The sequence below is a fragment of the Brevundimonas sp. UBA5936 genome (genome assembly GCA_002430835.1).
GTDB lineage: Bacteria > Pseudomonadota > Alphaproteobacteria > Caulobacterales > Caulobacteraceae > Brevundimonas.
The window spans coordinates 1-99,098 of sequence record DJDA01000113.1; the positions used below are offsets into that span (position 1 = coordinate 1).

Genomic DNA, 99,098 nt, shown 5'->3' on the forward strand with positions numbered 1-99,098 from the left:
CCCGGCGGCGGCCGCGCCGAGCCAGCGGCGCGCGCGGCGGTCGGCGGCGCGGCTTCGCGCCAACCAACGGACGAACGGGAGCGGGGCGCGATCAGACATCGAACCGCCCCCGCACCTTGCTGCGGTTGGTCAGCGACCACTCGTTGAGATCGTCGATGTGATAGCGGACATAACGTCCGTGGCGGCGTGCGCGCGGCCCTTCGCCGCGCCCGCGCATATTGTCGAGGGTGCGGCTGTCGAGGCCGAGATACCAGGCCGCCTGCGCGGTCGAGAGAAAGGGGCTTCCCTTTCGGGCGCGCGCGGCGCGCGCCACGGCGTCGTCTTCATCCTTGTCGGTCACGTCTGTCTCCTTTCGCGGGCCGGACCGCCTCGAGGCGGGTCCGGCTGCGCGCGAAGGAAGACGGGAGCGACGCCATGCGGCAGGCCCGTTCAGGCGACCCCGTCAAAACGTCCGGGCGCGGACCGAACGCCGAAAGAGACCCCCGCGCCGGTGGGGCGCGGGGGCTGCGACGGTCAGACGACGCTGTTGGGGATGATGGCGAAGACGTCCTCGTCATCCTGCCCGGCGGCCTTGCCGAGGGTGGCGTAGATGGGCTGGTCGCCGATCTGCGGGTGGAAAATGCGGACCGAGACATAGGGGCGTTTCGACTCGCGCCCTTCCCTCACCCACGCCCCGCCGAGTTCGCTGGGACCGGACCAGATGCGATAGTCGGGCTGGTTGTCGCGCTTCTTCTCCACATTGGGAACGATGGCGATGGGAAGCGGCTGGCGGCGGCCCAGGAGGGCGAGCCCGCCGGCGTAGCTGTTGGTTTCGGGGTTCAAAACGACGGTTCCGAGCGACATGATGGGGTTCCTTTCATCTGCGTGTCGGGGCCGATCCCCGACGACAGGCGAACCGTTTCGGACGGGCGTGGCCGCCCGAACCCATGGGGCCGGAGCGAAGCGGCGGACCGGAGGCGCAGGCCTGTTTTGGAGCGAAGCGGCCGCGAGGAGGCGGCGCAGCCGCCGGGGAAAAGAGGCCCGCGCCTGCGGTTTCGGGCGGACCGGCGCGGACGTAGGTTCAAGCCCAAGTCGGACGGATCGGCTCACCGCGCCTGGTCGGGGCTAACGCCATCTCGCCGGATGACGGCGTTCCGGAATCCCGAAGCCAGCGTCTGCGAGGGCGCGCGTCTGGCGGCGCTGCGGCCGCTTCTGCTCCCGATGTTAACCCCCGGAGACGGCGCGGCGTTCAGCCTCAACCGCTCGCCTTGGCCCCGCGCGGCTTGCGGCCGGGTTTGGCGGGCGCCGACGACGCGGCGGTCTTGGCCGGTCGCCCCGCCCGCTTCGGGGTTGCAGCGGGCCTGCCGCCGCGGCCGATGGCCTTGGCGGCGGCGCGGCGCTTCTCCGAATAGCCCGGCGCGACCATCGGATAGTCGGCGGCGAGGCCGTAGCGGGCGCGGTAGTCGTCCGGCGTCAGACCGTAGCTGCGCAGGTGGCGCGTGAGGCTGGCGTAGGGCTTGCCGTCGATCATCGAGACGATGCGGTCGGGGTTCGCGAGGGATTTGCGGACCGAGACGGCGCGGACCGGCGCGGCCTCCTCGGCGAGCGCTTCGGCGGGCGCGGCGGCCCCGGCGAGCGCCTCGTGAACCGAGGCGATCAGGCGCGGCAGTTCGGCGGCGGCGACCGTGTTGTTGGCGACATAGGCGGCGACGACATCGGCCGTCAGGTCGATGAGGCTGGCGGTCGGCGCAGCGTCGTCGGTCATGAACATTCCCCTTCCCGGCGTTCGGAAGGGCGGACGCTAGACGAACGACGCGAGGGATCAAACAGAATCCTGTCGTCGCCGGGCGGCGTTCCGCCGTGACGAGGGAACTCTCCTCGGCGCCTGAACGCTTATGGTCTGCAAATCCGCGCTCGGAAATGCATTGCGGCCCGGCGCGCCATCTCGCACCCCCCTGCGACGCACCGGGCCGTTTTCCCATGGACCCCGTAAAGATTCCGGTTACGCTCGGCGCGCCGCTGTTCCGGTACCGCGGCCGGCGGCTCGGGGCGTCCCCGCAGGACCCGCACTCCGGGCCGCCACCGGCCCTTTCGGCGCGCTACAGTCGTTTGCAGACTCCCGACCGCGTTCTGACCTAGGGTCAAGGCGAGCGGGGAAGCATCGACGTGACCGAAACCTCGGATTTTGAAATAATCGCGGCGGCGTGGCTGGAGCGGTTCGGGTCGCCCATGCCGGTCGCAGGCGAGATCGAACTCGCCTGGCGCATTCTCACAGAGAGCGGCGTCGACCTGCCTCCCCCTGCGCCCCCGCCTCCGCCGTCCCCGGAGAGCGATCATGACGATCCGGCCTGCGGGGATTGACAAAAGACATGCGCCGCCCGTCGCCCCGTAGGGGCGCGGGCGGCGCACGATTTTCGGCCGCTGAAACGGGCGGCGGCGACCGCCGCCCGTCCCGTTGCTATTCCGCCGCGATGGCGTAGGGCTCCGGTTCGAGCGCCTGCGGCGGCGGCAGACGCCGCATGGCGGACTTGACCGCGCCCCACCGATCGACCGGAGCGTAAATCCGATCGGTGTAGCGGGCGGGCGGAAAGGCCATCCATTTGGGCGTCCAGCCGTCGACCTTGGCGCGTCCACCCGTCCCGGCGAGGAAGTCCTGCAGGATGGTCTTCTGCGTCTTCACCTTCTCGGCGACATTGGCGTCGGCGATCCGCTTACCGCCGACGTCGCGCAAGAGAGCGTTGGCGACGGCGCGGTCGCGCAGCAGGTAGAAGAAGGCGTCGTCGGGGGTCCACCAATCGGCCATATCGACCTTGAGATAGGCCCCGACCGCCTCGACCAGCGGGCCGCCGACCGCCAGCGTCTCGCCCATCACCACGGCAGCGACGGTGAACACCTCGTCGTCGGACAGCTTCACCAGCCGCGCGAAGAGTTCGACGACCGGCGTCTCGCGCGCCTGCGCGCGGGCGACGCTTTCGTCCTCGGCGTCGAAACCGAGCAGGGCGAGGACGGCGCGGCGTCTGGCGTCGAAGACGGTTTCGGCGTTCGCCGTCTCGACGCTGTCGGCCGTGGCCTCGTTGCGGACCTTGCGGTCCGCCGTGCGGACGGTCCACAGCGACGACCCGGCGACGGCGTGGGCGACGAGCAGGCGGAAGGCGACGGCGGGATGGTCCGCCAGCACCGCGCGCACGGCGGCATGACGGTGCAGGTCGATATAGTCCTGCATGACGCCGGTCGTCTCGGGCTTGCCCGCGCCGGGGGGCGAGCCTTGCGCCTGCGCTTCGGCCTTGGCGGCGGCGGCGCGGGCGCGCCGGGCCTCCTTGCCGGAAAGATAGCCCTCATGGGCGGTCACGTCGCCGCGCCCGCTGACCGAAATGAAGACCTTGCCCCCCTTTTCCCTGGGCGTCTTCTCATGGTCGTAGCTGTAGAAATGCTCGCCCGTATCCATGATCTCGACGGCGGACCAGCCGTCTTCAAGGTAGCGGTCGCGCATCGAGGCCACCGCCTCGTTCTGCTTCGTCCAGAACAGGTCGGCGTCCTCGAAATAGCCGTCTTCGCCGAACAGGTCGGCCTTGATCCGGCCGGGATAGGCGTCGAGGTCGAAGATGGCGACCTTGGTCGGGATCGACTGACCGCCGAACAGCCACGCCTTCAACGACTGACCGGTCGGCGCATATTGCTCGGGGTCGTCGTAGAGGGCGGGCCAGTCCTTCTGCTGACTGCGGCTGGCGAGCGTCAGGTGCCGAACGGTGGCCGCGTCGATCTCGTCGGCGGCGTAGAGGGCGCGGATGCGCGGCAGGAGATTGCCGAGCGCGAGAATGCGCCGCACGTAGAGCAGGGTCAGGCCGAAGGTCTGGCCGATCTGTTCGGGCGTGCGCCCCTTTCGGATCAGTCCGGCGAAGGTTTCCCACTGGTTCACCTCGTCGGGGTCTAGGCGGGCGATGTTCTCGATCAGCGAGGCCTCGAGCGCGGCGGCGTCGTCGCTGGGCTCCATGATGGCGCACGGCAGCGGTTCGACCTCGCCGCCCTCTTCAAGGACCGTGCGGGCCGCGAAGTAGCGGCGACGCCCCGCGACGATCTCGAGGGTTTCGCCTTCGCCAGAGGGTCGGACGAGAAGCGGCACGAGGACGCCGCGCGCGCGGACGGTCGGCAGGATGTCCGACACGTCGGGCGGTGCCTTGCCGTAGCGCATGTTGAGCTTGGACACGCTGAGCTTGCCAAGGTCGATGTTTGCGAGTTGCATGACAGTCTCTCCTTCGGGAGTGACCGGCCCCGTCCGTTCGATCTTTCTGACGGACGACGGGCGGGGCCGGGATACGCGGGAAGAGCCGCGCGCTCATCCTTGGCCGGGGTCGGCGTCCGGATCGGGGGACGCGCCGGGCGGACTGGCCCGGCGCAGAAGGGCTTCGGCGCGGATGATCGACCCGGCGCAGCGCGCCCAGGCGGACCAGACCGACAGGCGGAAATGGGTCGCAAAATGCAGGTCGCGCTCGATGGCGAGTCCGAACGGCAGGCGGACGCTCTCGATTTCCGAAAGACTGAACGATCCGAGTTCGGGGGTTCCGAAGCCGAGGTCGGCCAGTCCGAACAGGGTGTCGCCGTCTTCGTCCAGTTCGGTCGCGAGCCATGTCGCCGCCCCGACCGGGCTGAAGAGTTTGACGACCGGAACCGGGTCGGGCTCGGGGCGGCCTTCGGCCTGGGCTGCGGCATTGGCGGCGGCGTTGGCGCGCAGCCGGTCGCGAAGATCGGGGGTCAGGAGGATCATGCCGCCGCCCTCTCCGTCTCACAGGCGACGGACGCGGCGGCCTCGTCCGCCTCGGGCGCATGGGACAAAAGATAGTCGGCGGCCTTGGACGCCTGCCCGGCGGCGCGGAAGATGGCGCGATTGTCGGAGCGCAGGACGGCCAGCCAAGAGGCCAGATAGTCGGCGTGTCGCACGGTCGGGGCGACGCCGAGCGCGGCGCACAGGAAGGCGGAGCCGAGTTCGGCTGCCAGTTCCTCGCGGGCGTAGGCCGGAGTTCCGAAGCCGCCCGACTGGTCGCGACGGAGCCGGGTCGGGTGGCCGGTCCAGTGGGTCAGTTCGTGCAGCACCGTGCGATAGTAGTTGATCTGATCGAAGAAGGCGGGCTGCGGCGGGATGCGGATATAGTCCTCGCCGGGGTGGTAATAGGCGCGCTCGCCGCCGATGCGGACATCGGCCCCGCTGGCGGCGATCAGGGCTTCGGCTCGCGGGACGATCTCGCGTTCAGGCATGGGCGCAGGCCCGAGATCGGCATTCGCGGCGAGCCGGTCCAGTCCTTCGCACTGGTCGAGATTGAAGACGGTGAAGCGCTTGAGGAAGGGTACGACGCGGGCGTCCTCGCCGGTTTCGCGGGCGCGCTCCTTCTCGGCCTCGGGGGTGAAGCGGTCGGCGTAGACGACGGTCGTCCCGCGCTCGCCCTTGCGCACGGAGCCGCCCGCCGCGAGGGCCTGACGGAAGGTCAGCCAGTTCTGCGAGGCGTAGCCTTCGGAAAAACCCGCGCCCCACAGAAGCAGGACGTTGACGCCCGAATAGCGGCGGCCGGTGGCGGCGTTTCTCGGCAGGCCCGGGCGGCCCGCCCCGGCGCGGCCCCACGGCCGGACCCACGGGAAGGTCCCGGCTTCGAGTTCGGCGATGATCTTGGCCGTCACCTCGTCATAGAGGTTGGCGCGCGGTTCGGCGGCGGGCGAAGCCCGCCCCTTCCCTTTCACTGTCCTGCGCCCGTTCGGGCGGCGCTGCGGCTGGCTGTCCTTACGCATGGCGATCCTCCTTCCCGCCCCAAACCCCACAGCCTCTCCCGGAAGCGGGGGGTGGACGGCGAAGGCGTCCTGCAGGACGCGCCCTGCAAGGCGGGCGTCACCCAAGGGGCCGGAGCGGAGCGGAGGAGCGGCAAAGGGCCGCTTGGCGCGCGCCGGGGCGCGTCCAGAAGGGCGCGTCGGCCACCTCCCGCGCGCCGGGAGAGGTCCAGAATAAAGCCGCCGCGCGAAAGCGCGGCGACCATCAAGGGATGGCATTGCGAAGGCTGGCTGTGCTGCAACTATCCGCAGCTACTAGTTGGCGTCAGCCCATTCCGCTAAAGCCCCCCAGCACTTCTTCGGAGAACTTGACCTGCTTCATCGGCATGTCGGCCTTGCATCCTCTGAATGCCCGTGATGCAGACAAGCTTGGCGCTCCGGAGGCGGGTTGTTCCTTCATGGCCCTCGGCGTAGATGCGGAGCGGAAAGTCGCCGTCCCCGGCCATAACGCGGAACTCGAAGGTCTGCTCGTGCTTGCACGCCTCCTCCATGAAATGCTCCGTAAAAACTAACTCTCCAGCAGAATCTCTCGAGCCCCCGGCCGACATGAAATGGCGGCGTCGGGTTGGCCTCCACGGATCGGGAACCGTATCTCGCCATTTCGATCCGGAGTCGAAAGCGCAGTCGATCTGTTTCCGTTTTGGAGCGCACACCGGGTAGAGGGATCTTCGCTGCGGATCACGACCGTCCGCAACCGCGGAACGAACATTCGCTGCGGGCCAGCAGCTTTACCTGTCGCCTCACGATATTGCGCCATGGCCAGATTGATCGTGGACATTGGGACGGTCGAGCCAGACGCGGACCACACTCTTAGCTCCATGCCGATCGAGGCTCCGGAGGCTGGTGATCCTTGAACGGTCACGACTGGATTGCGCCGATACAAGTCCGCGGTCAGCGGCATGTCGATCGCGCCGACACGATTAGCCCTGTAGGTCTGCCCCGCGACCGCGACGGTGAGTTGGCTCGCAGTCTCCGCTGGGTCGACGGGCACGATCCGGATTCTGAAATGCAGTCGGGAAACGAGGTCGGGATCAAGGTTCAAAACCCGACCCAAATGGACGGGATCAACGAGGTCTCGATAACGCGCCGTGGCCGTTTCACCCGCCGCGCCCGCAACCTGCGCAAGCGAAAGCAAGCCGACCGCACAATAAACGCCGGCTTTGGACATTCTAAGTCCTCCGTAGTTCGATCGATGTTCGTCAAACAGCTCTACGGAAGCCGCGTCCTAACACCCGATTCAAACTGAATGGGCTCAACTGCGACGTTACGCAGCAAAGGGACGCCCTCATTGCCTGTTGAAGCCATCTTCCAAGATGCAGGCGAGTAATTTCGCTTTGCGACACTCGCCCCCGAGCCATCGGCCGGTGAGCGCAAGGAAGCCGTTCCTGCTATGCGCTCAGCTTATGAACCTCGATCCGGCGCGACGTCGCCTCGACGCTGATTTCGAAATGCTCCGCCTGCACGACCTCGGTGACGGCGACAGGCCGATAGGCGACGATGTTGCATCCGCCGCGATGACGCAGGCTGTCGTATACAAGTCCTGACGCCCCCGATGTCCTTACGCCTTCGCCGAACGCCTGCGCGGCCTCATAACGGTTGGAGGCGTAGGCGTCAGGCAAGACGTGCTGCCGACCGCGAATGTCGCGATAGTCGCCGATCAAGACGGAGGTATAGTTGCGATAGGTCCGCCGCATCCCCTTCACTGATCGCGCCACGGCTTCGCGGCGCAGGTGATGGCCGACTTCGGCGGCTGCGGTGATGATCGACGCCGCCGCATACCAGGCGCCGAGGTCCGGACCGCTGAACCGCATGCCGCCCGGCGCGACATGGAGGAAGGACGCCATGACAATGCTCGCATTGGCGCGACCGTAGACCCACTGATCGCGCGGCAGGCGGTCGATCCGTTCGGCGACCAGACGGTCGTTGGTCCATCCGGCCAGCTCCATCACCGCCGCGGCATCGGCCGCCGTGGCGACGGTATCGAACAGACCAATCGGTGGAAAGCGCGACGGCACCAGCCGGTGGGCCGGACGGGGCGCAGCGACGAGCTTCTCCATCAGCTGAAGACGATCTCGCTGTCGTCATAGGCTTCGAACGCCGCATCGAGGGCGTTGGGAGCCATGTAGGCCCCGCCCCGCGCAGCGTCGAGGAAGCGTCGCACCGTCATCAGACCATCCTGGGTCCCGTTGGTCACGAGGTTGATAGGCGGATGCCCGCCGAACACCGCCGCATCATGCGGCCGAAGCAGCCAGTCGACGCCTTCACGCTCATCGGCGAACAGAACGCCCAGGGCCTGATGGATGCCCAACAGCGCCGAGATCCGCGTCAGCACATCGACGTCGAGCGTGATCTCGCCATGCTCGCGCGCTTGCTTGCACCAGTTGTGATAGGTCGAGCGGGACGGGTAGCCGAGGATCAGGCGGCGCTGCTCCTCGTTCAGCCCCCATAGATCGGCGATGGCGGTGAATGTGCGAAGCGCGGGCGCGCTCAGACGGCGCCGGTTCGCCGGGGCGAAGCGCGCCACATCGAGGCGCGGCAGCTCCGCTTGAGGACCGCGACCGGAAACGATGCCTATTGCCATGACCATCTCCTAACAAATCTGGACATAGTCCATATTCGGCCAAATATCAACCGCCGAGCCTCGGCTCCCGCGCACGGCGACGAACTGTCAAGGGCCGATGCGCTCATCTCGCAGGCGACAGCGCCGATAAGGCTCCCAATCAACGCATCAGGCGTTCACCGCCGCGCGGTCGGCCTTGTTCGGGTCGAGACCGTCGCCGTGCGGACACTCGCGCGCGCGGCCTTCGGCTGGTCGAAGCCGCCTCGGCCTCGAAAATCACAACCGCGCCGCTATTTCCGTCGCCTCCCTGACGACGATGTGCGTATCGGGGAACAGTGAGAACAAGAGCCGCCGATCCTCGTCAGTCGTTGGAAACCAGAAGGATCGAACCCTCACACGGCCAAGCGCGGCGGCCGCAAAGGCTGGGTCGGCGAGCGCAAATCCCATCGGCCCGTAGCCGCCTTCCGGTGTCGGGAAGCCAGCGAGCGTGAACCATGCAGATGAAACGCCCAGGTCCTCCCCATAGCGACGGTGAGCGGCCACGATCCTGCGCACAAGGTTGCGCGTGAACACACGGGCCTCGGCGACCGTCGCCTCATCGACGTCGGGCGCGACGGCTCTTTGCCGGGCGAGAATCTGATCCACTGCCGCCTCATAGATCAGTTCCTCGTCATCGGCTCCGCCGTGAAGAAGGACCGCAGAAAAAGGCTCAACGGCGACCGCCCGCATCGCCGGAAGGATGTAGTTGGCGCACGCGGAAGCGCAGAGGCCGTGGACCTCCGCCGTCCAGTCCCGGCCTTGCAGCAGATACCCGACGTCGATCCCCGTTTCGGCGTCGCCGCCCTGCGAGGAAATCGCCAGCGTGACGCCGCGTCGATCGGCGAGGCCCGCGAGGCAGTCGGCCAGGCCAGCGTCGATCGGACCGATATAGCGTAGGCGATTGTCGGGCTGGACCTCGCAGATGCGGCGACCGGCGACAATGGCGTCCACGGCTGCCTTGGCGTTTCGCCAACCGGGCGGCTCCGCCTCTTGCGATTGCGCGAGCGCTTTGGCGGGCAGCATCAGGGCGACGGCGATGAGAAGGAAACCTTGGGCGTGGCGGCGTGAAAACATGAGGCGCGTCGTCGTTCCGAACGATGGCGGGTCGGGCGCCTGATCGCCCGCCCCGCCGTCTTGCTCAGTAGAGGCCAGCGAGATCCGCCGCGGGTTGAGTTTGCCGTGCGCCGTCCGAGGGCCTGTTAATCTCGATAACGGGCATGCTGACGATGCCCGAGCCGCCGCCCATCGGCGCGCTCCGTCCGCCGCCTCCTCCGCTGCCGCCGGTCGACGGCCCATCGCCCCAGGCGACCGACACATAAACGCGCCCCCCGGAGATCGAGCCGTCGGAGCCGATCGTCGCGTCAGCGCCGACGGTGACGGTGCGCGAGCTGCCGGTCGTGGTGGTGGTCGTCCCCGGCCCGTTCTGGTTTGCCGAGGTCGCGCTCGACTGGCCGCCGACGACCTGATCGAGTTCGAGACAATCGAGTGCACGCATGTTCATTCTCCTGGAATTAAGGAAGTAAATACAGCGACTTCAGAACAACAAGCCGCCAATGTACGCCGCTCTATTCTTCGCCCAAATCACCCCGTGGGTTCGTACCCAGCGCGATAAATGATGCGCGTTCCTTCGATTACTTCAGCCAGGGCGTCCCGTTCCGCAGCAGACGTTGGAAACCAGAAGCGCCCGATCTCGAGGTTGGGTAGACTGGATCGTAGAAAATCAGGGTCGACTATGGCGAAGGTGCGTCCGCCGAACCCGCCCTCGGGCTGCGGGAAGGCGGAAAGATCGTACCAGCCTGAATCTACGATCCTCCGACCCGCGAACGCCTTGTGCCGCTCGACGAGAAGACGCGCCTGTTCACGGGTGAAGCGCCGCGCTTGATCGACCATCGCTTCGCTGACATCCGGGTTCGCCGCCCGCTGGCGTTCGAGAACGCCCGGAAGGAACCATTGATAGACGCCCTCCTCATCGTAGGGCGCTCCGTGCAGCAGAACCGCCGAATAAGGCTCAACCTCGATGCGCGCGGCGACGGGCAGCAGATAGTTCGCGCAGCTGGAGGAGCACATGCCGCGAACGATCACGGTCCAATCGCGCCCCGCCATGAGTTCGGCTGCCCGGATCGCATCCGCGGCGTCGCCGCCCGGTGAACTGAGGATCAGGGTCATCCCGCTCCGCCCGGCGAAACGTTGGACGCAGGAGGTTAGCGACGGCCCGCTTTCCCCGATGAAACGAACGACGGAGTCGCCGGGGTAGCTGCATGTCACCTGGCCCGCCGCGATGGCGGCGACGGCTGAACGGGCCTGAACGAAGTCCATTTCAGCATTCGCCTGCGCAGCCCAGGCGGGATGCTGGCAGCCTGCCGAAAGCGCGGCGAGCGCCAGTCCGGAAAGAAGGGTTGGTCGCACCATGTCCTGCACTGTGAACGCGCGGCGGCGGATAAGGAGTCCGCCGCCGCGCACGAAGCTCAATAAAGCCCTTCCAGATCGGCCGCTGGGCCGCGCTCATTGCCGCGAGGGAAGTTCGGCGTCGTGACGACGGTAACCGTCGTTTCCGACCGGCTCCAGCTGTAACTGCCCCCGACCGATCCGGTCACACCTGTGGGCGTTTGGTTGATGTTATAGTTCACCTGGCCCCCGCGCGTATTGTTGTGGGTGGTGGTGGTGGTCGTCTGGCCATTGTTATTCGAAGGCGGCGAGCTGGGCGCCGGGGTTTGGCCGCCGGTCTGGCCGCTGGATTGGCCGCCGACGACAAGGTCGAGTTCGCAATAGGACAATGCACGCATCAATCGTGACTCCATGTAAGGGATGGTTGCGTCGGGCAGCGCTGCCGTTCGAAGCTCAGCAGAGTTCACGTAACGCCGCAATCCAAACGCTGTTCACACTCCTGTGACAACCTTGCGTTGGCGACCACAACCCGCAGTAGCGGATCGTGCGCGGGGCGCGACACAAAGCCCAGCCGCCCGACGGCAAGTCCCGTCCGCTTCACGGCGCGGTGCGGCGAAGCAACTCCGGCCCCGCTGCGGCGATCAGTCGCTCCCCGGTTCGGAGCAGGCGGACAATGCGCTTCCTCATGTCGTCGTCCGTCGACCAGTCTGTCGTAACCAGATCAGGACCGAACAGGGCGATGGCGATCTCGCGCTGGCTCGGCGCCGTTTCGCCGACCGTCCCAGGCCCGAAGGGCCATCGCCCAACGGTGCGCCCGTGGTTCCCCCCGGAAGAGCGTGGGCAACAGTCGGTCGACCCGGTGGAGGGCTTCGAACTGACCGAGCACACGCAGTCCGATATCGAGGTCCACGAACCCCGCGAGGTCGTAGGCCAGTCGGACCGGACCGCTCAGCACGCTCCCTTCCCTCACTTCGATCCGGATGGACCGAACACCTTCGCTGATGATGATCTGCTCCCGTCCGCCGCCGAGACGCCGGACGGTCGCCCGGCACGGTAGTCGGTCCAGTCGGAAGGCGTCGCCATCGGCCGCCGCGACGGGCGCGGCGCGCACGGTCAAGACGGCCGGGTCGAAATCGGCGCGCCGGAAGACCGACGCTGGCGACCGGCGCCCGCGGAAATCGCCAGCCCTCAAATCTCCGGTCCGTCTTCGGCCTGGGTCTCGATCACGCGTCGGGTCGGAGAGCGCCGCATCAGCCGTGTCCCGACAAGCGGAAGGATGCGGCCCGCGTCGTCGGGCCGACGAGGCAGCGCCTCCCAAGTCCATCCCACCAGGTCGAGCTCGAGCATCCGATCGTAGGCGTCGCGCTCTTTCCAAGCGGGAGGACAGCAAAAGGTCCGCGCTTCGCATGCCCCTCCTTTCGGTCGCCGGTCGACGGCGCGCGGCGTGTCGCCGCCGGCCAAGCATAAGCGTCAGCGTATGGAGCGATCTTCACGGATTGACCGGAATTTCGCCAAATACCCGTCTGCGCATCGTTTCTGACGTCGCGAACTACAAGATTTCGAACCCCAATCCCGATGAGGCGACGGCATCCGGAGCTTGCCGCGCATGATTTCGCCGCGCCTCAAAGCGACCGGCTCGCTGCCGATCGTTCAAGCACCGTCCACGCGCAAGCCTTCTTCAGGCCTCGATAGGGACACAATGTCGCAACCCTGGGTCGTAGAACTTCCCACCCATAGCTTGACAATGTTCGCCGCTGAAATTGAATAATAAGTAGCTCAAATGGCGAGCATAATCATCGGGAGGCTGATAATGCGAACACTGACAATGGATGAATGTGAATACATCCATGGCGGAAGTGGAGACGAACCCGCAACGCGGGTGGACGATATAGTCGTTACCGCGCAACGAAAAGTAGATGGCGGAAATCAGAACGTCTTTTTCGGTTCTTATACAACCGGCGCCTTTTACGGTGAAGTCGGCGTGGGAGGCCGCGACGTCTATGTCGGCGGCGGCGTCGGGGTCGGGCGCGGCTTGGGCGTGAGCATGGAGCAGCAGGAAGACGTCTCCACAGGCGTAAACGTCACTCCGACCAGCGCTGGCTTCCGGACCGGAATCGGGGAGTCCTACCAATTTCTCCGTGATGGCGCCCGCGACATGCTCAATGACTTCGTAAAGGACAGGGGTCTGGATCAAATCCCGTCCTTGCAGAATATCCAGCGATGAGATTGTCGCTAGGGCTGGATTGGCCAGCGTTCCTATTCGGCCCGTGCCTGGCCCTAGCGATCTCCGCTCTGGCGGGGTGCGCCCGATCGACGGAAGTTGAAGAGCCGCCCCGTTGCGCCCCTGGCGCAAGAAAGATCGACGGCGGGACGATCGAGGTTTGCGGGCAGTTGACGCCCGATGCGGTCGACAGGGCGATCGCCCTGATCGACGACGACACCAGGTCGATCCGGGTTTCTAGTCCGGGCGGCTCAGGTGTCGATGCGATCAGACTCTCGGAACAGATGACCGCCCGAAACCTCCGTCTGGACGTCGTCGATATTTGCGCGTCAGCCTGCGCTCACTTTCTTTTTCTTCCAGCGCCTGCCGTATCCGTGAAGGATCGGTCGGTCGTGCTCCTTCATCACACCGATTTCGCCCTCGTGAGCGCGGCCGAAGCGGCGGGACTGACGGCCACCGCAGAAACGCAGCGCCGCGCGGAACGGCAACGCGCCTTCTTTATCGCGCGCGGGCTGCCCATCGCCCTGCTGACCGATGCTTTTGTCCGCACCGAACCGGTTTGCATCGGACAAACTCCGGACCAGCGCCTCTTCGCAATGACGCGTTTGCGGACGCATGTGCCGTCGGCAGACCTGTTGAACAGGGTCCGTCCCACCGCCGTCGATGGCTACTGGCCCAGAAGCGCAGCTGAGGCAGGTCCGATCGCGGAGACGTTCGCCCCCGAAGCCGTGCCTCTCGTTTATGGCGGTGAGGGCCTCATCGGCATCGACGGTCTTCCAAGCCTGCCGATATGCGACGAAACACACGGCGCGGGATCGGGGATGGCCGGATGAACGCCCTGAATGTGGTGCGTGAACTATCAGCCCTCGTGGTTCTGGGCGTGATCGCCTTCGTCGTCTGGAAGGTGGCGCGACGAGCAATGGGAACCCGGTTCGGTCGTCCGGACGTACCGACAGGAACCCTGTGGTGGGAATACGAGCGCCGCTTCTTTCCGCGCAAATCCGAGGAGCAAGCGCCGTCGCTCGACCTGGACGCAGCCGATCAAATGGATCGAGGCGGCGATCAATGCTCGCGCTCAGAGAGCGGCGAACGGTCACAATAGAAAAAATAACGCGGGTCCTCGACATGGCGCGCCGTCGGGCCTTCAATGACCCTCGCAATGGGGCGCAAGCGGTTCTCACCGGTTCAGTGCAGAAGGGACGGCGTTGCAGCATCCGTTCGGTAAAACACTTGTCCTGCAATCCGAGGCGGCCGAATGCGGCCTGGCCTGCCTCGCGATGGTGGCGGCCGCTCATGGTCGCAGGGAAACGCTGCCGGTCCTGCGTCGCCGCTTTCCGATTTCGCTGGGCGGAAGCAGTCTGAAGAGCCTCGTATCGATCGCTGACGCCCTGGGATTTACGGCACGGCCGGTCCGGTGCGAGCTGGACGAGCTCGCACTGCTCGAGACGCCGGCCGTCCTGCACTGGAGTCTCGATCACTTCGTCGTTCTGCGCCGGGTCGACAAGCGACATGCCTGGATCGCCGATCCCGCGCGCGGAGAACGCAAGCTGCCGCTGGACGAGGTGTCGAAACACTTCACCGGCGTCGCCCTCGAACTGACGCCGTCTCCGGACTTCGAGAAGAAATCGCGTGTCGACAAGGTCCGACTGGGAGATCTGTGGAGCCGCTTGTCCGGCTTCAAACCGTTCCTGTTGCAGGTCTTCCTCCTGACGCTGCTGCTCCAGGCCATCGGCCTCATCTCGCCGCTTGCCAGCCAGCTCGTGATCGACGACGTCATCGGCCGCGCCGACCGCGACCTTCTGGTGGCCATCGTCGTCGGGTTCGGCGCTCTGGCCCTGGTCTCGACCGCGGTGGAGACCCTGCGCGGCTTCATTCAACTCCACGCCGGGCAGCGCCTGTCGATCCAGTTGTCCGGCAATTTGCTCAAGCATCTTCTTCGGCTGCCCACGGACTTTTTCGAGCGTCGCCATGTGGGCGACGTCCTCTCGCGGTTCGGATCTCTTGGACCTGCACAGTCCTTTTTGACCGGCGGCCTGGTCGGCGTGGTGCTGGACGCCGTGATGGTCCTGCCGGTTGCGATCGTCATGGTCCTCTACTCGCCGATCCTCGCCGGTCTCGCTCTCATCAATCTCGTCGTGATCTTCCTGGTCAGGATGGCGGCTTTTCCGACCGTGCGCCGTTTCGCCGACGAGCAGTTGAACCTCTCGGCCAGGACCGACAGCGTCTTTTTGGAGACCCTCCGCGCCGCCCGCGCGATCAAGATCGGAGGTCGCGAGGCCGAGCGCCACGGCCTATGGCAGAACGCCGTCGCAGAACAACAGAACGTCGCCTTCAGGCAAGGCGCCTTCGGCCTGTGGGGTGGATCGGGTCTGGGCATCTGGCAGACCCTCCACGGCCTCGCCATGCTCTACTTCGGCGCCCTTCAGGTGCTCGACGGTCACATGACCCTGGGCATGTTCTTCGCCTTCCAGAGTTACGCTGGACAGTTTTCCAGCCGGGTCAGCAGCCTGATCGGCGCCTTTTTCACCTTCCGTATGCTGGGGCTTCACCTCGAACGCCTCTCCGATATCGTTCACGCGGAAGCGGAGCGTGGGCTCGACGGTCCTGCACAGCTCTCCAAGCCGCTTTTGGGCGGCCTGGAAGTGCGTTGCCTGCGGTTTCGCTATGGCCAGTACGACCCCTGGGTGCTCGATGGCGCGGCTTTCTCGATACGCCCCGGTGAAGCAGTCGCCTTCGTCGGCCCGTCGGGCGGCGGCAAATCGACCCTTCTCAAGCTATTGATCGGCATCTACGAACCGACCGAAGGGGACGTGCTGGTCGATGGCCATCCCATGCGCGCCTTGGGACTACGCGCTGTTCGCGACCGGCTGGGCGTCGTCATGCAGGACGACCAACTGCTGTCCGGCACCATCGCCGACAACGTCGGCTTCTTCGACGCCCATATCGATATGGAGAAGGTCGAACGGGTTTGCCGCCTGGCCCATGTCCATGACGACGTCATGCGGACGCCCATGGGCTATCACAGCCTGATCGGGGACATGGGCTCGATTCTCTCCGGCGGCCAGAAACAGCGCCTCCTGCTGGCGCGCGCGCTCTATAAGGACCCCGCCATTCTTTTCATGGACGAGGGCACGGCCAACCTCGATCCCGAGCTTGAACGACAGGTGATGGCCACGTTGGCGGACCTCAAGATCACGCGCGTCATGGTGGCGCACCGGGACGCGGCGGTTCGGGGCGCCGATCGCGTCTTTCTGGTCGACAAGGGCGCGATCACGGAGGTCACCGACGCGAACCGCGCGCGCGCGCAAGTCGCCGCCAGCCTGATGGCCGACCAATGAGCCTGTTTCGCAACGAAGCGATTGAAGCCAAACGCCTGAGGCTCTGGGGCGAAGTCCGTCTGGCCCAACCCCCGTCCCTCACGATCTGGACGGTCGTCCTGACCCTGCTCTGCGCGGTGCTGGCGGCGACCCTCATTTTCGGCCGATACACCCGAAAGGAGACGGTTCCCGGCTTTCTCATCCCCGAGGCCGGCGTCGTGCAGGTGCGCACCGTCCAGTCGGGCCGGATCGCTCGCGTACTGGTCCGCGACGGCCAGGCGGTCGCCGAGGGCGCGCCCCTGATCGAGTTCACCTCGGATATCGCCAGCATCGGCCAGGGCCCCATGCTCGATGTCCAGCTGGCCGAAACCGGACACCAGGAAGCATCGCTCGAAAGTCGCCGCGCGGCTGTGGCCCAGGGGTATGCGGACGACCGGCGACGACTCGCCGATCAGATCGCCGCTCACCGCAGAAGCCGAGCGATCCTGGAAAGCCAGCGCCGCGTCCAGGTTGAAGCGCTCGCGCTGTCCGAAGCCGACGCCGCACGACTTTCACAACTCCAGGCTCAAGGCTATGCCCCCCGCGCCCAGGTCGACGCCCGGCGCCGCACCGTTCTGGCGGAACGCCTGGCCGTAGCCGACATCGACAGCCGTTTGTCGGAGATCGACCGCGCCGCGGCTGATCTTCAAGGTCAGATGGCCGCTATTCCTGCAAGGGAGGCCGAGGACCTCGCCGCGATCGCTCGGGACCGATCCAGCCTGGCGCAACGTCGCGCCGAACTTGAAGTGGCGCGCGGCCATGTCCTCAGGGCTCCGGTCGCGGGCACGATCTCGGCCGTACAGGCCCGAGTCGGCATACTGCCGTCCGGCGAAGTTCCCCTCCTCTCCATCGCGCCCGAAGGCTCTCCCCTGGAAGCGCGGTTGTTGGTGCCGACGCGCGCTGCGGGTTTCCTAGAGGTCGGCCAGGTCGCTCGCCTTCAGGTCGAGGCCTTCCCTTTCCAGCGATTTGGATTTGTCGAAGGGCGGATCGTCGAGATCGCCAGAACCGTAACGAGACCGGGCGACGCGGCGTTCCTGATCGAACAGACCGCGCCCGTCTACGAGGTCCGCGTCTCGCTCAGCCGGGACTATGTCACCGCCTATGGCGAACGCCGCGCGCTGCAGCCGGGAATGGGGCTCCGCGCAGACATTCCGATCGACCGCCGTCGCCTCTGGCAGCAATTGTTCGATCCGCTGCTGGCGGCGGCCAAGCGAACGGGATGAAGGCGCCATTGGCGATTGCGGTGCCCAGCAGTCGCTCGGCATAGCCTCGGTCTGCGCCCCAACCGGGCGACCTCGATCAAGGGCGCGGCCAAAGCGCAGCCGATCAGGAACCAATGCGACAAGGTCATTTCGCGTCTCCCATTCCTGCCGCAACCGGATCGGCGATTAGGACACGGCCACCGAGATGATCGATCACGAAACGTCGGCCGGCGAATACGTCGCGGCCCAGGATGACGGCCGGTTGGTCGGCTTCAAAACCAACCACCTTGAAGACGGGCAGGTCGGCGATCCGCAGCTGGGGCGCGGCGACCACGGCTTGCAATAAGAACGAATAACTTTCGTTCGCCGTGATCGCCACAGCTTCCGCTGTCGCCGCCCTCCCCTTTGCGGGCGCAGGCCGTACAAACGTGCAGGCGAATGGCGCGTGGCCGCGATCGACGGACGCTCTCTCGACGAGCCTGTAGGGTTCGCGATCAGCGGCGGCGAGGCCTCGGTCTGGTGGGAGCCGGCCTGCGCCGGCGTCGCGCGCCGCTATCGAATCTAGGGCCGCTCGGTCTCCTTCTCGCTGATCGGATCGAACGGAGACCGGAAGAAAGTATGCGAGATCGCCTTGCCCTCGCGCCTAGACGAAGTGCTGCGCGCGCTCGATGAGCCGATACGATCACGCGCACGCTCAGCAACGAGGTCCATATCTCAGGCCGCCTCCACAATGTAACCATGTTCTCGCAATAGTCGATCAGGAGGTCTCGCGCCGAAGCATTCCGGGTCCGGCGCCAGCGACGAGCCGGTCGCCTGTTCTGACGAGCCGCGCCACCCGTTTGCGCATGTGGTCGCCCGCCGCCCAATCCGCGGCGACGCGCGCCCCGCCGAACAGGGCGACAGCGATCTCGCGCTGGCTCGCGCCGGCTCGCCCGCCGTCCCAGGCCTGCAAGGCCATCGCCCACCGCCTCGCCCGCGGCTCGGTACGAAAGAGGCCGGACGGCAGTCGGTTTAGGCGATGCAGGGCGACGAACTGGCCGAGCGCCTGAAGGCGGATGTCGATATCGGCGAAGCCGGCGAGATCATAGGTCAGCCGGACAGGTCCTTCGAGCAGGGTGCCGGCCCGCACCTCGAGGCGGATCGAATGCGTCCCGCCGCCGATGATGATCTGTTCGCGCCCGTCGCCAAGGCGTCGGATAACCGCACGACAGGGCAGACGATCAAGTCGAAAAGCGTCGGGGTCGGCGTCGGCCACAGGCGCTGCCCGGACGGGAAGAACCGCGGGGTGGAGGTCGGCGCGCCAGAAGACGAGCGGGGACCGCGCCCCGAGGAAATCGCCATCCCCAGACCCCCCGTTCATCCACGGCCGGGGTCTCGACGAGCCGGATCGTCGGGAAGCGCCCGAGCTGTCGGTTCGCCTTCACCGGCAGGATACGACCGGCGTCATCAGGTCGACGCCGGAGCGCTTCCCAAGCCCACCCGGCCAGGTCGAGCGCGACCATCCGGTCATAACCCTCTCGATCGCTCCATTCCGGGCGATAACCATCGCTCCCCGCTTCGCGCATGCCCCCTCCTTGCGGCCGCCGCTTGAAAGTCAGTTGGGATGATCCCCCGCCAGTCGGCCGCGCGCGGCGCCGCTCAAATTCAGCACGGCTCCCCTGTTGGCGAAGCCAAGGGAACCTCGTCTAAGCCGTGGGCTGACGCAGCGCCGCGCCGGGCGATTTCCGCCGCGATATGGGGCGCCGCCCGAATACGGCGATGGTGATGGGTTCGCAGTGCTTCGCAGAACGCTTGGGGCGCGCCTTCATCCGCCAAGACTTTTATGCGATCCGCCTCGATATCGACGTCGATGAAGACGATTCGCTCGGCCTCCAGGACCTGCCGCAACTGCACACCGACACGCTGATAGGCGGCAAGAAGCACAGCATTTCCCGAGCGCCGCACGACATCCTCGAAAATCCTCTGGAGATCCGGCGCCGCCGTGGCCTCCGTTCGCGAGCGCCGCCGATATCCTGGAAGGTCAGCAGTGAGATCGAGCGCCGCCAGCAGGCACGTCAGACGAAATTCGTAGCGATCGCGCAGGGCGCCTGCGTCAAAGCGCGGCGCAACGAACCCGCCGCACGGCCCTCGCTCGACCAGACCCTCTCCGCAAAGGCAGGAAAGCGCCTCACGGATCGGTGTCGTTGACAGACCCAACCGGCGCGCTTCGTCCGCGATCACGATTGGCTGCGCAGGCGGATAAACGCCCTTCAGCATGTTGGTCCGGATCACATCCAACGCCCTTAGGAAGGGATCCCGCTTCTTGGCCATGGCGCCCTCCAACCACAGAAGCGCCGCGATAACGCGCGGCGAAGCTTGTTCGCCAACACGTTGCAAGCTCGTCCGATGCGAACCCGCCGGACATCGTCGGCCTCACCGCCCGTTATCGACGGGTCGCTTTTTTTGGACCCGACGAAGAACGTCGTTACGGTGAGGGCCAGTGATCGTCAGCAAAAGGAAGGCAGCCATGGATTCCATGCGCAGGCAGCCCCAGCGCGACAACGACGTGCTGTCCCGAGCCCTCAAGCTGGTGCGTCGCCACCGCGGCATGACTGCCCGCGCCGTGGCAAAGGCGATGCACATGCCGCTTCGCACCTATGAGCGTTTCGAGGCGGGCGGGAGCCGGCTCAATATCGACTACATCCATCGCTTTGCGGCGGCCACGCGCAGCGATCCCCACGCCGTCATCATGGCGGTCGCCATCGGCTCGCCTGAGCTGGCCTGGCGCAGCGCCGACAACAAGCTGGTCACGGCCTTGACCATCGGCGGCAAGCGCCTCAACGGCCTTCTGGGCGATGGGATCGCGAAGCTGGACGGTCGCGCCGTCATTTTGGCCGTGTGCGCCATGTATGATGATCTGCTGGCGGAAAACGAGCGTCAGGAGATGGCGGCGCGTTGGCTCGAGAAGGGCGTCGCGGAACTTACGCTCGCACGTCCCCAACCCGGGCGATGAAATATACGACAAATATAGTTTTGAGTACCGACGTCTAGGGCGCTTACTCTCTGGGCTACGTCTTTAGCGATCAACCAGGGAGTGACTGAAATGACCAAGCTCAAACTGCGCCTCGTCAGCTTCGGCAGCGCCAAGGCTCTGACCCTGCAGGATATCGATGGCGATTACATCGAGTTCACTTTGCAGCCGAGCCGAGTGCCGATGGGTTGATGGAGACGGGCGGCCGACAACGGCCGCCCGCTCTTTTGTCATGGTCGACAAAACGACAGACACCATGTGGCTCGCGCAAGATGTTCACTTGGCTTGGCGCGGAAACGATGTGGTCGTTCTGAAGGTAGCTTCGGATGCCTATAGCTGCCTCGTCGGCGGGGCCGAGATACTGCGCCCCGTAGATCACGCTCCCGATGCTGTGGCTGCGCATCCCGATTACCAGGCCGAATTGCTCGCGACCGGCTTGATCGCGCCTGATCGACCGGCGACGCGGCGGCGCCGCGCCCCACCGCCTGTGCGCGCGCTCCAACCTGAGCCTCACGCCCCTTTCGGTTCGGCGGTACAGACCGCGGTCCTCATTCTAGCCGCTGGCCGGCGATTTGAGGTCAGCCCCCTGGATAGGCTCATTCGCAGCGAACCGCTTCGCCGCGACCAGCCCGCATCCTCGCGGGTCGCCGAGGTCATCGCAGCCTTTTATAGCACCTTGCCTTGGGTTCCCTCTCCTGGGCAGTGCTTGAAGCGCAGCTTCGCTTTGCGACGGCTGTTAGCGCGGGAGGGCATCGTTGCGGATTGGGTGTTCGGCGTACGGACATGGCCGTTCCTCGCCCATTGCTGGCTGCAGATCGACGATGTCCTCCTTGCCGACGACCTCGATCGCGTGCGCGGCTTCAGCCCCATCCTGACGGTGTGACATGGACTATCTATGCGTCACCGGGGGGACGACGCCGCGAGCGCGAGCGCAGGCGATGATGCTCCTTCAGGCCGCCCAGGCGCATGGTTTACCGCATAGGCCCATGGGCCGGTCCGGGTGGCTGGCGTGTGGAGGGCCGAGGCCCCCTCGCGTCGTTAAGGCTGGCCTCTGGACGTTGATCGGAGACGTTTTCGACCGTCGTCAGGGCCCGCTTTCCCGCTTCATCACGGGGCCCGACGATCACGCCTGCGAGCAATCGATCATGCGACGCTTCTGGGGCCGTTATGTCGGACTCCGCGTGGAGCCAAACGGGCGGATCGCGGGGCTTCTTCGCGACCCTTCCGGCGCCTTGGAGTGCATCGCCTGGGAGTGGCGCGATCTCGTCGTCGTCTCTTCGGATCTGCCCGAGTGGCTTGTCAGCCTGACCCAGCCGGATTGGCGAATTGCATTCGATCGGGTGGGGCGCGCGCTTCAGGACCCGTTGGGCGCTTGGTGGGAAACGATGATCGATGGTCCCACGGTTCTGCCCCCTGGCGCCGTGCAGCCGTTTCCCTCGTCCGTTCCTCCGGTCTCGTCTTGGCGTCCGGACATCTTTGCGCGTGCGAGCGATGAGGACGTCATCCCGGACAAAGCCGCAAGCGCGGCGCTCAGGAACGCCGTGGACGAGGCCGTCCATGCGCTGGCGTGCGACGGCCGACTCGCGGCCGAGCTATCCGGAGGCCTCGACTCCGCCATAGTGGGTTCAAGTCTGCGCGCAAGCGGGCGCGACGCCGGCGCGTGGCTCCACGCTTTCGGCGAAGAGCCGGGCGGAGATGAGAGAGCCTACGCCCACGCCATGGCGGCCAAACTCGGCGTTGCCCTGACGACGCTCCCTCGGGCGCCCGGCCCGCTGACGGAGCGCATGCTTTTGGGCCTCACGCCAGGTCTTCGCCCCGGATTCAACAGTATGGACGCTCCCAATGATGCGATATGGGCGCGGGTCTTGAAACAGGGCGGCTCAAACGTCCTTCTGACGGGCAAGGGAGGCGACGCCGTCTTCATTCAAGGCGCGGGCGCTGACGTATTCTGCGACATTTGGCGGCGACGCGGCTGGCGCGCCGCGCTTTCCTCCTCTTTACCCAACTTGGCGCGATGGAATGGATGCTCGGTTTGGTCCCTCATCGCCGCCGCACGGCTCGACGGTCCCGACAGGCCGCGGCTCGGCCGCTCCGTCTCCTTTGCCTCTGGCGACGTTACGCCGTCTATCCACCCGTGGCTGGACGCCGCCTCGGATCTCGGCCCCGCGAAGCGGTATCAAATCGCCGGCGTCATCAACGGGGTCACGTTCAGCGGTCCCTCGCTTCAGTCCCAGACAGTCGAACTCGTCCATCCGCTTCTGGCTCAGCCTGTCGTCGAGACCTGCCTCGCGCTCAGCGCGGAACAACTTACGCTAGGGTGCCGGGACCGGGCCTTGGCCCGAGAGACATTTCGCGATCGGCTGACTCCCGAAATCGCCGAGCGCAGGTCCAAGGGAGAAATGACAGCCTACTATGGACGACGCCTCGCCATGAGCCTCAACGTGATAAGGCCCTGGCTTCTGGACGGTCGGCTCGCCAGCGAAGGCCTGATCGTTCGGGAGACGGTCGAGGCTCTGCTTACCGAGGACAGCTTGATCTGGCGAGGGCGCGTCGGCGAGATCATGACAGCCGTCGTCATCGAGGCGTGGGTTCGGACGTGGGAAGCACGATTGGCCGTCAGGTGACGCCAAGGTCTCGTTCAACCAGTCGACGATCTGTTGGTAGAGGTCGCGGATATTCGCCGGGCTCCAGTTGAAATGCCCCTCCCCCCAATAGGTGATCATCCGGGACCGAACGCCGGTGCGGTGCAGGGTCGTGAAGATGCGCTCGGACTGCGAGAGCGGAACGAAATCCCGGTCGGCCGAGATCAACAGCACGGGATCTTGAATTCGCCACGCCGTCGAATAGGGACTGAGGGCCGCGAATCTCTCCGGGGCCTCCCAGGGCGTCGCTTTCGTTTGCCCCTGACCGGTCTCGACCCAGCCCATCTGCGCCTGGAGGCTAAGGCCTTCCTCGGGACGGATCCGTGCAATGGGATCGAACTCGCCCCATTTCCCGGCGAAGTCGGTCCCCGCCGACCAGGCGATATAGGATCTGAATCTGCGAGTTGACGAGGCGAGCGTCAACGCCGCCGTCCCCCCGAAGCTGTGGCCAAGGATCGCGACGCGGTCCGACGGCAAGGTCGGGTGGGCGGTCAGGGCTGCGTCTACGGCCAGCTCCACGCTCTTCAGCAACTGGTCAGGAACCAAAGCTTCGCCGGACTCGACTGGGATTGCGGGGGAAAGAACGGCGTAGCCCTGCTCCGCCAGGAAGGCGGGTCGAACGCCGTACAGCAATACTCGCGGGTCGATGTACGCGCCGCTGTCTGAAGATCCTGGATAGATCGACACGATCAGACCGCGTGGACTGCGCCGCGCATCGCCCTTCGGCAGGGTGAGCCAGCTTTGCGCAGGGCGGCCAAGGCGGTCCAGATGAGCCACGGCGACGGCTCGAGGGAAAGCTAGGGTTGCGAACTCCGGGTTCGCCTCGTCGATCCGCCGCTCTTCTCGCTCGCGGCTCAACCAAAGCGCCTCCGAACCCTGATGCCGAAGAAGACGAACGATCGCGTCCTGCGACGCCGCCGCAATCATCGAGCCCTCTGACAGCGGCTCGATCTGGAAGCTGCGCCGCAAGCCTTCGGTCCCCAGCACATCCACATGTTCAGAGCCCGCGCGGGCCAGGGCCCAGTCGCGCCTCGGCGCCGCATTCAGCCGCAATCGCAGCGCCTGCATTCCACTGACGGAAGTCGCGTTGGAGACCTGGCCGCCCTGCGGCGTCAATCGTTCCGCCCCGCCCTCATTGACCCGCCATAGGGCGCCTGAGGCGAAGATCAGCAGCTGGCCCTCCCCTACCGCCGCCAGATCGCCGACCCCCCCGGGGACACTCGACGTCAAAGCTATGGCCGGGGCGTCAGGGGAGAGCAAGAACCAATCGAATCGGGCGTTCCGGCGCGCGCGAAGCACGGGCGCTTCGCCCAGCCAGTCCGCCTGGACGCCCCTGAGTTCGTCGATCGCCTCGCCTGCGGCCATAGGCGACAGCCCGTCCGACATGAAGCCGGACATCGATCCGTCGCGGTCGACACGCAGCAGGCCGCCTTGGTCCCATGCAGCGCCGTCCGCCCGCCCCCACACCAGGATCGCGTCAGAACGGCTCGTCCACCTCAGAAGATGCAGGGCGATGTCTTGGGTCGGGGCGGCGATAACCGAACCAGACGCCGCGTCCAGCAGACGCAGACGCGTCCGGTGTTTCATCTCATAAGCCCGCACGGGTCCCGTACCGATGGGGATCCCCTCCCCCGAAACCAGCAGCGCAATCGTTTTTCCGTCTGGGGCCGCAGACATATCAAGGATGGACGCCTCAGCCACCTGGCGAATCTCGCCAGAGAGTGCGTCGATCTCCATAAGCCGCTGGGGCGGCTTTTCCTTCGTCGTGGCGGCAATTCCGCCAAAGGTGTCGATGCGCGTGGCGGAAGAAACCCTGCCCTCGGCGGCGTCGCGCCATAGCCGTCGAGTTGAAGCCTGACTGGCGCCGTCGCGCTCGAGCATCCAGGGCATGGCGCCGACAGGACGGGTGGTCAGGAGCAGCCGGTTGTCGTCTCGCCATTCCGCCCCGCTGCCGGTAAGCGGCATGTCAGGGGTCAGGCCGGTCCAGCGGACGGTGCGGGTTTTCACGTTAAGGACGCCGGCTTCCATGCGATGTGCGTCGACCCGATAGACGAGAAGCCAAGCGCCGGAAGGCGACCAAGGCCCCAGCACCAAGCCTTCTTCCTGGGTGGTATGGATCAACCGCATGGGTTCGTCTGCGCGGTGAAGATCGAGGAAGAACAAATCCGTCGCGGCCCATACGGACCGATGGCCTCGATCGAAACGCGGGGCGCTGGCAAAGGCGCGTCTGCGCTCATAGACGAGCCAATGACCATCCGGAGAAAGCGAGACGTCGCCGAAGGATTCCATGCCCAGGACATCGTCGATCGTCAGCGAGCGTTCCTGGGCGATCGTCGTCGTAATCGGCAGAGCGCTCGCTAACGCGAACGCCCACCCCGCCCGGATCCACCGGACGAAGCCCGCCGAGCGGCTCCACATCACCAGCGCTGGGTCAACTGCAGCGAGACGACCCGGCCGAACAGGTTGGCCTGTCCAGCGTCGAAGCCGTAACCCGTTCGACCATCATGGAAGGGCGGATCGGCGTCAAAGACGTTCTGAATTCCAAGCGACGCGCGAAGACCGTCGAGTGCGCCGTTGACCGGCTTCCAGGTCAGTCTGACATCTGCGGTGTTCCAGGCGTCGATCCGCCGGCCGTCCTGATCGGCGTAATCCGAAACGTGGACCCAGTGAGCGTTCAAGATCCAATCGCCCCGCGACCAGGCAAAGCCCGCCCGGCTTCTCAGGGAAACGGGGTAGCCGACCTGATCGAGCAAGCTCTGAACAGGCGAAGCGGAGGTCATCCGACTGTCATAGTCCAGAAGCCATGACGCCGACGCATCCCATCGCAGGGTATGGCCGCCGAAACGCAAGGGATAGGCGGCCTGAAGATCAAGGCCGCGGACCGCCACCGATACCGTGTTGATCCATCGACCGTCGATAATCGCCCCATAGGTGGTCGGCGGGAACAGGCTGCCGGCGCCGAAGCCCGGCGCGGTGGTGTAGCTGCGAACAAGAGCCAGATCGGCAGCGTCGTTGGCCGGATCCACCCGTCGAACAAAGGGCGACAAGGCGGGATCGATGAGGACGTTGGCCAGATTTCCGGTTGTCGGCCGGGCGATCTGATTGTCGAACCGCGTATCGAAGTAACTCGCGCTCAACACCAGGCCGCTGGGGGGATTGTAGTTGAAGCCCAGGGTCCAGGTTTCAGCGGTTTCAGGGGTCAGATCGGGATTGCCGCCCGACAGATAGATGGAAAGCATACGTGTTCCATCAGGTCGTGGAACGAGCGAGGCGCCGGCGCTGGAGGCGTCGTTCAGCTGGGTGAGGCCCGGGGCGCGGAAGGATGTTCCCCACGACCCCCTCAGCGTCAGATCAGGCATGGGCGACCAGATCGCGCCGACCTTGGGGTTCGACGTGCGCCCAAAGTCTTCGTAGTCCTCGATGCGTCCGGCGATCGACACTTCAAGCGCCCGAACGCCCGGCCGTGCGTTGTCGGGTCCGATCAAGGGAATGCGCGCCTCGCCGAAGACGGCGGAGATCAGACGGTCGTGACCCGGCGTGAAACGTGCGACGGGCTCGAGGGTCGACAGGAACGTCGTCGACTGTGTCTTGAAGCGCTCGCTTCGCAACTGGGCGCCCACGGCGATATCAAGCGCGCCGCCGGGCAGGGTCAGCGGCGTTCCGCTCAGCAGCAGATTGACGGAACTGGCCGCGCTGCGGTCCAGATTGCTGGAATAGCCCTCGCTGATGAAATCCAGGACGCGAGGGGCGTTCGCGGCGCCCCCGCCGAACGGATTGAAGAAGCCGTCGACCGAGGTCGAATAGTCGGTTTCCGGATCGTCCGGCGTGTTCCCAAGCGCTTCTTGAAGGAACTGGGTGTTGATCTGTCCTCGGATGGCCGCTTCGCCGCGTTCTTCGGCATGCGCCAGGTACCCATCGAGTGACCAGCCTGAACCGAGGTCGAACACGGCGCCCGCAGTGAGCCCGAGACTACGAGACGATCCCACCTGCCGCGACGGGCCCAGGTCGCCCGAGAAGGAATAGGCGAGAAGGTGGGAATCCGCGCCCGTCGGGGAAACGAAGAAGGGGTTGGCGCGCGTCACCGTGAAGACGCTGGCGCCGGGAACATTGGCGAACTCATAGGCGCGGCGGCTGAAGCGCACGTCGGCCGAAAGATCCAAGCGTTCGCCGGCGGACTGCCGGATTCGCCCATAGGCGCTGTGCCTTTCCACTTGCGGAATGAGGTCCACCCCCAGAGAGTTCGACTGCAGGTTTGTTTCGCCTGCCGCAAAGTCGGTCGGCGCGATCGCCGAGCTCGACGGCCCGGGACGGATCGCGAATTGCGAGACGTAGCTCGCGCTCGCTGCGTCGTATGCGACGATGTTGCCGGGCGCACTGAAAAGCGACCGCCAATCCGACCCGCCGAAGGGACGAAGGTCCCCGTCGAGCGTATAGGGCCGGTCGCGCGAGTTGACGGCGTTCTGTTGCTGGTACTCATACGATAGCAAGGCGCTGCCGCTCGACCAGGAACCTCCGGCGATATGCGAGGCCTGGACGGTTTCCATGCCGCCCTGGGCGGCGGACAGCCGCACCGCGCTTTCCTGACCGTCGAAGGACCGCCGCATGATGATGTTCACCACGCCGCCGACAGCGTCCGAGCCATAAAGAGCCGATGCGCCGTCGAGAAGGATGTCCACGCGCTCTACAGCGGCGGAGGGCAGCGCCGAAACATCGGCGAATTCGCCCCTGAACCCCGTGCCGGCCAACCGACGGCCGTTGACCAGGACGAGCGTGGCGTCGGCGCCCAGACCTCGCAGATTGATTCCCGTCGCGACCACCCCGTTCGAGCCGCCGCGATCCGCGCCGGTCAACAGCGCGCCGGGCGTTCCGCTGCCGGCGTAGTTCTGCGGCAGGTCCGTAAGCGCTTCCGCGACGGTGCCCCGCCCGCGGCTGTCGAGCTCATCCCGGTCCATGATCTGCACCGGCGACGCCAGTTCGCCGGAAGAACGCAGCAGGGTGCCCGTCACCACCACCTCGTCCAGGACGGTGACTTCGTCGGTTGTCGCTGGAGCCGCCCTCTGCACCACGAAGACGCCGGGCCGCCTCTGGGACCAGGTCAGGCCGCTGTCGAGCAGCAGGCGGCTCAGAGCCGCTTCGGGTTCCATCCGTCCGCTGACGCCGGGCGAGCGCCGACCCGCGACAAGATCCGACGAGAAGAATATCTGCTGGTCGGACTGGGCGCCGAAGGCCGTCAGGGCGTCGCGCATCGGTCCTGCGGCTATGTCGAAATCGCGTGCGGATTGGGCGCAGGCGGGGGCGGTGGCGAAGATGCAGGCGACCGCGGCGACGCCGGATAGAAGACTCGAACGGCTCATAGACAGGTTTCCTCCAACGCCCCCTCTGGCGTCGAAGAAAGAGACCAACGAGACCCCGGCCTACCCCGGAGCCGAAACCCAATTAATTTCCGCGGCGGACCAATCCGACGGATCCGTCCGCCCTGGGAACGGGCTTGAGACCCAAACCATCCGAGGCGGCGGAGACGAAGGCGTCGCGGTCTCCGACCAGAAACACGCCGTTGATCGCCACGGTCCGGATGCCCGGATCATCAAGCTCGATCTTATCGGTCAGATAGCGGTTCATCTCGGAGACGGCCTGCTCCAACGGGATGTCGGAGAAGATAAGGCGTCCAGAGGTCCAGCTTGTCTCGGCGGCGACATCCACCGCCCTAGTTGAGATCGCTCTGCCCGAGACCCTGGTCTGCTGGCCCGCCTTCATGCGGCGCTCGCCGGTCGCCATCTCCGGCGCCGCGACGTCGATCACCCCCGAGACGAGGGTGACGCTGACCGCCTCCCCTGCCCTGCGGACGTCGAACACCGTGCCCACGGCGGTGACGCGCGCATCCCCCGCATAGACGACGAAGGGCCGCTCGGGCGCCGGCGCCACATCAAAGAGCGCCTGGCCATGATCGAGATCGATCCGCCGCTCCCCGTTCGTGAACCGCACCCGGATGCGGGAATCGGTGTCCAGATTGACCTTGGAGCCGTCGGCGAGCCGGATCACGCGCTGCTCGCCGACATCGGTCGCAAACGCGCCCCGTCCGCTCCACAGCCACGCTCCTGCGATGAGGAGCAAGGCGGTCGCGCCCGCCAGCCCCCCGATCAGGACGGACCGTCTGCCCAAGCCGCTGCGGCGGGCGCGATGACGCGCGCCGTCGAGCGCCTCCGCGATCGCCGGATCGGAGCCCAAGTCCTGGCTCTCGCGCCAGACGCGATCGACCCGGCGATAGGCGTCGGCGTTGCCGGGCTTGGACCGCCATTCGAAAAACTCTTCGATTGCGCTGGAGTCGATGGAGGTCGCGCCGAAGCGGGCATGCCACGCAACCGCTTCCTCTTCCGCCTTCTCAACCCTGTTCGGGTTGGTCATGTCGCGCCTCATTCTAGCGCCGGAGTTGGGCGGCGCAGTGGGCCAGGGCCCGGGTCATGCGCCATTCGACGGTCTTGGGAGATATGCCCAGCCTATCCGCGATCTGGGCGTTTGTCAGACCGTCGATACGCGACAGTAAAAAGACATCCCGAAGAGATTCTGGCAAGCCGAGCACGATCTGGGCCAGCATGACCCGGTCGGTTTGGTCGGCCTCGATGCAGTCGCGGACCGCCGCCCCGGCCTCCGCCCTCAACGCCAGTTCGCGGCGCCGTCGCCGCGTCGACGCCAAATTGGTCGCTATCCGCAGCAGGAAGGCTTTCGGGTGACGGATGTCCGCGCGCGAGACCGCCGAAGCCAGGCGCAGCCAGGTTTCCTGAGCCAAATCCTCAATGTCCTGATCGCCGAAGCGGCGCTTGAGCGATCGGGCCAGCCACCGCTCGTTCTCGCGATAGAGAATGGACAGTTCGGCGCCGCCTTCGCCTTCCATCCGTCTGCTTTGATCCGACACGGGCCCGCCTCCTTTCGCAAAGAGGCGGGCCCGGCCGATGCCGGGTGTTGAGAACGTGATTGAGGCACGCGCGAGCGCCTTTAGCCCCGTTGGAGCCTGGACATACGCGCCCGCCACGCCGAGCACCGGAGAGTGTAGGTCGAACAGTTCAATCGAGGTTCTCACGCCTCGGCGTCCAAACGAACGCATCACAATGCTCGTCCAAATCCCTGCTGCTGACAAGGGGCGGTTTCCGACGACGCCCTCATGTCGTAGGTTGCCGCGTCCGTCCGGATCGCCGTCGTCGTGTCCAAGCGCTCTGCGCCAAGGGCGGCGGCCATGCCAACAGTCATGATTTCTCACTTTTCGGGCGGACGCCTAACCCTTCCACGGCTAAGGTTCAGTCGCCCCCCGACGGCGCCCACGCCCGAATGTGGTCATGCAAACCAGCCGTGCTAGAGTCGAAGTCATGAAGGACGCCCTCGATCATCTGCCTGAGCGTCAGCAGCGCGAACTGATCCGAATCCGGTCGATCCTGCTGGAAGAGTTCGACCGCGCGATCCATGCCGGCGGCGGCCCGACCCAATCGTGGCGTCGCGACGGCAAGATCCTGAAGATCATCCTGTTCGGTTCGTATTCGCGCGACGATTGGGTCGATGCGCCCGAGACCGGTTATCTGTCCGATTTCGATATCCTGGTCATCGTCAGCCACGAGAAGCTGACCGAGATCGCCAACTACTGGTACGTCGCCGAGGACAAGATCGAGCGCGACCCGGCCATCGGCCGGATCGTCAACGTCATCGTCCACACTATGGCCGAGGTGAACTCGGGCCTGACCCAGGGCCAATATTTCTGGACGGGCGTCATCAAGGACGGCGTGGAACTCTATGCCCTGCCCGGCCATCCCTTCGCCACGCCAAAGCCGCTGACGCCGCACGAGGCGAGCGAGATGGGGGAGAAGTACTTCACAGAGTGGTCGGCTAAGATTGAGGGCGCCTTAGACGTCGCCACGTATGCTGCCAATCGCGGCAACATCAAAGACGCGGCCTTCCTCCTTCACCAGGCGGTCGAGCGCGCCTATGCGTGCTTCCTCCTCGTCCACGCCTTCTATTTCCCGCGCTCTCACAATATCAAGTTCCTCCGCTCCCAGGCCGAAACCCTGGACAAGGCGCTGATCGCCGCCTGGCCGCGTGAGCATCGCGCCGACCGCCGCCGGTTCGAGATGCTGAAGCGCGCCTATGTCGAGGCTCGCTACTCTGACCAGTACGACCTCAGCGCCGAAGACCTGGCCTGGCTCATGGACGGCGCCCATCGCCTGCGCGATCTCGTCGAAGCGGCCTGTCGCAACCGGCTCGCCACGCTCCGTCGCGAGGCTGGACGAGACTGAAGGCGCAGCGCTGTGTCTCAGGAGGATTTGTGCGGAAACGCTACTACGCCATTATCCTTATGATACTCACGCTTGGGGGCTGTGCGACAACGACACACGTTTACCAAGTTGAGGTCTGTCTGATCGGGCACGAGCAGGAAGAGGGATTTTATGCCTTCATGCAGACCGTGGCGACGACCAGTCATCTGGTCTTTAAAGACGGCAGTGACCGCTTTGAGCGCGATATGCAGGAAATCGAACACATCGGGGATTTGAGCGCCCTCCCCGGGGAGACGATCTATTTCGGCGCAGAGAGCGAATCTGGCACGGGCGGCTTCACCGCAGCGAACATCGGTCTGAATCCTCTTCAGATCGCCGTCGGCATGTCGCCAACCCGGGACAGATCTTTTGACGATCGGGTGATCAATCGAACGATCGATGAAATCAGCCGACGCTGGACGGCCCATCGTGTACCCGCCTCGGAGACCTTCAAGCCTCGCTCAGGCTGCGGCGAGGTCGCCCGTGGTTAACATCCTGCCGTCGTCCTATTACAGCGGCGTCGCTCCCGGCGTCGCGCATCTGGCCCGCACCTTAATGGAATCCATCGTCGTGTGATGACGGCGCATCGGCGAGGTCATCGCAGAGTGGAGGCGATATACAATCGCGCGCGTTATGTGTCTCCCATACCAGCTACGGCCTCATGAACGTGCATGACCGGACATCAGCTAGCGTCCCAATAGGTTCTTGAAGCCTGCCGTGCGTGTCTGTTCCTGGCCCCGGCCCCGGCCCCGGCCCACCGCATCATCGCTCCCGGCAGGTTGCAGGCAAATCAACGAACGGCAGTCGGGTTTCGGCCGCTGGATACCGCATTTACTCCGAACCCGACGGAGCCTTCTGGGTGGCGGACGCCGAAAAAAGCCGCACGGATGCACGCGCGCCGCCTGCCGCCCGCTTCCTTGCGGATGCTGACACCGCTCTGGCCACAACGAGGCCCTGCGGATATCCGGGGTTCGAAGCAATCCTCGAGAGCCCCCAAGCGTCGCCGAATCGCCCTCGCCCCCAACTCGAAAACCCAGCGCGCTGTTGGGCTGGCTGAACTCAGCGGCGCTTGCCGAGGCAACGACGACCAGTAGGCGTTTCTCGGCCTGGGCCGGGTCACGCCGGCGATGCAGAAGGATTTCGACTATGTGATTTAAGGCGACGCCTCGACGCCGAAATGGAGTTTCGCCCTGCCGGGAGGAGGACACCCGATCAGTCGTCCACCTCGAGCTCATCGACGCCCCCGTTCGCCTACTGGTGGCGGCAACAGAACAAGCAGTTGACTGGCCGAACGCTCGTCGCCCTCCGCGACTCGTCCCTGAAATCCCGCAGATTGGATCCGTCGATCAGGCTCCCGATAGTCAACACTGAAACCACCGGGAAATCGAACCCGGCTGAGGTTAGGAACGCAGACTGGCTGGGGCGCGAGACCGGGAGACTAGATCGCCGCCATGCGCCAGCAGCGGTCATTGCCTTCTCGACCAAAACAGGACCTTCGACCAGCAGCCCCTAGCCCAGACAACCGCAGAGATGCGTCAGGCGCGTGAGCCATCCAATTGGTGCAGGACGACCAGAGCATATCCGCCGAGTTGGAAATGGGCGATCGTATGCATCGCAGCCAAGTTTATTGCGCTCGGGCTGTGGCAGTTCAACGGCGCTCGCGGGCATGACCAACCCACCGTGCCCAGGCACGGCCATGGGGCCAGGGCCCTGCACCGCCGAGTGTTGCAATCAAGAACAAGGCCCGAACTTCATGGCTGGGCGCCCAACACCGCATCCGCGGCGCGATGGCCGGCGAGAACCGCGCCAGCGAGATAGCCGGCTTCCGAGCAACTGGTCTCGCTGCCAGCCATGACAAGGCGCTGACACCACACGCCCTCGACCCAAGGGCGCTCGCCTGAAGCCTCGTGCGATCCGGCGACCTGGTCAGCGGAGGTCGCCGTCAACGGATCGGCCGCCCAGTCCTTAAGCAAAGTGGAACGGGGTCTAAGCGCCTCCTCGCCGAAAATACGGGCGAACTGAGCCAGACACGCGCTCTTCAGAGCCTCATCGCCGATGGCCGCTCTCTGGTCGGCGGGCACGCCGATAAAGCCGAACAACGCGGCCGCGCCAGATGCGATGGTTGCGTCGTGAATTTCCGGCATCGGGCCGACCATGCTCTGCGCTGTCCCGGATAAACCGGCCTCTCGCCAAAACGGTCGGTCATAGATTGCGAAGAATTTCGCATGGGGAGCCATCCAGGTGGCGGTGTCGCGCCAGCGGGCCGTGGTGCTCGCGTCTTGCGGAGGAGCGAACGTCACGGTCGCGTCCAACAGACGCGGAGGCAATGCGGCGATGACTCGGCTCGCCTGCACGCTCGCGGCCGTTCCCGACGGTCCGCTTACGCTCAGTTGCACCGCGTCATCCGCGAGGCGCATCGCTGTGACGCGCGAGCTTCGGACTATACGACCGGCGGGCAACGATCCCTCAAGGGCGACGATCAGCGCGGCGGAACCTCCGACCAAGCGCATCGATGGCGCCTCCGGCGCACTGCCGCGATACCGCTGGGCGGGCTCGCGAGACATGCGTTCGAAGATCACGTCCCCTTCGCTGTTCTGCGCAAAGGCCTGCAGGCCGAGGTCTTTCACCAGGTCGCCGATCGCCGGCTGCAGGCGGGGCCAGAACCAGGAGGGACCCAGGTCGAAACCATCAACGGCCGGCATGCCTCTCTCATCAACCGTCAGAATGCGACCGCCCAGGCGCTCGCGGGCCTCCAGCAGCACGAAGTCCGCGCCGTGGGCCTGCAAGACACGGGCGGCCGACAGTCCGGCAAGACCGCCTCCCACGATGGCGATGTCTGTCGTTCTCATCCGGCGAGACCTTGCGACATCCCGGCTGCGAGGAGCAATGCGGTCAGATACATGCCCAGGCCGAAAATCGTGTGGCTCACCACGCTTTTCAGACGGGCGGCGTTCGGTCGCGGCGTTCGCGACGCAGCGATGCCGGAGCCCATGCCGGGCATCATGATGAAGAAGGGTGCGATGAGCAGAACCCAGGCGACGACCAAAGTCGGCGGCAGCGTGGGTTGTTCAAGCCATTGCGCCCCGAAGATTGCGACGAGCAGCAGCCCGTAGCCGGCTCCGATGACGTAGTGCGCCGTCCAGCCGATGGCCGCCTCTCCCGCGACCGGTGGGGCGGCTCCCATGGAGCTATGACTGAAGCGCCCTCGCGGCATGTTGCCGATCCAGCGCCCTACCATGGACCAGTTCGTCGCGGGAATTTTCAGAAGCCGGTCCAGCGCTAAAGCCCAGGCGTCGAGCACTGCTGTTCCGCCGATTCCGATCAGGATCGCCTGCCCAAAGACTTCCAGGTCCATCATTGAATTCGTCCTTCATCCTCGAAAGCGCACACATCGGCATGCAGAAGCGCACCCGCCTTCACCCAGACCTGCGCGCCGTCAGGGCCGACCGACGCCCGGAGAGGCCGGCCAGCAGGCAGGCGAAGCCAGCTCCACCGCAAGAAGGTCTCCGAACCGGCGGCGAAGCCGCCCTCCAGAACCAGCACTTCCAGCCCCGTATCATTCGGCACATCCACAATTGCGCCGGGCGTCCAGTGCTCGATGACGACCCGCTCATCGGCGCCGTCAAACAGGAGGCGGGCGGCATGCGCACCCGGCCGAACCGCAGCGCGCTTCGCCTCGTCCGGCCGCGCGATGATCCGGGCGCGGTCATCCCGACGGAACTGCCAGAGCTTGACGAGGATGACGCAGCCTTCGTCGCTGCCTGGCGAATGGGCCGTCCCCGGCGGGTTGCGGACGTAGGTTCCAGCCGGGAAGTCGCCGGTCTCGTCCTGAAACGTGCCTTCCAGAACGAGAAACTCTTCGCCGCCGGGATGGCCATGGCGGGCGAAGCGGCTGCCCGGCGCGTAGCGGACGATGGAGGTCGCGCGCGCCTTTTCATCGCCGATCCGGAAAAGCATGCGTCGTTCGACGCCCTTGATCGGGCTCGGGATCCAATCCGCTTTGCCTGCGTGAACCACGGTGTGGACTGTGACGTCTTCGTTCAGCAGCACGTCACAGCTCCGCCCGCCCGCCGTCGACCACGATCTCAGCGCCCAGCATATAGCTGGACGCGTCACTCGCGAGGAACAGGACCGCCGCCGCGATTTCTTCCGGCCGGCCCATTCGGCCCAATGGAGCCTGCGCGCCGACGCGCTCGGCGTACTCGCGGAAGCTTTCCTCGGACTGGTCGGCACTGCGATGGATGGGCGTTTCGATCGAGCCGGGGCTGATCGCGTTGACCCTGATTTCCCGATCAAGAAGTTCGGCCGAAAGGGTGCGTGCGAAGGATCGAACTGCGGCCTTGGACGCCGAAAGGACAGCCCGTCCCGGCGCGCCCACCTGATTGAGCCAGGAGGTGTTGAGAACGATGGAGCCGCCCGCGTGCATCAGCGGCAGCATCGCCTGCACGCTGAAAAAGACGCCTTTCACATTGGCGTCCATGATGCGGTCGTAGGTCGCTTCGTCGGTCGTCACGACAGGCGTCCCCAGCGCTACGCCGGCGTTGGCGAACAAAATGTCCAGTCGACCGAACGATTCCTGAAGGGTTTTTCGCGCTCGAGCCAGGTCGGAGAGCGTCGCCACATCGCCTTGGATGGCGAGGACGTCCGGGCCGAGCTCAGCCTTCGCCTTGGCCAGACGAGCATCGTCTCTACCCATGATCGCTACGCGCGCTCCGTGCCCTCGGAACAGCCGTGCCGTCGCGAGACCAATGCCGCTTGATCCACCCGTGATCAGGGCGTGCTTGCCTTCAAGGTTCATGGGGCCCCCTTTCTTGGCCTCATGCTGCCCGTTCACGCCTCGCTTAGCGACGCAAACGACCCGCATCGAGGCGAAAGAAAATCTATCCCGTGGTATGCGTTATGAATGAGGTCTCTCACTCGGCTCAAATCCCTTCAGGCTCTAGACGCTGCAGCACGTCATGGCAGCTTCGTGGGTGCTGCAACCGAGTTGGGCGTGACGCCCGCCGCCGTAGGTCAGCTTGTCCGTTCGCTCGAAGACTGGGTCGGCTATCCCCTGTTTCACCGCGCGCGTTCGGGCGTGGAACGCCTCACGCCTACTGAAGAGGCTCGCGATGCACTGGATGACATTGCGGCCGGACTCGATTGCCTGGAGGCGGGGCTGCAGAAGCTGCGCGGTCGAAAGGCGCGGTCGATCGTCGTCGTGACGGCGTCCCAGGCGCTGGTGGCGAACTGGCTCCTGCCACAACTCACCGACTTCGCGACGAACCATCCGATGATCGACGTGCGCCTGGATGTCTCCGACCGCGTCATCGACCTGGCGCAGGGCGAAGCTGACATAGGCATACGCTGCGGCCTAGGCGCCTGGCCGGGCGTCGAAGCCAGATTATTGATGGGCGAAGAAATCATCGCCGTCTGTAATCACCGGCTGCTGCCGACCAGCCAGGAAGTCACCCCCGGGTGGATAGCGGAGCAAACCCTCATCCACGACGGAACGCCGCACCCCGACGGCGATTTCCCGACCTGGACGCAGTGGCTGACGAAAACGGGCGCCAACCACGCCCCTGCTGACCGCGGCTTGCGTATCAACTCGACTGCGGCCGTGATTAACGCGGCGATCGCCAGTCAAGGGATCGCGCTCGTCCGGCGGGCCCTGGTCGAGCAGGAACTGGAACGCGGCCGTTTGGTCCATCTTCTGCCCCATGTGCACTGGCCGGTTCGCTGGGCCTACTACGTCGTCACGTCTCGGCGGGCAGTGCAGCGCGGAGAGGTCAGAGCGTTCCGCGACTGGCTAGTTGGCACTCTAAGGCAGGCAACGAAGCGCGGGGAACAGTCTGACGACGGCCACTGGGTCAGGTCCGCGCCAGGAGCGGCCATCGGCTTCTCGAACGACAGCTGACATTCCATCCTCGCTTAGCGCTCCCAGCTTGATTGACGCCAACATCGATTCTATTATCCTGGAATTATGGAATCAGAAACCGCCATTCTCGCCCTCGCCGCCCTGGCCCAGCCCACGCGGCTGGAGACCTTCCGCCTGCTGGTCCGGCATGAACCCGCTGGCCTGCCCGCCGGAGAGATCGCGGACGCCCTGGCCGTGCCGGCCAACACCATGTCGGCGCACCTTGGTGTCCTGTCCCGCGCCGGCCTGATCAGTTCCGAGCGTCGAAGCCGCTCGATCATCTATCGCGCCGACCTGAGCCGCCTGCAGGTCCTGGTCGTGTTCCTGCTTAAGGACTGCTGCCAGGGCCGCGCTGAACTGTGCGAGCCGCTGCTGGCCGAACTCAACCTCTGCCGCGCCTGAGGCCTTATGAACGTCGTCATCTACCACAACCCCGCCTGCGGGACGTCGCGCAACGCCCTGGCCCTCATCCGCCACGTCGGGATCGAGCCGCATGTCATCGAGTATCTGAAGACGCCGCCCAGCCGCGCCATGATCATGGGGCTGGTCGAGCGCATGGGTGCCCCGCTGCGCAGCCTGCTACGCGAGAAGGGCGCGCCCTTCGCCGAACTGGGCCTCGGCGATCCAGGCCTGACCGACGACCAACTGCTGGACGCCATCGAAGCCCATCCGATCCTGCTGAACCGACCGATCGTCGTGTCGCCGCTAGGGGTGAAGCTGTGCCGACCGTCCGAAGCGGTTCTCGACATTCTGCCGCCTGAGGGCCTGAAGCCCTTCACCAAGGAAGACGGCGAAGTCGTCATCGACGCCGACGGCCGGAGGGTCCGCTGATGGTCGACGCGGCAATCACTGAGCAGCCGAAACGCCGCCTGTCCTTCCTAGATCGTTGGCTGACATTGTGGATATTCGCCGCCATGGCGCTGGGCGTGTTGCTGGGCACGCTTGTGCCGGGGCTGCCCGTCTGGATCGACGGCCTGTCGGTCGGGACGACCAACATCCCCATCGCCATCGGTCTGATCCTGATGATGTATCCGCCGCTGGCGCGGGTGAGGTACGAGGAACTGCCGCGCGTCTTCGCCGACAAGCGCGTGCTTGCCCTGTCCCTGTTCCAGAACTGGGTGCTGGGGCCGGTGCTGATGTTCGCCTTGGCGGTGATCTTCCTGCGTGACCAGCCGGAATACATGACCGGCGTCATCCTGATCGGACTGGCCCGCTGTATCGCCATGGTGCTAGCCTGGAACCAGTTAGCGCGCGGCGACAACCAGTATGTGGCTGGCCTGGTCGCCTTCAACTCGATCTTCCAGATCGCCTTCTTCAGCCTTTACGCTTGGCTGTTCCTGACCGTCCTGCCGCCCCTGTTCGGGCTGGAGAGCAATGTGGTGGATGTCAGCGTCTGGACCATCGCCGGCGCCGTCCTGATCTATCTGGGACTGCCGTTCCTCGGCGGCTTCCTGACCCGGCGCGCGCTGGTCGCGAGGAAGGGGAGCGACTGGTATGAAACGCGCTTCTTGCCGCGCATCGCGCCGATCACCCTGATCGCCCTGCTGTTCACCATCGTCGCCATGTTCAGCCTGAAGGGCGGCGAAGTGATCGCCCTTCCGCTGGACGCCCTGCGCATCGCCATCCCGCTGACGATCTACTTCTTCGTCATGTTCGTGGTCAGCTTCCTGATGGGGCGACTGATCGAGGCGGACTATCCGCGCACCACGGCCTTGGCCTTCACCGCCGCCTCCAACAATTTCGAACTGGCGATCGCCGTCGCTATCGCGGCGTTCGGGCTGGCCTCGCCGGTCGCCTTCGCCGCCGTCATCGGCCCGCTGGTCGAGGTGCCGGTGCTGATCCTGCTGGTGTCGGTGGCCCTCTGGCTGGGCCGCCGCTACTTCCCCGACACCGCCCCGAAGAAGGGCGCCTGCTGATGACCTTCAACACCGTGGAGCTAGCCGAGCCCACCTCCGATTTGATCGCTGCGCTGGAGGCCGCCGGACTGCCGACAGATGACCTCCATGAACTCGGTCGTTGCTTCTACCGCTTCGAGGTCGAAGGCAGGCCGATAGGCTACGGCGGACTGGAGCAGATCGGTCCCGACGCCCTGATCCGCTCCATTGTCGTCATCGACAGCCATCGCGGCGCCGGCCACGGATCAGCGATCCTGTCCTTGCTGGAGGCTGAGGCGGCGGGACGAAAAGCGTCCAGCCTCTACCTGCTCACGACCACGGCGGCCGCCTTCTTCCGGCGGCACGGCTACGTCGTACTGCCGCGTTCGGCGGCGCCGACCGCCATCGCCGCCTCACGCCAGTTCAGTGCCCTTTGCCCGACCTCGGCGGCTTTCATGTTCAAGGAGTTGCGTACCCAATGACCCGCCTTCGCGACCTGCCCGATCCCGACCACCTGCCCGCGCTCGACCCGGCCTACCTGTCCAGCCGCCCCGCGCTGGGTCTCGGTCCGAACGACCATCCGCCGCGCATCCTGCTGCTCTACGGCTCGCTGCGGGATCGGTCCTTTTCCCGGCTGTGCGTCGAGGAGGCCGCCCGCCTTCTGCGCTTCATGGGCTGCGAGACCCGCATCTTCGATCCGTCCGACCTGCCGCTGACCGATCAGGTCGCCTACGACGATCATCCCGCCGTCCACGAACTGCGCGAGCATGCCCTGTGGTCGGAAGGCATGGTCTGGAGCAGCCCCGAACGCCACGGCCAGATTTCGGGAATCATGAAGCTTCAGATCGATCACCTTCCGCTCAACATGGGCGGGATACGTCCGACCCAGGGCCGCACCCTAGCCGTCATGCAGGTCTCCGGCGGCTCGCAGAGTTTCAACGTGGTCAACACCTTGCGCCTGCTCGGCCGCTGGATGCGGATGATCACCATCCCCAACCAGTCCAGCGTCGCCAAGGCCTTCATGGAGTTCGACGACGACGGCCGCATGAAGCCGTCCAGCTACTACGACCGCATCGTTGACGTCATGGAAGAACTGGTGCGTTTCACCGTCATGACCCGTGCCCATGCCGGCCAGTTGGTGGACCGCTATTCCGAACGGAAGGCGTCAGGTCTGCCGATCGATGCGGCCAATGATCTGTCAGCGATCGCGATCAGGTCTGCGTAGCGTCAGACTGGATTGCTGGAGAATGGCCACGGAAATCAGCGGCGAATCCAAAGCAGCCCACAGACGCCCGAGCGCGCCCCTGGCCGGCTCGCCGGCAGAGGTCTTCGCGGTCTTCCTCAAACTCGGCCTCACATCGTTCGGCGGCCCCGTCGCGCACCTCGGCTATTTCCGGAACGAGTTGGTCTCGCGACGCCGTTGGATCGATGAAGCCGGATACGCCGACCTGGTCGCCATGTGCCAATTCCTGCCGGGTCCGGCCTCCAGCCAAACGGGCTACGCCTTGGGCTTGTGGCGCGCCGGCCCATTGGGCGGCGCTGCGGCATGGTGCGCCTTCACGCTGCCGTCCGCCGCGCTTCTGGTCTTGTTCGCCATGGGCGCAGCCTCGCTCAACGGGCCGGTCGGAACGGGTTTGCTTCATGGACTTAAGCTGGTGGCCGTGGCTGTGGTCGCTCAGGCGGTCTGGGGGATGGCCCGCACCCTGACCCCTGATTGGCAAAGAGCAGTCATCGGCCTAGCCGCTGTTGTAATCCTGATGTTGCTCGGCGGAGCGACCGGTCAGATCGTCGCCATCGTCATCGGCAGCCTGGCGGGGCTGCGCCTCTGCCAGACGACGAACGCCACATCAGCATCGACTCCAAGCTTTCCGATTTCACGGCGCGCCGGCGCAGGGGCCCTGGTCCTGTTCCTTCTGCTTCTGGCAGGCCTACCGCTCGCCTCCACGGCGACAGGCCTCCACGGCGTCGCCTTGCTGGACGTCTTCTATCGAGCCGGCGCCTTCGTTTTCGGAGGCGGTCACGTCGTTCTGCCCCTGCTCGAAGAAGGCGTTGTGCAGCCCGGCTGGATCGATTCCAATGGCTTTCTTGCGGGCTATGGCCCAGCCCAAGCCGTACCGGGGCCGCTTTTCACCTTCGCCGCCTATCTGGGCGCCGCCATGGAGCCTTCTCCGAATGGATTGGCCGGGGCCGCCCTTTGTCTAGTGGCGATCTTCGCCCCGGGATTGCTGCTGGTGACAGGCGTGCTGCCGTTCTGGAGCCTGCTGCGCGCCCGACCGGCGGCCCAGGCAGCGATGCGCGGCGCGAACGCAGCAGTCGTCGGCATTCTGGCTTTCGCCCTCTATACCCCTGTAGGAACCAGCGCGATCCTGAGTCCGATCGACTTCCTCGTGGCGCTGGCGGGTTTCGTTCTGCTGACGGTGTGGAAGTGCCCACCATGGATAGTCGTGGCGCTGACCGCCGCCAGCGGGGTCGCCTTCGCATTGATTTGAGACTAGCCGCACCTGTCGCGGGCGCCTGAAACAGTTCGCCGAACCCTCGTCGATGTAACCAAACCTCCTGCACGCCAAACAAGACGGACCTTGCATTCAGAGCCCCGTAGCGGCATGCATGCCGTCGTTCACCTTGGACTCGGCGCCCCTGGGCTGCCGGGTGGCTATCCCGTCCGCCGATCCGTCGGGAAACTGAGCCGCCGCATGCGGCTCGTCCAAATGAAATCCTGAATGTCCGTTATCGCATCCGCGCGCCAGCAATGGCTCGCCAACCCTCGCCGCGATTTGCTGGCGGGCACCGTCGTGGCCCTGGCCCTGATCCCGGAGGCCATCGCCTTCTCCATCATCGCCGGCGTCGATCCCGCCGTGGGCCTTTACGCCAGCTTCGTCATCGCCGTGACCATCGCTTTCGTCGGTGGGCGACCCGCCATGATCTCGGCCGCGACCGGCGCCATGGCTTTGCTCATGGTTACGCTCGTCCGTGATCATGGCCTGGAATACCTGTTCGCCGCATCGATCCTGTGCGGCGTCTTTCAGATCATCATCGGCCTGCTGAAACTGGGCCGCTACATCCGCTTCGTCAGCCGCAGCGTCATGACCGGCTTCGTCAACTCTCTGGCCATCCTGATCTTCCTGGCTCAGATGCCGGAACTGATCGGCGCCAACTGGCAGACCTTCGCTCTGGTCGGCGCCGCCCTGGCCATCATCTACGGCTTCCCTCGCCTGACCAAGGCCGTGCCTTCGCCCCTGGTCGCGATCGTCCTGATCAGCGGCTTCGTGATGATGACCGGTCTGGATGTCCGCACGGTCGGCGACATGGGGCAGATGCCTTCATCCCTGCCGATCTTCCATCTGCCGGCCATCCCGCTGACCTGGGAGACTCTCATCATCATCGCGCCGGTCTCGGCCACATTGGCCTTCGTCGGCCTGCTGGAAAGCCTGCTCACGGCGAACCTGATCGACGATCTGACCGACACGCCTTCTGACAAGGACCGCGAGACCCGCGGTCAGGGCATCGCCAACATCCTGTCACCCCTGTTCGGCGGCATGGCGGGCTGCGCCATGATCGGCCAGTCGATCATCAATGTGACCTCCGGCGCGCGAGGCCGCCTGTCCACGCTATGGGCTGGCCTCTTCCTCTTGTTCCTGATCCTGGTGCTTCAGGATTGGGTGGCGCGGATACCCATGGCGGCTCTGGTGGCGGTGATGATCATGGTGTCCATCGGAACCTTCGATTGGGGCTCAGTCCTGAAGCTGCGGTCAACGCCGTTTCAGTCGTCCATCGTCATGATCGCCACGACGGCGACCGTCGTAGCCACCCACGATCTGTCCAAGGGCGTCGTCCTGGGCGTGATCCTCTCGGCCGTCTTTTTCATGCGCAAGGTCGGTAAGACCGTGGTCGTCGAAGAGATTGAAACACCGGAAGACGGCGTGCTGCGCTACCGCGTATCTGGGCAGTTGTTCTTCGCCTCAGCCGATGTCTTCGCCGCAGCCTTCGAACACCACGGCAGCCCCAGGCGCGTGCAGATCGATATGACCGACGCCCACCTGTGGGACCTGACAGGTGTCGCTGCCGTCGACAAGGTCGTTTTCCGTTATCGGAAGCAGGGGGCCGAAGTCGAGGTCATTGGCATGAACGCTGATGGACAGACTCTGGTGGAGCGGGTGGGGCGTCACGACAAGAGCCACCTTCCCGTCGGGCTGTCGCTTTGATGAGCTCTCCTAAGAGGGTTCGTCATTCTTGCCCTACCGGAGGGGTTTTCGTCGGCTTATCGCCAGGTGTCCTCGCTTATCCGCGCTGATGTCGGCGACGCGCCAGGAGCGGTCATCGACTTCTCGACCGAGAGCGGACATTCACGGTCTTCCGACCGCACAGACGATGGGCTGAAGTTCGGTAGGCACTGAGATCAATCGAAGGGCCGGAGCGTAGGTACTTCGCCATCATAGATCGGCCGCATCACATCCCAGTCGCCTCGATGCGGCAAACGCTCCATGCGCGACGCATTTTGATTGCCCCAAGCACCGAGCATGCGGCCCATGAAATCGAGCTCGGCCTGCCGATCAAGCGATTTAAATACGTGAAGCTGCGGATAACCGGTGCGGTCACCAGGCATGGCGATCCGGTGGCTTTCGATGCTTGCCCAGACATTGGTGATGTGGGGGTATCCCCCATCCACGGCCTCGAAAGCAGATTTGAGCGTGTAGCCGATCGCCGCAGCGTCGATCATCGGCTCGGTGTCGTTCATCAGGATGAGAAGGCCGGCCGCGTCGGCGAGGTTGAGCCTCTCCTTGATCGCGGCGATCTGGTCATTTGCCTTTTGAAGATGTCGCCGTACCGCGCGCCCGGCCATGTCGACCATCATCTTCGCGATGGCTTCGCTATCCGGCAAGCTCTCGACGATCTTGGACACCCCCACCGTGCCAAAGACGATAGGCGCGTCAGCCTCCGCGAGGCGCGCCTTCAACCGCTGCTCGGTACGGTCAAGCGGACTTGCGTTGAGTGTCTTGAGTTCTGCGACGATCCGGCGGCCGCCGAGAAGATAGTCGGCCTTTGTCTGGGAGCCGTTCACTTGGGCGAAGGCGCTGCCATCCAAGGATTCGCTCGACGAATCCTGTTCGAGAAACGCGACCATGCGCGATTCCAGTCCACCGGGTGGCGTGTGCGCTGCGGCAAAGGCGAGGAGATCAATATAAAGATTATCGACGGCCATGCCTGACCATAACCCGCTGTGCAGCAGTTAGCTTGTGCCGTTTGAGCGCGTAGTTCCCGCCCTCGGTGCCAGCAGCGACTTTGAGGCAGCGCTGGAAAGCCGACGTTAAAGCCTGATGCTAGGACCCATCGAGCAAGCCCGCGTCGCGCAGAATCGAGCAAAGCTTCCAGCTTCAGAACTTCTGCGCGAGGATAACACGGTGACGACGACATCAGCTGAAAACGACGATCCGGTAGATCCCGATGTCGACTTCGAGAAGCTCAAGTCGGCTTCGCTCGCCTTGGCCGTGATCCTGGCGGAGGCCGCCAGCTCCCCGGACAAGCAGGCGGTCGTCGGCCTGGCCCAGATCGAAGGCATCTACGATGCGATCTCCGACGGTATGCTGGGCTATGCTTGGCTTCGGGATGAGGTCATCGGCGCGGAGCGCGGCAGCTCGCTGTTGGCGGATTTGGAAGCCGGCCTATCGGACGACGATCAACGACTACTGACCCGAATGTTTTCCACGCCAGGGTTGAGAGCCGACTGACACTCCAGCTGGCCGCCGATGTTGACCTCAACGAAGCGCCTGCTGCGATTTTATCGCCCGCCAGGCGACATGTGCTGTAGAGACGATCCTCTGGCATTCAAAAGGTCTTTGGAGGCCGGATCGATTTGACTGTCGACTAGACGACGGCCCGCACTCTCTCTGGGAAAACGTGCGAGCGGAGTAGCGGCGATGCGCCAGGAGCGGACGTTGACCAGCGCGCTCACACCAGACGTTCAGCGCCAGCGCCAGGATGTCCGCCCCCGATCTATGATGGACACCTTGGCAAGCCGTCTCAGCGCAGAGGCGAGCCGCGCCGCATCACCCCCGAGATGCGCCTAGATGTTACCTCTAGGTGAGAATCGCAGGGCAAGCCCAGTGGAGGAACCCTTTCATCCTGGCCGAGGCAAGGCGGTCGACGGCGGAGACCTGGCCGAGTGCCGTTTCGATGCGATCCACGACCCCGTCGGGATCACGGAGATCCACGATCGCGCCCTCGATCGCAGCCGAGGCGTCCTGGCCCTGGGCCAGTCGGCTCGCGGCAAGCGCCCCGAATGCCAGCGCGACGTGTCCATCCACCGCCCACTGCTGTCCGATGACCATCTGGGTCTCCCCCACGAGTTCTGGCCCAACACCGATCCGCGCCATCCCGCCGGTCACCTTCACCTCGGCGCCGCTGCAGACGTTCAGCACAAGGAGGCGGCGCCCGGATGACGGAACCGTCATCCGGCCGAGGTCTTCCCAGCTAAGTACAGCGTCGTAGTCGAACTGCAGGCCGCTCCTGGCGGCGCTGTGGGCGTCGAACTGGCCGTGGCCGATGACCCACAGGACGTCCGCATCGACGTCCTCATAGAAGGTGCGAAACTGGCCGGCGAGGTCACCTTCAGCCGGCGATGTGACCTCAACGTCGAAGCCGCCGGCCCGCCCCGCCACCGTGAGGCACTCCACCTCCGCCTCGGTCATATTGGTGTGGCCGGTCCAAACCGACATCCGGCGCAAGGGCCTGGGCTCCGCGGCCTGTCCAAGGGAGGCTTCGAGCGGAAGCATCCGGTCGAGCTGGCGCGCAATGAGGGCGGGCGCGGCGTCCCGCAGGGTTGGAAACGTCAGGATCGAACGCAGCCGGACCTCCGACGGAATATGCTCCGCGAGGACGTCCAGGCCATAGTGGTCCCGCACCGCGTCTTCGAGGCCCTGACTCGCGACGGCGACCGGCGTCCCCGCGCGGTCTTCGGACCAGCCAGGCGGAAAATGGGGTTCTGTGCCGCCGGTCGAACGCGCCTGGTTGAACGCCGCAGCCACAGCAGCGTTGAGGGGCTCGAGATCGCGATCCGGCGCGAACCAGGTGCCGCCCAGCCAGAGATAGGCCGTACCGTAGGCGTGAGTAGGACAGACGAACAGGACATCGCCGCTGCACCGCGCGGTGCCGGGCCGGGCATGCCAAGCGAACAGGACGTCGAGGAGGCCTTCGAGGTCGCCGAACCTGACCAGACGATGCACCAGTGGATTGATGATCTCGATGCGGCTCTCCAGGGTGTAGAGCTTCGGCGCGCCCATCTGTTCTGCCTGGCTCTCGATGTCCCGGGCCAGGCGATCGATCTCCGCCAGGATTTCGGCCCGGTCCCGGGCCCAGGTCTCGACAGTGTCCGCCCTCACCGCCATCAGCTGCAGACGTTGATGCTCGCGAAGCACGTCACTGTAGTTGTCGAGCAGCAACGCCGCCCACGCCGTCTGGGTGCGACCGGTATGATCGCCAGCTTGGGTGCAGAAGACCTGGCCCAGCACGGTCGCGTATTCTCGGGGTATGCGGTCCGATTCCCAGAGCGCCAGACAGAACTCCGTCAGCTCGGCGGTACGGGCATGATCCACATCGGCCGCCCAGCTGAGAATGGCTGCGGAGGCAAGGACCGTCGCCTCGTGGTCCGGCGCGCGCGCGATCCGAAATTTGATCATGTCCCAAGCGCTGTCGAAGTAACGCTGCGCCGCCTGTCCCAGTCCCGAGGTCGTCCGCGCCAGGATGTAGAGGTTGTAGAGCCACAGGGGCGTCAGATCGGTAGCGTGCTGGCCCAGGCGGCCGTCCGCCACGCCCGCGATCGGCCAGAACCCATAGCCGTTGTTGTAGGATTTTGACGGATCGTGATCGGGCGTGATGCTGAGATAGAACCAGTCGTGCGCCTGCCCTGAAAGGCCGAAGCCGGACGATGCGTTCAGGGGCGCCTGGCAGGCGATGAAGCGGATGAACTGGAGAATTCGCTCGTCACGTTCGTCGCCGGCGATCTCGACCTCGAGATCGCGCAGGTCCCCTACGATCGCTTCGCTCACGGCGAGCAGGGCGTCGACGCTCCCGGCGGTCGTCTGTCCTTCAAGGAGGGTGTCGATCGTCATGGCGATCACGTCCTCGCCCAAGGTCAGCGAAAACAGTGGCGGGACCAGGACGGCGGTTTCGGCGGTGGCGGCGTAGAAGCGTGGAAACGCCTCTCTGAAGGTTCGAAGCTTGAGCATAACGCCCTATGTCAAACCGGTGCCGCGCCGAACAGCCTCAGGCTGAAATTTCAAGCCCGGACTTGGGCCATGGATGGCAGACAAGACAGGCGTCCGCAGGGCGCGACTTCCCGTGCATTGATGCGAGTGTATGTACTCGTTGAATCCGAAAAATCCCAATACTCGCACAGTTCGGGTCACCCCATTACCGAACCTCCTGTCATGGACCATGTGGCGCGATGCCCGAAAGCAGGCCTTGCCAGCCGTCGAAATGAAGTTTTGCAGCAGCATGACGTCGCCGATGCGCCAACAGCGGTCATCAACTTCCTGCCAAGAAGTGGACCTTCGCGGCGTCAAAGATTTTCTTTCGCGATGACCGCTCCACGAACTGTGCCTGATCGCGCCGCGAACCGTCGCGTTGAACTGGTTCGCTACTGATCCAGGAGACCCGCCCCCCCCCCCCCAGATCGCGCGCCATGGAGCCGGGCCCCATTTGGCGCCCCGATCCCTCAGCGGTCGGGCTTCAGCTCGACACGCACCGCCAGGAAGGTCTCGGTTCCTCGATTATGGACGGCATGCAGGCCTTCGGGCGGTGACGAAGCGGCGCCGGTCAGCGCTTCTGCCGGCGCATCCATGCGACCGGTCTCCACCGGAAGGCCGTCCTTCAGTTCGTAGCTGATATAGGTGATGGGCTGAGCCTGTTCGAAGTACATGACGCTGGGCCATTCATGATCATGAACCGGCTCAGTCGCCCCGGCTTCAATCGCGACGCGCAACACGCGAACCGTTTCATTCTCGAGCAGAATTTGGTGGCTGTGCGGCGCAGCCGTCACGGCGTCGAAATTCTCCGCCTGCCGAGCCGTTGCGGGCGTAGCGAGGACGAGCATGAAAACTACGGATGCGAAGCTCTTCATCAACATCTGATCCGAACCCTCTTTGAAGCTTAATCGCTGGACAGCTAATGGCGCAAAGATCTGCTGATTGTAAAAATAAAATCAAACTTTGCGTCCAAGGTGATGGCGGTAGATGTCAGGCTAGACGAGTTGCCCTATTTCAGCAGTTTGCATACTTCACATTGCTTCGAGATATTAAGTACGCTGATGACGCTTCGTGCGCTGAGAGGAAAACGTCATCCGTGATCATGGCAGGTGATCATGGCGCATAACCGCCATAGATTTTAGCGCACAAGTTGCGCTTGTCGCGATCCTGAGTTGCCATTCGCGCGGCGGCGACGTTTATTCGGGCGAGACGTCGTCAAGACGCAACACGGGGGAGCGGACTTGCTCGAGGATATTCGGATAAACCAAACGGCCACCTACCACGGGCCGCCTCAGGTCATGACGGGACTTCGGCCCGTCAACTTCATCTTCGGCACGAACGGCTCGGGCAAAACCACGATATCGCGCGTGATCGCCGACCCAGCCGCCCATCCGTCTTGCGAGGTTGCGTGGAAGAAGGACCGCCCCCTTCTGACGCTAGTCTACAATAGCGATTTCACCACCCGAAACTATGGCGCTCGGCTGAGGGGCGTGTTCACCTTGGGCGACACCTCAGCAAAGGCGATCGCCGAAGTCGAAACCGCGCGTAAAGCCGTCGAAGACCTTCAGGGCGAAATCACCACCCTGGCCGGAGTGCTCGGGCGCGACGACACGGTAGGCCGTCGCGCCGAGCGCGCAATGTTGCGGACAAGGTTCGAAACGGAATGCTGGGAGATCAAGGCGGAACACGACGCACACTTCGCGGGAGCCTTTGAGGGGATAAGAACATCAAAGGCCAAATTTTGCGACCGCGTCCTTGTCGAGGCCGCCCGTAGCACCACTCCGCTCTATTCCGTAGACGAGCTCAAGACCCGCGCGACGGTCGTATTTGGCGACATCGCCGCACCCATGACATCGCTCATAACGCCCGATGAGAACGGCCTTCTCGAACTCGAGACTGACCCTATTCTCGCAAAAAAAGTCGTGGGCAAGGAGGACATCGACGTCGCCGGCCTGATCAAGCGACTGGGCAACAGCGATTGGGTTCGCCAAGGCCTCGCCTACGCCCAGTCCGAAGCCCCCTGCCCCTTTTGCCAAAAGCCGTTGGACGATGCCCTCCACAGTCAGCTGACCGAGTTCTTCGACGAAGCCTACGAGGCCGATATCGCCGCGATAGCACGTGTCGAAGCCGCCTATCAGGACCGAAGCACCCGCTTGCTCGCATCCGCCCAAACCGCGCTGGACACGCCGTGCACCTATGTCGACCGTAACGCCCTCGCTGCCCTCGTCGATCGGCTGGCAGCACATATCGCGCTTAACCTTCGACATCTGGAGCGGAAGAGAAAGGAACCCAGCACGCCGGTCGCGCTTGATCCCATCGCTGAAGCCTACACGGCGGTCCGTGCCGCCGTGGACACCGCTAATGTACAGATTGCGCGTCACAATGCCTTGATCGCCAATATCAAAACCGAACGCGCGACGCTGACGAACGAAATCTGGCGCCGATTGATCGAGGATCGCAAGGCTTCGATCCTGGCCTATTCGACGGCCAAGGGGCGGCACGACGCAGCGATCGAATCCATGGGAAAAGCGCTTGAAGGAAAACAGAACAAGCTAAGCCAGGCGATGAGCGTCCTGGCTGCCCTGGAAAAGGGCGTTACGAGCGTGAAGCCGACGGTCACCGCGATAAATGCAACCCTAACCTCCTTCGGTTTCACAAGCTTCAAACTCAATACCGCTGGCGACAAGGAGGAGTTTTACGAGATCGTCAGAGGCGACGGAACCGACGCGCGCGATACCTTGAGCGAAGGGGAGCGCTGTTTCGTCACTTTCCTCTACTTCTATCATCTCGTGCAGGGCGCGACGACGGCCAGCGGCGTCACAACGGACCGGATAGTGGTCATTGACGACCCAGTGTCCAGCCTGGATAGCGACGTCCTGTTCATCGTGAGCGCCTTGATCAAGAGGCTCCTTGCGGAGGCGACGGACGGCAAGGGCCGCATCAAGCAAGTCTTCGTGCTCACCCACAACATCTACTTCCACAAGGAAGTCACCTTCGACACCAAACGATCGCAGCGAGACGCCCTGAAGTCCGAGACCTTCTGGACTGTACGCAAGGTCGGCGATCTGTCTACGCTGCAAGGGCACGAGACCAATCCGATCCGGACCGGCTATGAGCTATTGTGGGAAGAGGTACGTGATCCGAGCCGATCCCTGTTGACCATCCAGAATGTCCTTCGCCGCATTCTGGAGCACTACTTCACCATCCTCGGTGGAGTTGACCGGGACGATATCGTTGGCAAGTTTCAAGGCAAGGATCAGATGATCTGCGGATCTCTGTTCTCCTGGATCAACGATGGCTCGCACAACTTCGCCGATGATCTCTATGTCGCTGCGGACAGCGCCACAGTCGACCGCTATCTGGCCGTGTTCAAGGCCATCTTCTACCGCAGTGAACACGGCGCTCACTATCGGATGATGATGAAGCTGCCGCCCGACACCGCTGAACAAGACGTTCATCATGCCAGTGAGCAGACCGAGGCGGTCGAGCTGATGGCGGAAGCGGGACTTCCGGCAGCTGACGGCCATGAACCAGACATGCCGCCTGCGCCCGCGCTCTGAATATGCACCTAGCCGGAATCCTCCTGTTCCTCACCGCCCTGGCGACCCGTCGGCGCTTCCAGATCAACTGAGCGCGCCCTCCCCGAGGTGAAATCACCGCTCCCCGCCGCCCCAAGCGCTTGGCTAAAACCGCTGGACGGGACAACACTTCCGGTTGCATCCGTTCAGCGGTTAGACCTTTGTTATATCAAGCCCGCCTAGCTTGGCCGTGGTTTTCCAGGGTGGAACAGAATGACATTTTTGGTTGATTCAGACGTTGACGCTGATCGCTCGGACGCTGGCGCGCCATCAGTCAGGATTGTCGCCGACATATCGAACAGCTTCACCTATGCATCCTACCAGAACGCCATTCCGGTCCTCCGGTCGATCGTGATCGAAAATCCCGGTTCCGGTCACTACGCGCCGTGCAAGGTGGAAGTGACGTCGAGCCCGGCCTTCCTGCGCCCCAAGACCTGGCAGATCGATCGCCTGGCGCCGGGCGACATCCTGCCCCTATCAGACCGTCGAGCGGAACTGGACGCCGGCTACCTGGCGGGTCTCAACGAGGCGGAGCGAGGCGAGATCACGGTCCGGCTGACCTGTGGCGAGGAGGTTCTCGACGAACAGGTTATCCCTGTGCGCCTGCTCGCGCGCGACGAATGGGGCGGGGTCTCGGACATGGCCCAACTCCTCCCCGCCTTCGTCATGCCGAATGATCCTGCCGTGTCGCGCGTCTTGCGCAAGGCCGCCGAACGCCTGGTCGAGCACGGCCATCCGAGCGGTCTGGACGGCTATCAGACGGGAGACCCCAAACGCGCCTATATGCTGACCGCCGCCATCTATTCGGCCGTCGCCTCCATGGGCGTCTTCTACGCCGAGCCGCCGGCGAGCTTCGAGCATCGCGGACAGAAGGTTAGGCGGCCGACCACGATCACCGAGGAAGGACTCGCCACCTGCCTCGACACGACCCTGCTGTTCGCCGGAGCGCTCGAAGCCGCAGGCCTTCACCCTGTCATTTTGATGTTCCGCGGCCATGCCGCCCTGGGTGTCTGGCTCACGCAGCGCACCCTCGCCAACACCATCGAGACGGACCACATGGAGGTCCGCAAGGCGCTGGCGTCGAACGAACTCATCGTGTTCGAGACCACGGGCGTCACGCACCGACCCGCCATGACGCTCGAAGCCGCGCAGAACGCGCTCGCGCCCTGGTTCGCCGAAGAAAAGGCGGAGGCCTTTGTCGCCGCGGTGGATGTGCGACGCGCCCGCAGCGGCGGGATCACGCCGCTGGCGTCCCACGACCCCATGAAGAAGGGGCCCGTCGACCAGGACGACAGCGTGCCGGTCGCGGATCTCGCCTTGCCGGCGACCCCGACCTTCACCGCGCTTCCGGCCGATGCGGTGGAGCAGAAGCCGACCAGCGCGGCCGGCCGGGTCGACCGATGGCAGAAGAAGCTTCTGGACCTGACGCTTCGCAATCGCCTGCTCAACTTCCCTCCGACCAAGAAGACCATCCCCTTCCTCTGCCCCGACGTCGCCTATCTGGAAGACCGCCTGGCCGGCGGCGCCTCGTTCCAGATCATCTCCTTACCGGAACAGAACCCCCTAGGCGAACGCGACCCCGCCCTCTATCGCGAGGTCCACGGCCGCGACATCCAGCGCAGCTTCGCCGCCGAGGCCCTGATTCGCGACGAGCTGCCGTCTCCCCTGGATCAACAACAGCTCCTGGCCCGCCTGATCGACCTGCATCGTCAGGTGCGCAACGACATGGCGGAGGGCGGCGCCAACACCCTCTTCCTGGCCGTCGGCTTCCTCCGCTGGAAGAAAAAGCCCGAAGACGAGCGCAGCTATCGCGCGCCTCTGCTCCTCGCGCCCGTCAAACTCGAGCGACGCAGCGCGAGTTCCCCGTTCCGCATCCGCTTCCACGAAGACGAGCCCCGGTTCAACTCGACACTGCTGCAGTTCCTCGAGCGCGAGTTCGACCTCAAGCTCCATGGATTGGCGGACCTGCCCTTCGACGACAACGGCATCGACGTCCCCCGCCTCCTGGCCTCGGTCCGGGCGGCGGTTCGGGACGTGCCCGGTCTGGAAGTCGTGGACGAAACCGCCCTCTCGACCTTCTCCTTCGCCAAATTCCTGATGTGGAAGGATCTCGTCGAGCGCACCGACGCCCTGCGCGAGAACCGCGTGGTCCGACACCTCATCGACAATCCGGAGCAGGCGTTCGCGCCGAGCGACGGCGTCGCCGCCTTCCACGAGGAGCGCGACCTCGACCGTGTCTACAATCCCGCGGACATCGTCTGCCTCCTGCCGTCGGATTCTTCCCAGACCGCTGCGAGCCTGGCCGCCGCCGAAGGCCGCGACTTCGTGATCGTCGGCCCTCCCGGCACCGGCAAGAGCCAGACGATCGCCAATATGATCGCCAACTGTCTGGCCGTCGGAAAAACCGTCCTGTTCGTGGCGGAAAAGACCGCCGCGCTCGACGTGGTCTATCGCCGTCTGCGCGAACACGGCCTGGGCGACTTCTGCATCGAACTCCATTCCAACAAGGCCGACCGACGCCGCTTCCTGGCGCAGTTGAAGTCGGCATGGGAGAATAGCGGCAGCAACGACCGTCAGGCGTGGGTCACCGTTAATGAGCGTCTCCAGCTCCGCCGCGACACTCTGAACGCCTATGTCGAGGCGCTCCACAAGCCCTATCCCAACGGCTGGAGCGCCTATCAGGCGCTGGGGATCGCCTTGAAGGACAAGGATCTGTTCGCGCCCCGACTGGACTGGCCCTCGTCAAAGGTGCATGAGGCCGCCGCCCTGTCGCGCCTTGAGGCGGCCGCCGCGGAAGTCGGTCAGGTCTTCACGGCTGTGGAGCGTCGCCCCGCCCTGGACCTGGTCGACATCAGCGAGTGGAGCGCCGCAAAGCAGGACGAACTGCTCGCCGCCGCACGCGCCCTTCACACCTCGACCCAGGTGCTCGGCGACGCCCTTGACGCCGTCCGGACCGGCCTGGCCCTGGCGCCCGTCGATTTGCCGATCGAGGACGAGATCAACGGGCTGAAGGGCCTCAGCATCGCCTTGCAGGACAGCCGCCAACGCGACCTGTCCATCGCCTTCCATCCGGACTACGCTCGCGCAGCTGAAGATCTGAACAAGCTGAGGAGCGCCATCGCCGCCTATCGTCTCCAGGAAGGCGAGATCAAGGCCGGCTTCAGCCAGACCGCCGTTCGCGATCTCGACCTTGACGTCCTGGACCGTCAGTGGCGCGAGGCCACGGCCTCCATCTGGCCCATGTCGGCGCTCGGACGTCGCAAGATCACACGCCTTCTGCAGGGCTATGCCGAGCAGGGCGTGGTCCAGCCCGACCATGATCTGTCTCGCCTGCGAGCCATGAAGATCCAACTGGCGGAGATCGACGCCAGTCCGCTCAAGGGTCGCCCCCTGCCATTCCAGGGCCTGGAGACCGACATCGACGCCGCCGCTTCGCTGATGCAGGGCGCCAGCGCCCTGCGCAGCGCCCTTCGGCTGCCCGGGTGCAGCGAGGCCGATATCTCCGCCCTGAGCACGCGGATCGCCGCCAACCTGCGCGACGACGGGCAGCAGACGCAGGTCATCGCTTCTGGCGAACGCCTGCTGGCGGCGATTGAAGGCTTCACAGCGGCGCGAGACCGGTTCTCCGCCGCCGCCGGCGCTCCGGTCCAGTTGGAAGCCGGGCCCCAGGGGCTCGCGGCGCTCGCCGCCCGGCTTGATGAATTGATCGAGGCCAAACCCCTGCTGCGCGACTGGTCCACCTGGCGTCAGGCGCGTAACCGCGCGGTTGGCCTGGGCCTCGGCGCGGTGGTCGAGGCGCTGGAGAGCGGCGACCTGGAGCCCGACCAGACACAGTCCGCCTTCCGGCTCGCCTATGCTCGGTGGTGGCTCCCGAACGTGCTGGACTCCGACGTCGTGCTCAGGGATTTCCGGCGCTTCCAGCATGAGAACATGATCAGCGAATTCCGCGAGATCGACGATCTCGTGCGCAAGCACGCCGCCCAGCGCGTCATCAGCGCCCTCGCCCGCGACCTGCCGCCGGTCCAGAGCGTCGCGCGCAACTCCGAACTGGGCCTGCTGCGCCACCAGATGGAGCTGCAACGCCCCAGCCAGTCCATACGCGACATGATCAGCCGGATGCCGAACAACTTCGGCAAGCTCGCGCCCTGCATGCTGATGTCGCCCCTGTCCATCGCCCAGTATTTCCCGCCGAACCAGTCGCTGTTCGACGTGGTGATCTTCGACGAAGCGTCGCAGATCACGACCTGGGACGCGGTCGGCGCGATCGCCCGCGCCCGTCAGACCATCATCGTAGGCGATCCCAAGCAACTGCCGCCCACCAACTTCTTCGGTCGCAACGAAGAGGAGGACGACATCGAGGATCACGAGAAAGATCTCGAAAGCATCCTCGACGAGGCCAAGGCGTCCGGCATACCGGTCCGCGACCTGCGGTGGCACTATCGCAGCCGCAGCGAGTCTCTCATCGCCTTCTCCAACCACCACTACTATCAGAACCGGCTGGTGACCTTCCCCTCGCCCCAGGTCGACGACCGCGCCGTCAAGCTGCGCAAGGTGCCCGAGGGCGTCTATGATCGCGGCAAGACCCGCACGAACCGGATAGAGGCCCAGGCTGTCGCCGATGAGGCCGTTCGACGCATGCGCGGCTGGCTGGCCTTGCCCGAGCAGAGCCGCCCGACCCTCGGCGTCATCACCTTCAACGCCCAGCAGCAGGCTCTGATCCTGGACCTGCTGGATGCGGCGCGCCGCGACGAACCCGAACTGGAATGGTTCTTCGCCGAGGAGCGTGTCGAGGCGACCATCGTCAAAAACCTCGAGAACGTCCAGGGCGACGAGCGAGACGTCATCCTGTTCTCCATCACCTTCTGGAAGGACGCCGCCGGAAAGCTGACGATGGACTTCGGCGCCCTGAACCGGGACGGAGGCGAGAAGCGCCTGAACGTGGCGGTGACCCGCGCCCGCCAGGAACTGGTGGTCTTCTCGGGCTTCACCGCGGACCAGATCGACCCGACACGCACCAAGGCGCTCGCCGTCCATCACCTCAAGACCTTCCTCGACTTCGCCGAGCGGGGCAGCGTCGCCCTGGCCGCCCAGGACAGCGGGTCGATGGGCGGGTTCGACTCGCCCTTCGAGGAGGCCGTGGCCGCCCAGCTGGAGCGACGCGGCTGGCAGGTCGTGCCGCAGGTCGGCATGTCGGGCTTCAGGATCGACCTGGGCATCCGCCACCCCGATCTTCCCGGTGCCTACCTGGCCGGGGTCGAATGCGACGGCGCGACCTATCACAGCGCCGCGACCGCCCGCGACCGGGACAAGGTGCGCGAACAGGTTCTGCGAGGCCTGGGATGGAACATCCTGCGCGTCTGGTCCACCGACTGGTGGTATGACGCCGACGGTTGCGCCGAACGCCTGCACGAGGCCCTGGACCGACTTCTCGAGGACTGCCGCGGCAGCCGGGCGGTCGACGAGCAGGTCACGGCCCACTGGGACATGGGCCATGAGGTCGAAGACGTGGTGGAGATCCGCGACGACGACGCCGCATCCCTGGACGACGATCTCGCGCCTCCGTCCGGCGTGGAGACGACCGAGCTGGTGTCCGGCGAGACGACGGACACCCTCTCCGCCCCGGCGGCGTCCCGGCCCGACGCCGCGTCTTCCGGCCTCTACCGCCTGACGGACCTGGGACACTTCCCCATAGATCCGGACGCCTTCTACGAGTTCGGTTATCGCAGCACGCTTCAGGCCATGATCGACCACGTCGTGCAGACCGAGGCGCCGCTGCGCACCGACATCCTGTGTCAGCGCATCGCCCGCGCTCACGGCTGGTTGCGCACGGGCGGCCGGATCCGCGAGCGTATCGAGATTCACCTGCGCAACTTCGACCGCACCATCGAATCCAGCGGCGAGTTCCTCTGGCCGTCCGCCGCCGTCAGGGATTTCCTGCCTTATCGCCGGCCGGCGGACGAGGACGCCCGTCGCGCCATTCCCGACATTCCTCTGGCCGAACTGGCCCAGGTCGTCAGGGATCATACGGGCCTCTTCGACGAGCCGGACCCGGCGAGGGAACTCGCGCGCCTGCTGGGCGTCGAGCGCCTGGCCGCCGGATCTCGCGCCCGTCTGGAAGAGGCTCTGATCCGCAGTCAAACCCCTGCGCCGATAGAGGGCTGACCTCGTGTTTCGCTTCATCCACTCCAGCGACCTTCATCTCGGCAAGCGTTTCGGCGGCTTCACGGGCGATCTGCCGGGTCGTCTCCGGGAAGCGCGCCATGGCGTTCTGGGACGGCTCGCCGTCCATGCCCGCGAACAGGAGGCCAGCGCCGTCATGCTGGCCGGCGACACCTTCGACACCGAGACCCCGGCGTCGGATGTGCGGCGGCAGGCCCTGACGGAAATGGGCCAGCACCCCTCAATCCGCTGGGTGCTGTTGCCGGGCAATCATGACTCCCTGCAGGCCGCGGAGCTCTGGAGCCGCATGGCGGCGGAAGCGCCGCCCAACGTCACCCTGGCCCAGCAGGCCCAGCCCCTCGAACTCGCCCCCGACGTCTTTGTCCTGCCGGCCCCCTGCACGACCCGCCGCCCCGGACGCGACACCACCGAATGGATGGACGCAGCCCCCACCCCGACCGGCGTTTTGCGGATCGGACTGGCCCACGGTGCCATCCAGACCTTCACCGAGGAGGGGTCCGGCGAAGACGTCATCGCTCCTGATCGCGCACGCCGGTCCGGTCTGGACTATCTCGCCCTGGGCGACTGGCACGGCGCGATGCAGATAGACGACCGAACCTTTTACAGTGGCACGCCCGAACCCGATCGCTTCAAGCATGACCGTCCCGGCGAAGCCCTTCTGGTGTCCTTGAACGGCGTCCAGGCCCTGCCCCGGATCACCCCGCTGACGACCGGTGCCTTCCAGTGGCGCACGCTGGACCTGCAGGTCCTGTCGCAGGACGACCCGGTCGAGATCCTGCGCAGCCTCATTCCCGAACCGAACCAGAGACGCCAGACCCTGGCCCGGGTCCTGGCCTCCGGCCATTGCCGTCTGGCGCGCCATGCGGCGCTTGTCGCCCAGGCTGAAGACCTGTCGCCCGACTTCGCCTGGTTCGAGCTCGACATGGACGGTCTCGCCCTCGAGCATGACGTCGACGACCTCGACGACATCGAACGGAGCGGCGCCTTGCGCGTCGCCGCCGACAGCCTGTTGAGTGACGCGGACGACACCAGCCTGTCGGCCGCCGAACGCGCCGTGGCGGGCGCCGCCCTCGCGCGTCTCTATCGCCATGCGCAGGAGAAGGCGTCATGAGGCTCGACGCCCTGAGACTGTTCAACGTCAAGCGCTTCGCAGACACCGGCGTATCGATCGAAGGCTTCGGCGAGGGCGTCAACGTCCTGTGCGCGCCCAACGAGGCCGGCAAGTCGACCAGTTTCGAGGCGCTCAACGCCCTCTTTTTCGTCAAGCATTCCAGCACCGCGACCGACGCCCGGGCCCTGCGTCCCTACAGCGGCGGAAACTGTCTGGTGGAAGTCGACGTCACGACCTCCGAGGGACGCTATCGCCTCACCAAGCAGTTCTTCGGCCGTAGCCACGCCAAGGTGCTGGATCTCGCCACGAACCAGATCCTGCGCCAAGCGGACGAGGCGGAGACCTTCATCTCGGATCTGGTGCAGGGCGGATCCGGCGGACCGGCGGGCCTGCTTTGGGTCAAGCAGGGCGTCACGGGTTGGGATCGCCGCCCCAAAGCCGAGGAGGACAACGAAAGAAGCGCCAGGACCAGCCTGCTGCAATCCGTGCAGGGCGAGGTCGAGACCATTACGGGCGGCCGCCGCATGGCGGATATCCTGTCTGCGACCGCAGCCTCTCGCGCAGAACTGGTGACTGCCACGGGCCGCCCCAGAGCGGGTGGAAAATATGCGGCCGCCATCGACCTGCGCGATCGGCTTCACGCCGAACTGCAGCGTCTGGACGCGGAGGTGCAGGCGTTACGTGACGCCCTCGACCGTCGCACCACCGTCCAGCGCCGCCTTGCGGAAATCGAGGCTCCGGAGGAGCGCCAGGCGCGCCTGGAGGCGGTCGCCGCCGCCGAAACGGCCTTTGAAGCCGCGCGTCTGCAGCATGAAGCGCTCAAGACCCGGGAGGCAGAACTCAACCTCGCGACCGAGCGCCGGAGCGTCGTCCAGAGCGAGCATGATCAGCACCGGGACGCGCTTGCCAGACTGGCCGCCTTGTCGGCTGACCTGCAAGCCGCCCGAAGCCGTCACAACGAAACTGTGGGACGTCGTTCGGCCGCCGGAGACGCCGAAAAGACATCGCGCGCCGAAGCCGATCAAACTGAGCAGGCGGTCGTCGGCGCCCGCGCTGCGCTCGACCAGGCGGATGCCGCGCAAAGGGCGCGCGACACCGTCGCGCGCAGCCAGGCCCACAGGGACAGCCTCGCCCAGGCGATCGACATCAGAAGCGAGATCGAGGCCCTGACTGCAAGGATCGCCGCGGCCAAGGTGCCGTCCAGCGCCATCCGGGATCTCGAGGACCTCGACGTCCAGATCGTCCGCCTCACCGCCCTACGCGACGCTGCAAGGCCATCGGTCACGGTCGAGTATGAAGCCGACACCCCGGTGCGGCTCCAACTGGAAGGACAGGATCTCGCCGGCGGCGAAGACCATGCCTATGACGGTCATGCGACGCTGATTGTCCCGAGCATAGGCCGGGTGCATCTGCGGTCGAATCGCCCGGACGATCCGGGACAACTGACCGCCCTCGAAGACGCGCGGCGCGCCCTGCTGGCCTCTATCGGCGTGGCAGACGTCGACGCCGCGCGCGCGCGTCAGACCCAGGCCCAGCATCTGGAGGGCCTGCTCGGCGTAGAAAAGGCCAAACTGGCCGTCCTGGCGCCCGAGGGGATCGACAAGCTTCAAGAGATCGTCGCCAGTGACGAGGATATCGATCCCGGCCTGCTTGACTTGGATCTGGATCGGGACGCGCTCCAGGCGGCCTATGAGGAGGCCGTCGAACGGCGTCGCTCGGCCGTGAACAGCCTCGGCGAATGCGAGACGATCCGTTCCGCTGCGGACGCCGCCTATGTCGCCGCCCAGACCGCCTTGGCAAGCCTTGAGGCCCAGGAGAGCCAGATCGCCGGGGTCTTGGGTCCGGTCGATGCCCGTGAAGCCCGTCTCGAGGCCCTGGCCGACCGGCTGGCCCTGCTGCAGCAAGGCCAGGCCGAGGCCCAGGAGCAGGTGGACGCGCTCCGCACGCGCGCTACGGACCTGGTCATCGCCGAGGCCGCCCTCAGTCGGGTCCGGTCTGTCAAGGACGCCGCCGAACTGGAGATCGGCGGTCTGCGCGAGGAAAACGCCGCCCTGAACGCCCAGATCCGCACCCGTTCCGACGAGGCCGTCGAAGAAGACCGGAACGAAAAGGCGGAGGCCCTGGCCGCCGCCACGGCCCGCGTCGCAAGTTTCGAGCATGAGATCGCCATTCTCGACCGGCTGCATGGCGCGCTGGAGGCAGCCCGGGCCGAAGCCAAGGAGCTCTATCTGACGCCGGTCATGAACGAGCTCACCCCCCTGCTCTCCCTGCTGTTCGAAGACGCCGCCATCGCCTTTAATGACCAGACCCTCCTCCCCGAAACCCTGATCCGCAAGGGGCTGGAAGAAGAGGTGGCCTGCCTGAGCGGCGGCATGCGCGAGCAACTCTCCATCCTGACGCGCTTGGCCTTCGCCCGCCTCATGGCCCGGGACGGCAGGCCGGCTCCAGTGATCCTGGACGACGCCCTGGTCTATTCCGACGACGACCGCATAGAGCGCATGTTCAATGCGCTCCACATGCAGGCGCGTGATCAGCAGATCATCGTCTTCTCATGCCGACAGAGAGCCTTCCAGAAGCTTGGAGGCGCCGCCCTGCAGATGACGGCCTGGACGCCCTAGGCTTCACCTGACCTGCCGGGCCGCTTCACCACCGCCGCCCCTCAACGGTGAACAACTTCAGCGGGTCGGCAAGGGTAAAGACGACGCGCGACGCGTCCGATGGCGAGGCCAGCAGCCGCCCGATAGCAGACCTTGCCAACCGCCGCGATGAGTCAAAAGCCGTACTGGAATAGGCTCCCGAGTCCCGTCGAGTTCAGCACTCGCGATCTGCTGCGAGAAGTACAGGGTGAAGACCTCCCCCACGGCTGAAGACCTCGAGCGCCCTGGGGACATCCACCGCCAGCTCCAGAAACTCATGGTCGGGTTCCACCCTGCGGCCACGGCCATGCCCCATTCTTCGCCGCCATAGCCGCCGTGCAGGCTTGTGGCCAAGAATGGAGCGGCCAGCCAAACATATGGCGAGTGAGGGATTCTATCGGCCACGGCCCGCCCAGGGATTGAACGTCGCTCGGCCAGAGTTGAGGATGCGCCATGTGCAACAACTATCGCCTGCACGTGCCGGCCAACCAAATCGCCGCGCCGTTCCGTGACGTGGGCCGGTCGCTCGGCTTTCCGGGCGGCCTGCCCAACCTGGCGCAAACCGATTACCGCATCGGCGATGCTGCGCCCGTCGTCACCCAGGACGCCGATGGCCCGCAACTGACCATGACGAATTGGGCGTGGAAGAGCCCGACCGGAAAACCCGTCTTCAATTTCCGCTCGGACGGCCGGTCTTTCGCCAACTCCGTCCGCTGCCTGATCCCGGCCGACGGCTTTTACGAGTTCACCGAACCCAAGGTGCAGGGGAAGAAGACGAAATGGCTGTTCACCATGGCCGGCCAGCCATGGTTCTGGATCGCCGGCATCATTAAGGACGGGGCCTTCGCCATGCTGACGACCGAACCAGGCCCCGACGTCGCGCCCTATCATGACCGCCAGATCGTCCTCTTGCCGCAGGGTGCTGGCGTCCACTGGCTGGATCTCAGCGCGGCCGAAGACCTCATGCTGCGGCCCTGCCCGGCCGGATCGTTGACGGTGCAGAAAGTCTGGCCGGAATCGCCATGACAGCCGAGACCGATCTGCACAAGGCGGCCCGCCTCGAAGCCGAGGCCCATGACCTTCACCGCCGATCGCGCGCGGCGGCCAACCTGCCCGCGTCCATCATCCTGCGCTTTCGCGCACTGTGGAAGGAAGAGGCGGCGCGCCTGCTGCGGCGCCCACGCTAGGCCGCGGCAGGGCGACTCAGTTACACCGCTGAGCCATGACGCCCGACCAACTGAACGATGCCCTCGAGGCCATGGCTGCCGCTGCCGGCGACGACCCCAACCTTCTGCCGGGCCTGATCACGGTCGAGACTGACCACTGGGTCAATGTGCTGTCTGGTGTGCGGGCCAAGTGCACGGCTCTGCACGACGGCCTGCGCCATCGGGACATCGTCATCCACGTCGGATCGCAGCAGGAAACGAAGGTGCTGACCAGAGCCGAGGCAGGCGATCGAGGCGAGCCCTACCGAGATCTCCTGCCGGCGGGTTGAGCGCCACTCCGCCGCCAGGATAACAGCGGAGGGCGCTCGTCTCCCCGGAGCGCCGCACAGGCCAGCAAGCGCGGCGCTGTGTCCCAACCAGCCCGGCGCTGAAGAGTTCCGTCCGCGGGAACCGTCTATCGCCTCCCGAGCTTTATCGGCTCGCTCAGGAGGTCGATCATGGTCGTCAGTTCACGCGCCACCCTGCGCGATCAGGCCGGGGTGAAACTGGTTCGGATAGAGCGCCTGGCCAAGCAGCAGCGCGAAATTTCCTTTCGGCTGTCGTCGCATCGAGACGGCAGCAAACGCCTGATCATGGATGAGGCAGAGGCGCACCGCGCTTTCGCGCGCGAAGTCGCCGCCTCCCTTCAGGACCCCGTCGTCCTCGATCTGATCGAGCGCGGCGTCCTGCAGAACTGAAAACCCCTCGCCGGCGCTTGGGGCATCCGGCGAGGGGCTCGGCGGTTCTACAGAGGGCAGCCCCGAGGATGGGGTGGGCTGCGAAAGGCCAACTGGCGGGCGCTTGCCGGGTTCCAAATGATCGCCAATGGACGTCGCTGCAAAGTCGGATAGCACGGTTCCAGTCCCTCGGAACGCTCAAGCCTTCGATACGTTGGCCGACGGGTGGAGCGGTCGAAGCGGAGGCGTCGACGTTCACGCCGTCATCAACACGCCAGAGGACCATCCATGCTTCGTTGGGCCATCATCTTCTTCATCATCGCCCTGGTCGCCGCCGTGCTCGGCTTCGGCGGCATCTCGGGCATGTCGTTCGAGATCGCGAAATTCATCGCCATCATTGCCGTCATTCTGTTCGTCGTCTCGCTAGTTGTGGGCGGCATGCGCGGCCGTGGGCCGCGTATCTGACGCGTCATTTCTAGAACGCGTAAAGGCCCGGCCGCCGGTCGGGCCTTCTTGCTGCCGGCGCCTCACAGCCTCCGGGAAGTCAAAGCGTCTCTAGAAACGAGAAAGCCCGCCCTCCTGAGAGAGCGAGCCTCAATAGCGCCATTAAACTGGCGCGTTCGCTTAAACGACCTGCAGCTGACCTGCCGAAGTCTTACCCGAGCGCTGGTCGCGCTCGAGTTCATACGACAGCGCTTGGCCTTCGTTCAGGCCGCTGAGGCCAGCACGCTCGACAGCCGAGACGTGGACGAAGACGTCGCCGCCGCCAGCGTCAGGAGCAATAAAACCGAAACCCTTGGTAGGATTGTACCATTTGATAATGCCAGTAGCCATTTCCATGACCTCCGAGAAAGATTGCCCTGAGGAAAAGGTCCTGAGAGCTGTCGGGTCTAAGGAAACGGAAATCTCGATGCGTCGCAAAGAAATAGGGCGTTACGCAGAGATATCGACATCCAGACGGTGAGCTACAAAGACGGAACAAGCAAGGATAAATATTATTTAGTTCGAGTTGAGGGCTCCACCAGATTTAATATCGAGCAATTACAGGGCGCTTCTGGAGCGCAGACAAGTTTATCACCTGCGGCTTCACAATGGTGCTACGCGTACTGTTCGCCGGCTGCCGTCCACGGAGATCACGGAACAATGGATCATCGGAGGCTGACTGCGGCTGAAAAGCGCCTCGTTATCGCCGCTGCGTTTGGGGGTGTGATCGCACTGGCCGTAATCATCTGGGCCGTTCTGACGATCATTGCAGGCGGTGCTGATTAATTTCTTGTGGGCCTTGCGCTTTTAATACTGGCTCCCATTTAGGCTACGAGCCTCGGCTCATTAGGCCCGTCTGAGTCCCAATGTGGCAGACGGGTTTTCTTATGCCCGTCAGCCAGGCTTGGGCGGCAACTCGGCGGCGGGTTAACTGGAGCGGGCTTCCGGCCTCCCTTCAATGCGCGAGTGATAGACGCGAGTTCTTTCTCGCCCCGCGCTTCCGCCTCAAGCCTCATGCGAGCCTTATAAGCCTTGATTTCCTTTGCTGCGTGATTACGAGCCCGCTCCGCAGTTATTATTGTACATGCGCCAAGAGGTTTAACCGGTCGACCATCCAGCTTTATCAACTCCCGCAGCTTCATCTGAAACTGCCCGAGAGTTGTTTCGCGCCCCTGGATGGGCGTGTCGGTCATTCGATATCCTCCGAGCGGCGCAGCGACGCGATCACCTGTTGGAGTTGGCGGATCTCGCCTTCCTTCTGCTCCGCCTTCTCCAGAGCGGCGTCTCGTTCCTGTCGTACAGATCAGCTGTGAGCTTCCTGACCTGGGCGTCGAGCGCCACCGCTCGGTCATGCGCAGCGGCGAGGTCGGCCTGCCTATCCGGCGACGCCCCTCAAGGACTGCATGGTTACGGTTGAATCTCCCGAATCTACACCGCCCCTTTGCTGAGGGTGCGATTAGGCACACAGCAAACCCTAAACCGCGCGCTGCGTTGTGAAGCTATCGGCTTAACTGCAAGGACGCGGAAAGATGAAAGCAAGCCCCCATCTTGCGGACCTGAGTGCTCTGCCCAAGCTGGCGACTGTCCCGCCCAAAATACGCTTACGAAAGGTAGAAGCTCTCGGCGTCACGCTTATCGCAGCCGTGGTTTTCCTCGGAGCTGTCGGCGTCATCGAGCCGGAGGAAAGCAACGGTCTGGATTTGATCGTGCGGGTCACGATCATATTCGTCGCTCTAACAGCGGGGTTTCGGTTCCTTGGCAAGCGTGAGCTTAGCCAGATGTCGCCGTTCGAGATCGTCACCCTTCTGATGATAGCCGAGATCGTATCGCCGTCCCTGACGGCTGGCGACGAGTCTATCCCAGGAGCCTTGGTCGGGGCCGCTACCCTTCTGTTCCTGACCTTTATCGACTCGGTGATGACCTACCGGCTGAAATGGTTTCAAACCGTCAGCGAGGCGCTGCCTGCGATCGTGATCAATAGAGGCAGGCTCGTCGAAGATGCTTTGCACAAGGATCGCATCAGAACGGACGAAATCCTGTCGGAAATGCGCAAGGCCGGGATCGAACGGCTGGATATGATCAAATGGGGCGTGCTGGAGCCCGATGGCCGGCTATCGTTCGTTCGATACGACGGGGAAGACACAGGTGCAGAAGAGCCATTGGTTAGCTAGGCTAGAGTTTGGAACCCCAAGGGGCAGCCTGCTGGAACGGGATCGGCGCCCACCGCTTGGTTAAGGGCAACCCTAGAGAGGATATGACCATGACCGACGTCCCGCCAAACGACCCGAACTCTCGCGGCCCCGCCGATAAAGACAGCCTCCAGGAGCAAGCCAGACGCGAGACCGACGAAGCTGAGCGCCGGGAACGGGAGCCCGATCCCAGCGTCACTACACCTCAACCGGATGAGAACCCCGACGAGCGCCGAAAGCTGGAGGAGGAAGCGGTGAAAGCTCCACCGGCGACGCCGCCGATCGCTAACCCAGACTGATCAACCGAGGTTCAGTCGGACGGCGGCCCGGGCAGAGCCGCCGTCCAAGCTTCAGTTCCTGCCCTGCACGATGTCGCGGTTTGCGGCCCTGGTCTTGGGGCCCTGCGTATCCATGGCCTCGGTACGGTCGGGCCGGTTCGCGTGATTGGCGCCCTGCTGAACGGCTTCTCCGTCCAAGACCTCCCCTTCGTCCATATAGTCGGACACCTCGCCCGCGGCGGGCGGGGCTAGCGAACTGTCGGAAGCATCCGGCGCCGCGTAGGAGCGAGGTTCTTCCTTGCGGTCCTGATCTGTCGCCTGGTCGCGCGGAGCCGCCGGATCGGTCGCGGCATTCTGAGCGGTCGCGCTGGGCGATGACGTGTTCTGATGTGGCATGGCTTGCTCCTTCGTTGCCTCTATCGAAGGAAGCGCGCCGCTCTCCGTTCCATACCGCTCAGGCTAGGTGACCTCTTCATTCAATTGGAAACGGCGGCCCCGGATGAGCCGCCGTTCTTCTGTCGAACTCCTACTCCGGACGACTGGTCGCTGGCGCGCGCTCTTGGCTGAAATCCACGTGCGCTGGGTTCGGCGTCAGATCGAGCATCGCGCCGGTCCCCGCACCGATTCCGGCGCCAATGATGCCCCCGGCGAGGACGTTTCCAACCATGGCGACGCCGCCACCGGTGGAAACCTTGTTGGCCACGGTCACAGTCGCCGGCTGATACCCTCTCCAGCGTTGAGGTCGCCACGAACTCCGACTTGCGCGGCATCTTGATGGCGATACCGTCACTCTTCGCGGGACAACCCAAAGCGGACCTTTCGACCCACCGCAATGAGTCGCAAGCCGCAGTGAAAGAGACTCCCGGGTCCGATCCAGGCCCGCACTCGCGATTTGCGGCAAAACGTACAGGCTCCTGGGCTTGGTCGCGACAGCGCGCTACGAGAAACATCAAGCCTCGACGGTTTGCTGATGCTGGATGATAAGCCAACGACCTTCGGAGAGGAGGTAAGTGGACGTGCAGACGCAGCAGTAGGTAGGAGCGTCTGGTCGATCAGCCGCCGCGCGATAGCCAATAACAATAAGGTCGGCGCTCGCTTGGGCGATTGTGTAGTCGCTGGGTGTGACCTCGCGCCAACGCGGTCCGGTGATGCTATCGATGACAGTCTCAGCGTCCAGGATTCCAACCTCGGCGAAGGCCATCAGGCAGCGCGGATGCAGGAGCGCTGCGTAGGCTTCGCGACCGCCGAGCCAGAGGCTTTTCTCAAGCGTCCAGATTTCGTCAAACGTCATGCCGTGCTCTCTTATTCTGAGGAACGCCTCGGATCCGTTGTCGATCCTGCTAACGTCGCGGGACTAGCGAAAATCCCGCGGCTTGATACGCAGCCCCCTGCCCTCGCGCGCATCGGAGCCGCTCGATCCGTGATGGAACTCGTCGCCACGTCCGTGCGGCAACGGGAAAGCGTCATCCTTCTCGCCGATCCGGCCCAGCCGGTCCGACAGGTCGAAGAGTTTCGCGGCAACGAGGTGAACGACGTCGCCTTCGCGTTGGACGCACCCCTGCACAGCGATCATGCTCGAGCCGAGTATCACGCGGCGGTGCTTCTCGTAGATGTCGGGCCAGACGACCAGATTGGCCACTCCAGTCTCATCCTCGATGGTGATGAACATGACGCCCTTCGCGGACCCCGGCTTCTGGCGCACCAGCACCAGACCCGCGATCTTGGTGAGGCGGCCGTCGCGCGTCCCCTGAGCCTGGGCGCAGGTGACGATGGCTTCGCCGGCCAGTTCGTCGCGCAGGAAGGCGACCGGATGGCGACGAAGCGAAAGACCGACATGCTGATAGTCCTCGACGACCTCCCTGCCCGCGGTCATCGCTTTCAGCGCCACCGCCTCCTCGTTGATCTCGGGCGGCGGCCGTCCATCGTCGCCGGCCGCCGCCGCGAACAAGGGCAAGGGCTCGTCGCGCAGCGCCTGGATCGCCCATAGCGCCTCGCGCCGCGCCAGACCGAAGGCCGCGCGGAAACCATCCGCCTCCGCCAGCCGCACCAACGCGGACACCTCGGCGTCCGAGCGCCGCCATACATCGTCGATGTCGGCGTAAGGGCGATCCCTGCCCGCCACGAGCGCCGCCCCGTCCGAATTGGCCAGCCCTGTGACCATGCGCAGGCCGAGCCGGACAGCGAAGGCGCCCGGGCGGTCCGTGGGTTCAAGCGTGCAGTCCCAGCGCGAAGCGTTGACGCAGACGGGTCGCACCTCGACGCCATGCTCACGCGCGTCGCGAACGATCTGAGCCGGGGCGTAGAAGCCCATCGGCTGCGCGTTGAGAAGCGCCGCGCAAAAGACATCGGGGTGCCAGCATTTAAGCCATGACGAGGCGTAGGCGATGAGTGCGAACGATGCGGCATGGCTTTCCGGAAATCCGTAGGAGCCGAAGCCTTCGAGCTGGCTGAACGTCCTGGTGGCGAACTCCTCGGTATAGCCGCGCGCCACCATGCCCTGGATCAGCTTGCCTCCGAAGGCCGATACGCCGCCGGTGTGCTTGAACGTCGCCATTGCGCGGCGCAGTTGGTCCGCCTCGCCGGGGGTGAAGCCGGCGCATTCGATGGCGACGCGCATCGCCTGTTCCTGAAACAGGGGCACGCCGAGCGTCTTGCCCAGCACCCGCTCCAGTTCGGGCGTCGGATAGTCGACGGGTTCGCGTCCCTCGCGCCGCCGCAGGTAGGGATGGACCATGTCGCCCTGGATCGGACCGGGCCGGACGATCGCCACCTCGATGACGAGGTCATAGAAGGTGCGCGGCTTCATGCGGGGCAGCATCGCCATCTGCGCCCGGCTCTCAATCTGGAAGACCCCGAGAGTATCGGCCTTCCGGATCATAGCATAGGTGCGCGGGTCCTCCGCCGGGATGGTCGCGAGATCGAGGTCGACGCCCTTGTGCTCGCGAAGGAGATCGAACCCCCGGCGCATGCACGAGAGCATCCCCAGCGCCAGCACGTCGACCTTCATGAACTTCAGCGCGTCGATATCGTCCTTGTCCCATTCGATCACCTGTCGGTCTTCCATCGCGGCGGGTTCAATCGGGACCAGTTCGTCCAGGCGGTCCTCTGTCAGGACGAAGCCGCCGGGATGCTGCGACAGGTGGCGCGGCGCGCCGATCAGTTCGCGCGCGAGTTCGAGCGTCAGCCGCAATCGGCGGTCGGCCATATTGAGATTGAGTTCGCTCGCAAGCTTCTCGTCCGCCCCCTCGGTCGCCCAATGGCCGAGTTGCTTCGACAGGAGGCCGATCATGTCCTCGGGCAGGCCTAGCGCCTTGCCGACGTCGCGTAGCGCGCCCTTAGCGCGATAACGGATCACGGTCGAACAGAGGGCGGCGCGGTGACGGCCGTAAGTTTCATAAACCCACTGGATCACCTCCTCGCGCCGCTCATGCTCGAAGTCGACGTCGATGTCCGGGGGCTCCTTGCGTTCCTGGCTGACGAAGCGCTCGAACAGCAGGTCGTTACGGCCCGGATCGATCGAGGTGACGCCCAACACGAAGCAGACGGCGGAGTTGGCCGCCGATCCGCGCCCCTGGCAGAGGATGCCGAGCTTGCGCGCCTGCCGGACGATGGCGTCCACCGTCAGGAAATAGGGTGCATAGTCGAGGCTGGCGATCAGGGTCAGCTCATGACGAAGGGTCGCGGCGACCTCGTCCGGGAGGCCCTCGGGATAGCGCTCGGCTGCGCCTTCCCAGGTCCGTTTCTCCAAGGTCGCCTGCGCCGACAGACCGTGCTCGACCACCTCATGCGGATATTGATAGGCCAGTTCATCCAGGCTGAAGCGGCACCGCTCCGCGACCTCAACGCTGCGGGCGACGGCTTCCGGCCACAGGCGGAACAGCCGGGCCATTTCCTCGGGCGGTTTCAGATAGCGGTCGGCGTGGCGATTGCGGACGAAACCGGCGTCGTCGATCATCACGCCCTCGCGGATGCAGGTCACGACGTCCTGCAGGACGCGGCGATAGGGATGGTGAAACAGGACATCGTTGGTCGCCACGGTCGGCACGCGGGCCGCCGACGCCAGATTGGAGAGGCCGTGCAGGCGAAGATGGTCTCGCGGCCGCCGACGCAAGGTCAGGGCGCAATAGGCGCGGTCGCCGAAGAGATCGGCGAGCCTTCGCAGCCGCCGCGCCGTCAGGTCGTCGGCCTCGTCTGGAACCAGGACGGCGATCAGACCCTCGTTCCATGCGGCGACGTCGTCCCAATGGAGTTCGCATTTCGCCTTGCCCGCACGGCCCTTGCCGAGGCTGAGCAAGCGACACAGCCGAGCGTAGGCGGGCCGGTCGGTGGGATAGACCAGAAGCTCGGTCCCGTCGGCGAGTACTAGCCGGGAACCGACGATCAGGCGGACGCCGGTCGCCTTGGCCGCTTCGTGGGCGCGCACAATTCCCGCAAGCGAGTTGCGGTCGGTGATCGCCAGCGCCTCGATCCCCAGCACGGCGGCCTGGCTGAAAAGCTCATCGGCCGAGGAGGCCCCGCGCAGAAAGGAGAAATGCGAGGCGCATTGCAGTTCGGCATAGCGCGCGCTCATCCGAACAGCCCGTGCAAAAACCAGCGGTGCGAGCCCGTATGCGGGTCCTCGCCGTCGCCGGCCCGGTAGAGCCAGAAGCGCTCGCCCGCTTCATCCTCGACCTGGAAATAATCACGCACCGCCTCCAGTTCGGCGTCGCGCGTCCACCATTCGCCGAAGATTCGTTCCGGACCGTCCGCGCGCATCACCCGTCGCCGCTGGCCGCGCCAGGTGAATGCGGCGGGCGGATGGTCGGGCAGCAGCGCCATCGCTTCGACCAGCTCGGGCGGGTCGAGCAGCCGCGAGGGCCGCGGCCAGTCGACAGGCCAGGTGCGCCCATCCGCCGGAGCCAGAGGGGCAAGGCGGCTCAGGCAGCGCTCGGGCACATCGCTCTCGCGCGGGGCGAGGCGATAAAGGCGGTTCGCACCGATGCGGTTGGCGAGGGTGTCTATTAGCTCGGAAACATCGGCGGGCGCGGTTTCGACCAGGCTCGATGCGCCGGCCCGATAGTGCAGCGGTTCGGCGACGGCGGCCGTCAGCGTCATGCGCTCGATCCCGAACCCCGGCGCTACGGTTTCGATCTTGTCGCAGAGGAGCCGGGTCAGGCGCCGGACGTCGCGCACCGGCTTGGCGGTCCCTACGCGGACCGCCTCAATGCGATTGTCGACGCGGTGAAACAGCAGGTCGAGCTTGCGCGCCCCGAGCCGCTTTTCCTCCAGCGCCTCGCAAAGCTGAGCGACCAGCTTGCCGGTGTAGCGCGCCAGCGTCTCCGGCGCGCCGATCGGCTCTGCGAAATCACGCACGACCCTCACCAGCTCCGCAGCCGTCATCATTTCGAACGGCTCTTCGACGCGGCCATAGGCCTGATCGAGCCGCCGCCCGAGCTCGGGTCCGAACCGAAGGGTGAGCGGTGCGCGCGGCGCGGCCGCAAGTTCGCCGATACGGTCGAAGCCGAGCCGGCGCAGGCCCTCAACCGTGACGGGCGTCAGGCGCAGCGCGGCGACCGGCAAAGGGCTCAGGCGGTCTGCGATCTCGTCTTCGGCGACGATCCTGTCCTCGCCGCCGAACCGCGCGAGCGCATGGGCTGCGCCATAGGACGGTGCAACGGCGGTCCGCGCGTGGATGCCCGCCGAGGCGAGCCGCTCGGTCAAGTCGTCGAGCAAGGCCGCCTCACCGCCTTTCAGGTGAGAGGCTCCAGCAATGTCGATCATCAGGCCGTCGGGCGGATCGGGCGCGACGATCGGCGCATAGCGTCGCAGCGCCCATAGCGCGAGCCGGTCCAGCGCGAGGTCGTCGGCCTCCCGGTCGGCGTCCATCACGGTCAACTCTGCGACCAGGGCCTGGGCCTTTGCTACCGCCATGCCAGGATGGAGTCCGAGTCCCTGAGCGGCCGCATCGGCCGCCAGCACCATGCGTTTGCGGCCGTCGCGACCGACGAGCACGAGCGGCGCGTCAGGCGGCGGCGCGGATGCGCCCATCGACCGGCGCAACCGATCGGTCGGCCAAGTCGGCAGGGAGAGCGAGACGACCCTTCTCATCACAGGCTTCCAGGACAAAATCCGCGCATTCGCCGGCGCGGGACCGGATCAACTCGACCAGCCAGCGGGGGCGGCCGACACCCGGTACAGGCAGGGGTTTCGAAGGCAGGGCTGAGACTCGCCAGCGCGTGACGGCCGCGGTCGGCTGACCGAAATCGCTGGCGTCTGACTGTCTGCGCCAGCGGCGCACCGCCAAACCCGGCACGCCCGACGCTTCCGCCGCAAGCTGCAAACGCCGCGAGGCGGTCATCGGCAGTTTGGACAGCTCAGCGACGACGCCGGCGACGCCGCCGTGACGCAGGCCTTCTTCGAAACAGGCGAGCATGGCCTTGTCGTCGCCGATCTCGGCGTAGATCACCCTGTCAGGATGAAGCCCTGCTTGGGCCAGCGCCGGCGCGAAGAGGTCGCGCTGGCTTACGCACCACAGAACCGGCCCATCCAGACGCGCCATGATCCCCGCGGCGAACAGCGCCGCCGCCGCGCCGTTAAGCGCGCCTGCCCCGCCGCCAGCGACCTCGTGCAGCGCGCCCAGCGAGAGCCCGCCGCCAGGCAGCCGGCGATCCACCGCCTCGATCCCGAACGGCAACACCCCGCGGTCCCGCTTCTCGCTCGTCTCGATCCGACGAATGCGAGTGCGTAGCGCATCGAGAAGGGGTTTCGAGGGCGATGACATAGACTCCAAATTCTGCCGCGAGCTAAAATGTTCCCCTTCTGTTCTACTCGCGAGCGTCAAGAGTCAACACGGATCGCAAGGGGGGCCGCCGAAAATGGGGGGAACGAAATCGGCAAAGCCTGATTGTCCTTTTAGGAGATCAGGAATGGCCAAGACTTTCGACGTTGGCGATCACGTCAGCTGGAACTCCGAGGCGGGGCGCGTGTCGGGCCGGATTATCAAAATTCATACCCGCGACTTTGATTACAAAGGCCACACGCATCGCGCGTCGGAAGCCGACCCCCAATACGAGATCAGGAGCGACAAGACGGATCACATCGCCGCCCATAAGGGCAGCGCTCTGGATCATGTGTGACACGACGCGTGACGCTGCCGTTCTACACGATCGGACACTCCAACCGGAGTTCTGAGGATTTCGTCGCCCTGCTGCAGGAGGCGCACGTCGAACGGGTGGTGGACGTCAGGAAGATTCCGATGTCCCGAACCCATCCCCAGTTCAACAAGACAACGCTTCCGGACGTCTTGGCGGATTTTCAGATTTCTTACGAACATAGCGCCGCCCTGGGCGGTCGACGCGGGCAGGTGAAAGACGTGCCCGCGGACGTGAACGCCTACTGGGCAAACAAGAGCTTCCACAACTATGCCGACTACGCCCTCTCACACGAGTTTCGTGACGGGCTCGAACGACTGATCGAGGCCGGCCGCCAGTGGCGCTGCGCAATCATGTGCTCCGAAGCGGTCTGGTGGCGATGTCACCGCAGGCTCATCGCCGACAATCTACTCGCGCGCGGCGAGCCGGTTCTACACATCATGGGACGCGGTCGTCTGGAACCGGCTCGGCTGACAGGCGGGGCCGTAATTGGTTTGGACGAGACCGTCACCTATCCCGCTCCGATGAGCATGGACTAGGCCTGCCAATCAGCAGACGGCACCTTTCGCTCCGATGGCGCGTTGCGACTCCCGAGAGGAGACTTTCTATGTCCAAACGCGAGTTAATCGATACGGGCTCTGACAAGCGCTACGTCCGGCGCGATGAGAAGGGTCAGTTCAAGGAGTCCGACGACGTGGGCCGCTCGCTCGCCGCTGACCGTCGGCAGAAGGCGAAGCACGAGAGCAAGCCCGGCCAAGGCGACCGCGGCGATCGTCGGTCCTGACCGTGGCCCGCGCCGCCCGGCGCGCCGCCCCGGCGTCCACTACCTCCCTCCCCGCCTTCCGTCCGGTCCAGCTCGCGACGCTGGTTGACGCCGTGCCAAGCGGCAACCGCTGGCTGCACGAGATGAAGTATGACGGTTATCGGCTGGAGATCGCGATCGGGGGCGGACGCGCCCGGGCCTTCACCCGCTCCGGCCTGGACTGGTCGGAGAAGTTCGCCGGGATCGTAGAGGCGGCCGCTGGCCTAAAGGTCGAGTCCGCGTTGCTCGATGGCGAGGCTGTCGTGTTCGACGCCGAAGGCCGCTCCGACTTCCAGACGCTTCAGGGCGCATTGAAAGGCGATCCCGCCAGGATCGACTATGTCGCCTTCGACCTCCTCGAATTAAACGGTGAGGATCTGACGGGACTGCCACTGCTCGAGCGCAAGGCTCTTCTGCGCGACCTAATGCCCAAGAAGCCGAAGCGACTCCGCTACTCCGACCATATTCGTGGGAGCGGTGAAAAGCTGTTGAACAGCTTCTGCACAGCCGGTCTGGAGGGCGTGGTGTCGAAGCTGGCCGACGGCCGCTATGTCGGCGCGCGATCGTCCGGGTGGGTTAAGACCAAATGCATCCAGCGCCAGGAGTTCGCCGTGGTCGGATGGACGCCTTCGGACAAATCCCGCGCTTTCCGTTCCCTGATCCTCGCCGTCAACGAGGACGGCGCTCTGCGCTATGCCGGCAAGGTCGGGACAGGCTTCGATACGAAGGAGCTCCAGCGGCTCATCTCCATCATGGGTCCGCTCGAACAAGACACGCCGACGGTCAAGGCGCCGCGCGCCGAGGTCCGCGGCGCCCATTGGCTACGCCCCAAGCTCGTCGCAGAGATCGCCTTCACCGAAATGACGAACGAAGGCACCCTGCGCCATCCAAGCTATCTCGGCCTGCGAGACGACAAGAGGCCTGAGGCCGTGGTGATCGAGAAGGCGGCGCCGGTCAGGCTGGCGGAAGCGCCGGTGGCCATACAGATCAGCAACGCCGAGCGGATCATCTATCCCGAGAGCCAGATCACCAAGGGCCAACTCGCAGACTATTACACAGCCGTCTCGCCGATCATGCTGCCCTGGATCGCGTCCCGTCCGATCAGCCTCGTCCGATGCCCGCAAGGCCGGGCCAAGAAATGCTTCTTCCAAAAGCATGACGCCGGCAGCTTCGGGGAGGCGGTCCGTCATGTGGCGATCGAGGAGAAGGACGGCGAGGAGGAACCTTATCTGTATATCGACACGGCCGAAGGGCTGATGACCTGCGTGCAGATGGGCACGATCGAATTCCACGGCTGGGGCGCGCGCATCGAGGACGTCGAGAAGGCGGACCGCCTGGTCTTCGACCTTGACCCGGACGTGGGTCTTGATTTCGAGGCCGTGCGCTCCGCCGCCTTCCGTTTCAGAGACATTCTGAAGGCGATCGGGCTGGAGACCTTCCCCATGGTGACGGGCGGCAAGGGCGTTCACGTCATCGCGCCGCTGACGCCGCGGGCCGAATGGCCCGAAGTGAAGGATTTTGCTCGACGGCTTGCCATCGCAGTCGCTCAGACTGAGCCGACCAAGTTCACAGCCGCCCTGCCGAAGGCCCAGCGGAAAGGACGCATCTTCGTCGACTATCTGCGCAATCAGCGCGGCGCGACCGCCGTCATGCCCTACAGCGCCCGCGCTCGCGAAGGTGCGCCTGTCGCCGCGCCGATCACCTGGAAGGAGATGGAGACGATCGAAGGTCCGGCTCGCTTCCATGTCGGCGACCAGGTCGAACTGCTTAAGCGCGCCGGTCTGAAGACGCTGTCGTCCTGGGGACGCGCTGATCAGGCGCTGCCCGACCTGTGAAGATCGCAACCTACAACGTGAATGGGGTCAACGGCCGCCTCCCTGTCCTTGTTCGGTGGCTGGAATTGGCTCAACCGGACATCGTCTGCTTGCAGGAACTGAAAGCCCCCCAGGAAAAATTCCCCGAAAGCGCCATCCGCGATCTTGGTTATGACGTGATTTGGCACGGTCAGAGCCGATGGAACGGCGTCGCGCTGTTGAGCCGGGTTGGTGAGATTCACGAGACCCGACGCGGCTTGCCAGGCGACCCCGACGACGTACAGAGCCGATACATTGAGGCGGCCGTGAACGGCGTGCTTATCGCCGGCCTCTACCTGCCGAACGGCAACCCCCGGCCGGGTCCGAAGTTCGATTTCAAGCTGCGCTGGTTCGATCGTCTGCACGCCCACCTGACGAGTCTGGTTGGTCTTGACGCGCCCGTCATCGTCGCTGGCGATTTCAACGTCATGCCGACGGATAAGGACGTCTATGCCCCCGAGCGCTGGCGCGACGACGCCCTCTTCGCCCCTGAGGTGAAGGCCGCCTACCACCGGTTGCTTGACCAAGGATGGACGGACGCCGTCCGCCGCCTGCACCCCGACGAGGTCATCTACACCTTCTGGAAATACTGGCGCGGCGCGTTCGAACGGAACGCGGGGCTGAGGATCGACCATCTCCTCTTGAACCCGCCAGCCGCCGCGCGGCTTGTTGCCGCTCAAGTCGATGACCGCCCGCGTGGCTGGGAGAAGACGAGCGATCATGCGCCGGTGTGGATTGAGATTCGCGAGCCGAAAGGCCGGCTTCGGACGCCGCGGGTCTAGGAGAGCGAATGATGGAGACCGAACAGTTCATTCTTCTTGAGAACGACTGGTTGCCGAACAACGAACGGCTGCCGGTCCTCCTCTATCGCGGAGTCGTCAATGCCGAGGGGAAGAAGGCCGCGGAACGCTTCGAACAGATGTTCGCCGATCATGGCTGGCCGCCCCAATGGCGCGACACAATCTTCGACTACGACCACTACCATTCAACGGCCCACGAAGCGCTCGGCGTGGCGACAGGCTATGGCACGCTGCTGCTCGGCGGGCCCGGCGGCCGCGAGGTCGAGGTCCGCGCCGGCGACGCGCTCATTCTCCCTGTGGGCGTCGGCCATCGCCGGGTCGCGGTCAGCGACGATTTCATGGTCGTTGGGGCGTATCCGAGGGATCACGATTGGGACATATGCCGAGAGGCGCCCAATGACGAGACGCGCCGGCGAATGCGGACGCTCGCGATCCCTGATGAAGATCCAGTCGTCGGGCGCAGCGGACCGCTTCGCGAGCGTTGGCGGGCGAACAGGTGAGGTCTCCACGAAGGCGGCCTCGGACTTCAACTTTCAAGTCGGATCGTATCTTCGACCTCGGGAGTTCGACAGTGCGGGGCGCTTCAGAAAAGAGAGGCCCAGGCCATGTCCATTCATAAGATGATCCAGCTTCACCCGGATGTTGGCGACGATTTCAATGAACCGCTCGCCGACGCCGCCCGCCACACGATGTTCTGCAGCCTGATGTGCACGTCGTGCGCCGACGCCTGTTCTGCCGAGACGATGGATATGCGGCAGTGCATCCGGTCCTGCCTGGATTGCGCAGACGTTTGCGATGCGACCGCCCGACTTGCGGTCCGCCGCACGGGTCAGAATATCGAAGCTCTACGCGCCATGCTCGAGACCTGTGCGAACTTCTGTGATCTTTGTGCAGAGGAGTGCGAGCGTCACGACCACGACCATTGCCGTCTTTGCGCAGAGATGTGTCGCGAGTGCGCGAATGACTGTCGCAAAGCGGTCCCGACGGTCCAATAGGATTGTTTCAGGGAGTCATTCCCGATGTGTAACGAGTACGCCCGCGAGATCGCATTGGCCAAGTTTTGCAGAAACTCGCGAAAGCCAAACAGATGCCGTTCGAGTGGCAGGATGGGCGGATTCCTAACGACCTCGGCCCGAAGCCCAGCCTGAAAATTCGTGACCTAGGTTTGGTGGTTCGCCTCAATCGGGGCCGTCTCGTCGGATCGATGTCGCCCTGGGCCTGGTCTGCAACGAACGGCAAGCCGGTCTTCAATTTTAGGAGCGAAGGTCGGGACTTCGCAGGCAGCGATCGGGTGCTGATCCTTGCGACAGGATTCTACGAGCACAGCACGCCGCGAAAGCCCGGCGTCAAGCTGATGGACCGCTTCTTTTTCACGATGCGAGATCAACCCTGGCATTGGATTGCCGGCATTGTGAAAGACGGCTGCTTCTCGATACTCACGACCGAGCCCGGACCAGATATCGCGCCATTCCACAAACGCAGCGTCGTCCCGCTGGCTCCGACCGATGGGGTGGAGTGGCTGACGCTTTCCAAGGATGAGGCGGACATATTTGCGCCTCTCCCGGAAAACACGCCCGAAGTGCGTGTGATCCGAAGAGACGGCATTCAACTGGCAGCCGATCCGGCCAAGCCCGTGCCTGCTGACGAAGGTGGATTACTCCAGGGGCTGTGACGGTCGTTTCGGCAGAGTTTTGGTCTGGACCATCTTTTCGGCCTAATGCGCAGCGCAAACGCAGAAACGCAAAAATCTCGCAAGCCATTGAGATTACGGGGTTTTTGGCGCCTATATCGGTATAACCAGAGCGGCTATACGAACGGTGGTTGCGGGAGCCGGATCTGGACGAGACCTCACACCTGCGATCCGCTTCATGACGTGACTACGCCAGCGACATTCAACGCCCACATCGCTTCAGAAGCAGTCATTGCGTCAGAGCGAGAAAGCGACTCTAGTTCAGCTCGCAAGCCACCACATAATCGGCGCCGCATCGTAAGCCGTTGCGCTCGGCACAGAGCGCGAGTCCTTCTTCGCGAAGAGTTTCAACCCGCGAGGCAAGGCTCCGGGCCAGCCCTTGATCTGCGACCCGGGGCAAGCGCCGCACAGCCATATCCAGTTGACCGTTCACCCATTTGGCCTTGTAGCGATTGGGAAAGCGACGAGCCGAGAGCACCCTGAAGCCGGCGCTGACGAGCGCGTTCAACGTCCACTCCGCCGGATACTCCCGATAGGGCGTCTCGTCCGCCAGGAGCAGGACCGCGTCGCGGAGTCTGCCGATCTCACGCACCATCCGGGCCTCGTCCGTATCGGCCGGTCCGACGATGTAGGGATCCAGGCCGACGACATAGAGGCGACGCCCGGTCATGGGCCTCAACCGGCGCAGAAGGGTTTGCTGGAAATAGGGCGCGAAGCCCTCGACGGCGCCGATGAGATAATCGGCCAGCACCGTGTCGAAGACCTCGCCTTCCAGCAAGGTCGCGTCGGTCCAGTTGCCGAGCAGCAACCGGTCGTGCGGACGAAGACGCTCCCCGACCGAGTCGCGCACCTGATCGGCATGACCGGCCGCAGCCGTCACCCCCGTCCAGGCCTCCGTGGCCAGACCCGCGCTCCACAGACTGGAGTTGACCCCTGTCCCGGCGTCCAGAAAACGACCCCACGGAATGTCGCCCTGCAGCGCCTCGACGTGATCGAACAGGCTCATTGCGCCTCGGCCCGGGCAGCGCGAAACGTCGCTCGGCGGACCAGCCGCACTTCGAGATCATGGCCCATGGCGTCGGCCAGGCGCACCGCCGCCTTCAGGGTCATGCGCTCCCGATCCCTCAGCCACAGGCAGACCTGTCCCCGCGGGACGCCGAGCCTTCTCGCCAGATCGGACTGACTAAGACCGTTGGCCCGACACGTCTCGAAGACCCGCCCGATCATTCGCCAGACCTCGACCTGCACCCGCTCGGCCTCCGCCGCAGCCCCCTCGCCGCTCATTTCAATCTCCCTCATGCTCGCTTGATGAATGTTACGATATAACATAATAGCGACTCTCTTCATGAACGGGGAGCGTCATGCACTCAAGATCGATCCTGCTCGCGGCGGCGAGTTTCTCAGCCATTTCGACATCGGCCTGGGCCGACGCCCTGCCCCAGTCCGGTCCCGCCGCGACGCGCCTGGAAGACGTCGTGGTGACCGCCGACGCCCTGGGCCGGTCGAGCAGGGAGGTGGTGTCCAATGTGGCGGTGCTGCGCGGAGACGAACTGGTCCAGCGCCGGCAATCGACTCTGGGTGAGACGCTGACCGGCCTGCCCGGGATCAACTCGGACACCTTCGGCGGCGGGGCCAGCCGTCCGGTGATCCGGGGCCAGACCGCGCCGCGCGTGAAAGTCCTGACCGACGGCTCGGCCCTGATGGACGCCTCGGAAGTCTCGCCCGACCACGCCGTGTCAGGCGAGCCCCTGCTGCTGGAGGGCGTCGAGATCCTGCGCGGCCCGTCCGCCCTGCTCTACGGCGGCGGCGCTATCGGCGGGGCGGTCAATCTGATCGACAAGAAGATCCCGACGCGCATCCCTGAGAACGGCGGCGAAGGCGTGGCCGAGTTCCGCCTCGGCACGGCGGACAATGAAGAAGCCGGCGTGGTCGGCCTCACCGCCGGCGCGGGATCGTTCGCCATCCGCGTCGAGGCCGCCGGACGCCGCACCGACGACTATGAGGTTCCCGACTTCGACGAAGCCACGCTGGACGGGTCGTTCAACCGGAGCTCGACCGCGACCCTGGGCCTGTCCTGGATCGGGTCGCGCGGCTATCTGGGGGCCGCCTATACGGAGCAGCGCAGCGAATACGGCCTGCCGGGGCATACGCACGAGTATGAATCCTGCCATCCGCACGGCTCCAGCCTGCACTGCGGCGGTCACGACCACGGCGACGACCATGACCACGATCATGATCACGACCACGATCATGACCATGTCCCGATCGTCGACCTGATCAGCAAGCGGGTGGACGTGCGCGGCGAGATCGAGAATCCGTTCACCGGGATCGAACGCATCCGCTTCCGCGGCGGCTTCACCGACTATCGCCACGACGAGATCGACGACGGCGAGATCGCCACCACCTTCACCAATGAAGGCTATGACGCCCGCGTCGAGGTGCAGCACGCCGCCATCGGCGGGGTGCGCGGCGTGGTCGGCGCCCAGACCTCGCGCAGCGATTTCGCCGCCGTCGGCGCCGAATCCTTCATTCCCGAAAGCCGCACCGAGAACCACGCCCTGTTCCTGGTCGAGGAATACGTCGCCGGCGACTGGCGCTTCGAAGGCGCCCTGCGCCAGGAGTGGCAGGACGCCAGCGCCCTGGGACGCACCGATACGAGCCACTCGCCCTTCTCCATTTCCGGCGGCGCCAGCTGGACCTTTACGCCCGGCTATGTCGCCAGCGTGACCCTGGCCCGATCCCAGCGCGCGCCGACGGCGCAGGAGCTGTATGCGCGCGGCGTCCATCTGGCGACCAACACCTATGAGATCGGCGACGCCGATCTGGACGTCGAGACGGCCAATTCGATCGAGCTGGGCCTGAAGAAGATCGAGGGCGCCACGACCTTCGCCGCCAGCCTCTATCACTACGACTATGACGGCTACATCTTCGCCGACACCCTCGACCAGTTCGAGGACTTCCGCCTGATCCGCTACACCCAGGCCGACGCCCGCTTCACCGGGATCGAAGGCCAGGTCACCCACGCGTTCAGGCCGGGCCTGTCGGCCACGGCCTTCGGCGACTACGTCCGCGCCGAGCTGAAGGGCGACGGCGGCGACCTGCCGCGCATTCCGGCCGGCCGTCTGGGCGTCCGCGGCGACTTCTACCAGGGCGCCTGGTCGGGCAATCTGGAGTACGTCCACGTCTTCGAGCAGGACCGCATCGCCGCCTTCGAGCGCAAGACGCCCGGCTACGACATGGTCAACGCCACCCTGGCCTATGACGTCCCGACGATCGCCGACATCAGCGGGCAGATCTTCGTGCGCGGGACCAATCTGCTGGACGAGAAGGCGCTGAACCACGCCTCCTTCATCAGCCATCTGGCGCCCCTGCGCGGCCGCAATCTCGTCCTGGGTTTCCGCGCCCGATTCTGATCCTTCCCCTCCTCCCCCCGCCTGGCCGCGGCGTCCCATGACGTCGCGGCCGACTTTCCTCTGAAAGGATCGCCATGAACGCTCGTGTCCAGACCTGGGGCGACGCCGCCGCCGTCGGCCTGTCCTGCCTGTGCATGATCCACTGCCTCGCCCTGCCCCTGGTCGCAGGACTGCTGCCGGTTCTCGGCCTGTTCGCGGAAGCCCCTTGGGTGCACTGGGCCTTCGCCCTGACCGCCGCGCCCATCGCCGCCTGGACACTGACGCGCCCGACGCCGGACGGTCGTCGCGCCTGGCCGCTGATCAGCCTGGGCGCGCTCGGCGTCGCCCTGCTGTTCCTGGCCGCCGCCGAATGGCCGACACACGAGGCCGAGACGCCGATCACCGTCGCCGGCGGCCTGCTGCTCAGCGCCGCTCACCTGATGAACTGGCGGCGCAGGCCGCACGCCCACTGACGTCCTGGACATCTCACACCATGAAATCCGCTATTCCGCAGGCCTCTGCGACGGCGTTCGCCGCCGCCCTCGGCGCTGCTTTTCCCGCCATCGCCGAAGAGGCCGCGCCGCAACGCCTGCCTGACGTGGTCGTCACCGCCACATCCACCCAGCGGACGACGACCGACGCGCCCGCCAGTGTCACCGTCATCGACCGCGAAGAGCTTCTTCGGCGGCCGGTTCAAGACCTGACAGACGTCCTGCGCGATGTGCCGGGCGTGACGCTCAACGGCGCCGGACTGACCCGGCGCGGCGTCTCCATCCGCGGCATGCCCAGCGAACACACCCTGTTCCTTCTCGATGGGCGGCGGGTGAACGCCGCCGCCAATGCCGTCCAGCACGCCGACTTCGACCTGGGCTGGATGCCGGCCGAAGCCATCGAACGCGTCGAGGTCGTGCGCGGGCCGATGTCGTCGCTTTACGGGTCCGAGGCCCTCGGCGGCGTGGTCAACGTCATCACCCGCAGCGCGTCCGACGAGTGGCGCGGCAGCCTGACCGCCATGGGCGGATTACGCGAGGACGGCCGAGGGGGCGAAACCTACCAGGTCGGCGCCTATGTGGGCGGCCCTCTGGCGCAGGACCGTCTAGGCCTCAGCCTGTTCGCGGAATCCAAGGCGCGGGCCAATACGCCCCAGGCGACGAACCGTCGCCTTTCCGACCTCGAAGATCGCGAGACCGTCACCGGCTCGGCGACCTTGAGCTGGACGCCGGATGCGGCGCAGCGGATCGACCTGACCATTCTGGGCGGGCGCGACGACCGCTATCGCGACACGGCGACCACGGGCGCGCCGCCCGTCTACTATCGCTTCGCCGACACGGTGCAGCGGCGCCAGTACGCCCTGTCGCATCGCGGAGTCTGGGGCTGGGGCGAAACAGCCGTCCGCGTCTACCGTTCGACGCTGGATCGCGAGAATGCGGTGACGGCTGGACAGACCCCCTCGCGCCCTGTGGGGATGCAGGAGGACATCCTTGACGGCCGGGCCACCTTCGACCGTTGGGCGAGCCATCGTCTGAGCGTGGGCGGCGAATGGCGGCGCGAGCAGCTGGAGGACGCGGCCGCTTCCCGGTCCGGCCGGCTGGAAGGCGAACGCTACGCCCTGTTCATGCAGGACGAATGGACCCTGACGTCCTCGCTGTCGCTGACCGGCGGCGCGCGGTTTGATCACCACGAGCAGTACGGGTGGCAGACCAGCCCGCGCCTCTACGCCGTCTGGTCGCCGTTCGAGGGGCTGACGCTCAAGGCCGGGGGCGGCCGGGGCTTCAAGTCGCCCAGTCTGAAACAACTGTCGCCGGAGTTCGAGACCATAGCGGCCGCAGGCCGTTTCCGGGTCTACGGCAACCCCGACCTGAAGCCCGAGATCGGAACCTCCTACGAGGCCTCGGCCGAATACCGCCGGGGCGGCTGGATGGGCCGCGTCGGCGTTTTCGACAACGACATCGAGGACCTGATCGAAACTCGCTGCACTGCATTCTGCGGCGTGCGCGGCCGTGAAATCCGTCTGTATCAGAACATCGCCGAGGCTCGAATTCGCGGCGTAGAACTGGCCGGCGCCGCGCCCCTGCCGGGCGGCTTCAGCCTGAGAGCCGACTACACCTACCTGGACAGCGAAAACCGGGAGACGGGCTCTCCCTTGTCCGAGCGGCCCGAGCACAGCGGCCACGCCACCCTGCGCTGGCAACCTGAGGAAACCCGCTTCGTCCAGCTTCGCGGCGAGTACGTCGGCGAGCAATGGATGGTCTCCAACTCCGTACAGCAGCCGGTTCCCGACTACGCCGTGGTGTCGCTGGAAGGCGGCTACCAGCTTCAGCCGAACCTGTGGGTGCGCGCCGGGGTTCAGAACCTGACCGACGTGCGTCTGGCCGAGGAATCCGGCTTCTTCTCCTTCGCCGAGCCCGGCCGCTTCTACCACCTCGGCTTTACGGCGAGCTTCTGAGCCGTGGCGTTCCTCCTCCGCCTCCTCCTAATCGTCGCTGTCTGCCTGACCCCGGCCCTCCGGGCCGCCGCCCAGGACGCGCCGGGCCCACGCGTGCAGGTGATCGGCAGCGATTTCATCCTGCCCGCCAAGTTCGTGCGCTTGCAGGCCATGGCTGGGGCGGAGGACGTCGCCTTGCGTGGAGCATCCCTCTCCACGCTTGACGATCAACCGGACTGGGCGCAGGCCGACTTCATTCTTCTGGACACGCCGCGTCCCTCCGATGTCGAAGCGGTGCAGGCCGTGATCGGCGACAGGCTCGAGATCGGCGACCGGCCCTGGGTCCGCATCGGCGGCGGCCCGCCGGCCTTCGGCAACCTGTCGCCCGAGGCGGCGCGGCGCATCGCCGGCTACTATGCGGCGGGCGGACAGGAGAATTTCACCCTCCTATTCCGATATCTGAAGCTCCACGCCATGGGCGGCGACGCCGCCGCGCTTCCGCCGCCGCGCCCGCTGGAGCAGGTCGGCTATCATCACCCGAGCCTGGAGGCGCACGACGCCGAAGCTCTCGACGCCTGGCTTGCCGGGCGGCCGGCGCGCGCCCGCGCGGCGATCGTGATGTCGAGTTCACAGGTCGCGGATGGCGACAACGCCGTGATCGACGCCCTGATCGCCGCGCTCGACGCCAGGGGCCTGGAGGGCGTCGGCGTGTGGTTCGACCAACGTCGTCCGCAGGGCCTGACCGAGGCGCTCGCGCCGCTCGCCCCCGATCTGCTCCTCAACACCCAGCATATCGTCGCCGGCGACCCGATCCGCGACCAACTCACCGCGCTCGACATCCCCGCCCTGATGACCTTCTCCTACCGGGAAGGCGGCGTCGAGGCTTGGCGCGCGGCCGATACCGGCCTGCCCAGCCGGTCCGCCGCCGCCCTGATGGCTCCCGCCGAGGCCTGGGGCATGAGCGATCCCATGGTGATTTCGGCTTTCGAGAACGGCGCTCTCGCCCCGATTCCCGAACAGGTCGAAGCCGTCGCCGCCCGCGCCGCCCGCCTCGTCGCCCTTCGCCGCAGGCCCAACGCCGACAAGCGGCTGGCCCTGATGTTCTGGAACCATCCCGGCGGCGAGGCGAACGTCTCGGCCTCGAACCTGAATGTTCCGCGCAGCCTGGAGGCGTTGAGCCTGGATCTGAACGCGGCGGGCTATGCGATTCCGCCGCTTTCCGAAGCCGGCTGGATCGACGCGGCGCGCGCCATACTGGGCGCCTTCTACCGGCATGAGGAACTGGACGGTCTGCGGGAGCGGGAATTGGCCGTGACCCTGCCCGTCGCCCGCTATCGCGCTTGGCTTGACGCCCTGCCCGCCGTCCGGCGTGACGCCGTCCAGGCCCGCTGGGGCGACCCGGCGCGGCATTGGTCGGTGCGGACCATCGACGGCGAGACGGTTTTCGTCATCCCCGCCTTCCGCGACGGCGCCCTGACCGTCTTGCCCCAACCGCCCCGGGCGGCCCGCGTGGGCGAGGCCTATCACGACACCGCCGCACCGCCCGACCATCTGTACCTGGCCGCCTATCTGTGGGTGCGCGACGTCCTGGACGCCGACGCCCTCATCCATCTGGGCACGCATGGGACGCAAGAGTTCCTGCCCGGCAAAGACCGGGGACTGTCGGCGCACGATGACGCCTTCGTCGTGCTGGGCGGCCTGCCGGTCGTCTATCCCTACATCCAGGACAACATCGGCGAGGCCATGCAAGCGAAGCGGCGCGGCCGCGCCGTCACCGTCAGCCATCAAACTCCGCCCTTTTCTCCCGCAGGTCTGAACGACGAACTCAAAACCCTCCACGACCTGATCCATCAGCACCAGCAGTTGGAAGAGGGCGCGGTGCAGGACGCTGTGCGGGAGCAGATTCTCGACCTCGCGGCGCAACGAAGCGTGGACGCCGACATGGGCTGGACGCGATCGACCGCGCGCATCGACTTCGCGGCCTTCCTGAACCAGTTGCACGACTATCTGCATCAGGTCGGCGGCGCGCCCACGCCGCTCGGGCTGCACGTGTTCGGTCGTCCGGCCTCGCCGGATCACCGGCTGACCACCGTCATGCAGCAACTGGGCGCGCCCTACTTCGAGGCGCTTGGCCGGGACGAGCAGGAGGTGCTCGCCAAGGACCAGGTCGCCCTGCACGCCGATCCGGCCTTCCAGACGCTGCAACGTCACCTTCGCGACGGCCTTCCTTCCAGTTCCGTCGCCGATCCCCTTTTGCGCGCCCAGATCGAACGCGCTGAAATCCTCGACCGGCGCCTGGCGGAAACCGGAGAGACAGACGCCCTGCTCAGAGCCCTGTCCGGCCGTTTCGTCCTGCCCGGCGAAGGCGGTGATCCGGTGCGTAACCCCGAAGCCGTCGGCGGCCGAAATCTCTACGCCTTCGCGCCGGACAAAATTCCCGCCCAGGCCGCTTATGACGCCGCTGCCGGGGCCCTGGACAGCCTGCGTCAGGCCTATGCCGAAGAGCACGACGGGCGCCCGCTGACCAAGATGGCCGTCAGCCTGTGGTCGTCCGAATCCGTCCGCACCCTCGGCCTTCCTGAGGGACAGATTCTGCGCGCCCTGGGATTACGGCCCCGCTGGGACGCGGGAGGACGCATCGTCGCGCTCGACATCATACCGGCCGGCGAACTGGGGCGGCCGCGCATCGACGTGGTGGTGCACGCCACCGGCGTCTATCGCGATCAGTTCGACGGCTTCCTGCGCCTGCTGGCCGACGCTGTCGAACGCATCGCCGAACAGAATGAGCCCGGCGATCCCGTCGCGGAGAACAGCCGCGCCGCCGCCGCTCGCCTGGTCGCCGAAGGCCTTTCGACCGATGAGGCCGAGACCCTGGGCCGCGCCCGCATCTTCAGCAATGCGCCCGGCGACTACGGCAGCGGCGTGCCCGACGCCGTGCGCGACGCGGACAGCTGGAATGACGCCGAGGATCTGGCCGATCCCTTCCTGGACCGCCTGGGCTATGTCTATGGCGCGGGACGCTGGGGCCGGAAAGCGCAGCGCGGCGTCTTCGCCGCCCAGCTCGCCGGGGTCCAGGCCGCCGCCCTGTCGCGATCCAGCAACCTGCATGGCGTCCTGTCGACCGACCACCCTTTCGAATACCTGGGCGGCCTGTCGCTGGCGATCCGTCGGGCCGGCGGCGAGGCGCCCTCGCTCTACATCACCGACGCGCGGGCCGGGTCGCCGAGGACGGTCGCCGCTCGCGACTTTCTGGCTGCGGAAATGCGCAGCCGCTACACCAACCGCACCTGGATCCAGGCCATGCAGGCCGAAGGTTATGCCGGGACGCTGGCTGTCGTGGATCTGGCCGACAATCTGTTCGGCTGGCAAGCCACCGCGCCCGGCATGGTCCGGCAGGATCAGTGGCAGGCGCTTCACGATGTCTATGTCCGCGACGAGCGCGGCCTGGGCGTGCGGGAATGGTTCGAAGCCCACAACCCCACGGCCGAGCGACAGATGATCCAGCGCCTGCGCGACGCCGTCGCCAAGGGCTACTGGTCTCCTGACGCGGCGACGCGGCAAGCGCTTGAGGCGCGCCTGGCGCAGATCGACAGTCCTTCGCCCCCCGGAGCGACGACGCATCCCGGCTTCGGCCAGGGAGCGGCTCGCTCAGCGGCCGCCTCGGCCCCGCAGCCTGCCCCGGCGCGCACGCCTTCCGACCTCGTGCGGGGCCAGGTCCTTGAGCCGATCCCGCCGCCCGCCCCTGCCCCGTCCCTTCCCCCGCCGTGGGGCGGCCTGCTGTTTCTCCTCGCCTTCCTGGCGGGCGGCGTCAGCCGTCTCGTCTCCCTCCCTCGAAAGGTCCCTCATGCCCCAGCTTGAAGCCGGCCTCTATCAGGTCTCCAGCCTGTTCCTCGCGCCGGCGCTGATCCTCATCCTGGCCGCCATGGCCTATGCCCTGTTCGCCCTCGGCGCCTTCCTGGTGGAGGCCGGTCAGCGCCGACGCGCCGACTGGCGCAGTCCCCTATGGCGCCGCTGGCGAGCGACCGATGCCGCCAGCGACGATCTGGAACTGATGATCCTCAAGGACCTCGAGGGCCTGCGCATCGTCTCGCGCAGCGCCCCCATGCTGGGCCTTGTCGCCACCATGATCCCCATGGGCCCCGCCCTGCTTGCGCTGGGACGTGGCGACGCCTCGGGCGTAGGCGAGAACATGGTGGTGGCCTTTTCGGGCGTGACCCTGGCCCTGATCGCCGCCAGCATCGCCCACTATGTGCTGACCGTGCGCCGGCGCTGGCTGCTTCAGGACCTGCGCGCCATCGAACGCGCGCGGGAGGCCGGCTGATGCGCTTCCTCGACGAAGAAGACGACGATCCCATCACCGCCGTTGTCAATCTGATCGACCTGTTCGTGGTGATCATCGCCGTCCTGCTCGTGGTTCTGGTTCAGAACCCGCTCAACCCCTTCAACGCACGCGACCTGATGGTGATCGAGAACCCCGGCAAGGCCGACATGCGCATCACCGTGAAGGAGGGCGACGAACTGACCCGCTACGAATCCCAGGGCCGGATCGGCGAAGGCCAGGGCGTCAAGGCGGGCTCAGCCTATCGCCTCCCCGACGGCAGGATGATCTATGTGCCGGAATAGAAGATCGGATCATAAATCCCAGTCCAAAGCCGCCGCTCCATAGGAAAGGCTTCCAGTGCTTGATCTGAACCGCAGCCAAGGGAGGAAAGGGGTATGAATACGCAAGTATCGCCCGGAGCTTTGCCGCGGCAGCGGTCTTTGGGCTCAGAGATACTTCATCCACCATTGCGAGCTGCGGCGCTTGACCCCGCCGAACCAGCGGCAGGCGAACCAGCTGGGAACCGCCACGGCTAAAGCCAGAAGCCAGATCCAGCCGACGCCCGACAGGCTTAAGACCTCGCCCTGATTGGGACCGAACAGCGCCAGCGCGCCCAGATTGAGCAGGTGCAGGCCGTAGAGGTGGATCAGGTAGAAGAACAACGGCGCGCCGCCGAAGACGGCGAGGTGACCGACCAATCTCTGCGGCGCCCGCTCCAGCCCCGCCAGCAACAGACAACCCGCGCCGAGCGTCACAAGAAGGAAGTCAGCCGATGGCGGATACTTGGTCAGATTCAGCACGCTCATCACGGTATGCAGAAGGTCAGACTGCGCAGTCCATGGATGATCGCCATAGAGGTTGATCGTTCTCAGGAGGGCGAACAGCCCCAGCATGACGAGACCCAGCACGACCAGACGACGGCGACGCTGTGCGCCGTTCGCGACGAACCAGGGCCCGATCGCGTAGCCCAGGGCGATGACGCCGATCCAGGGCAACAGCGGATAGGAGGTCCGCGCCTGTCCGCCCCAGGGAAGATCGATATAGCCGCGATCATGGAGCACGGCCCAGACCGCATGGCCGGGCGAGCCGTCGACCACAGTGATCGGGTCCAGCAGATTATGCCCCAGCACGATGATCAGGCCGAGAGCGACAAGCACGCCGCGCGGGAGGTGAACAAGAGCCGCCAGGACGATCATCGACAGGCCGATGACCCAGATGACCTGCAAGAAGATGGTTGTCGGCGTCAGGGAGAAGGTCCAGGCGAAACTGACCAGGGTCAGCTCCAGCACGATCAGGAACAGGCCGCGTTTGAACAGGAAGGCCGAGGCCGCCGGTGCGCCGCCCTTCTTCGAGGCGTAGAGCCAGGCGCTGAGACCGGTCAGGGCCACGAAGACCGGCGCGCACAGGTGCGCCGTCAGTCGGGTGAAGAAGAGCGCCGGAGAGGTCGCCGTCACATCCATCGGGTCCGAGACCTGGGCGTGGATGAAGAAGAACTCTCGCGCATGGTCGACCAGCATCAGCAAGATCACCAGACCGCGCAGGGCGTCTATGGATTCTATGCGCCCCCAGGCGGCGACGGGGCGGCCAGCCGCAGGATGCGCGGCGGCGGGATCGGTTGACATCGACATGCGCGGGCACTAGCCGATATGTAATAACATTACAAACGAAGTCGCTGTGTCCTGCTTTCGAATTGCGCCAATCCGTGTCTTTTGGCGGCGGCTGCGTAAGGCGCGCCTCCCGTCCGACACACAGCGACTGCTGGGTAGCAGGGTGGTGACGAAATCGTCCTTGGCGCCCGTGCTATAGCTGCCCCTCGGACGACCCCACTCATCCCAAAGGACCTCATGGCGCGACAACCCAGGATCTCGACCAGGCTTTCCGCAGCCAACCTCGTCCATCTCGGGGCGCCCCGCCTGGCGGACCTGCTGATCGAGGCCGGCGCCGGGAACGCCAATCTCAAGCGCCGTCTTCGTCTGGAACTGGCGGCCGAGGCCGGCCCCGACCTCCTCGCCCTTGAGATCGGCAAGCGCATCACCGCCGTCTCCGTCGCCCGCACACGTGTGTCCTGGCGCAAGCGCGGCGAACTGATCGACGACCTGAACACGCACCGTGACATGATCTTGGAGCGCCTGGCGCCCGAGGTCCCCGGCGAGGCGCTCGCCGTCCTCATTCGCTGGTTCGACCTCTATCCTGGCTTGGCCGCCCGCGTGAAGGACACCAAGGGGGAACTGCCCGCCGCCTTCGAAGCCGCGTCGCCGGACCTCTTCACCCTCGCCGAAACCGCAGGAGACGAGGCGTTGCGCGACCTGGTCGATGCGCTCCGCCGGCGCCCCCAGGACTATGCGCGCTGGATCTCCGCCGCCGGCGAGGCCCTCGGCCCGCTCACGGCGCGCCGACTTCTGGACGGCCTGGACGTATCGACCCGCAAAACTCCGGCCGGCCGCAACCTGCTGCGTCGCCTCGCGGATCGGGCCGGCGACCTCGATCTATGGCTGTCCCTCGTCACGCCTGAACAGGCCGGATCGCCCGACGTCGCCGCCGACATCGCCCGCCGGCTCATGGAGGTCGGCCGCGCTGCAGAAGCCCGCGCCGCCCTGGAAGCCGCCCTTAGCCCCTCCCCGCTTAACCGTCGCTGGACCTATGGGCGCGACCCGACTGACGGCGCGCCCCGACTGACCCCGGCCTGGGAGGCCGCATCCATCGAGGTGATGGACGCCGAGGGCCATCGCCAGGAAGCCCAGGACCTTCGCTGGCGCCTGTTCGAGCGCGACCTGTCGGCGCCCGTCCTTCGCGACTACCTCTCGCGCCTGGCGGACTTCGACGATGTCGAAGCGCTCGACCAGGCCTTCGTTCACGCCTCGACCCACCCGGACTTCGAAGCGGCCATGCGCCTGCTGATGGACTGGCCCGCCCATCGCGAGGCGGCCGCCCTCGTCCTGGCGCGCCCCCGCGAAGCCCGGCAGGTGCGCCCCGCATCGGCGGACTGGGCCTCGCGCCTGGCCCAGCGCTACCCTGAAGCCGCCGAAATCCTGACGGGTTAGGCCCGACTGTCAGGCCAGGGTCCTGAAGGTGACGGAGTAGCGCAGCGCCGTCATCGGCGAGATGGAATGCTCCCAGTCGCTCCGCGCTTCGCCGGAAAGGCGATAGACGGAGCCCGGCCCCAGCGCCGCTCCGGCGCGACGCCACTTCGACCCCGCCTTGCGACGAAGGCGCATGACGCAGGGCGCAAGGAAGGAGACGCCCAGGATCTTCCCATAGACGGGACGGTCGCGGTGCCAGCCGATCCCGGCGCCGGGCGCATATTCATTGACGAGGGCCTGCACGAACGCCCCCTCATCAAGACTGAGCGGTCCAGCCAGGCGATCCAAAAGCGCTTTAAGGAAATCCGGCCAAGGTTCGGCCGTCTCCAGTCGACGTCGCTCAAGGTCGTAGCGGCGTCCGAAAGCTGCGATCCGTCTGAAGCCCTGATAGCCCATATGCTCATAGGGCTTGAAGCTCAGCTTCTGCAGGTGAGCGACCACCGCCGCCTGTTCGGCCGCCGTGAGGACGTCCGGCCAATAGTCTAAACCTGCAGGCGCGGCTGGCCGCGGGATGTGGCCGAACAGATCGGTCTGGAGCATGGCCGTCACAGCGCCAGTTCGCCCGCCGGCGTCCATGACGGGATTCCAGGCGAAGCCTTCTCCAGATTGGACAGGGTCACGCCGACAAGCCGCACGCCCCTGGTTGGCGGATAGAGGGAGCGCACCAGCAGGCGGGCGATCTCACGCAACCGCGCCTTCGAGGCGACCGGCTCTTTGAAGGACCGACTGCGGGTCGACTGTTGGAAGTTCGCCCATTTGACCTTCACCGTGACGGTCCGGCCGAGCGCCTCCGCCTTTTCGCACCAGGCCCAGACCTCGTCGGCCATCCGATCCACGCCCGCCTCGATCGCTGCGGGATCGACCAGGTCGCTGGCGAAGGTGGTCTCCGAGCCGCTGGACCTGCGCTCGCGGTCCGGATTGACGGGGCGCGGATCCTCCCCGCGCGCCACGCCGTAGTACCAGGCGCCGGATTTGCCGAAATGATGCTGAAGGAAGGCCAAGGACTGACGCTTGAGGTCTGCGCCGGTCTCGATACCCAGGCGGTTCATCTTCTCAGCCGTCACCGGCCCGACGCCGTGGAAACGCTTCACCGGCATGACCTCGACAAAAGCCTCTCCTCGCTCGGGCGGGACCACGAACTGGCCGTTCGGCTTGCGCTGGTCCGAGGCCAACTTGGCCAGGAGCTTATTGTAGGAAATCCCGGCCGAGGCCGTCAGACCGGTCTCCTCGAGGATGCGCGCGCGTATCTCCTCCGCGGTCGCCGACGCCGTCGGCAAGCCCCGGATATTTGCGGTGACGTCGAGGTAAGCCTCGTCGAGGGACAGGGGTTCGATCAGGTTCGTATAGTCGGCGAAGATGGCGTGAATCTGCGCCGAGACGGCGCGATAGACCTCGAACCGGGGCGGCGTGAAGATCAGTTCCGGGCACTTCCGCAAGGCTGTGCTCGACGGCATGGCCGACCGCACGCCGAACTTGCGCGCCTCATAGCTGGCGGCGGCGACCACGCCGCGCGAAGCGGCGTGGCCTACGGCGACGGGACGACTGCGCAAGGCGGGATCGTCCCTCTGCTCCACCGAGGCGAAGAAAGCGTCCATGTCCACGTGGATGATCTTGCGGGTGGGGGCAACGTCCATGGACAACGCCTAGCAAGACTCGAACAAAATGAGAACATTCTTCCGGCAGCATGACGGCTCCAGCCTGAAATGCGCCGTATCGGAAGCGGAACGCGAAAGGGTCGGACCTGTTCTGCAAATTCGCTTGCCCCACCCCCGCTGGCGTTCGCGATCAGCTAAGCGCTGGAGAGCTCCATGAAGGACTTCACCCTCTATTATTGGCCGGTTCCCTTCCGGGGCCAATTCGTTCGCGCCCTTCTCGCCCATGCTGGCAGGACCTGGGCGGAGACGAACGAAGCGGCGATCAGCGCGCTCATGCAGGAGCCGCCAAGGGAGATGCCCGTGCCTTTCATGGGGCCGCCCGTACTGGTCGATCACGCTTCCGGAGCGGCGATCTCCCAGATGCCCGCGATCCTTCTGTATCTGGGAGAGACGCTTGAACTGCTGCCTTCCACGCCAGAGCTGCGCGCCTTGACGATGAAGGTGGTCAATGACGCCAACGACCTCATCGATGAGATCACTCTGGACGGCGGCCGACAGATGTGGACCGAGGCGCGCTGGTCGGGCTTCGCGCCCCGCCTGGAAAAATGGATGGCGTTGTGGGAGGACCTGGGCCGACGCCATGGCCTGACGGCGCATTCCGGCTTCTTGCTGGGTGGAGAAAGACCGGGCGTGGCCGACATCGTCACCGCGACCCTCTGGTCCGCCCTGACCGAGCGCTTCCGCCCTATCGAATTAATGCTTGAAGAAACCGCCACCATCACCGCTGGCCTTGCACGGCGCCTCTCAGGGACGCCAGCCCTGGCCCGCTTGGCGGAGTGGTCGCGCCGCGAATACGGCGACGCCTATTGCGGCGGCGGCATCGAGCAATCCCTGCGTAGAGTTCTGAACGTCTGAGGCGCTCGAACGCGAGAGCCTCGGGGAAACCGGTGGGCGCCTGGACCCGCGCAGGCCGACCCGGCACGTGGCGCCCTTTGCCGGTTGAGGCGTTAATCAGCCTCACCGGAGGCGATCTTGATCGACAGGCCTGGAGCGAAATCAGCGATCGACAGCTTGCGCCAGAGAGGGGAAGCGGCCCTGCGGCGCGCAGGTGACGGCCGCGACGCCATTTGCGCCTATGTGGTCGCTCGGGACCCCGTATGGCTCGCCGTTCGTCGTCCCGGCCGGCCGGAGTTCATCGCGGCGGCGATCACCTTGGGCCTCGTCGCCGCCTTTCTCCTGTTCCTCGTTCTGTTCGACTGGAACTGGGTGCGCGGCCCTATCGGTCGCGCCGCCTCAGCCTCGACCGGCCGGGAGGTGGCTCTGAAAGGGGACCTGGATGTCAGGCTGTTCAGTTGGACGCCCTCGGCGACGGTGCGCGGTCTCAGCGTCGGCGGGCCCACATGGTCTCCCGGGCGCAATACCGCCGAGATCGAACGTCTCGACGTCTCGATACGATTGCGACGGCTGTTTCTGGGCCAGATCGAAGTGGCTTCGCTGACCCTCACCCGCCCGCGGGTCCACCTGGTCGTCGACAGCCAGGGCCGGCGCAGCTGGGACCTGGAGCCGAACCGACCCGATGACGGGCGGGGCGCCAGGCTGCCCGTCATACAGCGCCTGGTCATTCACGACGGTCGGCTGACGTTGAACGAGCAGCGACGCGGCATGACGCTCGACGCCGTGGTCACGGCGCGTGAGGCACGCTCGCCCCAGGATGGAGAGAGCGGCTTCGTGCTCGACGGCAAGGGGACCATGAACGGCGAGCCCCTGACGCTTCGCGTGACGGGGGGTCCCTTCATCAACATTCGCCGCGACCGGCCCTATGCTTTTACGGCTGAATTGGCCGGAGCGAGCTCCAGGCTGAGCGCCGCTGGAGCCGTCACCCGGCCCTTCGACCTGGGTCGTTTCAACGCCAGGCTCGAGCTGCAGGGTCGTGATCTGGCCGACCTCTACCTTCTGACCGGGATTACGACCCCCAACACGCCGCCTTATCGGCTGAGAGGAAGCCTGACTCGCGACGGAGCCCGGTTCCGCTTCGCGGACTTCAGCGGGCAGGTCGGATCGTCGGACCTGTCGGGGACCCTGGAGGTGAACAGGGTCGAAGGGCGCCGCCGCGTCGATGCCGAGCTCGCGTCCCGCGCCCTGGACATCGACGACCTGGCGGCCGTGTTGGGCGCGCGCCCGCAGGTCACGACTGCGGGCACGGTCGCGACCTCGGGCGAGCCCGGCAAACTGCTGCCCGACGCGCCCTTGCGAACAGAACGTCTGCGCGTGATGGACGGAACCCTCGCCTATCGGGCCGCTTCGGTGAAAGCCAACGCCTTCGACATCCGGCAGGTCCGGCTCGGCGCGGATCTGAAAGACGGCGTTTTGAAGCTCGATCCGGTCTCCTTCGCTTTCAAGCACGGCGAACTGAATGGAACCGCGCGGATCGACGCCACGAAGGACACGCCTTACAGCGCCGTCGACTTCCGTCTCAGCGGCTATCCGCTGGAATCCATCATACCCGCACGGGACGGTGCGCCGACCGTGACGGGCCGCGCCCTGGGCCGGGCGAAGCTGGAAGGGCCCGGCGCGTCCATTCATGAACTGGCGGCCCGTTCGGAGGGAAGCCTCAGCCTCGTCGTTCCTCAAGGGCGGATGCGTTCGGCCTTCGCCGAACTGCTGGGGATCAACGTCGGCGCCGGCCTGCGCAAGCTGCTTTCGGGCGATCAGTCCGCTTCGGCCATCCGCTGCGCCGTCGCCGATTTCAAGGTCTCAGACGGCGTCGCTACAGCCCGCACCCTGGTGATCGACACGGATGTGGTCCTGGCCCAGGGATCGGGAACCGTCGACCTGGGGGCCGAGAAGCTGAATCTAAAGATCGACGGCGAAACCAAGAAGCCTCGTCTTCTGCGGGTCTGGGCGCCGATCACCATCACCGGCCCCCTCGCCTCTCCGGATCTCGGCGTGGACCTGTCGGCCGTCGCTACACAGGGCGGCGTCGTCGGCGCCCTGGCCACGCTCGTCAGCCCCATCGCAGCGCTGCTCGGGTTTATCGATCCCGGCCTGGCGGAAGACGCGGACTGCGGCTCCCTAATCGCCAGCGCGCGATAACCCTATGGTCCGGAAACGCCCTCGCGCGATCCGGCCGCGTGGGGCGGCGGGCGGGAGGCGCTGCACACGCCCAGGGCCGTCAGAGGCCGTAACAGGTTCAAGCGCCTAGCTTTGCCGCTATCCCGCGCTCAGGCGGACCTGCATCCGCTCTTGAAGGGGATTGTCACTGCCGCACGACATTCAAATTATAGGCGCTTTCTCCGGCTTCGTTGCGAACGACTTCCTGATGAAGACGCCAACCAACATAGGAAAAAACCACCCACGCATGACGAATACCGTTTTGCATATTGGATTATTGTTTCATTTTTTTCACAAAATGATTCTTTCTATTTCTCATTGAGCCTTCGGCGCCCATTTCGAAGATGGCGCAGTTTTTCGACGTCGGCGTGAATTTCATTCCGCTCCACGAACAATAACCGAAGCTCCTGCTCCCGCCTCAGTGGTAGCGATTCAGGAGTCGGCTAAGCGCCGACAGACGCTTGCAGGGGCCGCGGCCCCCGATCTTGGGAGGGATTGAGGCTTGCGGACCACGACAGGGGTGAAGGCTGCCTTCAGGCGGGCGCGCGCGGTCTGCGCCGCTGCTGACGGGAGCGTCGATCCAGCTGACGACGCAGGCCAGGCGGTGCTCACGAACGCTACGCTCGATCCGTCCCGTCGCGGCGCGTCAGGCTGGAGAACCATCGCCGCGATGGGACTCAGGGCGCAAATTCAAATCAAAAAACGAGGGGTGATCCGATGAGACTGTCTGCGTATCTGAAGACCGGGACGATAATCGCCGGTCTGGCCGTCACAGCCGCCGCCCAGCCTGGCTGGGCTCAATCCGAAGCGCCGGCCGCCGAGCCGGAAGCCAGCGCCGTCGCCGATATCGTGGTGACCGGCTCGCGTATCCGACGCCCGAACGTCGAGGCCTCGACTCCGGTCAACGTCGTCGACGCCCAGGAGATCGAGAACATCGGCGTCACCAACCTGATCGACGCCATGGCGCGCCAGCCGCAGGTCGGCCTCGGCGCATCGGCCTCCAGCACCACCAATACGGTGGCCGGACAGGGCCTGGCGACGCTGAACCTGCGCAACCTGGGCGCCAGCCGCACCCTGGTGCTGGTGAACGGACGACGCCATGTGGCGGGGTCGAGCGGCACCAGCGCGGTGGACGTCAACACCATCTCCAAGACCACGATCGCGCGCGTCGATACGGTGACGGGCGGGTCGTCGGCTGTCTATGGCGCCGACGCCGTGGCCGGGGTGGTCAACTTCATCACCAAGCAGGACTTCGACGGCATCGCCGCCCAGGCCCAGTACGGCTCGGCCGACGGCCCGAACACCTACTACGGCTCGGTGGCCGTCGGACGGAACTTCAACGACGGTCGCACCAACATCATGGCCGCCGCCACCTACGACAAGACAGAGGGACTGTACCGGCACGAGCGCGACTACGCCATGAGCGGTCTGGCCTATATCCCGAACCCGGACAAGAAGAGCCCGGACGACGGCCTGCCGTCCTTCATTACCGCGCGGGACGTCTACACCAACATCACCAACGACTCCTTCACCCCGGTGATCGTCACGCCGATCGGCTCGAACGCGGCCTACAGCCTGACCTTCACTGAGGACGGCCGGCTGGTTCCCTTCGATCGCGGCCAGATCGTCGTCGACGGCGCCGGGCGGCCGCAGAAGGTCTCCATAGGCGGCGACGGCTTCAAGTTCCGCGAAGACGCCCTGCGCACTCCAGTCGAGCGCTATGGGGGCGAGCTGCAGCTGCGCCATCAGTTCCAGCCTTCCGGCGACTTCATCAGCGAACTGAACCTGTTCGCCGAGGGCAAGTATTTCCACACCGAGGCAAACAGCCAGCGCGAGAACGGCACTTTCGCAGGCGACGTCGCGGGCACGGCCACTGGCAACGCCTACCGCATCCAGGCGGACAACGCCTTCCTGCCGGCGGAGCTGCGCGCGATGCTGACGGCCGCGGGGGTGGAGGAATTCGACATCACCCGCAACGACCGGGATTTCGGCATCCGCACCTATGAGAGCGTCTATGACACCACCCGTTTCGTGGCCGGGTTCGACGGCGCCTTCAGCAACGGCTGGCGGTTCGAGACCTACGTCAACTACGGCCAGACCGAGTCCCAGTTCACCAACTTCGACCGACTGCAGAGGGAGTTCTACGAGTCGATCGACGCCATCGAAATGAACGGGCAGATCGTCTGCGCTGACGCGGACGCGCGGGCCCGAGGCTGTAAGCCGCTGAACCTGTTCGGGGCGGGCATCGCCTCCCAGGAAGCGATCGATTACTCCTACATCTACACCGTCCGGGACGACGTGACCCGTCAGTGGAACGCCGTGGCCAGCGTCAACGGCGAACTGTTCTCCCATCCGTCTCTGTTCAGCGGAACCAGCCTGCCGGTCGCCTTCGCTGCGGGCGTGGAATGGCGCAAGGAATACGCCCGCTCCGTACCGGACCTGCGCTCGCAACAGGGGCTGATCTTCCAGAACGCCCAGCAGATCACCGAGGGCCGCTATGAATCCAAGGAGATCTTCGGCGAGATCAATGTGCCGCTGCTGGCCGATGTCCCGTTCGTGCAATATTTGGATCTGACAGCGGCCTATCGCTACCAGGACTACACCACCACGGGCGGCGACAGCAGCTACGGCGTCGGCCTGGAATGGACAGTCGACCGCAACATCCGCTTCCGCGGCAACTTCGCCAAGGCGGTGCGGGCGCCCAATATCAACGAACTGTTCGGTGGCGGCAGCGAAGGCTACAGCCAGATCGAGGACCCGTGCGACGCCACGCGGGTGAACCTGGGCAACTTCTCCTCCAACCGCCGGGCGAACTGCGCGGCCCTGGGCCTGTCGCCCGACTTCGTCCAGTCCACCGCCACGCGGCCGGTGGTCAGCCAGGGCAATCCCGACCTGGCGCCTGAAGAGGGCGAGACCCTGACCCTGGGCGTCGTCCTGACGCCGTCCTTCCTGCCAGGGCTGGCGGTGACCATCGACCACTACGACATCAAGATGAGCGACGTGATCGCCTCGCTCGGATGGCGGAACATCATCAACAACTGCGTCGACAGCCC

General features: G+C 65.5%; 89 protein-coding genes, 2 pseudogenes and 1 other annotated feature. Of the genes and pseudogenes, 50 read left to right on the top strand and 41 right to left on the bottom strand.

Annotated features, from left to right (window positions below; translation table 11 throughout):
- Positions 1 to 91: 91 nt before the first annotated feature.
- The 3 genes from B2Y21_RS10925 to B2Y21_RS10935 form a co-directional block, all read right to left on the bottom strand.
- Entirely contained in the window at positions 92 to 340 is a 249-nt protein-coding gene (locus B2Y21_RS10925) for a helix-turn-helix domain-containing protein (RefSeq protein ID WP_292059720.1), read from the bottom strand.
- Positions 341 to 513: 173 nt separating this feature from the next.
- Positions 514 to 843: a DUF736 family protein gene (locus B2Y21_RS10930; protein WP_076222615.1), complete on the bottom strand. Its 330-nt coding sequence runs from the start codon at positions 841 to 843 to the stop codon at positions 514 to 516.
- 391 nt (positions 844 to 1,234) lie between these two features.
- Positions 1,235 to 1,744, bottom strand: coding sequence for a MucR family transcriptional regulator (locus tag B2Y21_RS10935; protein ID WP_292059721.1), 510 nt, complete (start codon positions 1,742 to 1,744; stop codon positions 1,235 to 1,237).
- A gap of 401 nt (positions 1,745 to 2,145) precedes the next feature.
- Between B2Y21_RS10935 and B2Y21_RS10940 the strand changes: the two genes are divergently transcribed.
- The gene (locus B2Y21_RS10940) at positions 2,146 to 2,340 is read left to right on the top strand and encodes a hypothetical protein (RefSeq protein ID WP_292059723.1); all 195 of its coding nucleotides are present in this window, start codon (positions 2,146 to 2,148) and stop codon (positions 2,338 to 2,340) included.
- A 97-nt stretch (positions 2,341 to 2,437) separates the two neighbouring features.
- On the opposite strand, the gene B2Y21_RS10945 is transcribed toward B2Y21_RS10940, so the two are convergent.
- The 3 genes from B2Y21_RS10945 to B2Y21_RS10955 all read right to left on the bottom strand — a co-directional run bounded on the left by B2Y21_RS10945 (position 2,438) and on the right by B2Y21_RS10955 (position 5,754).
- Positions 2,438 to 4,219: a ParB/RepB/Spo0J family partition protein gene (locus tag B2Y21_RS10945; protein ID WP_292059724.1), complete on the bottom strand. Its 1,782-nt coding sequence runs from the start codon at positions 4,217 to 4,219 to the stop codon at positions 2,438 to 2,440.
- Positions 4,220 to 4,312: 93 nt separating this feature from the next.
- Positions 4,313 to 4,741 carry a DUF2958 domain-containing protein gene (locus B2Y21_RS10950; RefSeq protein WP_200165137.1) on the bottom strand — a complete coding sequence of 143 codons (429 nt, stop codon included), beginning with the start codon at positions 4,739 to 4,741 and terminating at the stop codon, positions 4,313 to 4,315.
- The gene (locus B2Y21_RS10955) at positions 4,738 to 5,754 is read right to left on the bottom strand and encodes an ArdC family protein (RefSeq protein ID WP_292059726.1); all 1,017 of its coding nucleotides are present in this window, start codon (positions 5,752 to 5,754) and stop codon (positions 4,738 to 4,740) included. Before B2Y21_RS10955 ends, B2Y21_RS10950 begins: the two co-directional genes overlap by 4 nt.
- Before the next feature lie 344 nt (positions 5,755 to 6,098).
- Between B2Y21_RS10955 and B2Y21_RS10960 the strand changes: the two genes are divergently transcribed.
- Positions 6,099 to 6,302: a hypothetical protein gene (locus tag B2Y21_RS10960; RefSeq protein WP_200165139.1), complete on the top strand. Its 204-nt coding sequence runs from the start codon at positions 6,099 to 6,101 to the stop codon at positions 6,300 to 6,302.
- Here the strand turns inward: B2Y21_RS10960 and B2Y21_RS10965 are convergent.
- From B2Y21_RS10965 to B2Y21_RS11000, 8 genes are all read right to left on the bottom strand, one after another.
- Positions 6,299 to 6,958 carry a hypothetical protein gene (locus B2Y21_RS10965; protein ID WP_200165140.1) on the bottom strand — a complete coding sequence of 220 codons (660 nt, stop codon included), beginning with the start codon at positions 6,956 to 6,958 and terminating at the stop codon, positions 6,299 to 6,301. The two genes, B2Y21_RS10960 and B2Y21_RS10965, sit on opposite strands and share 4 nt — an antisense overlap.
- Positions 6,959 to 7,178: 220 nt before the next feature.
- Positions 7,179 to 7,847, bottom strand: coding sequence for an RES family NAD+ phosphorylase (locus B2Y21_RS10970; RefSeq protein ID WP_200165141.1), 669 nt, complete (start codon positions 7,845 to 7,847; stop codon positions 7,179 to 7,181).
- Complete coding sequence (locus B2Y21_RS10975) at positions 7,847 to 8,371, bottom strand: MbcA/ParS/Xre antitoxin family protein (RefSeq protein WP_200165142.1); 525 nt, start codon at positions 8,369 to 8,371, stop codon at positions 7,847 to 7,849. The genes B2Y21_RS10970 and B2Y21_RS10975 overlap by 1 nt, the downstream gene beginning before the upstream one ends.
- Positions 8,372 to 8,626: 255 nt before the next feature.
- On the bottom strand, positions 8,627 to 9,463 hold the full coding sequence (locus B2Y21_RS10980) for a hypothetical protein (RefSeq protein WP_200165143.1): 837 nt from the start codon (positions 9,461 to 9,463) through the stop codon (positions 8,627 to 8,629).
- A 64-nt stretch (positions 9,464 to 9,527) separates the two neighbouring features.
- Positions 9,528 to 9,884, bottom strand: coding sequence for a hypothetical protein (locus tag B2Y21_RS10985; RefSeq protein ID WP_234288049.1), 357 nt, complete (start codon positions 9,882 to 9,884; stop codon positions 9,528 to 9,530).
- Positions 9,885 to 9,970: 86 nt separating this feature from the next.
- On the bottom strand, positions 9,971 to 10,849 hold the full coding sequence (locus B2Y21_RS10990) for a hypothetical protein (RefSeq protein ID WP_292059842.1): 879 nt from the start codon (positions 10,847 to 10,849) through the stop codon (positions 9,971 to 9,973).
- A 5-nt stretch (positions 10,850 to 10,854) separates the two neighbouring features.
- The gene (locus tag B2Y21_RS10995; RefSeq protein ID WP_200165145.1) at positions 10,855 to 11,172 is read right to left on the bottom strand and encodes a hypothetical protein; all 318 of its coding nucleotides are present in this window, start codon (positions 11,170 to 11,172) and stop codon (positions 10,855 to 10,857) included.
- A 199-nt stretch (positions 11,173 to 11,371) separates the two neighbouring features.
- Positions 11,372 to 11,662: a DNA -binding domain-containing protein gene (locus tag B2Y21_RS11000; protein WP_292059732.1), complete on the bottom strand. Its 291-nt coding sequence runs from the start codon at positions 11,660 to 11,662 to the stop codon at positions 11,372 to 11,374.
- Here B2Y21_RS11000 and B2Y21_RS11005 point away from each other — a divergent pair.
- From B2Y21_RS11005 to B2Y21_RS11030, 6 genes are all read left to right on the top strand, one after another.
- Positions 11,583 to 11,831 carry a hypothetical protein gene (locus tag B2Y21_RS11005; RefSeq protein ID WP_292059848.1) on the top strand — a complete coding sequence of 83 codons (249 nt, stop codon included), beginning with the start codon at positions 11,583 to 11,585 and terminating at the stop codon, positions 11,829 to 11,831. The genes B2Y21_RS11000 and B2Y21_RS11005 overlap by 80 nt on opposite strands.
- 753 nt (positions 11,832 to 12,584) lie before the next feature.
- Positions 12,585 to 12,998: a hypothetical protein gene (locus B2Y21_RS11010; RefSeq protein WP_292059734.1), complete on the top strand. Its 414-nt coding sequence runs from the start codon at positions 12,585 to 12,587 to the stop codon at positions 12,996 to 12,998.
- A gap of 167 nt (positions 12,999 to 13,165) precedes the next feature.
- On the top strand, positions 13,166 to 13,828 hold the full coding sequence (locus B2Y21_RS11015) for a hypothetical protein (RefSeq protein WP_292059736.1): 663 nt from the start codon (positions 13,166 to 13,168) through the stop codon (positions 13,826 to 13,828).
- The gene (locus B2Y21_RS11020) at positions 13,825 to 14,097 is read left to right on the top strand and encodes a hypothetical protein (protein ID WP_234288052.1); all 273 of its coding nucleotides are present in this window, start codon (positions 13,825 to 13,827) and stop codon (positions 14,095 to 14,097) included. The genes B2Y21_RS11015 and B2Y21_RS11020 overlap by 4 nt, the downstream gene beginning before the upstream one ends.
- A 103-nt stretch (positions 14,098 to 14,200) precedes the next feature.
- Positions 14,201 to 16,333, top strand: a complete 2,133-nt coding sequence (locus tag B2Y21_RS11025; RefSeq protein WP_292059738.1) for a peptidase domain-containing ABC transporter — start codon at positions 14,201 to 14,203, stop codon at positions 16,331 to 16,333.
- Positions 16,330 to 17,574 carry an HlyD family secretion protein gene (locus tag B2Y21_RS11030; RefSeq protein WP_292059740.1) on the top strand — a complete coding sequence of 415 codons (1,245 nt, stop codon included), beginning with the start codon at positions 16,330 to 16,332 and terminating at the stop codon, positions 17,572 to 17,574. Before B2Y21_RS11025 ends, B2Y21_RS11030 begins: the two co-directional genes overlap by 4 nt.
- Positions 17,575 to 17,698: 124 nt before the next feature.
- Here B2Y21_RS11030 and B2Y21_RS11035 read toward each other — a convergent pair whose 3' ends face one another.
- From B2Y21_RS11035 to B2Y21_RS11045, 3 genes are all read right to left on the bottom strand, one after another.
- Positions 17,699 to 17,932, bottom strand: a complete 234-nt coding sequence (locus B2Y21_RS11035) for a hypothetical protein (protein ID WP_292059742.1) — start codon at positions 17,930 to 17,932, stop codon at positions 17,699 to 17,701.
- A 378-nt stretch (positions 17,933 to 18,310) separates the two neighbouring features.
- On the bottom strand, positions 18,311 to 18,808 hold the full coding sequence (locus tag B2Y21_RS11040) for a DUF2285 domain-containing protein (RefSeq protein WP_200165152.1): 498 nt from the start codon (positions 18,806 to 18,808) through the stop codon (positions 18,311 to 18,313).
- A gap of 389 nt (positions 18,809 to 19,197) precedes the next feature.
- The gene (locus tag B2Y21_RS11045; RefSeq protein ID WP_292059744.1) at positions 19,198 to 19,863 is read right to left on the bottom strand and encodes a GntR family transcriptional regulator; all 666 of its coding nucleotides are present in this window, start codon (positions 19,861 to 19,863) and stop codon (positions 19,198 to 19,200) included.
- Positions 19,864 to 20,059: 196 nt separating this feature from the next.
- Between B2Y21_RS11045 and B2Y21_RS11050 the strand changes: the two genes are divergently transcribed.
- From B2Y21_RS11050 to B2Y21_RS15940, 3 genes are all read left to right on the top strand, one after another.
- Positions 20,060 to 20,545 carry a helix-turn-helix domain-containing protein gene (locus B2Y21_RS11050; protein WP_200165154.1) on the top strand — a complete coding sequence of 162 codons (486 nt, stop codon included), beginning with the start codon at positions 20,060 to 20,062 and terminating at the stop codon, positions 20,543 to 20,545.
- A 250-nt stretch (positions 20,546 to 20,795) separates the two neighbouring features.
- On the top strand, positions 20,796 to 21,446 hold the full coding sequence (locus tag B2Y21_RS11055; RefSeq protein WP_200165155.1) for a lasso peptide biosynthesis B2 protein: 651 nt from the start codon (positions 20,796 to 20,798) through the stop codon (positions 21,444 to 21,446).
- Between the two features lie 502 nt (positions 21,447 to 21,948).
- Positions 21,949 to 23,187: an asparagine synthase-related protein gene (locus tag B2Y21_RS15940; protein WP_414632854.1), complete on the top strand. Its 1,239-nt coding sequence runs from the start codon at positions 21,949 to 21,951 to the stop codon at positions 23,185 to 23,187.
- A gap of 12 nt (positions 23,188 to 23,199) precedes the next feature.
- Here the strand turns inward: B2Y21_RS15940 and B2Y21_RS11060 are convergent.
- From B2Y21_RS11060 to B2Y21_RS11075, 5 genes and pseudogenes are all read right to left on the bottom strand, one after another.
- Positions 23,200 to 25,623: pseudogene (locus B2Y21_RS11060) on the bottom strand (prolyl oligopeptidase family serine peptidase); the annotation flags it as partial.
- A complete protein-coding gene (locus B2Y21_RS11065) occupies positions 25,623 to 28,211 on the bottom strand; it encodes a TonB-dependent receptor plug domain-containing protein (RefSeq protein WP_292059749.1) in 2,589 nt (862 codons plus the stop codon). The gene B2Y21_RS11065 and the pseudogene B2Y21_RS11060, both read right to left, overlap by 1 nt.
- 60 nt (positions 28,212 to 28,271) lie before the next feature.
- A pseudogene (locus B2Y21_RS15945) lies at positions 28,272 to 28,559 on the bottom strand (STN domain-containing protein); the annotation flags it as partial.
- Positions 28,560 to 28,641: 82 nt separating this feature from the next.
- Positions 28,642 to 29,607, bottom strand: a complete 966-nt coding sequence (locus tag B2Y21_RS11070) for a FecR family protein (RefSeq protein WP_292059751.1) — start codon at positions 29,605 to 29,607, stop codon at positions 28,642 to 28,644.
- Positions 29,608 to 29,620: 13 nt separating this feature from the next.
- Positions 29,621 to 30,280: an RNA polymerase sigma factor gene (locus tag B2Y21_RS11075; RefSeq protein ID WP_292059753.1), complete on the bottom strand. Its 660-nt coding sequence runs from the start codon at positions 30,278 to 30,280 to the stop codon at positions 29,621 to 29,623.
- A 283-nt stretch (positions 30,281 to 30,563) separates the two neighbouring features.
- On the opposite strand from B2Y21_RS11075, the gene B2Y21_RS11080 reads away from it, so the two are divergent.
- Together B2Y21_RS11080 and B2Y21_RS11085 are read left to right on the top strand one after the other, a co-directional pair.
- On the top strand, positions 30,564 to 31,481 hold the full coding sequence (locus B2Y21_RS11080) for a HEPN domain-containing protein (protein WP_292059755.1): 918 nt from the start codon (positions 30,564 to 30,566) through the stop codon (positions 31,479 to 31,481).
- 29 nt (positions 31,482 to 31,510) lie between these two features.
- Positions 31,511 to 31,990, top strand: coding sequence for a hypothetical protein (locus tag B2Y21_RS11085; RefSeq protein WP_292059757.1), 480 nt, complete (start codon positions 31,511 to 31,513; stop codon positions 31,988 to 31,990).
- Positions 31,991 to 33,250: 1,260 nt separating this feature from the next.
- Here the strand turns inward: B2Y21_RS11085 and B2Y21_RS11090 are convergent.
- Genes B2Y21_RS11090 through B2Y21_RS11105 form a run of 4 tightly spaced genes read right to left on the bottom strand, consistent with a single transcriptional unit; the run spans position 33,251 to position 36,297 of the window.
- Complete coding sequence (locus tag B2Y21_RS11090) at positions 33,251 to 34,348, bottom strand: flavin monoamine oxidase family protein (RefSeq protein WP_292059759.1); 1,098 nt, start codon at positions 34,346 to 34,348, stop codon at positions 33,251 to 33,253.
- Positions 34,345 to 34,857 carry a DUF2938 domain-containing protein gene (locus B2Y21_RS11095; protein WP_292059761.1) on the bottom strand — a complete coding sequence of 171 codons (513 nt, stop codon included), beginning with the start codon at positions 34,855 to 34,857 and terminating at the stop codon, positions 34,345 to 34,347. Before B2Y21_RS11095 ends, B2Y21_RS11090 begins: the two co-directional genes overlap by 4 nt.
- Positions 34,854 to 35,549 carry a cupin domain-containing protein gene (locus B2Y21_RS11100; RefSeq protein ID WP_292059762.1) on the bottom strand — a complete coding sequence of 232 codons (696 nt, stop codon included), beginning with the start codon at positions 35,547 to 35,549 and terminating at the stop codon, positions 34,854 to 34,856. Before B2Y21_RS11100 ends, B2Y21_RS11095 begins: the two co-directional genes overlap by 4 nt.
- A 1-nt stretch (position 35,550) precedes the next feature.
- Entirely contained in the window at positions 35,551 to 36,297 is a 747-nt protein-coding gene (locus tag B2Y21_RS11105; RefSeq protein WP_292059763.1) for an SDR family oxidoreductase, read from the bottom strand.
- 105 nt (positions 36,298 to 36,402) lie between these two features.
- Between B2Y21_RS11105 and B2Y21_RS11110 the strand changes: the two genes are divergently transcribed.
- From B2Y21_RS11110 to B2Y21_RS11145, 8 genes are all read left to right on the top strand, one after another.
- Positions 36,403 to 37,395, top strand: coding sequence for a LysR substrate-binding domain-containing protein (locus B2Y21_RS11110; RefSeq protein WP_292059765.1), 993 nt, complete (start codon positions 36,403 to 36,405; stop codon positions 37,393 to 37,395).
- A gap of 66 nt (positions 37,396 to 37,461) precedes the next feature.
- Complete coding sequence (locus B2Y21_RS11115; protein WP_292059767.1) at positions 37,462 to 37,797, top strand: ArsR/SmtB family transcription factor; 336 nt, start codon at positions 37,462 to 37,464, stop codon at positions 37,795 to 37,797.
- Positions 37,798 to 37,803: 6 nt separating this feature from the next.
- A complete protein-coding gene (gene arsC, locus B2Y21_RS11120) occupies positions 37,804 to 38,226 on the top strand; it encodes an arsenate reductase (glutaredoxin) (RefSeq protein WP_292059769.1) in 423 nt (140 codons plus the stop codon).
- A complete protein-coding gene (arsB, locus tag B2Y21_RS11125) occupies positions 38,226 to 39,311 on the top strand; it encodes an ACR3 family arsenite efflux transporter (RefSeq protein ID WP_292059770.1) in 1,086 nt (361 codons plus the stop codon). Before arsC ends, arsB begins: the two co-directional genes overlap by 1 nt.
- Entirely contained in the window at positions 39,311 to 39,751 is a 441-nt protein-coding gene (gene arsN2 / locus B2Y21_RS11130; RefSeq protein ID WP_292059772.1) for an arsenic resistance N-acetyltransferase ArsN2, read from the top strand. The genes arsB and arsN2 overlap by 1 nt, the downstream gene beginning before the upstream one ends.
- Positions 39,748 to 40,494: an arsenical resistance protein ArsH gene (gene arsH / locus B2Y21_RS11135; protein WP_292059773.1), complete on the top strand. Its 747-nt coding sequence runs from the start codon at positions 39,748 to 39,750 to the stop codon at positions 40,492 to 40,494. Before arsN2 ends, arsH begins: the two co-directional genes overlap by 4 nt.
- 22 nt (positions 40,495 to 40,516) lie before the next feature.
- The gene (gene chrA, locus B2Y21_RS11140; RefSeq protein WP_292059775.1) at positions 40,517 to 41,758 is read left to right on the top strand and encodes a chromate efflux transporter; all 1,242 of its coding nucleotides are present in this window, start codon (positions 40,517 to 40,519) and stop codon (positions 41,756 to 41,758) included.
- Between the two features lie 132 nt (positions 41,759 to 41,890).
- Positions 41,891 to 41,952: a sequence feature (sul1 is cis-regulatory element that is thought to sense ions involved in sulfur or methionine metabolism; They are found in Alphaproteobacteria), on the top strand.
- 37 nt (positions 41,953 to 41,989) lie between these two features.
- Positions 41,990 to 43,471: a SulP family inorganic anion transporter gene (locus tag B2Y21_RS11145; RefSeq protein WP_292059778.1), complete on the top strand. Its 1,482-nt coding sequence runs from the start codon at positions 41,990 to 41,992 to the stop codon at positions 43,469 to 43,471.
- A gap of 194 nt (positions 43,472 to 43,665) precedes the next feature.
- Here the strand turns inward: B2Y21_RS11145 and B2Y21_RS11150 are convergent, their stop codons facing one another.
- Complete coding sequence (locus B2Y21_RS11150; protein WP_292059779.1) at positions 43,666 to 44,469, bottom strand: hypothetical protein; 804 nt, start codon at positions 44,467 to 44,469, stop codon at positions 43,666 to 43,668.
- Between the two features lie 115 nt (positions 44,470 to 44,584).
- Between B2Y21_RS11150 and B2Y21_RS11155 the strand changes: the two genes are divergently transcribed.
- Positions 44,585 to 44,995, top strand: a complete 411-nt coding sequence (locus B2Y21_RS11155; RefSeq protein WP_292059781.1) for a hypothetical protein — start codon at positions 44,585 to 44,587, stop codon at positions 44,993 to 44,995.
- A gap of 348 nt (positions 44,996 to 45,343) precedes the next feature.
- On the opposite strand, the gene B2Y21_RS11160 is transcribed toward B2Y21_RS11155, so the two are convergent.
- Positions 45,344 to 47,491 carry a CHAT domain-containing protein gene (locus B2Y21_RS11160; RefSeq protein ID WP_292059783.1) on the bottom strand — a complete coding sequence of 716 codons (2,148 nt, stop codon included), beginning with the start codon at positions 47,489 to 47,491 and terminating at the stop codon, positions 45,344 to 45,346.
- 488 nt (positions 47,492 to 47,979) lie between these two features.
- The gene (locus B2Y21_RS11165) at positions 47,980 to 48,390 is read right to left on the bottom strand and encodes a hypothetical protein (protein ID WP_292059785.1); all 411 of its coding nucleotides are present in this window, start codon (positions 48,388 to 48,390) and stop codon (positions 47,980 to 47,982) included.
- Positions 48,391 to 48,750: 360 nt separating this feature from the next.
- Between B2Y21_RS11165 and B2Y21_RS11170 the strand changes: the two genes are divergently transcribed.
- The 7 genes from B2Y21_RS11170 to B2Y21_RS11200 all read left to right on the top strand — a co-directional run bounded on the left by B2Y21_RS11170 (position 48,751) and on the right by B2Y21_RS11200 (position 62,509).
- A complete protein-coding gene (locus B2Y21_RS11170; protein ID WP_292059787.1) occupies positions 48,751 to 51,069 on the top strand; it encodes an AAA family ATPase in 2,319 nt (772 codons plus the stop codon).
- Positions 51,070 to 51,486: 417 nt separating this feature from the next.
- The gene (locus B2Y21_RS11175; RefSeq protein WP_292059788.1) at positions 51,487 to 57,249 is read left to right on the top strand and encodes a DUF3320 domain-containing protein; all 5,763 of its coding nucleotides are present in this window, start codon (positions 51,487 to 51,489) and stop codon (positions 57,247 to 57,249) included.
- Positions 57,250 to 57,253: 4 nt separating this feature from the next.
- Positions 57,254 to 58,378: a metallophosphoesterase family protein gene (locus B2Y21_RS11180; RefSeq protein WP_292059790.1), complete on the top strand. Its 1,125-nt coding sequence runs from the start codon at positions 57,254 to 57,256 to the stop codon at positions 58,376 to 58,378.
- Entirely contained in the window at positions 58,375 to 60,996 is a 2,622-nt protein-coding gene (locus B2Y21_RS11185) for an AAA family ATPase (protein ID WP_292059792.1), read from the top strand. Before B2Y21_RS11180 ends, B2Y21_RS11185 begins: the two co-directional genes overlap by 4 nt.
- A 471-nt stretch (positions 60,997 to 61,467) precedes the next feature.
- Entirely contained in the window at positions 61,468 to 62,040 is a 573-nt protein-coding gene (locus B2Y21_RS11190) for an SOS response-associated peptidase (RefSeq protein ID WP_292059794.1), read from the top strand.
- Complete coding sequence (locus B2Y21_RS11195; RefSeq protein WP_292059797.1) at positions 62,037 to 62,201, top strand: hypothetical protein; 165 nt, start codon at positions 62,037 to 62,039, stop codon at positions 62,199 to 62,201. Before B2Y21_RS11190 ends, B2Y21_RS11195 begins: the two co-directional genes overlap by 4 nt.
- 35 nt (positions 62,202 to 62,236) lie before the next feature.
- Positions 62,237 to 62,509, top strand: coding sequence for a hypothetical protein (locus B2Y21_RS11200; RefSeq protein WP_292059800.1), 273 nt, complete (start codon positions 62,237 to 62,239; stop codon positions 62,507 to 62,509).
- Positions 62,510 to 62,689: 180 nt separating this feature from the next.
- Here B2Y21_RS11200 and B2Y21_RS11205 read toward each other — a convergent pair whose 3' ends face one another.
- Positions 62,690 to 63,073 carry a hypothetical protein gene (locus B2Y21_RS11205; RefSeq protein ID WP_292059801.1) on the bottom strand — a complete coding sequence of 128 codons (384 nt, stop codon included), beginning with the start codon at positions 63,071 to 63,073 and terminating at the stop codon, positions 62,690 to 62,692.
- Between the two features lie 111 nt (positions 63,074 to 63,184).
- On the opposite strand from B2Y21_RS11205, the gene B2Y21_RS11210 reads away from it, so the two are divergent.
- Positions 63,185 to 63,361: a DUF1328 domain-containing protein gene (locus tag B2Y21_RS11210; protein ID WP_200165181.1), complete on the top strand. Its 177-nt coding sequence runs from the start codon at positions 63,185 to 63,187 to the stop codon at positions 63,359 to 63,361.
- A 159-nt stretch (positions 63,362 to 63,520) separates the two neighbouring features.
- Here the strand turns inward: B2Y21_RS11210 and B2Y21_RS11215 are convergent, their stop codons facing one another.
- Entirely contained in the window at positions 63,521 to 63,730 is a 210-nt protein-coding gene (locus B2Y21_RS11215) for a cold-shock protein (protein WP_200165182.1), read from the bottom strand.
- 1,178 nt (positions 63,731 to 64,908) lie between these two features.
- Here B2Y21_RS11215 and B2Y21_RS11220 point away from each other — a divergent pair.
- Both B2Y21_RS11220 and B2Y21_RS11225 read left to right on the top strand, forming a co-directional pair.
- The gene (locus B2Y21_RS11220; RefSeq protein WP_200165183.1) at positions 64,909 to 65,550 is read left to right on the top strand and encodes a DUF421 domain-containing protein; all 642 of its coding nucleotides are present in this window, start codon (positions 64,909 to 64,911) and stop codon (positions 65,548 to 65,550) included.
- Positions 65,551 to 65,639: 89 nt separating this feature from the next.
- Complete coding sequence (locus B2Y21_RS11225) at positions 65,640 to 65,867, top strand: hypothetical protein (RefSeq protein WP_292059803.1); 228 nt, start codon at positions 65,640 to 65,642, stop codon at positions 65,865 to 65,867.
- A 51-nt stretch (positions 65,868 to 65,918) separates the two neighbouring features.
- Here the strand turns inward: B2Y21_RS11225 and B2Y21_RS11230 are convergent, their stop codons facing one another.
- The 5 genes from B2Y21_RS11230 to B2Y21_RS11250 form a co-directional block, all read right to left on the bottom strand.
- Positions 65,919 to 66,242: a hypothetical protein gene (locus tag B2Y21_RS11230; RefSeq protein ID WP_292059805.1), complete on the bottom strand. Its 324-nt coding sequence runs from the start codon at positions 66,240 to 66,242 to the stop codon at positions 65,919 to 65,921.
- 553 nt (positions 66,243 to 66,795) lie between these two features.
- Positions 66,796 to 67,137, bottom strand: coding sequence for a nuclear transport factor 2 family protein (locus B2Y21_RS11235; protein WP_292059806.1), 342 nt, complete (start codon positions 67,135 to 67,137; stop codon positions 66,796 to 66,798).
- Positions 67,138 to 67,200: 63 nt separating this feature from the next.
- Entirely contained in the window at positions 67,201 to 70,416 is a 3,216-nt protein-coding gene (locus B2Y21_RS11240) for an error-prone DNA polymerase (protein ID WP_292059807.1), read from the bottom strand.
- On the bottom strand, positions 70,413 to 71,873 hold the full coding sequence (locus B2Y21_RS11245) for a DNA polymerase Y family protein (RefSeq protein WP_234288686.1): 1,461 nt from the start codon (positions 71,871 to 71,873) through the stop codon (positions 70,413 to 70,415). The genes B2Y21_RS11240 and B2Y21_RS11245 overlap by 4 nt, the downstream gene beginning before the upstream one ends.
- A complete protein-coding gene (locus B2Y21_RS11250) occupies positions 71,848 to 72,606 on the bottom strand; it encodes an ImuA family protein (RefSeq protein ID WP_200165508.1) in 759 nt (252 codons plus the stop codon). Before B2Y21_RS11250 ends, B2Y21_RS11245 begins: the two co-directional genes overlap by 26 nt.
- Positions 72,607 to 72,751: 145 nt before the next feature.
- Between B2Y21_RS11250 and B2Y21_RS11255 the strand changes: the two genes are divergently transcribed.
- From B2Y21_RS11255 to B2Y21_RS11290, 8 genes are all read left to right on the top strand, one after another.
- The gene (locus B2Y21_RS11255) at positions 72,752 to 72,961 is read left to right on the top strand and encodes a DUF2945 domain-containing protein (RefSeq protein ID WP_200165190.1); all 210 of its coding nucleotides are present in this window, start codon (positions 72,752 to 72,754) and stop codon (positions 72,959 to 72,961) included.
- Positions 72,962 to 72,969: 8 nt separating this feature from the next.
- Entirely contained in the window at positions 72,970 to 73,515 is a 546-nt protein-coding gene (locus B2Y21_RS11260; RefSeq protein ID WP_200165191.1) for a DUF488 family protein, read from the top strand.
- 68 nt (positions 73,516 to 73,583) lie between these two features.
- Entirely contained in the window at positions 73,584 to 73,760 is a 177-nt protein-coding gene (locus tag B2Y21_RS11265; protein ID WP_145915895.1) for a hypothetical protein, read from the top strand.
- A 2-nt stretch (positions 73,761 to 73,762) separates the two neighbouring features.
- The gene (ligD, locus tag B2Y21_RS11270; RefSeq protein WP_200165192.1) at positions 73,763 to 75,613 is read left to right on the top strand and encodes a DNA ligase D; all 1,851 of its coding nucleotides are present in this window, start codon (positions 73,763 to 73,765) and stop codon (positions 75,611 to 75,613) included.
- Complete coding sequence (gene xth, locus B2Y21_RS11275; RefSeq protein ID WP_200165193.1) at positions 75,610 to 76,413, top strand: exodeoxyribonuclease III; 804 nt, start codon at positions 75,610 to 75,612, stop codon at positions 76,411 to 76,413. The genes ligD and xth overlap by 4 nt, the downstream gene beginning before the upstream one ends.
- A gap of 8 nt (positions 76,414 to 76,421) precedes the next feature.
- Positions 76,422 to 76,931, top strand: a complete 510-nt coding sequence (locus tag B2Y21_RS11280) for a hypothetical protein (RefSeq protein ID WP_200165194.1) — start codon at positions 76,422 to 76,424, stop codon at positions 76,929 to 76,931.
- Between the two features lie 105 nt (positions 76,932 to 77,036).
- Positions 77,037 to 77,426: a four-helix bundle copper-binding protein gene (locus B2Y21_RS11285; RefSeq protein WP_200165195.1), complete on the top strand. Its 390-nt coding sequence runs from the start codon at positions 77,037 to 77,039 to the stop codon at positions 77,424 to 77,426.
- Between the two features lie 65 nt (positions 77,427 to 77,491).
- Positions 77,492 to 78,103 carry an SOS response-associated peptidase family protein gene (locus B2Y21_RS11290; RefSeq protein ID WP_292059817.1) on the top strand — a complete coding sequence of 204 codons (612 nt, stop codon included), beginning with the start codon at positions 77,492 to 77,494 and terminating at the stop codon, positions 78,101 to 78,103.
- 274 nt (positions 78,104 to 78,377) lie between these two features.
- Here the strand turns inward: B2Y21_RS11290 and B2Y21_RS11295 are convergent, their stop codons facing one another.
- Both B2Y21_RS11295 and B2Y21_RS11300 read right to left on the bottom strand, forming a co-directional pair.
- Complete coding sequence (locus B2Y21_RS11295; RefSeq protein WP_200165197.1) at positions 78,378 to 79,127, bottom strand: class I SAM-dependent methyltransferase; 750 nt, start codon at positions 79,125 to 79,127, stop codon at positions 78,378 to 78,380.
- Positions 79,124 to 79,405 (bottom strand): helix-turn-helix domain-containing protein, encoded by a 282-nt coding sequence (locus B2Y21_RS11300; RefSeq protein ID WP_200165198.1) that lies wholly within the window; start codon positions 79,403 to 79,405, stop codon positions 79,124 to 79,126. Before B2Y21_RS11300 ends, B2Y21_RS11295 begins: the two co-directional genes overlap by 4 nt.
- Before the next feature lie 77 nt (positions 79,406 to 79,482).
- On the opposite strand from B2Y21_RS11300, the gene B2Y21_RS11305 reads away from it, so the two are divergent.
- From B2Y21_RS11305 to B2Y21_RS11330, 6 genes are all read left to right on the top strand, one after another.
- Positions 79,483 to 81,534 carry a TonB-dependent receptor domain-containing protein gene (locus B2Y21_RS11305; RefSeq protein WP_292059821.1) on the top strand — a complete coding sequence of 684 codons (2,052 nt, stop codon included), beginning with the start codon at positions 79,483 to 79,485 and terminating at the stop codon, positions 81,532 to 81,534.
- Positions 81,535 to 81,608: 74 nt separating this feature from the next.
- A complete protein-coding gene (locus B2Y21_RS11310) occupies positions 81,609 to 81,986 on the top strand; it encodes a MerC domain-containing protein (RefSeq protein WP_200216570.1) in 378 nt (125 codons plus the stop codon).
- 20 nt (positions 81,987 to 82,006) lie between these two features.
- On the top strand, positions 82,007 to 83,959 hold the full coding sequence (locus B2Y21_RS11315; protein WP_292059825.1) for a TonB-dependent receptor domain-containing protein: 1,953 nt from the start codon (positions 82,007 to 82,009) through the stop codon (positions 83,957 to 83,959).
- A gap of 3 nt (positions 83,960 to 83,962) precedes the next feature.
- The gene (gene cobN, locus B2Y21_RS11320; RefSeq protein ID WP_292059827.1) at positions 83,963 to 87,796 is read left to right on the top strand and encodes a cobaltochelatase subunit CobN; all 3,834 of its coding nucleotides are present in this window, start codon (positions 83,963 to 83,965) and stop codon (positions 87,794 to 87,796) included.
- Complete coding sequence (locus B2Y21_RS11325) at positions 87,783 to 88,259, top strand: MotA/TolQ/ExbB proton channel family protein (protein WP_200165203.1); 477 nt, start codon at positions 87,783 to 87,785, stop codon at positions 88,257 to 88,259. The genes cobN and B2Y21_RS11325 overlap by 14 nt, the downstream gene beginning before the upstream one ends.
- Complete coding sequence (locus B2Y21_RS11330; RefSeq protein WP_200165204.1) at positions 88,259 to 88,561, top strand: DUF2149 domain-containing protein; 303 nt, start codon at positions 88,259 to 88,261, stop codon at positions 88,559 to 88,561. The genes B2Y21_RS11325 and B2Y21_RS11330 overlap by 1 nt, the downstream gene beginning before the upstream one ends.
- 144 nt (positions 88,562 to 88,705) lie before the next feature.
- On the opposite strand, the gene B2Y21_RS11335 is transcribed toward B2Y21_RS11330, so the two are convergent.
- Entirely contained in the window at positions 88,706 to 89,887 is a 1,182-nt protein-coding gene (locus tag B2Y21_RS11335) for a DUF1624 domain-containing protein (protein ID WP_200165205.1), read from the bottom strand.
- Positions 89,888 to 90,103: 216 nt separating this feature from the next.
- Between B2Y21_RS11335 and B2Y21_RS11340 the strand changes: the two genes are divergently transcribed.
- Complete coding sequence (locus tag B2Y21_RS11340) at positions 90,104 to 91,300, top strand: DUF6880 family protein (RefSeq protein WP_292059830.1); 1,197 nt, start codon at positions 90,104 to 90,106, stop codon at positions 91,298 to 91,300.
- Positions 91,301 to 91,309: 9 nt separating this feature from the next.
- On the opposite strand, the gene B2Y21_RS11345 is transcribed toward B2Y21_RS11340, so the two are convergent.
- Positions 91,310 to 91,879 carry an alpha-ketoglutarate-dependent dioxygenase AlkB gene (locus B2Y21_RS11345; RefSeq protein WP_292059832.1) on the bottom strand — a complete coding sequence of 190 codons (570 nt, stop codon included), beginning with the start codon at positions 91,877 to 91,879 and terminating at the stop codon, positions 91,310 to 91,312.
- A 5-nt stretch (positions 91,880 to 91,884) separates the two neighbouring features.
- A complete protein-coding gene (dinB, locus tag B2Y21_RS11350) occupies positions 91,885 to 92,973 on the bottom strand; it encodes a DNA polymerase IV (protein WP_292059835.1) in 1,089 nt (362 codons plus the stop codon).
- Between the two features lie 174 nt (positions 92,974 to 93,147).
- Between dinB and B2Y21_RS11355 the strand changes: the two genes are divergently transcribed.
- The 3 genes from B2Y21_RS11355 to B2Y21_RS11365 all read left to right on the top strand — a co-directional run.
- Positions 93,148 to 93,849, top strand: a complete 702-nt coding sequence (locus tag B2Y21_RS11355; protein WP_292059837.1) for a glutathione S-transferase — start codon at positions 93,148 to 93,150, stop codon at positions 93,847 to 93,849.
- 117 nt (positions 93,850 to 93,966) lie between these two features.
- A complete protein-coding gene (locus B2Y21_RS11360; RefSeq protein ID WP_292059839.1) occupies positions 93,967 to 96,027 on the top strand; it encodes an AsmA family protein in 2,061 nt (686 codons plus the stop codon).
- Positions 96,028 to 96,762: 735 nt separating this feature from the next.
- Positions 96,763 to 99,098, top strand: a 2,336-nt coding sequence (locus B2Y21_RS11365; protein ID WP_292059840.1) for a TonB-dependent receptor domain-containing protein, incomplete at its 3' end; no start/stop codon positions are given.

What these genes read in the sequence shown, in the direction of transcription:
- B2Y21_RS10930 (WP_076222615.1), bottom strand. Translation starts at nt 843, where the DNA reads ATGTCGCTCGGAACCGTCGTTTTGAACCCCGAAACCAACAGCTACGCC.
- B2Y21_RS10935 (WP_292059721.1), bottom strand. Translation starts at nt 1,744, where the DNA reads ATGACCGACGACGCTGCGCCGACCGCCAGCCTCATCGACCTGACGGCC.
- B2Y21_RS10945 (WP_292059724.1), bottom strand. Translation starts at nt 4,219, where the DNA reads ATGCAACTCGCAAACATCGACCTTGGCAAGCTCAGCGTGTCCAAGCTC.
- B2Y21_RS10950 (WP_200165137.1), bottom strand. Translation starts at nt 4,741, where the DNA reads ATGATCCTCCTGACCCCCGATCTTCGCGACCGGCTGCGCGCCAACGCC.
- B2Y21_RS10955 (WP_292059726.1), bottom strand. Translation starts at nt 5,754, where the DNA reads ATGCGTAAGGACAGCCAGCCGCAGCGCCGCCCGAACGGGCGCAGGACA.
- B2Y21_RS10965 (WP_200165140.1), bottom strand. Translation starts at nt 6,958, where the DNA reads ATGTCCAAAGCCGGCGTTTATTGTGCGGTCGGCTTGCTTTCGCTTGCG.
- B2Y21_RS10970 (WP_200165141.1), bottom strand. Translation starts at nt 7,847, where the DNA reads ATGGAGAAGCTCGTCGCTGCGCCCCGTCCGGCCCACCGGCTGGTGCCG.
- B2Y21_RS10975 (WP_200165142.1), bottom strand. Translation starts at nt 8,371, where the DNA reads ATGGCAATAGGCATCGTTTCCGGTCGCGGTCCTCAAGCGGAGCTGCCG.
- B2Y21_RS10980 (WP_200165143.1), bottom strand. Translation starts at nt 9,463, where the DNA reads ATGTTTTCACGCCGCCACGCCCAAGGTTTCCTTCTCATCGCCGTCGCC.
- B2Y21_RS10985 (WP_234288049.1), bottom strand. Translation starts at nt 9,884, where the DNA reads ATGCGTGCACTCGATTGTCTCGAACTCGATCAGGTCGTCGGCGGCCAG.
- B2Y21_RS10995 (WP_200165145.1), bottom strand. Translation starts at nt 11,172, where the DNA reads ATGCGTGCATTGTCCTATTGCGAACTCGACCTTGTCGTCGGCGGCCAA.
- B2Y21_RS11010 (WP_292059734.1), top strand. Translation starts at nt 12,585, where the DNA reads ATGCGAACACTGACAATGGATGAATGTGAATACATCCATGGCGGAAGT.
- B2Y21_RS11020 (WP_234288052.1), top strand. Translation starts at nt 13,825, where the DNA reads ATGAACGCCCTGAATGTGGTGCGTGAACTATCAGCCCTCGTGGTTCTG.
- B2Y21_RS11030 (WP_292059740.1), top strand. Translation starts at nt 16,330, where the DNA reads ATGAGCCTGTTTCGCAACGAAGCGATTGAAGCCAAACGCCTGAGGCTC.
- B2Y21_RS11045 (WP_292059744.1), bottom strand. Translation starts at nt 19,863, where the DNA reads ATGGCCAAGAAGCGGGATCCCTTCCTAAGGGCGTTGGATGTGATCCGG.
- B2Y21_RS11050 (WP_200165154.1), top strand. Translation starts at nt 20,060, where the DNA reads ATGGATTCCATGCGCAGGCAGCCCCAGCGCGACAACGACGTGCTGTCC.
- B2Y21_RS11055 (WP_200165155.1), top strand. Translation starts at nt 20,796, where the DNA reads ATGGTCGACAAAACGACAGACACCATGTGGCTCGCGCAAGATGTTCAC.
- B2Y21_RS15940 (WP_414632854.1), top strand. Translation starts at nt 21,949, where the DNA reads ATGATCGATGGTCCCACGGTTCTGCCCCCTGGCGCCGTGCAGCCGTTT.
- B2Y21_RS11070 (WP_292059751.1), bottom strand. Translation starts at nt 29,607, where the DNA reads ATGACCAACCCGAACAGGGTTGAGAAGGCGGAAGAGGAAGCGGTTGCG.
- B2Y21_RS11080 (WP_292059755.1), top strand. Translation starts at nt 30,564, where the DNA reads ATGAAGGACGCCCTCGATCATCTGCCTGAGCGTCAGCAGCGCGAACTG.
- B2Y21_RS11090 (WP_292059759.1), bottom strand. Translation starts at nt 34,348, where the DNA reads ATGAGAACGACAGACATCGCCATCGTGGGAGGCGGTCTTGCCGGACTG.
- B2Y21_RS11095 (WP_292059761.1), bottom strand. Translation starts at nt 34,857, where the DNA reads ATGATGGACCTGGAAGTCTTTGGGCAGGCGATCCTGATCGGAATCGGC.
- B2Y21_RS11105 (WP_292059763.1), bottom strand. Translation starts at nt 36,297, where the DNA reads ATGAACCTTGAAGGCAAGCACGCCCTGATCACGGGTGGATCAAGCGGC.
- B2Y21_RS11110 (WP_292059765.1), top strand. Translation starts at nt 36,403, where the DNA reads ATGAGGTCTCTCACTCGGCTCAAATCCCTTCAGGCTCTAGACGCTGCA.
- B2Y21_RS11115 (WP_292059767.1), top strand. Translation starts at nt 37,462, where the DNA reads ATGGAATCAGAAACCGCCATTCTCGCCCTCGCCGCCCTGGCCCAGCCC.
- arsC (WP_292059769.1), top strand. Translation starts at nt 37,804, where the DNA reads ATGAACGTCGTCATCTACCACAACCCCGCCTGCGGGACGTCGCGCAAC.
- arsB (WP_292059770.1), top strand. Translation starts at nt 38,226, where the DNA reads ATGGTCGACGCGGCAATCACTGAGCAGCCGAAACGCCGCCTGTCCTTC.
- arsN2 (WP_292059772.1), top strand. Translation starts at nt 39,311, where the DNA reads ATGACCTTCAACACCGTGGAGCTAGCCGAGCCCACCTCCGATTTGATC.
- arsH (WP_292059773.1), top strand. Translation starts at nt 39,748, where the DNA reads ATGACCCGCCTTCGCGACCTGCCCGATCCCGACCACCTGCCCGCGCTC.
- chrA (WP_292059775.1), top strand. Translation starts at nt 40,517, where the DNA reads ATGGCCACGGAAATCAGCGGCGAATCCAAAGCAGCCCACAGACGCCCG.
- B2Y21_RS11145 (WP_292059778.1), top strand. Translation starts at nt 41,990, where the DNA reads ATGTCCGTTATCGCATCCGCGCGCCAGCAATGGCTCGCCAACCCTCGC.
- B2Y21_RS11150 (WP_292059779.1), bottom strand. Translation starts at nt 44,469, where the DNA reads ATGGCCGTCGATAATCTTTATATTGATCTCCTCGCCTTTGCCGCAGCG.
- B2Y21_RS11155 (WP_292059781.1), top strand. Translation starts at nt 44,585, where the DNA reads ATGCTAGGACCCATCGAGCAAGCCCGCGTCGCGCAGAATCGAGCAAAG.
- B2Y21_RS11160 (WP_292059783.1), bottom strand. Translation starts at nt 47,491, where the DNA reads ATGCTCAAGCTTCGAACCTTCAGAGAGGCGTTTCCACGCTTCTACGCC.
- B2Y21_RS11165 (WP_292059785.1), bottom strand. Translation starts at nt 48,390, where the DNA reads ATGTTGATGAAGAGCTTCGCATCCGTAGTTTTCATGCTCGTCCTCGCT.
- B2Y21_RS11185 (WP_292059792.1), top strand. Translation starts at nt 58,375, where the DNA reads ATGAGGCTCGACGCCCTGAGACTGTTCAACGTCAAGCGCTTCGCAGAC.
- B2Y21_RS11190 (WP_292059794.1), top strand. Translation starts at nt 61,468, where the DNA reads ATGTGCAACAACTATCGCCTGCACGTGCCGGCCAACCAAATCGCCGCG.
- B2Y21_RS11195 (WP_292059797.1), top strand. Translation starts at nt 62,037, where the DNA reads ATGACAGCCGAGACCGATCTGCACAAGGCGGCCCGCCTCGAAGCCGAG.
- B2Y21_RS11200 (WP_292059800.1), top strand. Translation starts at nt 62,237, where the DNA reads ATGACGCCCGACCAACTGAACGATGCCCTCGAGGCCATGGCTGCCGCT.
- B2Y21_RS11210 (WP_200165181.1), top strand. Translation starts at nt 63,185, where the DNA reads ATGCTTCGTTGGGCCATCATCTTCTTCATCATCGCCCTGGTCGCCGCC.
- B2Y21_RS11215 (WP_200165182.1), bottom strand. Translation starts at nt 63,730, where the DNA reads ATGGCTACTGGCATTATCAAATGGTACAATCCTACCAAGGGTTTCGGT.
- B2Y21_RS11220 (WP_200165183.1), top strand. Translation starts at nt 64,909, where the DNA reads ATGAAAGCAAGCCCCCATCTTGCGGACCTGAGTGCTCTGCCCAAGCTG.
- B2Y21_RS11225 (WP_292059803.1), top strand. Translation starts at nt 65,640, where the DNA reads ATGACCGACGTCCCGCCAAACGACCCGAACTCTCGCGGCCCCGCCGAT.
- B2Y21_RS11230 (WP_292059805.1), bottom strand. Translation starts at nt 66,242, where the DNA reads ATGCCACATCAGAACACGTCATCGCCCAGCGCGACCGCTCAGAATGCC.
- B2Y21_RS11235 (WP_292059806.1), bottom strand. Translation starts at nt 67,137, where the DNA reads ATGACGTTTGACGAAATCTGGACGCTTGAGAAAAGCCTCTGGCTCGGC.
- B2Y21_RS11240 (WP_292059807.1), bottom strand. Translation starts at nt 70,416, where the DNA reads ATGAGCGCGCGCTATGCCGAACTGCAATGCGCCTCGCATTTCTCCTTT.
- B2Y21_RS11245 (WP_234288686.1), bottom strand. Translation starts at nt 71,873, where the DNA reads ATGGGCGCATCCGCGCCGCCGCCTGACGCGCCGCTCGTGCTCGTCGGT.
- B2Y21_RS11250 (WP_200165508.1), bottom strand. Translation starts at nt 72,606, where the DNA reads ATGTCATCGCCCTCGAAACCCCTTCTCGATGCGCTACGCACTCGCATT.
- B2Y21_RS11255 (WP_200165190.1), top strand. Translation starts at nt 72,752, where the DNA reads ATGGCCAAGACTTTCGACGTTGGCGATCACGTCAGCTGGAACTCCGAG.
- B2Y21_RS11265 (WP_145915895.1), top strand. Translation starts at nt 73,584, where the DNA reads ATGTCCAAACGCGAGTTAATCGATACGGGCTCTGACAAGCGCTACGTC.
- B2Y21_RS11280 (WP_200165194.1), top strand. Translation starts at nt 76,422, where the DNA reads ATGATGGAGACCGAACAGTTCATTCTTCTTGAGAACGACTGGTTGCCG.
- B2Y21_RS11285 (WP_200165195.1), top strand. Translation starts at nt 77,037, where the DNA reads ATGTCCATTCATAAGATGATCCAGCTTCACCCGGATGTTGGCGACGAT.
- B2Y21_RS11295 (WP_200165197.1), bottom strand. Translation starts at nt 79,127, where the DNA reads ATGAGCCTGTTCGATCACGTCGAGGCGCTGCAGGGCGACATTCCGTGG.
- B2Y21_RS11300 (WP_200165198.1), bottom strand. Translation starts at nt 79,405, where the DNA reads ATGAGCGGCGAGGGGGCTGCGGCGGAGGCCGAGCGGGTGCAGGTCGAG.
- B2Y21_RS11305 (WP_292059821.1), top strand. Translation starts at nt 79,483, where the DNA reads ATGCACTCAAGATCGATCCTGCTCGCGGCGGCGAGTTTCTCAGCCATT.
- B2Y21_RS11310 (WP_200216570.1), top strand. Translation starts at nt 81,609, where the DNA reads ATGAACGCTCGTGTCCAGACCTGGGGCGACGCCGCCGCCGTCGGCCTG.
- B2Y21_RS11315 (WP_292059825.1), top strand. Translation starts at nt 82,007, where the DNA reads ATGAAATCCGCTATTCCGCAGGCCTCTGCGACGGCGTTCGCCGCCGCC.
- B2Y21_RS11325 (WP_200165203.1), top strand. Translation starts at nt 87,783, where the DNA reads ATGCCCCAGCTTGAAGCCGGCCTCTATCAGGTCTCCAGCCTGTTCCTC.
- B2Y21_RS11330 (WP_200165204.1), top strand. Translation starts at nt 88,259, where the DNA reads ATGCGCTTCCTCGACGAAGAAGACGACGATCCCATCACCGCCGTTGTC.
- B2Y21_RS11335 (WP_200165205.1), bottom strand. Translation starts at nt 89,887, where the DNA reads ATGTCGATGTCAACCGATCCCGCCGCCGCGCATCCTGCGGCTGGCCGC.
- B2Y21_RS11340 (WP_292059830.1), top strand. Translation starts at nt 90,104, where the DNA reads ATGGCGCGACAACCCAGGATCTCGACCAGGCTTTCCGCAGCCAACCTC.
- B2Y21_RS11345 (WP_292059832.1), bottom strand. Translation starts at nt 91,879, where the DNA reads ATGCTCCAGACCGATCTGTTCGGCCACATCCCGCGGCCAGCCGCGCCT.
- dinB (WP_292059835.1), bottom strand. Translation starts at nt 92,973, where the DNA reads ATGGACGTTGCCCCCACCCGCAAGATCATCCACGTGGACATGGACGCT.
- B2Y21_RS11355 (WP_292059837.1), top strand. Translation starts at nt 93,148, where the DNA reads ATGAAGGACTTCACCCTCTATTATTGGCCGGTTCCCTTCCGGGGCCAA.